The sequence below is a fragment of the Pseudomonas gregormendelii genome (assembly GCF_017114825.1).
In the GTDB taxonomy this organism is placed as follows: Bacteria; Pseudomonadota; Gammaproteobacteria; order Pseudomonadales; family Pseudomonadaceae; genus Aquipseudomonas; species Aquipseudomonas gregormendelii.
This window is the reverse complement of sequence record NZ_JADEVO010000008.1, coordinates 1-115,343: the sequence shown is the minus strand read 5'-3', so window position 1 is coordinate 115,343 and position 115,343 is coordinate 1. Positions and strand designations below refer to the sequence as shown.

General features: G+C 61.2%; 92 protein-coding genes and 4 pseudogenes (1 of these 96 running past the window's edge). 49 read left to right on the top strand and 47 right to left on the bottom strand.

What is annotated here, in order from left to right; translation table 11 throughout:
- Nucleotides 1–1,092: pseudogene (locus tag IMW75_RS08405) on the top strand (FAD-dependent oxidoreductase); its annotated part reaches 66 nt to the left of the window's first position; the annotation flags it as partial.
- A gap of 33 nt (nt 1,093–1,125) precedes the next feature.
- Here the strand turns inward: IMW75_RS08405 and IMW75_RS08400 are convergent.
- From IMW75_RS08400 to IMW75_RS08390, 3 genes are all read right to left on the bottom strand, one after another.
- Entirely contained in the window at nt 1,126–1,902 is a 777-nt protein-coding gene (locus IMW75_RS08400) for a pyrroline-5-carboxylate reductase family protein (protein WP_205892349.1), read from the bottom strand.
- Nucleotides 1,892–2,599, bottom strand: coding sequence for a TetR/AcrR family transcriptional regulator (locus tag IMW75_RS08395; RefSeq protein WP_205892348.1), 708 nt, complete (start codon nt 2,597–2,599; stop codon nt 1,892–1,894). Before IMW75_RS08395 ends, IMW75_RS08400 begins: the two co-directional genes overlap by 11 nt.
- A 240-nt stretch (nt 2,600–2,839) precedes the next feature.
- Entirely contained in the window at nt 2,840–3,205 is a 366-nt protein-coding gene (locus IMW75_RS08390; RefSeq protein ID WP_045058578.1) for a histone-like nucleoid-structuring protein, MvaT/MvaU family, read from the bottom strand.
- Nucleotides 3,206–3,485: 280 nt separating this feature from the next.
- On the opposite strand from IMW75_RS08390, the gene IMW75_RS08385 reads away from it, so the two are divergent.
- The gene (locus IMW75_RS08385) at nt 3,486–3,800 is read left to right on the top strand and encodes a hypothetical protein (protein WP_205892347.1); all 315 of its coding nucleotides are present in this window, start codon (nt 3,486–3,488) and stop codon (nt 3,798–3,800) included.
- A gap of 291 nt (nt 3,801–4,091) precedes the next feature.
- Here IMW75_RS08385 and IMW75_RS08380 read toward each other — a convergent pair whose 3' ends face one another.
- Nucleotides 4,092–5,021, bottom strand: coding sequence for a ZIP family metal transporter (locus IMW75_RS08380; protein WP_045058583.1), 930 nt, complete (start codon nt 5,019–5,021; stop codon nt 4,092–4,094).
- A gap of 335 nt (nt 5,022–5,356) precedes the next feature.
- Here IMW75_RS08380 and IMW75_RS08375 point away from each other — a divergent pair, with 335 nt between their 5' ends.
- Nucleotides 5,357–5,818 (top strand): hypothetical protein, encoded by a 462-nt coding sequence (locus tag IMW75_RS08375; RefSeq protein WP_045058584.1) that lies wholly within the window; start codon nt 5,357–5,359, stop codon nt 5,816–5,818.
- Between the two features lie 5 nt (nt 5,819–5,823).
- Here the strand turns inward: IMW75_RS08375 and IMW75_RS08370 are convergent, their stop codons facing one another.
- The 4 genes from IMW75_RS08370 to IMW75_RS08355 form a co-directional block, all read right to left on the bottom strand.
- Nucleotides 5,824–6,537 carry a glycosyltransferase family 2 protein gene (locus tag IMW75_RS08370; RefSeq protein WP_205892346.1) on the bottom strand — a complete coding sequence of 238 codons (714 nt, stop codon included), beginning with the start codon at nt 6,535–6,537 and terminating at the stop codon, nt 5,824–5,826.
- Between the two features lie 83 nt (nt 6,538–6,620).
- Nucleotides 6,621–7,721 (bottom strand): AI-2E family transporter, encoded by a 1,101-nt coding sequence (locus IMW75_RS08365; RefSeq protein WP_205892345.1) that lies wholly within the window; start codon nt 7,719–7,721, stop codon nt 6,621–6,623.
- 68 nt (nt 7,722–7,789) lie between these two features.
- Nucleotides 7,790–8,425: a response regulator transcription factor gene (locus IMW75_RS08360; protein ID WP_045058587.1), complete on the bottom strand. Its 636-nt coding sequence runs from the start codon at nt 8,423–8,425 to the stop codon at nt 7,790–7,792.
- Nucleotides 8,426–8,429: 4 nt separating this feature from the next.
- Nucleotides 8,430–10,706, bottom strand: coding sequence for a PAS domain-containing sensor histidine kinase (locus IMW75_RS08355; protein WP_205892344.1), 2,277 nt, complete (start codon nt 10,704–10,706; stop codon nt 8,430–8,432).
- A gap of 230 nt (nt 10,707–10,936) precedes the next feature.
- Between IMW75_RS08355 and IMW75_RS08350 the strand changes: the two genes are divergently transcribed.
- The 6 genes from IMW75_RS08350 (at nt 10,937) to phaR (ending at nt 18,545) form a co-directional block, all read left to right on the top strand.
- On the top strand, nt 10,937–12,559 hold the full coding sequence (locus tag IMW75_RS08350; RefSeq protein ID WP_205892343.1) for an acyl-CoA synthetase: 1,623 nt from the start codon (nt 10,937–10,939) through the stop codon (nt 12,557–12,559).
- Nucleotides 12,560–12,671: 112 nt separating this feature from the next.
- A complete protein-coding gene (locus tag IMW75_RS08345) occupies nt 12,672–12,998 on the top strand; it encodes a DUF485 domain-containing protein (protein WP_045058590.1) in 327 nt (108 codons plus the stop codon).
- A complete protein-coding gene (locus IMW75_RS08340) occupies nt 12,998–14,668 on the top strand; it encodes a cation acetate symporter (RefSeq protein WP_205892342.1) in 1,671 nt (556 codons plus the stop codon). The genes IMW75_RS08345 and IMW75_RS08340 overlap by 1 nt, the downstream gene beginning before the upstream one ends.
- 63 nt (nt 14,669–14,731) lie before the next feature.
- Nucleotides 14,732–16,504, top strand: a complete 1,773-nt coding sequence (locus IMW75_RS08335; RefSeq protein ID WP_045058592.1) for an acyl-CoA dehydrogenase C-terminal domain-containing protein — start codon at nt 14,732–14,734, stop codon at nt 16,502–16,504.
- Nucleotides 16,505–16,631: 127 nt separating this feature from the next.
- Nucleotides 16,632–17,900, top strand: coding sequence for an OprD family porin (locus IMW75_RS08330; RefSeq protein WP_205892341.1), 1,269 nt, complete (start codon nt 16,632–16,634; stop codon nt 17,898–17,900).
- 96 nt (nt 17,901–17,996) lie between these two features.
- A complete protein-coding gene (phaR, locus tag IMW75_RS08325; RefSeq protein ID WP_122839770.1) occupies nt 17,997–18,545 on the top strand; it encodes a polyhydroxyalkanoate synthesis repressor PhaR in 549 nt (182 codons plus the stop codon).
- Between the two features lie 35 nt (nt 18,546–18,580).
- On the opposite strand, the gene IMW75_RS08320 is transcribed toward phaR, so the two are convergent.
- On the bottom strand, nt 18,581–19,150 hold the full coding sequence (locus IMW75_RS08320) for a phasin family protein (protein ID WP_205892340.1): 570 nt from the start codon (nt 19,148–19,150) through the stop codon (nt 18,581–18,583).
- A gap of 254 nt (nt 19,151–19,404) precedes the next feature.
- On the opposite strand from IMW75_RS08320, the gene IMW75_RS08315 reads away from it, so the two are divergent.
- Nucleotides 19,405–21,228, top strand: a complete 1,824-nt coding sequence (locus IMW75_RS08315; protein WP_205892339.1) for a DUF3141 domain-containing protein — start codon at nt 19,405–19,407, stop codon at nt 21,226–21,228.
- A gap of 15 nt (nt 21,229–21,243) precedes the next feature.
- Here IMW75_RS08315 and IMW75_RS08310 read toward each other — a convergent pair whose 3' ends face one another.
- Nucleotides 21,244–22,281, bottom strand: a complete 1,038-nt coding sequence (locus IMW75_RS08310) for an AraC family transcriptional regulator (RefSeq protein WP_205892338.1) — start codon at nt 22,279–22,281, stop codon at nt 21,244–21,246.
- A gap of 316 nt (nt 22,282–22,597) precedes the next feature.
- Here IMW75_RS08310 and phaC point away from each other — a divergent pair, with 316 nt between their 5' ends.
- The 3 genes from phaC (at nt 22,598) to IMW75_RS08295 (ending at nt 26,512) form a co-directional block, all read left to right on the top strand.
- Nucleotides 22,598–24,301: a class I poly(R)-hydroxyalkanoic acid synthase gene (phaC, locus tag IMW75_RS08305; protein WP_205892337.1), complete on the top strand. Its 1,704-nt coding sequence runs from the start codon at nt 22,598–22,600 to the stop codon at nt 24,299–24,301.
- A gap of 90 nt (nt 24,302–24,391) precedes the next feature.
- Nucleotides 24,392–25,537 (top strand): MalY/PatB family protein, encoded by a 1,146-nt coding sequence (locus tag IMW75_RS08300; protein ID WP_205892336.1) that lies wholly within the window; start codon nt 24,392–24,394, stop codon nt 25,535–25,537.
- A gap of 195 nt (nt 25,538–25,732) precedes the next feature.
- Nucleotides 25,733–26,512: a TSUP family transporter gene (locus IMW75_RS08295; RefSeq protein WP_045058598.1), complete on the top strand. Its 780-nt coding sequence runs from the start codon at nt 25,733–25,735 to the stop codon at nt 26,510–26,512.
- Here IMW75_RS08295 and nudC read toward each other — a convergent pair.
- Together nudC and IMW75_RS08285 are read right to left on the bottom strand one after the other, a co-directional pair.
- The gene (nudC, locus tag IMW75_RS08290; RefSeq protein WP_205892335.1) at nt 26,480–27,310 is read right to left on the bottom strand and encodes an NAD(+) diphosphatase; all 831 of its coding nucleotides are present in this window, start codon (nt 27,308–27,310) and stop codon (nt 26,480–26,482) included. The genes IMW75_RS08295 and nudC overlap by 33 nt on opposite strands.
- 7 nt (nt 27,311–27,317) lie before the next feature.
- Nucleotides 27,318–28,130, bottom strand: coding sequence for a crotonase/enoyl-CoA hydratase family protein (locus IMW75_RS08285; protein WP_205892334.1), 813 nt, complete (start codon nt 28,128–28,130; stop codon nt 27,318–27,320).
- Between the two features lie 560 nt (nt 28,131–28,690).
- Between IMW75_RS08285 and glgA the strand changes: the two genes are divergently transcribed.
- The 13 genes from glgA (at nt 28,691) to IMW75_RS08220 (ending at nt 48,006) form a co-directional block, all read left to right on the top strand.
- Nucleotides 28,691–30,280, top strand: a complete 1,590-nt coding sequence (gene glgA / locus IMW75_RS08280; RefSeq protein WP_045058601.1) for a glycogen synthase GlgA — start codon at nt 28,691–28,693, stop codon at nt 30,278–30,280.
- 14 nt (nt 30,281–30,294) lie between these two features.
- Nucleotides 30,295–32,091, top strand: a complete 1,797-nt coding sequence (treZ, locus tag IMW75_RS08275; protein WP_205892333.1) for a malto-oligosyltrehalose trehalohydrolase — start codon at nt 30,295–30,297, stop codon at nt 32,089–32,091.
- A complete protein-coding gene (gene malQ / locus IMW75_RS08270; RefSeq protein ID WP_205892332.1) occupies nt 32,088–34,166 on the top strand; it encodes a 4-alpha-glucanotransferase in 2,079 nt (692 codons plus the stop codon). The genes treZ and malQ overlap by 4 nt, the downstream gene beginning before the upstream one ends.
- Entirely contained in the window at nt 34,163–36,940 is a 2,778-nt protein-coding gene (locus IMW75_RS08265; protein WP_205892331.1) for a malto-oligosyltrehalose synthase, read from the top strand. The genes malQ and IMW75_RS08265 overlap by 4 nt, the downstream gene beginning before the upstream one ends.
- 21 nt (nt 36,941–36,961) lie before the next feature.
- On the top strand, nt 36,962–37,291 hold the full coding sequence (locus tag IMW75_RS08260) for a DUF2934 domain-containing protein (RefSeq protein ID WP_045058605.1): 330 nt from the start codon (nt 36,962–36,964) through the stop codon (nt 37,289–37,291).
- Between the two features lie 115 nt (nt 37,292–37,406).
- A complete protein-coding gene (gene glgX / locus IMW75_RS08255) occupies nt 37,407–39,566 on the top strand; it encodes a glycogen debranching protein GlgX (RefSeq protein WP_045058606.1) in 2,160 nt (719 codons plus the stop codon).
- A gap of 1 nt (nt 39,567) precedes the next feature.
- Entirely contained in the window at nt 39,568–40,560 is a 993-nt protein-coding gene (locus IMW75_RS08250; protein WP_045058607.1) for an acyl-CoA dehydrogenase family protein, read from the top strand.
- Nucleotides 40,557–41,315 carry a PIG-L deacetylase family protein gene (locus IMW75_RS08245; protein ID WP_205892330.1) on the top strand — a complete coding sequence of 253 codons (759 nt, stop codon included), beginning with the start codon at nt 40,557–40,559 and terminating at the stop codon, nt 41,313–41,315. Before IMW75_RS08250 ends, IMW75_RS08245 begins: the two co-directional genes overlap by 4 nt.
- On the top strand, nt 41,312–41,920 hold the full coding sequence (locus tag IMW75_RS08240; RefSeq protein ID WP_205892329.1) for an SAM-dependent methyltransferase: 609 nt from the start codon (nt 41,312–41,314) through the stop codon (nt 41,918–41,920). Before IMW75_RS08245 ends, IMW75_RS08240 begins: the two co-directional genes overlap by 4 nt.
- 239 nt (nt 41,921–42,159) lie before the next feature.
- Nucleotides 42,160–42,918 carry a PIG-L deacetylase family protein gene (locus IMW75_RS08235; RefSeq protein WP_045058610.1) on the top strand — a complete coding sequence of 253 codons (759 nt, stop codon included), beginning with the start codon at nt 42,160–42,162 and terminating at the stop codon, nt 42,916–42,918.
- A gap of 169 nt (nt 42,919–43,087) precedes the next feature.
- Nucleotides 43,088–43,888: an endonuclease/exonuclease/phosphatase family protein gene (locus IMW75_RS08230; RefSeq protein ID WP_205892328.1), complete on the top strand. Its 801-nt coding sequence runs from the start codon at nt 43,088–43,090 to the stop codon at nt 43,886–43,888.
- Between the two features lie 109 nt (nt 43,889–43,997).
- Nucleotides 43,998–46,622, top strand: a complete 2,625-nt coding sequence (locus IMW75_RS08225) for an autotransporter family protein (RefSeq protein WP_205892327.1) — start codon at nt 43,998–44,000, stop codon at nt 46,620–46,622.
- Between the two features lie 310 nt (nt 46,623–46,932).
- Nucleotides 46,933–48,006, top strand: a complete 1,074-nt coding sequence (locus IMW75_RS08220) for an autotransporter domain-containing protein (RefSeq protein ID WP_205892326.1) — start codon at nt 46,933–46,935, stop codon at nt 48,004–48,006.
- Nucleotides 48,007–48,134: 128 nt separating this feature from the next.
- On the opposite strand, the gene glgB is transcribed toward IMW75_RS08220, so the two are convergent.
- The 3 genes from glgB to IMW75_RS08205 form a co-directional block, all read right to left on the bottom strand.
- Nucleotides 48,135–50,366 carry a 1,4-alpha-glucan branching protein GlgB gene (gene glgB, locus IMW75_RS08215; protein WP_205892325.1) on the bottom strand — a complete coding sequence of 744 codons (2,232 nt, stop codon included), beginning with the start codon at nt 50,364–50,366 and terminating at the stop codon, nt 48,135–48,137.
- Between the two features lie 2 nt (nt 50,367–50,368).
- Nucleotides 50,369–53,710, bottom strand: coding sequence for a maltose alpha-D-glucosyltransferase (gene treS / locus IMW75_RS08210; RefSeq protein ID WP_205892324.1), 3,342 nt, complete (start codon nt 53,708–53,710; stop codon nt 50,369–50,371).
- Between the two features lie 78 nt (nt 53,711–53,788).
- Nucleotides 53,789–55,786 carry an alpha-1,4-glucan--maltose-1-phosphate maltosyltransferase gene (locus IMW75_RS08205; protein ID WP_205892323.1) on the bottom strand — a complete coding sequence of 666 codons (1,998 nt, stop codon included), beginning with the start codon at nt 55,784–55,786 and terminating at the stop codon, nt 53,789–53,791.
- A 227-nt stretch (nt 55,787–56,013) separates the two neighbouring features.
- Here IMW75_RS08205 and IMW75_RS08200 point away from each other — a divergent pair, with 227 nt between their 5' ends.
- Nucleotides 56,014–56,172: a hypothetical protein gene (locus IMW75_RS08200; RefSeq protein ID WP_205892322.1), complete on the top strand. Its 159-nt coding sequence runs from the start codon at nt 56,014–56,016 to the stop codon at nt 56,170–56,172.
- Between the two features lie 48 nt (nt 56,173–56,220).
- A pseudogene (locus tag IMW75_RS26880) lies at nt 56,221–56,301 on the top strand (outer membrane lipoprotein carrier protein LolA); the annotation flags it as partial.
- Nucleotides 56,302–56,419: 118 nt separating this feature from the next.
- On the opposite strand, the gene IMW75_RS08195 reads toward IMW75_RS26880, so the two are convergent.
- A complete protein-coding gene (locus tag IMW75_RS08195) occupies nt 56,420–56,926 on the bottom strand; it encodes an MgtC/SapB family protein (RefSeq protein ID WP_205892321.1) in 507 nt (168 codons plus the stop codon).
- A gap of 120 nt (nt 56,927–57,046) precedes the next feature.
- On the opposite strand from IMW75_RS08195, the gene IMW75_RS08190 reads away from it, so the two are divergent.
- The 3 genes from IMW75_RS08190 to mapR all read left to right on the top strand — a co-directional run bounded on the left by IMW75_RS08190 (nt 57,047) and on the right by mapR (nt 60,423).
- Nucleotides 57,047–57,280: a DUF3203 family protein gene (locus IMW75_RS08190; RefSeq protein ID WP_045058618.1), complete on the top strand. Its 234-nt coding sequence runs from the start codon at nt 57,047–57,049 to the stop codon at nt 57,278–57,280.
- Between the two features lie 195 nt (nt 57,281–57,475).
- Complete coding sequence (gene ccoG, locus IMW75_RS08185) at nt 57,476–58,906, top strand: cytochrome c oxidase accessory protein CcoG (RefSeq protein WP_205892320.1); 1,431 nt, start codon at nt 57,476–57,478, stop codon at nt 58,904–58,906.
- 107 nt (nt 58,907–59,013) lie between these two features.
- Entirely contained in the window at nt 59,014–60,423 is a 1,410-nt protein-coding gene (gene mapR / locus IMW75_RS08180; protein WP_045058620.1) for a GntR family transcriptional regulator MpaR, read from the top strand.
- Between the two features lie 24 nt (nt 60,424–60,447).
- On the opposite strand, the gene IMW75_RS08175 is transcribed toward mapR, so the two are convergent.
- The 8 genes and pseudogenes from IMW75_RS08175 to IMW75_RS08140 form a co-directional block, all read right to left on the bottom strand.
- On the bottom strand, nt 60,448–61,194 hold the full coding sequence (locus tag IMW75_RS08175; RefSeq protein ID WP_205892319.1) for an SDR family oxidoreductase: 747 nt from the start codon (nt 61,192–61,194) through the stop codon (nt 60,448–60,450).
- Nucleotides 61,195–61,298: 104 nt separating this feature from the next.
- A complete protein-coding gene (locus IMW75_RS08170; RefSeq protein ID WP_205892318.1) occupies nt 61,299–63,380 on the bottom strand; it encodes a putative bifunctional diguanylate cyclase/phosphodiesterase in 2,082 nt (693 codons plus the stop codon).
- A gap of 270 nt (nt 63,381–63,650) precedes the next feature.
- Nucleotides 63,651–65,129 carry an efflux transporter outer membrane subunit gene (locus IMW75_RS08165; RefSeq protein WP_205892317.1) on the bottom strand — a complete coding sequence of 493 codons (1,479 nt, stop codon included), beginning with the start codon at nt 65,127–65,129 and terminating at the stop codon, nt 63,651–63,653.
- On the bottom strand, nt 65,126–68,233 hold the full coding sequence (locus tag IMW75_RS08160; RefSeq protein ID WP_205892316.1) for an efflux RND transporter permease subunit: 3,108 nt from the start codon (nt 68,231–68,233) through the stop codon (nt 65,126–65,128). The genes IMW75_RS08165 and IMW75_RS08160 overlap by 4 nt, the downstream gene beginning before the upstream one ends.
- A complete protein-coding gene (locus IMW75_RS08155) occupies nt 68,230–71,334 on the bottom strand; it encodes an MdtB/MuxB family multidrug efflux RND transporter permease subunit (RefSeq protein WP_205892315.1) in 3,105 nt (1,034 codons plus the stop codon). Before IMW75_RS08155 ends, IMW75_RS08160 begins: the two co-directional genes overlap by 4 nt.
- Nucleotides 71,331–72,641: an MdtA/MuxA family multidrug efflux RND transporter periplasmic adaptor subunit gene (locus IMW75_RS08150; protein WP_045058626.1), complete on the bottom strand. Its 1,311-nt coding sequence runs from the start codon at nt 72,639–72,641 to the stop codon at nt 71,331–71,333. Before IMW75_RS08150 ends, IMW75_RS08155 begins: the two co-directional genes overlap by 4 nt.
- A 184-nt stretch (nt 72,642–72,825) precedes the next feature.
- Nucleotides 72,826–73,326 carry a thiol peroxidase gene (tpx, locus tag IMW75_RS08145; RefSeq protein WP_045058627.1) on the bottom strand — a complete coding sequence of 167 codons (501 nt, stop codon included), beginning with the start codon at nt 73,324–73,326 and terminating at the stop codon, nt 72,826–72,828.
- Nucleotides 73,327–73,574: 248 nt separating this feature from the next.
- Nucleotides 73,575–73,736, bottom strand: a pseudogene (locus tag IMW75_RS08140) (DUF3313 family protein); the annotation flags it as partial.
- Between the two features lie 87 nt (nt 73,737–73,823).
- Here IMW75_RS08140 and IMW75_RS08135 point away from each other — a divergent pair.
- The gene (locus tag IMW75_RS08135; protein WP_205892314.1) at nt 73,824–76,172 is read left to right on the top strand and encodes a tetratricopeptide repeat protein; all 2,349 of its coding nucleotides are present in this window, start codon (nt 73,824–73,826) and stop codon (nt 76,170–76,172) included.
- A 143-nt stretch (nt 76,173–76,315) separates the two neighbouring features.
- Here IMW75_RS08135 and IMW75_RS08130 read toward each other — a convergent pair whose 3' ends face one another.
- From IMW75_RS08130 to IMW75_RS08120, 3 genes are all read right to left on the bottom strand, one after another.
- Nucleotides 76,316–76,810, bottom strand: coding sequence for a hypothetical protein (locus tag IMW75_RS08130; protein ID WP_205892313.1), 495 nt, complete (start codon nt 76,808–76,810; stop codon nt 76,316–76,318).
- A 109-nt stretch (nt 76,811–76,919) separates the two neighbouring features.
- The gene (locus IMW75_RS08125) at nt 76,920–77,441 is read right to left on the bottom strand and encodes a GNAT family N-acetyltransferase (protein WP_205892312.1); all 522 of its coding nucleotides are present in this window, start codon (nt 77,439–77,441) and stop codon (nt 76,920–76,922) included.
- Nucleotides 77,442–77,498: 57 nt separating this feature from the next.
- A complete protein-coding gene (locus IMW75_RS08120; protein WP_205892311.1) occupies nt 77,499–77,939 on the bottom strand; it encodes a carboxymuconolactone decarboxylase family protein in 441 nt (146 codons plus the stop codon).
- A 206-nt stretch (nt 77,940–78,145) separates the two neighbouring features.
- Between IMW75_RS08120 and pdxR the strand changes: the two genes are divergently transcribed.
- The 4 genes from pdxR to IMW75_RS08100 all read left to right on the top strand — a co-directional run bounded on the left by pdxR (nt 78,146) and on the right by IMW75_RS08100 (nt 81,450).
- A complete protein-coding gene (pdxR, locus tag IMW75_RS08115; RefSeq protein WP_205892310.1) occupies nt 78,146–79,579 on the top strand; it encodes a MocR-like pyridoxine biosynthesis transcription factor PdxR in 1,434 nt (477 codons plus the stop codon).
- 124 nt (nt 79,580–79,703) lie between these two features.
- Entirely contained in the window at nt 79,704–79,997 is a 294-nt protein-coding gene (locus tag IMW75_RS08110; protein WP_205892309.1) for a putative quinol monooxygenase, read from the top strand.
- 97 nt (nt 79,998–80,094) lie between these two features.
- Nucleotides 80,095–80,511: a cupin domain-containing protein gene (locus tag IMW75_RS08105; RefSeq protein WP_205892308.1), complete on the top strand. Its 417-nt coding sequence runs from the start codon at nt 80,095–80,097 to the stop codon at nt 80,509–80,511.
- A gap of 228 nt (nt 80,512–80,739) precedes the next feature.
- A complete protein-coding gene (locus IMW75_RS08100) occupies nt 80,740–81,450 on the top strand; it encodes an ATPase (RefSeq protein WP_205892307.1) in 711 nt (236 codons plus the stop codon).
- Between the two features lie 178 nt (nt 81,451–81,628).
- Here IMW75_RS08100 and IMW75_RS08095 read toward each other — a convergent pair whose 3' ends face one another.
- Nucleotides 81,629–86,530 (bottom strand): NAD-glutamate dehydrogenase, encoded by a 4,902-nt coding sequence (locus tag IMW75_RS08095; protein WP_205892306.1) that lies wholly within the window; start codon nt 86,528–86,530, stop codon nt 81,629–81,631.
- A gap of 504 nt (nt 86,531–87,034) precedes the next feature.
- Between IMW75_RS08095 and IMW75_RS08090 the strand changes: the two genes are divergently transcribed.
- The 11 genes from IMW75_RS08090 to IMW75_RS08040 all read left to right on the top strand — a co-directional run bounded on the left by IMW75_RS08090 (nt 87,035) and on the right by IMW75_RS08040 (nt 102,077).
- Nucleotides 87,035–87,391 carry a hypothetical protein gene (locus tag IMW75_RS08090; RefSeq protein WP_205892305.1) on the top strand — a complete coding sequence of 119 codons (357 nt, stop codon included), beginning with the start codon at nt 87,035–87,037 and terminating at the stop codon, nt 87,389–87,391.
- Nucleotides 87,392–87,717: 326 nt separating this feature from the next.
- On the top strand, nt 87,718–89,418 hold the full coding sequence (locus IMW75_RS08085) for an ATP-binding cassette domain-containing protein (protein ID WP_205892304.1): 1,701 nt from the start codon (nt 87,718–87,720) through the stop codon (nt 89,416–89,418).
- Between the two features lie 154 nt (nt 89,419–89,572).
- A complete protein-coding gene (locus IMW75_RS08080; RefSeq protein ID WP_122839725.1) occupies nt 89,573–90,532 on the top strand; it encodes an AAA family ATPase in 960 nt (319 codons plus the stop codon).
- Nucleotides 90,533–90,537: 5 nt separating this feature from the next.
- Complete coding sequence (locus IMW75_RS08075; protein WP_122839724.1) at nt 90,538–91,482, top strand: DUF58 domain-containing protein; 945 nt, start codon at nt 90,538–90,540, stop codon at nt 91,480–91,482.
- Nucleotides 91,479–91,973 carry a DUF4381 domain-containing protein gene (locus tag IMW75_RS08070; RefSeq protein WP_205892303.1) on the top strand — a complete coding sequence of 165 codons (495 nt, stop codon included), beginning with the start codon at nt 91,479–91,481 and terminating at the stop codon, nt 91,971–91,973. Before IMW75_RS08075 ends, IMW75_RS08070 begins: the two co-directional genes overlap by 4 nt.
- On the top strand, nt 91,966–93,045 hold the full coding sequence (locus IMW75_RS08065; RefSeq protein ID WP_205892302.1) for a vWA domain-containing protein: 1,080 nt from the start codon (nt 91,966–91,968) through the stop codon (nt 93,043–93,045). Before IMW75_RS08070 ends, IMW75_RS08065 begins: the two co-directional genes overlap by 8 nt.
- Nucleotides 93,042–94,784, top strand: a complete 1,743-nt coding sequence (locus IMW75_RS08060) for a tetratricopeptide repeat protein (RefSeq protein WP_205892301.1) — start codon at nt 93,042–93,044, stop codon at nt 94,782–94,784. Before IMW75_RS08065 ends, IMW75_RS08060 begins: the two co-directional genes overlap by 4 nt.
- A complete protein-coding gene (locus IMW75_RS08055; protein ID WP_205892300.1) occupies nt 94,781–96,421 on the top strand; it encodes a BatD family protein in 1,641 nt (546 codons plus the stop codon). Before IMW75_RS08060 ends, IMW75_RS08055 begins: the two co-directional genes overlap by 4 nt.
- Before the next feature lie 180 nt (nt 96,422–96,601).
- Entirely contained in the window at nt 96,602–97,846 is a 1,245-nt protein-coding gene (locus IMW75_RS08050; RefSeq protein ID WP_205892299.1) for an exonuclease SbcCD subunit D C-terminal domain-containing protein, read from the top strand.
- Nucleotides 97,843–101,484: an SbcC/MukB-like Walker B domain-containing protein gene (locus tag IMW75_RS08045; RefSeq protein ID WP_205892298.1), complete on the top strand. Its 3,642-nt coding sequence runs from the start codon at nt 97,843–97,845 to the stop codon at nt 101,482–101,484. The genes IMW75_RS08050 and IMW75_RS08045 overlap by 4 nt, the downstream gene beginning before the upstream one ends.
- The gene (locus tag IMW75_RS08040) at nt 101,481–102,077 is read left to right on the top strand and encodes a glutathione S-transferase (protein WP_205892297.1); all 597 of its coding nucleotides are present in this window, start codon (nt 101,481–101,483) and stop codon (nt 102,075–102,077) included. Before IMW75_RS08045 ends, IMW75_RS08040 begins: the two co-directional genes overlap by 4 nt.
- Before the next feature lie 34 nt (nt 102,078–102,111).
- Here the strand turns inward: IMW75_RS08040 and IMW75_RS08035 are convergent, their stop codons facing one another.
- The 6 genes and pseudogenes from IMW75_RS08035 to IMW75_RS08010 form a co-directional block, all read right to left on the bottom strand.
- Nucleotides 102,112–102,369, bottom strand: coding sequence for a hypothetical protein (locus IMW75_RS08035; protein ID WP_205892296.1), 258 nt, complete (start codon nt 102,367–102,369; stop codon nt 102,112–102,114).
- Entirely contained in the window at nt 102,366–102,578 is a 213-nt protein-coding gene (locus IMW75_RS08030) for a hypothetical protein (protein ID WP_045058646.1), read from the bottom strand. The genes IMW75_RS08035 and IMW75_RS08030 overlap by 4 nt, the downstream gene beginning before the upstream one ends.
- 281 nt (nt 102,579–102,859) lie before the next feature.
- Nucleotides 102,860–103,039 (bottom strand): hypothetical protein, encoded by a 180-nt coding sequence (locus IMW75_RS08025; RefSeq protein ID WP_045058647.1) that lies wholly within the window; start codon nt 103,037–103,039, stop codon nt 102,860–102,862.
- A 156-nt stretch (nt 103,040–103,195) separates the two neighbouring features.
- A complete protein-coding gene (locus tag IMW75_RS08020; protein WP_205892295.1) occupies nt 103,196–104,371 on the bottom strand; it encodes a lactonase family protein in 1,176 nt (391 codons plus the stop codon).
- Nucleotides 104,358–104,654, bottom strand: a complete 297-nt coding sequence (locus IMW75_RS08015) for a DUF5629 family protein (protein WP_045058649.1) — start codon at nt 104,652–104,654, stop codon at nt 104,358–104,360. The genes IMW75_RS08020 and IMW75_RS08015 overlap by 14 nt, the downstream gene beginning before the upstream one ends.
- Before the next feature lie 195 nt (nt 104,655–104,849).
- A pseudogene (locus IMW75_RS08010) lies at nt 104,850–105,158 on the bottom strand (aldehyde dehydrogenase (NADP(+))); the annotation flags it as partial.
- Between the two features lie 16 nt (nt 105,159–105,174).
- Here IMW75_RS08010 and IMW75_RS08005 point away from each other — a divergent pair.
- A complete protein-coding gene (locus IMW75_RS08005) occupies nt 105,175–105,321 on the top strand; it encodes a hypothetical protein (protein WP_205892374.1) in 147 nt (48 codons plus the stop codon).
- Nucleotides 105,322–105,593: 272 nt separating this feature from the next.
- The gene (locus IMW75_RS08000; protein WP_205892294.1) at nt 105,594–106,217 is read left to right on the top strand and encodes a hypothetical protein; all 624 of its coding nucleotides are present in this window, start codon (nt 105,594–105,596) and stop codon (nt 106,215–106,217) included.
- A gap of 243 nt (nt 106,218–106,460) precedes the next feature.
- On the opposite strand, the gene IMW75_RS07995 is transcribed toward IMW75_RS08000, so the two are convergent.
- The 13 genes from IMW75_RS07995 to IMW75_RS07935 all read right to left on the bottom strand — a co-directional run.
- Entirely contained in the window at nt 106,461–106,829 is a 369-nt protein-coding gene (locus IMW75_RS07995) for a hypothetical protein (protein WP_205892293.1), read from the bottom strand.
- Between the two features lie 108 nt (nt 106,830–106,937).
- Nucleotides 106,938–107,411, bottom strand: a complete 474-nt coding sequence (locus tag IMW75_RS07990; protein WP_205892292.1) for a hypothetical protein — start codon at nt 107,409–107,411, stop codon at nt 106,938–106,940.
- On the bottom strand, nt 107,408–107,881 hold the full coding sequence (locus IMW75_RS07985; protein WP_205892291.1) for a hypothetical protein: 474 nt from the start codon (nt 107,879–107,881) through the stop codon (nt 107,408–107,410). Before IMW75_RS07985 ends, IMW75_RS07990 begins: the two co-directional genes overlap by 4 nt.
- 18 nt (nt 107,882–107,899) lie before the next feature.
- Nucleotides 107,900–108,130 (bottom strand): hypothetical protein, encoded by a 231-nt coding sequence (locus IMW75_RS07980; protein WP_205892290.1) that lies wholly within the window; start codon nt 108,128–108,130, stop codon nt 107,900–107,902.
- The gene (locus IMW75_RS07975; protein ID WP_205892289.1) at nt 108,102–108,671 is read right to left on the bottom strand and encodes a hypothetical protein; all 570 of its coding nucleotides are present in this window, start codon (nt 108,669–108,671) and stop codon (nt 108,102–108,104) included. The genes IMW75_RS07980 and IMW75_RS07975 overlap by 29 nt, the downstream gene beginning before the upstream one ends.
- A complete protein-coding gene (locus IMW75_RS07970) occupies nt 108,655–109,383 on the bottom strand; it encodes an EscJ/YscJ/HrcJ family type III secretion inner membrane ring protein (protein ID WP_205892288.1) in 729 nt (242 codons plus the stop codon). Before IMW75_RS07970 ends, IMW75_RS07975 begins: the two co-directional genes overlap by 17 nt.
- Nucleotides 109,380–109,688, bottom strand: a complete 309-nt coding sequence (gene sctI, locus IMW75_RS07965; RefSeq protein ID WP_205892287.1) for a type III secretion system inner rod subunit SctI — start codon at nt 109,686–109,688, stop codon at nt 109,380–109,382. The genes IMW75_RS07970 and sctI overlap by 4 nt, the downstream gene beginning before the upstream one ends.
- Before the next feature lie 64 nt (nt 109,689–109,752).
- Entirely contained in the window at nt 109,753–110,028 is a 276-nt protein-coding gene (locus tag IMW75_RS07960; protein ID WP_205892286.1) for an EscF/YscF/HrpA family type III secretion system needle major subunit, read from the bottom strand.
- Between the two features lie 21 nt (nt 110,029–110,049).
- On the bottom strand, nt 110,050–111,243 hold the full coding sequence (locus IMW75_RS07955; protein ID WP_237142246.1) for a PrgH/EprH family type III secretion apparatus protein: 1,194 nt from the start codon (nt 111,241–111,243) through the stop codon (nt 110,050–110,052).
- A 93-nt stretch (nt 111,244–111,336) separates the two neighbouring features.
- Nucleotides 111,337–111,801 (bottom strand): transglycosylase SLT domain-containing protein, encoded by a 465-nt coding sequence (locus tag IMW75_RS07950; RefSeq protein WP_205892285.1) that lies wholly within the window; start codon nt 111,799–111,801, stop codon nt 111,337–111,339.
- Nucleotides 111,798–113,468 (bottom strand): winged helix-turn-helix domain-containing protein, encoded by a 1,671-nt coding sequence (locus tag IMW75_RS07945; protein WP_336512415.1) that lies wholly within the window; start codon nt 113,466–113,468, stop codon nt 111,798–111,800. The genes IMW75_RS07950 and IMW75_RS07945 overlap by 4 nt, the downstream gene beginning before the upstream one ends.
- 228 nt (nt 113,469–113,696) lie before the next feature.
- Entirely contained in the window at nt 113,697–113,966 is a 270-nt protein-coding gene (locus tag IMW75_RS07940; protein ID WP_205892284.1) for a phosphopantetheine-binding protein, read from the bottom strand.
- A partial coding sequence (locus tag IMW75_RS07935; protein WP_205892283.1) for a hypothetical protein occupies nt 113,963–115,343 on the bottom strand: 1,381 nt, incomplete at its 5' end. The genes IMW75_RS07940 and IMW75_RS07935, both read right to left, overlap by 4 nt.

The window sequence follows — 115,343 nt, the reverse complement described above, 5'->3', positions numbered from 1 at the left end:
GACATGGTGGGCATGACCCGGGCGCACATGACCGACCCGCACATCGTGCGCAAGATCATCGAGAAGCGCGAAGAAGACATCCGCCCGTGCGTGGGCGCCAACTACTGCCTGGACCGCATCTACCAGGGCGGCGCCGCCTATTGCATCCACAACGCGGCGACCGGTCGCGAGACCACCATGCCCCACGACATTCCCAAGGCAGCGGTCAAGCGCCGGGTGGTCGTGGTGGGTAGCGGCCCGGCGGGGCTGGAGGCGGCGCGAGTAGCTGGGGAACGAGGCCATGACGTGACCGTGCTGGAAGCGGCGGACCAGCCTGGCGGGCAGATACGCCTGACGGCCCTGAGCGAGCGCCGGCGCGAAATGATCAGCATCATCGACTGGCGCATGGCGCAGTGCGAACGCCTGGGGGTCAAGTTTCATTTCAACACCTGGGCCGAGGCCGACACCGTGCAAGCCTTCGAGCCAGACGTGGTCATCGTCGCCACCGGGGGCCTGCCGCACACCGAAGTCCTGCGCGAGGGCAACGAACTGGTGGTCTCGACCTGGGACATCATCTCCGGTGACGTCAAGCCCGGGCGCAATGTGCTGATTTTCGACGACGCGGGGGATCACGCCGCACTGCAAGCCGCCGAAGTCATCGCCAGGAGCGGCGCGACCCTTGAAATCGTCACGCCCGACCGCTCATTTGCCCCCGAAGTCATGGCCATGAACCTGGTGCCCTACATGCGCAGCCTGCAGGATCTGGACGTCACCTTTACCGTGACCTACCGGGTTGAGAAGGTGCACAAGCGCGATGGGACGCTGGTTGCGATTTTTGGCAGTGATTACGGACAGGTCCACAAGCAGCGAGTCGTCGATCAGGTGGTAATCAACCACGGCACCCTGCCCCTGGATGACCTGTACTTCGAGCTGCGCCCGCTCTCCAGCAATGGCGGAGCAGTCGAGCAGCATGACCTGATCGCCGGTAATGCGCAGCACCTCGTCACCCACCCCGAGGGGCGCTTCCAGTTGTTCCGCATTGGCGACGCAGTCTCGGCACGCAATACCCATGCGGCCATCTATGACGCACTGCGGCTGGTGAAGGAAATCTGAAACCGGAGGCCTGCGCGCAGGCTTTTGCCGCTTCTACATGCCCCGGCGTGCGACCTGCGCGCCGGCTTCCACCGCCCGCCCCACCAGCGACTCGAACTCATCATCGACCATCGACTGCAGGGCTGCCGCTGTCACGCCCCGGTACGCCAGCAACGAATCGATCAGCTGTTGCGGATCGTGTCGAGCCAACATGTGCCCGCCACCCACGACAACGCCTTGAGCAGCTCGTTGCGCGATATCCGGTGGAATGCCTGCGGCCACTGCTTGCCGTGTCAGCGCCAGTTGCAGCATGGCCGGGAGTGCCGGGCCGGTTCCCGACAACGCACTGAGATAATCGACACAGGCTTCATCAGGCACTGCGTCTGCGCTGCCTACGCATTCGAAAAGACCTTGAATCCACAAGGCTTCCTGTTCATCCAGGCTGACGTTGCTGCACCAGGGCGTGAACGACTGCCGAATTTCCACCGCCGCATTGGGCATAGCCCGCACCACTGCTTGCGCCCCGGTCGCCAAACCGATGGCTGCCGCCGACACGCCCGCCATCAGCGAGATCACCTGCCTGCCCCGAGCGTTGATGCGCAGTTCCCGAAACTGCTCCGGGCGAATCGACAGCACGACGATATCGCTCTCATCCACCAGTTGCTGATTGTCAGCGAGCAGCCGTACGCCTGGTTCAAACGCAGTCACGCCCGAGCGATTGGAGATCAACAGATGCTGCGGCGCGATGAACTGACTGTCGAGCAGCGCCTCGGCCAGGGCTCGCCCCAGCCAGCCGGTACCGCCGATGATTCCCACGGTCTTACTCGTCATCGATCGGGGTTCCCTCGAACGTTTCAGCCAGGGGCACGAACACGCCGGGTTCTGTTTGCGCGTAGCCAAAGGTCCCGTAGAAACGGTCAAGCTCACGCCGCTTGGGCGCCTTGCCGGTAAACACGCTGACGTACTGTGGAATGCGTCTGAAGCGCACCACGATATCTTCGGTAGTCTTCATCGAGATGTAGCCGATCTGCGTGAGGTAGATCGTCCTGGCGCGTACATCGGCCCCTTCGTTGTCGTAGCCAAATCGGCGGAACATCGCCGCCAGTGCGCCGATGCGCGCCTCATCGGCCAAGGCGATTTCGCCAGACACTCCATCCGACTGCAGCGCCCAGCTGCGCACCGCGAACTCGAATTGTGAGTCGAACAGCTCCGGGTTCAGCCAGCACTTGAAAACGTTGAGAATCGCCTCGGAAATACTCTCTGCGTAACTTTCGCACTGGCTGAGCATGCCGCCGGTATTCTTGTCCCGCCAACGGGCGAGCAGCGCCGCTAGCAGTTGTTCGCGGTCCTCGTAGAACCAATAGAAGCTGGTGCGGGACAAATTCAGGCGCTTGGCCAGCGGCATCACCCGCACGGCGTCCACCCCCGACTCCTTCAGCGCGTCATAGGCGGCATCCAGCCAGACATCAACCGAGCCCCGCCAGCCCGCGTCCTGCGCCTTGGTCTTCGCTCGTCCTGCCTGGGACATTGGGGTGCACCTTTTACTGAAAATTCCTGATCACTGTACACCCGCAGATCCATGGCGTACACGCGATGTACATAAGCGTACATTTTAAAGACGCTCTGCACGCAGCTCTTGAAGTTATCAGAACGAGACAAACCGCCAAACGTGGGTCATGCGGCTAAAAACAAAAGCCCGCTTTCGCGGGCTCATGTGGGTGTGTGCTGCAACTTAAGCGGTTGCACGCAAATCAGGCGCGCACCGGAATTACTTGGCCAGCCACGACTCGACTTTTTCGGAGCCGTACTTGGCTTTCCATTCTTTCAGGGTCTTGTGGTTGCCACCTTTGGTTTCCACAACTTCACCCGATTCCGGGTTTTTGTAGACTTTGACCTGACGCGGCTTGCGCGTGCCGGTTTTGGCTTCGGCAGCAGGTGCACGGCGACCGGCTTGTGGGTCGAGCAGGTTGACGATGTCTTTCAAGCTGTAACCATACTTGGCAAGGAGCGCACGCAGTTTGGTTTCGAATTCAATTTCCTGCTTGAGGCCAGCATCACCTTTCAATGCTTCCAGCGCCTGGAGTTGTTCTGCCAGGTGTTTTTCCAGTTGGCGAAATTCTGCGAGTTTGGACATGGGAGATCTCTACGTGATGAGTTCCCTAACATTACACCAAAAAATAGAGTTTGAATTAGTTACAGATGACTTAGTTGTCATTTAACGAAAATTTGAATCCCCCGGACACTCCGCGGTCATCTATCGGGAGAGCACGGAGACGACAAAGCAGCGGAGGAATTTATGAGCCTTGCAATGACAATCTTCAGCATGATCGCCTCCTGGATGGCGATAGCAATCGCCATGTTGTGGGGAATGTTGCGGATTGCGCGCCGACATCAAGCGACAGGGAGCTGCACCCATGAACCCCACCACCCCGGACGGCCGCTACTTTGTCGTCAAAGGTCAGCTGTGGCGATGTTCAGACCCGTCGCTGGCCGCTGACAAGCGCCAACTTCTGGTCAATCAGTTGATGAACGCGCGACGCCAGGTCAAGGCTGCCAAGGCCAGCGGCGATCTCGAACAGTTGCAGTCCGCCCGGGCGGAAGTCAACTCGGCCAAAGTTGCACTTGGGGAGCGTGGCCCGGTCTGGTGGGATGATGGCAGCCCCGACTACAACCGGTTTAAAGTTGCCAACACACCCTATGCCCAGTGGTACTTGGCAGGCAGTTTCTAGATACCGCTGTTAAACTCCGGCTCATATCGTCGATGCAGGCTTTGTGTTTGAAGCCGCAAAAGCAGTACCTGAGGATCCAGGCACTTCAAGCCACACGTGCATGACCAATGCTGGGTGAGTTTGAAATAATCATCACAACCTTTACCCAGGAATAGCCGTCCATGATCTTCAGCCACCGCATGCTGCTGGCCAGCGCCGGTTTGACAATGTTAGTCGTCGCCATTCACGCCTCAGCCCAGGAGGGACCGTCTTTCAAGTGCACTTGCGTAAAGCCAGGCTCGATGGAAGAACTTACCCCAACGCGGTATCAAGAAACATCATCACCCCAAAGCCCATCATCAACCCAAGCGTAGCTGGCGTTTCATGGCCGTTGCGGTGGGTTTCGGGAATCACTTCGTGGGACACCACGAAGATCATCGCCCCGGCCGCCAGACCCAAGGCTACGGGATAGCCGAGGGCGAATGCCGATGAAACGCCCAGGCCGATGATCGCGCCCAACGGTTCCATGAGCCCGGAACCTATCGCCACCAGGGCCGACTTCAAAGCAGAGATGCCTGTGACCCGCAGCGCCAGCGCAATGGCAAGCCCTTCGGGAATATCCTGGATGGCGATGGCCGTGGTCAGGGGCAAACCCACCTTCATGTCGCCGTCCGCGAAACTGACGCCGATGGCCATGCCCTCGGGCAAGTTGTGCAGGGTGATGGCCAGGACAAACAGCCAGACCCGGTTGAGGCGTTCTACCTCGGGGCCGCGCCGACCGCTTTTCTGGTGCTCGTGGGGCACAAAACGATCAAGGCCGACCATCAAGGCCACGCCCAGCCCCATGCCCAGCACCACTACCGCGGCAGACACCAGTTTGCTGCCGGTGATGGCGTCGGCGGCGGCGATGCCTGGAAGGATCAGCGAAAAGGAGCTGGCCGCCAACATCATTCCCGCCGCAAAGCCGAGCATGATGTCCTGGGTACGGACCGCGACGTCCCGCAGTACCAGTGCCATTAATGCGCCCAGTGCCGTAGCGGCAAATCCGGCGGTGCCGCCCAGCATGGCGTAATGCAGAACGTCCGAGTCGGCTTCGGTCAATGCACTGTAGCCACTGAACAGCAGCAGGCAGGTCACGACGATTAACGTCAACCAAAACAGCAACCCCGACCAACTGCTGCCACGGGCCAATTCAAGCCAGGAGCGCGAAGCGCCGCTGCTCGATGAGACGGGATCGGACATAAAAACTCCTATCGATGGTTGGCCCGCTTATTGGGCGCCCGGGAGGCGACCGGTAGCAACTGTTTTGAGCTGCGCAGCGCTTCCTGCTCGAAAGAAAGGGCACCAGCTGTGGCGAGCTGAGTTGACTCATCCGGTGACTCACCGAATGCGCCGCCCACAGATATCTGAAGCAATTGCACGTGGGATAATTTGATAAAGATTGATGGCTGGCGACCGGCGGCAAATATCCACTCGATGGCTGTCAGTCGTCGGTAGTTGCTTAACTCAATGCAAACTTTCAATCGCCCCTCTAATCTATTTGCAGCGCCCGCTAAAGACCCCACCATGGACGAGCCATGACGGCACACCACAACTTCAAGATCGCGTTGCTGCTCAGTGGCCTGGCGCTTGCCATGGTCGGCGTCCTGACCTTTCAATTGATTCATTGGCAAGTCGCCGACAGCCGCAAGCAAGCGGCACTGTGCGAAGACGCCAAGCAGACCATGAAGAACCTTGAGATCCGCGCGCGGGCGCTCGCCTCCGGCATGACCGTCGAGGCTTATGCCAAGGCTGAAGCCGATGAAGTGGCGGCACTGATCGAGCGACTGGATGCAGCCCGTAATGATGCCGAGGTCGATGCCGTGATCGACGCGCACGCGGCAGCCCTGGAGGCCAAGGGGGCAGCCATCGACGCGCAAGTGGGGACAGGGGGTGACCAGGCGTTCCTTGAGCAGCGGCTGGTGCGCCAGCGAATCCCGGTGGACGTCAAACAGGAGTTGCGCCGCGCCGCGAAAGCCGTCAGCGACGCGTGTCACTGAGGCGTTTACGCATCCATTTCAGGGCAGCGCATAGATGCTGGCGGGTGGTTGCAGGCCGCCGCACCCAGGGCTTGGCCTAGCGATGTCAGGTACTCGCCAAAACCGCCGGTGCATTTGTAATCCTTGCGTGCGCTGGTCACCACCGGGTTGGACGCGGTCCAGACGATACGCGCACGGATGCGCTCAAGGTCGGCCACCAGGTGTATGTCTTCATGGGCAGCCAGGTGTTGAAAGCCGCCGGCGTTTTTATAAGCCGCAGCGCTCAGCCCCAGGTTCGCGCCGTGGATATGCCGGTGATTCTCGATGAACTGATAGCGCTCCAGGTAGCGGCTGCGAACGCCCTCCCCGTGCTCATCCCAATTGTCCACTTCAACCGTGCCGCACACGGCGTCAGCCATGCAGTCGAGTTGGCGGGCGATCCAGTCGGCCGGTACAACCGTATCGGCATCCGTGAACGCCAGCCATTGCACACCCGCCTCCAGCAGTACCTCGGCCCCTGTAGCCCGCGCCTTGCCGACGTTCCTGAAACAGACATCGAGTGTCGGCACGTCCATGGCGCGCACCCGCGTGCCGGTGGCATCCGAACAGTCGTCCAGCACCACCAGGATGCTGACTTCGCGCCCCTGCAACTGCGGGTGGCGTGCCGCCACAAGGATGGACGCCAGGCAAGCGCTGATGTGTTGTTCTTCGTTGTGGGCGGGTATGACAACACCGATCATTGGCGTCCCCTCGGATGGGCGAAGTGTGGGCTCTGCAGTTATCGACACTTCGCGTCATCAGAAGGTTTAAAGAATGTACGGCCTCAGGGCAGCGGCCCCTGTTGCGGCTCTGGTTCCGGTCGGTCCTGCACCCACTGCCAGAACAGTTGATACCCCACTGCCAGCACTACCGGCCCAACGAACAACCCGATGATCCCGTTGGACACCATGCCGCCCAGGGCGCCGATCAGGATCACCGGCATCGGTACATCGACGCCGCGCCCCAGCAGCAAAGGCTTGAGCACGTTGTCTACCAATCCGGCGACGAACACGTAGATGGAAAAGATGATCGTCCCGGTGCTCGCGCCCTCGGTGGTGAGCACAAAGGCAATCACCGGCAGCGTGATCAGGGTCACCGGCAGCTGCATGATGCCCAGCAGCAATACCGCCAGCGCCAGCAGGCCGGCACCGGGCACGCCCTTGAAGACAAAACCCAACCCCACCAGCAGCATCTGGATAAAAGCGATGCCCACCACGCCGAGGGCCACTGCACGAATCGTCGCCGTGCACAGCTCGGCGATTTTCGGGCCCTTGGCAGGGCCGCTAACCCGCGCGGCGATCTGCACCGCGCTGCGGCTGCCGCCTTCGCCGTAGGCCATGAAAACTCCGGCGATGATCAGGGCGAAAATGAACATCAGGAAACCCATGCCGACCCCGGCCAGCTTGCTTAATAAACCGAGGCTGAAATGCTTGATCTGCGGCAGGTATTTGGCGGTCAGGTCAGGCAGGTTGGTGGAGGCCTGCAGCCAGAGTTCCGTCAGCGGCTTGCCGACCAGCGGCCAGTCGGCCACCGCGGCATTCGGCGGCGGCACATGGAAGGCGCCGCCCTTGACCAGCACCATCGCTCGCTCGACTGAGTCGGCAATGGAGGTGCCCAACAGGTAGATCGGCACCATTAGGATCACGATCGCGGCCAGCACGAGCAGGGTCGCGACGTGCCCCGGCTTGTGTCCGCCTCGCCTCATCAACCGCGTCTGCAGCGGGTAGAGAGTGATCGCCAGGATCAGCGACCACAGCATCAGGTCGCGGAACGGCCTGAAGATCTCGAAGCAGAACAGCACCAGGACGGTAATCAGCCCTGCTCGAATCAGCACGTCGAGCAGGGTGCGGGTCAGCGCCTTCTCGTTTATCGGGGTGGGCACCATTGACGGGCTCCATGCAGGTGGCGAAAGTGGTTCGCTCAGCATAGACCCACAGTGGGCGGTGTGAGAGGTCAGCGTAGTTTCAGCGGATCGACCAACCCGGCCGCGATGGCCATGCCGACCAGGTCGGGCAAGGTAGTGGCTTGCATGCGTTTCATCACGCGGGATCGGTAGAGGTCGACGGTCTTGGCGCTGACCCCCAGCTGCTCGGCTATTTCCCGGGTGGTATAGCCTTGCACCAGCGGCACCAGCACGTCGCGCTCGCGTGGGGTGAGCGTGAGCAGTCGCGCCTTGAGGGCTTCATGGCCCTGGACGCCAGAACGATTAACGGCGCTGTTGCTGAGCGCTTGTTGCACGCTGTCCAGCAATAACTGCTCGTTGTAGGGTTTCTCGATGAAATCGTGCGCACCAGCCTTGAAGGCGCGCACCACGATCGGCACATCGGCGTGGCCGCTGACAAAGATTACGGGCAGGTTCAGGCCACGGGTGCGCATTTCTTCCTGTACGTTCAGGCCGCCCATCCCCGGCATGCGCACGTCAAGCAGCACGCAGGCGTCGAGGCTGGCATCGCAGGCGTCAAGAAAGGCAACCCCGCTGGTAAATGCCAGGGCCTTGAGGCCAACGGATTCGAGTAGCCACACCGTGGAATCAAGCATCCCCTGGTCATCGTCGACCACGTACACCACGTGCTCCATCACAGCTGCCATTGCGTTATTCCTGTTGTTGTTTGGTCGGGCCGGCAAGCGGCAAGCGGCACATCATCAGCAGCCCGCGGGGTTGGCGCCTGGCCTGCAGCGCCCCACCGAAGCCTTCGATGATGCTGCGGCTCATGGACAGGCCCAGACCCAGGCCATCGGCCTTGCTGGTATAGAACGGCGTGAATATCTGCTCAAGTTGTGCCTCGCTCACCCCCGGGCCCTGGTCCTGCACACTGAATTCCACGGTCGCACTGCCGCACAGTCCCGCGGCCATGACGATCAGCGAAGGCTGGCCGGGATGTTGTTCGCGATTGGCATCGATGGCATTGCGCAGAATGTTGAGCAGGACCTGTTCGAGCAATACGCGGTCGGCATAAATTGGCGGCAGATTATCCGGCAGCCGATCCTCGATTGTCACTTGGCAATTGCTCGCTTCCCAAGCGCACAAGCGCATCGCCTCGCGGGCGACATCGGCGATGTCCAGGGCTTGCATGCGGCGCTGGCCCTTGCGCAGGAAGGCCCGCAGGCGACGGATCACCTCGGAGGCATGGGTGGCGTGGTGGGTGATGCGCTCCAGCCCCTGGGCGACGCGTTCGGCAGCCTGGGGATTGGAGCCCAGGGACTGCAGGTAACGTTGGCTGGCGTTGGCATAGTTGACCACCGCGGCCAGTGGCTGGTTGATTTCATGGGCGATGCCTGAGGCCAGTTCTCCCAGGGTGACCAGCCGCGCCGTGTGCGCCAGTTCGTCCTGGTGGCGGCGCTGCTGGGTCTCGCGCAGTTCGCGTTCGGTCATGTCCCGCGCCACCAGCGAGTAATAACGCTCCCCCCCCGCCGCGCGGTGGGCCAGCAACACCAGGGATACCGGAACACCTGCGCCCCCAGCCGGCGGCAGCAGCCGGGCATCGGTGCTCCACACCCCATCACGCTCGGCAGCGGCCCAGCCCTGGCGTTGCACGCGCAGCAGGTCGGCGCTGGCAAACAGGTCCTCCATGGACGGCATCGGTTGTGGCGGGTTGATGCCCAGGATTCGACGCGCAGCGGGATTGAGGTAGGTGACGTGCCCGTCGGGGTCGATGAACAGCACCGGGTCAGTATTGGCTTCGACCACTTCGGCCAGGCGGCGATTGTTTTCTTCGGCCTGGACCCGGGCGGTGATGTCACGGGAGACGCTGACCACTTCGACGACGGTGCCGGTGTAGGTCTCGCGGATGGCCCGGCTCGCGGTTTCGAACCACAGGTAGTGGCCGTCTCGATGACGAATGCGAAAGGTCATGGTGTGATAACCGTCCTGCTCCAGCGCGTCACGCGCCCTTTGCACCAGGCTCGCCAGGTCCTGGCCGTGGAACAGGCCCTGGGCCATTTGCCCGCGCAGTTCTTCGGGCCAGTAGCCAAGCAGAGTCCAGGACGCGGGCGAGGCATCCAGAAAGCGTCCGTCCGGGGAGTGCCGGGAAATCAGGTCGGTGGTGTTCTCGATGATCAGCCGGTACAGGCGGCGCGCCGTGGCGGCCTCTCGCTCAGCCAGCACCTGCACGGTGGCGTCGCGACAACGGGCGAGCACGCGGTTGTCCTGAGGGTCTGGAATGAAGGTCCAGATCAGCACCTGGTCCTCGAACTGGGCTTCGACGCCTTCGATGGCGCGCTGCTGGTCGAGACAGGCGCGCACCAGCACCCGATGGTTGACCGGCAGAAAACCCAGCACGTCGGTCAGGGGTTTTTCCGCCAGCAGGGCCAGCAGCGCCGCATTAAATTCCTGCGGACGTCCCTGGGCATCAAGCAGCAGGCCCGGTTGTGGGTCGTGCCCCAATAGCGGCGAGCCACGCAACATGCCGTTGACGCTACTGAGCAGGGTCGTCAGCAAGTCGCGAACCCAACCCAGCCAGTCAAAACTCACCCCTTCGCAGACTTCCACCAGCAGCAACCCGGCCTGCCCCGGCTGTAACCCCAGGTCGAACACCTGGCCGTGGCTGATGGCAGCGCGGCGCAGGCGACCGGCCAACCAGCAATCGAGCCGGCGCACTTGCGCCAGGTCCAGGCGCCCGGCAGCCGTCAAGGCCTCGAACAGCAGCCGGTCACTGGCCAGCACCGGATCGCCCTGCCCCGGCGGGAAATGCTGGGCGCCGCCCTCATGGCTGTAAATGCCGGCCAGCGGTTGCCAGCTCAGGTACACCGCACGCCGCACTTCGGGACAGTCTTGCAAGGCCCGACACAAGGCGTCGGCGCGGGCGGCCATCGGCACGCCCTCGCGTTGCAGGCGCAACCAGCTGTGCAGTCGAACAGGAGTCGGGGTCATCGCGGGTCCGCATCGGGGTGGCGTCCAAGGATATACCGGCACTGGCGGCTCGGCGGCATTCATTTAGAGCAGGATGAATATAATATAGTACATATACTATACGCTATAGGTTGTACTTCCATATCGATGGCTGAATGTTATATAAAGCAAACCAGACATAAAAGATGCACGCGGCGGCGACGCCGACGAGCCATCTGTAGAGCTAACAATCAGCCACCGAGTATCCGAACATGTCGATCTATGAACAAGGGCTAGGCCCTTCGGCGGTCAATCACATCGCTTTGTCTCCGCTCAGCTTCCTCGAGCGTACTGCCAACGTCTATCCCCACTACCCTGCCGTGATCCACGGGTCGATCCGCCGCACCTGGGCGCAGACCTACACCCGCTGCCGGCGCCTGGCGTCGGCATTGGCCGGGCGCGGCATCGGCAAGGACGACACGGTGGCGGTGATGCTGCCAAACATCCCCGAGATGCTTGAAGTGCACTTCGGGGTGCCGATGATCGGTGCGGTGCTCAACCCCCTCAACGTGCGCCTGGACGCCGAAGCCATCGCGTTCATGCTCCAGCATGGTGAAGCGAAAGTGCTGATCACCGACCGGGAATTCCATGACGTGATCCACGCCGCCATCGGCATGCTCGACCATCCGCCGCTGGTCATCGACGTCAACGACCCGGAATACGGCGAGGGCCAGGCCGTCAGCGAGCTGGACTACGAGGCGCTGCTGGCCGAAGGCGATCCGGCGTTCGACTGGAAATGGCCCGTCAGTGAGTGGCAAGCGATCTCGCTGAACTACACCTCCGGCACCACCGGCAACCCCAAGGGGGTGGTCTACCACCATCGCGGTGCCTATCTCAACGCCTTGGGCAACCAGATGACCTGGGCGATGGGCAATCACCCGGTGTACCTCTGGACCCTGCCGATGTTCCATTGCAACGGCTGGTGTTACCCCTGGACCATCACCGCCCTGGCCGGGGTGCACGTGTTCCTGCGTCGGGTCGACCCGCAACGAATCCTTACGCTGATCCGCGAACATCAGGTCACTCACCTGTGCGGTGCGCCGATCGTGCTCAACGCACTGGTGAACATGCCAGAGTCGGCCAAGGCCGCGATCGATCATCCGGTCAACGCGATGGTCGCCGGCGCGGCACCGCCGGCCAAGGTCATCGGTGCCGTTGAACAGATGGGCATCAAGGTCACTCACGTCTACGGCCTGACCGAAACCTACGGCCCGGTAACACTCTGCGCCTGGCACGCCGAATGGGATGAGCTGCCTCTGGAAGAACGGGCGCAGATCAAATCCCGCCAAGGCGTGCGCTATCCGACGCTGGAAGGGGTCATGGTCGGCGACTCGAAAACGCTCGAACCGACGCCGCGCGACGGCCAGACCATCGGCGAGGTGTTCATGCGCGGCAACACCGTGATGAAGGGTTACCTGAAAAACCCGACGGCCACCGCCGAGGCATTTGAAGGTGGATGGTTTCACACCGGCGACCTGGCGGTGTGTCATCCCGACGGCTACGTCGAGATCAAGGACAGGCTCAAGGACATCATTATTTCCGGTGGCGAGAACATTTCCACCATCGAACTGGAAGGCGTGCTGTATCGCCATCCGGGTGTGATGGAAGCCGCAGTCGTTGCACGTCCTGATGAGAAATGGGGCGAGACCCCCTGCGCCTTCATCACGCTCAAGGCCGATTACCAGGATGTCCGCGAGGCCGACATCATCAGTTTCTGCCGCGAACACCTCGCCGGTTTCAAAGTCCCGCGCACGGTGATCTTCACCCTGCTGCCCAAGACCTCGACCGGGAAGGTCCAGAAGTACGTCCTGCGCGACAGGGCCAAGGCACTCTAACCCGAACCAGCACTACCCCTCAGGCGGCAGGTCGATTTCCTGCCGCTTCGGGCTCGTGCAAGCCGAATTTGGCCTTTCACTCCGATAACAACAAGACAAGGTGGAGCTTCCCATGATCGACATCCATTCAACCGATACCCAGCGCTGTGAACGCATACGCGGCAATCCGAAATTCCTGCAGCTGGTCAGCAGCCGTTCACGCCTGGCCTGGTCGCTCAGCGCAGCGGTGCTGGGCACCTACTACATGTTCATGGCGGTGGTGGCGTTCTTCCCACAGTGGTTGCACGCCCCGCTCGCCGAGCACCGGATGATGACCCTGGGCATGCCGGTGGGCGCAGCGATCATCGTGTTTTCCTGGTTGCTGACGGGATGGTACGTGTACCGCGCCAACACCCGCTTCGACGCGCTGGGCGCAGCCATTCTCGAGGAGAGCAAGTGATGAGCATCCTGCGTAAATTCCTGATTGCCGCTGCCGGCCTTTTGCCTGCGAGCCTGGCACTGGCCGCGCCCCTGACCGGCGTCGCCGAAAAGCAGCCACTGAACCTGCATGCGATCGGCATGTTCTTCGTGTTCGTCCTGGGCACGCTGGCGATCACCTGGTGGGCCGCACGCCAGACCAAATCCACCTCTGACTTCTATACCGCAGGCGGTGGCATCACCGGCTTCCAGAACGGCCTGGCGATTGCCGGCGACTACATGTCCGCGGCCACGCTGCTGGGGCTGTCGAGCCTGGTATTTGCCAAGGGCTATGATGGCTTCATCTACACCATCGGCTTTTTTGTCGGCTGGCCGATCATTACTTTCCTGATGGCCGAGCGCTTGCGCAACCTGGGGCGCTACACCTTCGCCGACATTGTTTCCTATCGGCTGGACCAGAACAAAGTACGGATTTTTGCCGCGTTCGGTTCGCTGACCGTGGTGTGCTGCTACCTGATCGTGCAGATGGTCGGTGCCGGTCAGTTGATCAAGCTGCTGTTCGGTCTCGACTACCCGGTTGCAGTGGTGATCGTCGGTGCATTGATGCTGGTGTACGTGATCTTCGGCGGCATGATCGCCACCACTTGGGTACAGATCATCAAGGCCGTGTTGCTGCTCGCAGGCGGAACGACCCTGGCGGTGATGGCCATGTCGCAGTTCGGGTTCAGCTATGAAGCCCTGGCAACCCGGGCGGTCGAGGCACATGCCAGCGGCTGGAACATCATGGGCCCAGGCTCGATGCTCGCCGACCCGATCAACACCGCCTCCATGTCCCTTGGCCTGGTGTTTGGCATTGCTGGCCTGCCGCACATTCTGATGCGCTTCTTCACCGTGCCCAATGCCAAGGAAGCGCGCAAGTCGGTGTTCTACGCAACCGGCTTCATTGGCTTCTTCTTCCTGGTGGTCTGCACCCTGGGTTTCGCCGCGATGGTGATCATCGGTACCGACCCGCAGTACTACGTCAACGGCGAAGTCGGCGGCACCCTGATAGGTGGTGGCAACATGGTTGCCATGCACCTGGCCAAGGCAGTGGGCGGTAACCTGTTCTTCGGTTTCCTCTCGGCGGTGGCCTTCGCCACCATCCTGGCGGTGGTGTCCGGCCTGGCACTGGCCGGCGCTTCGGCGATCTCCCACGACCTTTACGCCACGGTCTTCAAGAAAGGCAAGGCGACCGAGAAACAGGAAATGCGCGTTACCCGCATGGCCACCGTCGGTCTTGGCATCATCGCAATCCTGCTGGGCATCCTGTTCGAGAAGATGAACGTCGCGTTCCTGGTGGGCCTGACGTTCGGCATCGCCGCGTCGACCAACTTCCCGGTGCTGATCATGGCCATGTACTGGAAAGACCTGACCACCAAAGGCGCGATCATCGGCGGGTTTGCCGGTCTGATTTGCGCCTTGGTACTGGTGATCCTGTCGCCTGCCGTTTGGGTGACCGTGCTGGGCCATGCCCACGCCATCTTCCCCTACGACCACCCTGCCCTGTTCTCCATGCCGCTGGCGTTCCTGGTGATCGTCGTGGTGTCCAAACTCGACCGCAGCGTGCGGGCCGGCAAAGAGCGTGATGCCTACGCCGACCAGTTTGTCCGGGCCCAGACCGGCCTGGGTGCCGCCAGCGCGTCCAGCCACTGATTGAACGGGCGCGACCGTCCATGACGGACCGCGCCCATCGCCTAACCCTGTGAGGTTCACGTAATGCCCGAATTCAAAGCCCCGCTGCGCGATATGCGCTTTGTGCTGCATGAAGTGTTCGAAGCCCCGGCCTTGTGGGCGCGCCTGCCAGCCCTGGCCGATAACGTCGACGCCGCCACCGCCGATGCCATTCTCGAGGAAGCGGCCAAGGTCACCTCGCACCTGATTGCACCGCTTAATCGCAGCGGCGACGAAGAAGGCGCCCAGTGGCAGGATGGCCAGGTCAGCACGCCGACCGGTTTCAAACAGGCGTACGCCACCTATATCGAAGGAGGCTGGGTGGGCCTGTCGGGAAACGCCGAGTTCGGCGGCATGGGCATGCCGAAGATGCTCGCCGTGCAGTTCGAGGAAATGCTCTACGGTGCCAACTCCAGCTTCGCCCTGTACTCGGCACTGAGTTCCGGTGCCTGCCTGGCGCTGGATGCACACGCCAGCGACACCTTGAAAAACCTTTACCTGCCGCCCATGTACGAAGGTCGCTGGGCCGGCTCCATGTGCCTGACCGAAGCTCACGCCGGCACCGACCTGGGCCTGATCCGCACCCGCGCCGAACCCCAGGCCGACGGCAGTTTCCAGATCACCGGCAGCAAGATCTTCATTACCGGCGGCGACCAGGACCTGACCGAAAACATCATCCACCTGGTGCTGGCCAAGCTGCCTGACGCACCCGCCGGGCCAAAAGGCATCTCGCTGTTTGTGGTGCCTAAAATTCGCGTCAACGCCGACGGCTCCCTCGGCGCCGCCAACGCCGTCAGTTGCGGCTCGATCGAACACAAGATGGGCATCAAGGCTTCGGCCACCTGCGTGATCAACTTCGACGGCGCCAGCGGCTGGCTGGTGGGCGAGGCCAACAAAGGCCTGGCAGCCATGTTCACGATGATGAACTACGAACGGCTGTCCATCGGCATCCAGGGCATCGGTTGCGCTGAAGCGTCCTACCAGAGCGCGGTGACCTACGCCCGCGAGCGCGTGCAAAGCCGCGCCCCCACCGGCGCCATGGCCCCCACCCAGGTGGCCGACCCGATCATCGTCCACCCGGATGTGCGTCGCATGCTGTTGAGCATGAAAGCCATGACCGAAGGTGGCCGGGCGTTCGCCAGTTACGTGGGACAGCAACTGGACCTGGCAAAGTTCTCCGACGATGCCAGCGAGCGCGACAGTGCGCAAAACCTGGTGGCCTTGCTGACGCCAGTGGCCAAGGCGTTTTTCACCGACAGCGGCCTGGAAAGCTGCATTCACGGACAACAGGTTTTCGGTGGCCACGGCTACGTCCGCGAGTGGGGTCAGGAGCAATTGGTTCGCGACGTGCGCATCGCGCAGATCTATGAGGGCACCAACGGCATCCAGGCGCTTGACCTGCTCGGGCGCAAAGTGGTGGCCAATCATGGCGTGGTACTGCGCCAGTTCACTGACGAGATCCGCCGCTTCACGGACCAGCCCGACGCGCCCTACGCGACACAACTGCTGGATGCGGTACGGCGCCTGGAAAACCTCAGTGATTGGGTACAGGACCGGGCCGAGACCAACCGCAATGAAGTCGGCGCCGCGTCGGTGGAGTACCTGCACCTGTTCGGTTACGTCGCCTATGCCTGGCTGTGGGCACGCATGGCGCACGTGGCCGGCAAGCAGCGCAGCACCGATGAGGCGTTCTATGGCGCGAAGATCGCCACCGCCGACTTCTACATTCACCGCCTGCTGCCGCGCATCCTGAGCCTTGAGCAGTCCATACGCGCCGGCAGCGCCTCGCTGTACGGCCTGACGGCTGAGCAGTTCTAACGATTGAACCGCGCGCGGCGCCTTGCTCCTCTCATTCAGGCGTCGCGTTTTTTATTCAGCAGCCCTCGCCAGCTCGGCGAGGGTCGCCAGATCCGATTTCTCATAATAAAAACAAAGGGGCTTCACCATGGATCGTCACACCTGCAATCTCGCGACCCGACTGCTGCTGGCCGGTGGCGTCATCAGCCTCTCGGCCCCCGCAGCCGCTGATTTCATCAAGGACAGCAAAGCCAGCGTGGAATTGCGCAATTTTTACTTCAACCGCGACTTTCGCCAGGACAACGCCGCACAATCGAAACAGGAAGAATGGGCCCAGGGTTTCCTGATGCGCTTCGAATCGGGCTTCACTGCCGGGACCATTGGTGTCGGGTTCGACGCCATCGGCCTGCTCGGGGTCAAGCTCGACTCCAGCCCTGATCGTGCCGGCTCCGGTTTGCTCAAGCGCCATGCCGATACCCGCCAGGGCGCCCATGACGAGTACGCTGAAGTGGGCCTGACGGCCAAGGTTCGCGCGGCAAAAAGTGTACTGAAACTGGGGACACTGTTGCCCAAGCTGCCAACCGTGCTGGCGAACGACTCACGCCTGTTGCCGCAGACTTTCCAGGGCGGCCAGTTGAGTTCGCTGGACATCCAGGGCCTGACCGCAGACGCCGGGCGCCTGACCCAGGTCAATCAACGTGATTCCTCGAACTACGAGGACATGGGCATCACTCGTACGGGCGCCAAGGGCATCATTAGTCGCCACCTGGCCAGCGACAGCTTCGACTTCGCCAGCCTCAACTACAAATGGACGCCTGATCTGGCCACCGGATACAGCTACGGTCATCTGGATAATTTCTACAGCCAGCATGTGGTCAACCTGACGTACGTCCTGCCGATCACCGTGGGCCAGTCGTTAAAAACCGACCTGCGCTTCGCCCGCTCCACCGACGACGGCGGCAGTAATGTCGACAACAATGCCCTGGGCGCGATGTTCACCTACACCCTGGGCGGTCATGCCTTTGGCCTCGGCTACCAGGGCATGAGCGGCGACACCGGTTATGCCTACATAAACGGCACCGACGCGTTCCTGGTGAACTTCGTGCAAATCGGCGACTTCGCCAGCAAGGACGAAAAATCCTGGCAGGCGCGCTACGACTACAACTTTGCGGCCATGGGTATTCCCGGCCTGACCTTCATGACCCGCTACCTCACCGGCTCGGACATCGACCTGGGCAACAACCGGCCTGAAGGCAAGGAATGGGAGCGCGATACCGATATCGGCTACGTGGTGCAGAGTGGGCCGCTGAAGAATGTCGGGCTGAAATGGCGCAACGCGACAGTGCGCTCGACCAACTTTGGCAGTGACCTGGATGAAAACCGCCTGATTGTCAGTTATACCCTGCCGATCTGGTAAGCAATGCCTCGTCCCCATCCTTAGGGGACGATTTACCGGGGGCGCACCGGCTGGCAAAGGCGCTCTCGAGGGCACGGGCGATGAGAGTAGGATAAGATGCCTGCAAACCAGGCTCGCCGCGAGACGCCCCGCATGACCGATATCACCCCCCGCCTGATCAAGAAGTACCCCAACCGCCGACTCTATGACACCCACACCAGCAGTCACCTGACGCTGGCGGACATTCGTCAACTGGTCGTCGACAAGGTGCCGTTCCAGGTCGTCGACGCCAAAAGCGGCGAAGACCTGACGCGCAGCATCCTGCTGCAGGTGATCCTGGAAGCTGAAAGCGGTGGCGAGCCGATCTTCACCAGCGAGATGCTGATGGGCATTATCCAGTTCTACGGGCCCTATCAGGGTGTGCTCGGCAGTTACCTGGACAAGAGCATCCAGACCGTTATCGACATCCAGTCCCAGACGGGCGCGCAGTCTTCCGAAGCCTGGAGTACCTTCATGCACCAGCAGGCTCCCGTGATGCAGGACTTGATGCGCCAGTATGTCGATCAGTCCAAGGCGCTGTACCTCAATACCCAGAATCTGTTTGGCATGTTTGGCGCAACGCCGGATGCCAAAGGCGGCCCGAAAAAAAATGGCGACGGGGAATAAACCCGTCGCCATCGGTGCAGCTGGCCTGAACTGACTTACTTGTTACCGCTGGTAGCCTTGCCGCCGGCTCCTGGCGCGGCTTTTCCCGGCGCTGCGCTCGCGGCCTCGAAACCACTCTGAGCCACATCGGCCGCCTGCTTCGCGGCTTTTTGTGCGCTTTCAAAGACCGTACCGGCGTTGGCCAGGCCCGACTTGAAAGCGGCAACTACCGGTTCCGAACCCGCTGGCGCGTTCTTGCTCAAGGTTTCCACGAACTCTTCAACCTGCCGGGTGCCGGATTCGACCTGGCTGGAGGTCAGTTTGGCGATGTCCGACTGGGTGTCGACGATCAGCGCCTGGACCTGACGGTTGAACTCGGCCAGGCGTTCGCCCTGTGCACTTGGTTGGGTCAACGAAGCCTGCAGCTCGGCAAAACCCTGAGGATCACGCACAGACAGCAACTTGCGAACGCCTTCGAAGTGTTCCTCGGTGGAGTCGCGCAGGGCCTTGAACTGCAACTGGCTCAGCTGCTCGACGCTGGCGAAGACTTTGCCGCTGATCTGCTGCAAAAGGTCGAGGTTGGCTTTCTGGGCGGTTTGCAGTTTTTCCGGGTTGAAAAAAGACATGCTGGAATCTCCTGGTACTGAATGCCCTGAGAGGGCCAAGGGCGCGACGGCGATCCTGCCAGTCATCGCGATAGCGGCGATATTGCAGTGCACAAATCTGTTTGGCAATGAGTATTTTGTGCAGCGCACAATAAATCGTGGTGACCTTGAGTGTTTTGACGATAGACTCCAGCCACTGAGCGCTTCCGACAAGCCCCCATTAATCGCAGCAATGTTTTCGGAGCGCTTTCCATGCAGGTCGGCAGGAGCACACCATGAACCAGGCAGGAAATATTGCAGCGCACGATATAGACCTTGCAGCAGCGCCCGGTCTGTTCGATCACCTGAGTCATCTGCAGCAGCTCAACCTGCACAATGTGCTGGGCGCCGTGAACGCGCGCCAGGCCAGCACCCTGGCGTCCTCACGGTTGGAACAACTCAGGCAGCCCTCGGCTGCCGACTGGCAGGACTACCTGACCGACCTTGGCCAACGCAGCCTGTTGTTCTGGGATACCTTGCGCCAGCGCGGCGACAACACCCTGGCTCACGAACGCGCCGGGCATCCACTGCTGCTCAAGTTCGAGTACGAAGTGCTACAGGCCGGCGAGCAACTGCCCCGCCCGGTCAACTATTCGCTGCTCAAAATCGTCGATGCATCGGCATCAGCAAGCGACCCCGACCAGCAGCCAGTGGTGATCATCGATCCGCGGGGCGGCCATGGCTCGGGCATTGGCGGCTTCAAACAGGATTCGCTGATCGGCGAGAGCCTGCGCGCCGGTCACCCCACCTACTTCATCTCGTTCAGTCATGCGCCAAGCCCCGGGCAAACCCTGGCAGACATCGTTCAGGCCGAAGCGCAATTCATCGAGCTGGTCAGCGCCAGACACCCCGACAGTGCCAAGCCGGTGGTCATCGGCAACTGCCAGGCAGGCTGGGCCTTAATGAGCCTGGCGGCCTCCAGGCCGGAGCTGCCGGGCTTGATCATTATCAATGGCGCGCCGCTGTCCTATTGGGCTGGCACCCATGGGCGCAATCCGCTGCGTTACTGCGGCGGGCTGCTGGGCGGTGGCTGGATGGCGCGCCTGGGCAGCGACCTGGGCAACTCGCGTTTCGACGGCGCCTGGCTGGTGAGCAATTTCGAAAGCCTGGACCCGGCCAATGCCTGGTGGGGCAAGTATTATCACCTGTTCAGCGAAGTCGATGGCGAGGCCGAGCGCTTCCTCGACTTTGAACGCTGGTGGGGCAGCCCGACCCTGCTCAACGGCGAAGAAATCGAGATGATCGTTGACCAACTGTTCATCGGCAATCAGCTGTCCGGCGGAGTCGGGCGCAAAAGCAATGGCCTGGACCTCAAGCGCATCGAAGTGCCGGTGGTGGTGTTCTGCTCCTGTGGCGACAACATCACTTCGCCGCAACAGGCACTGGACTGGATCACCGACCTCTATCCCAGCGATCTCGCCCTGGACGACGCCGGTCGCACTATCGTTTATCTGCGCCATGCCAGCATCGGGCACCTGGGCATCTTTGTCTCCGGCGAAGTGGCCCGGCGCGAGCACCGCGAGCTGCTGGGAGCGGTCGATACCATCAATGCCCTGCCCCCTGGCCTGTATGAAATGTTGATCGAGGACCTGCCAGAAGATGCGCCGAATCCCTATCGCGTCAGCTTCGAACCGCGCAGGATCGCCGACATTCATGGCGATGTTGAAACACCGCAGGCTGACGATCGCGAATTCGCCCTGGTCGAACGCACCTCGACCTTCAACAACAACCTCTACGATGCCTGCGTTCGTCCGTGGCTGCGCCAGTTGATCAACGAACCCGGCGCCGAACTCATCCGCCGGGCCCATCCTTTTCATCAGCAGCAATTGCTCTGGAGCAGCCTCAACCCTGCCCTGTGGTGGGTGGCGGCAGGCGCGGCCAAGGCCCGCCGGGATCGCCAGTGCGTCCGCGCGAACAACCCGTTGCTGGCGTGGCAGGACTTGTATTCGGATCAACTGCAGGATGCCCTGAACGGCTACCGCGACCAGCGTGATGCTGCCCAGGAAATGAGCTTCTATGGGGTGTATGGCGCCCTCAATGGCCTGCTCGGCGATCGTTGACGCACCAGGGCCGCGTCAGACCGGCGCGGCTTGCTCGATCTCGAACGATTGATCGGCGCGGTACTGCCCCGGCGTCATGCCAAACCAGCGGCTGCAGGCCTTGTTGAAGCTGCTGTGGTCATGAAAACCCAGCAGATACGCCACACGCTTCATGTTGAAGTGGGAGTGACGCAGGTAGAAATCCGCCAATTGTCGGCGCACTGCATTCTGCACATCCTTGAATTGCGTCCCATCCTTTTCCAGGGCCCGTTGCAGGGTGCGCTTGCTGAAATTCAGCGCTGCAGCAATGGATTCCATGTCGCAAAGCCCCTGCCCCTGACTCAAGCGCTCGGTGATCAGCGCGCGAATCCTGCCGACGATGGTGAAGCCGAACAGCAGGTCCAGTTGCGCCTCGGCAAAACTGTCGTGCAGGACCGCCAACGCTTCGTTGGCCATGCTCAACGGCCGCAGCAGCTCCTGGCCGTCGAACAGGATGCTGTCGTAAGCCGAGCCAAACTGCAGGTCGCAGCCAAACAGGCGTTTATGTTCCGAGGTGTCCTCGGGTTCGGGATAGCTGAATTCCACACTCAGCGGTTGCGGTAATTTGCCATCACCCAGCCAGCGGCAGATGCCGAGCAATGATGCCAGACCGGCATCGGCGTACTGCCGGGGCTTGATCGAGCCCGATTGTTGATGATCGAGGGAAGCCAGGCGATAGTGTCCCTGCTCCGGGACGAAAAACAGGCTGAAGCCGGTGCCGATCAATGGGCTGAATCGCACCAGGCGCTCAAGGGCGCGTTTCAGGTTGAGGCTGGACATCATGGTGTAGCCGACAATCTGGAAGCTGCCTGGATGAAAATGCCCGTACGCCTTGAGGCCGATGTCCGGGTCCGCAGCAGCCTGGGCCGCCAGTTGCCACAGGCGATAAATCACCCTGCGCTCGCACAGCGCTCCAGGGACACTGGCGAGGCTCATGTCCAGCCCGGCGACCTGGCACAGGCTGGCAACGTCGAGTCCCTCGGCCGAGAGCGTATTGACCAGCACATTGGCATAGCCCGAGCTCATTCTGTACATGGCGTTCTCGATGACGTAAGTACTGGGCGCTTTCAAGGAATGATAAGCGGCGGCCTGGTTGGGGGTATTGATCTGCGTCGGTTTCTGCGACCCATTGATCCTTGACCGCAAACTCGCGGGCCAGGCCGCTGGCACCGGCAACACCACTTGGCTGCTTGGCGCCGTTGGACACCACACAGTCACCTGGCAACACTTCCGCACGGCCCGCCCATCACCAACAATCCTCCATCTTGCAGCGCAAAACAATAAAAGCAACGGACGTCAGGAAGTCGCTTGGTCGTATTGCGTTGTTCACGACTGTTATGGGTGGAAATTAATGGACAGCAAAGCGCAAACCTTCAACAGTTACTGGTCCGGCCAGGTGCCCTTTATCGCCAATTTTGCACTGCAACAGTTACGCCTGTGGGTCAGCACCAATCCCTGGTTCACCGGGCAGGATTACCACGCCTGGTTCGACCTGCCTCGGGCAACGCTGGACACCCTCCAATCCGACTACCAGCAGCAATGGGCAGAACTCGGCCAGCGGGTGCTGAGCGGGCAGCCCTTCAGTTTCCAGGACCGGCGTTTCGCCAGCGACAATTGGAGCCAGCCGCTGTACGGCTCCCTCGCCGCGTTTTACCTGCTCAACGCCGGCTTCCTGCTCAAGCTGCTTGAACACTTGCCGATCGAAACCAGGAAGCCGCGCCAGCGCCTGCTCTATCTGGTGGAGCAAGCCATCGCAGCGGGCGCACCGAGCAATTGCCTGGCAAGCAACCCCGACGCGCTGCAACGGGTGGTCGAGACCGGGGGCAGCAGCTTGCTGACAGGTTTGCTGCACCTTGCAAGCGATCTGCAGGAAGGCAAGATGCGCCAGTGCGACCGCGATGCATTTCAGGTAGGCGTCGACCTGGCCAACACGCCGGGTGAGGTGGTGTTCGAGAACGAGTTGTTCCAGCTGATCCAGTACTACCCGCAAGCACAAACCGGCTACCGGCGCCCCGTCTTCATCGTCCCGCCGTCGATCAACAAGTTCTACATCCTCGACCTGCGCCCGGACAACTCCATGGTCGGTCACCTGCTGCAGCAAGGCCATCCGGTGTTCCTGATGTCCTGGCGCAACTTCGATCAGGCGCATGCCGGCACTACCTGGGACGATCTGATCGACACCGGCATCGTCAAGGCGCTGCAGGTCACCCGTGAAATCAGCGGCGAGCAGCGCCCCCATTGCGTAGGTTTTTGCATCGGCGGCACCCTGCTCAGCACGGCACTGGCGGTGCTGGCGGCGCGCGGCGATCGTGAGATCGCCAGCGTGAGCCTGCTCACCACCTTCCTCGACTACCTGGATACCGGCCCCATCGACATATTCGTCGACGAACAACTGGTGGCTTACCGCGAGCGCACCATTGGCGGCAGCAACGGCCCGATCGGCCTGTTCAAGGGCGAGGACATGGGCAACACCTTCTCGCTGCTGCGCCCCAACGACCTGTGGTGGAACTACAACGTCGACAAATACCTCAAGGGCCAGAAACCCAATGCCCTGGACCTGCTGTTCTGGAACAACGACAGCACCAATCTGCCTGGCCCCATGTACTGCTGGTACCTGCGGCATACCTATCTGCAAAATGACCTCAAGTCCGGCGAACTGGAGTGCTGCGGAGTCAAGCTGGACCTGCGCGCGATTGACGCGCCCGCCTACATCCTCGCGACCCACGACGATCACATCGTGCCGTGGCGCAGCGCCTACGCCAGCACCCAATTGCTCAGCGGCCCCACCCGATTCGTGTTGGGGGCATCCGGCCATATTGCGGGCGTAATCAATCCACCTGCCCGTGAAAAACGCCACTACTGGACCCAGGAGCAGATCACCAGCGACCCTGACGTCTGGTTCGACAATGCCCGGCAGCAACCCGGAAGCTGGTGGAACGACTGGTTTGCGTGGCTGGCCGATCAATCCGCCGAGCGCGAGCCGGCGATGCAGCAGATGGGAAATGCCCAATACCCGCCACTGGAGCCGGCCCCTGGACGCTATGTGATGCAGTGATTGCAGACAAAGGCGCCCAAGGCTCGCCCCCACGAGGGTTGGGCGTTTATCATGGGCGCCATACCACCCCTGCCTTCTATGAGCACCTGCATGACTTTCGATTTCGATCAGGTCCACGACCGCCACGCTACCGGCAGTACCAAATGGAGCCGCTACCCCGACGATGTCTTGCCTATGTGGGTCGCCGACATGGACTTCGCCGCGCCGCCGGTGATCATCCAGGCGCTGCAAAAACGCCTGGAACATCCTCTGCTGGGGTATAGCGTGTGCCAGGATAATCTGCGCGAGGCCATCGTTGCCGATCTGTGGCACAAATATGCCTGGCGCGTCGATCCTCAGGCCCTGGTGTTCCTGCCGGGCGTGGAGTCGGGTTTCAACATGGCATTGAAAGCGCTGGTCAAGGCGCAGCAGAATGTCGTGGTGCAGGTGCCCAATTACCCGCCGCTGCGCCATGCACCGGGCCACTGGGGGCTGAACAAGGTTGAACTGGGGTTCGACTTGCAGGCCGATGGCACCTTCACCACGCCGCTGGACAGCTTGCGCCAGTCATTGCAAGGCGGCGGCGCCCTGCTGTTGAGCAACCCGCATAACCCGCTGGGCAAAGCTTTTCCGCGCGAAGAACTGCAAGCGATTGCCGACATCTGCCTGGAGCAGGACGCCTGGATCATCTCCGACGAGATCCACGCCGAACTGTGCTTTGACGGTCGGGTGCACGTGCCCACGGCGTCCCTGAGCGAGGCCATCTCCCGGCGCACCATCACCTTGATGTCGGCGAGCAAGGCCTACAACATCGCCGGCCTCAAGACCTCGTTCATGATCATTGATGACGCGGCTGTGCGTGCCCAGGTCAATCACGCGCGCTGTGGCATGGTCGACAGCGTCAACCCGCTGGGGCTGGAAGCCACGCGCGTCGCCTACAGCGAAGCCGCACCCTGGCTGGCCGAGCTCAAGACTTACCTGCAGGCCAACCGCGACTGGCTGGTGGACGCGGTTCGCACGCGCCTGCCGGGTATCAGCATGAACGTGCCGCAAAGCACCTACCTGGCCTGGCTCGATTGCTCGGCGCTGGGCCTGGCCAATCCGCAGCAGTTTTTCCTGCAGCAGGCCAAGGTCGGGTTGAGTGCAGGGCTGGACTTCGGCGACGACCACCAACAGTTCGTGCGCCTCAACTTCGGCTGCCCGCGTTCGTTGCTCGAAGAAGGTATCGCCCGGATGGAACGCAGCCTCAACACTTGATCAGTTGATCAACTGTGGGAGCAAAGCTTGCTCCCACAGAACCTCACCAGCTGCTGGACCTCCACCTACAGAACCTCGCCAGCTGCTGGACCTCCATCACAGAATCCCGGCAGGTGCCCAACCGGCCAGATAATTGGGTAACATGTCGCCCCTCCCCCGCAGCCCTGCTCTGCACCTGCCGAATAAGCCGACTCCATGCCTTTCGAACTCAGCGTTGACCTTACCACCCTGGCCATTCTCGCCGTCGTAGCCTTTATTGCCGGTTTCATCGACGCCATTGCTGGCGGTGGCGGGCTGTTGACCACTCCGGCCCTGCTCACGGCCGGGTTGCCGCCGCACCTGGTACTGGGCACCAACAAGCTCAGCTCGACCTTCGGCTCGGCCACGGCCAGTTTCACTTTCTACCGGCGCAAGCTGTTCCACCCGCGCCAATGGGTGCACGCGATTGTCGGCACACTGATCGGCGCGCTGACCGGCGCCGTGGTTGCGCACTACCTGCCGGCCGAATGGCTGAACAAGATGCTCCCGGTGATCGTGTTTGCCTGCGGCCTGTACCTGTTGTTCGGGGGCACGCCCAAGGCGCCGCTGGACAGCAACGCGCCGATCAGGAAAAAGTGGCAGTCGACCCAAGGCTTCACCCTCGGTTTCTACGACGGCGTGGCCGGGCCAGGCACGGGCGCGTTCTGGACCGTGAGCAGTCTGCTCATGTATCCCATCGACTTGGTGAAGGCCAGTGGCGTGGCGCGCAGCATGAACTTCGTCAGCAACATTGCGGCGCTGTCGGTGTTCGTGTTTTCCGGGCAGGTGGACTGGATCATCGGCCTGAGCATGGGCCTGTCGGTGATGGTCGGGGCGTTTTTCGGTGCTCGCACCGCCATCAGCGGCGGCGCGAAGTTCATTCGCCCGGTGTTCATCACCGTGGTGCTGGGCTTGACCGTGCGGTTAGCCTGGCAGCACTGGTTCAGCGTGGCCTAAAAGCCGCGCCACATAAACGTCGATCAGGTAACGGGCAATCGAGCGTGACGCTGGCAACGGCGGCAGCTCGTGCACGTTGAACCACTGAGCGTCTTCGATCTCGTCCTCCTGGCAGACGATTTCGCCCCCGGCGTATTCCGCGTGGAAGCCCAGCATCATCGAATGCGGGAACGGCCAGCACTGGCTGCCCAGGTACTGGATGTTCTTCACTTCGATCTGCACTTCCTCGCGAACCTCGCGCACCAGGCACTCTTCGGCCGACTCCCCGGGCTCGGCAAACCCCGCCAGCGTGCTATAGACCCCGGCAACAAAACGCGGTGAGCGCGCCAGCAGGATTTCATCGCCGCGGGTGATCAGTACGATCATGCTCGGGGAGATGCGCGGGTAGCTGCGCAAATCGCAGGGCTGGCAATACATCGCGCGTTCCCGAGGCACCTGCACCATCGCCTGCCCGCAATTGCCACAGAAACGGTGCTCGCGTGCCCAGGTGCCAATTTGCGCGGCGTAGCCCAGCACCTTGTAGAGCGTGTGATCGCCTTCGAGCATGAAGGCGCGCAAGCCCTTCCAGCCACAGCCGGGCACTTCACTGGTGCTCCGCAGCTCCAGCAGATAGACCGGCTCGCCGTCGAGATGGCCGATCCCATGCTCGGCGAGGATCGGCAGGTCCTGGCTCTTGAGCCATTCCCGAGGGAAGAGCGCGCCATTATCGTCATACAGAAAGCCTTCGGGGCTGCGAGCCACGGCCCAGCCCCCGGGTTTGTCGATGTCCAGTACTGCAGTGGTCCAGCGTGAAGTCATGGTTAACTCAATCCAGAAATTCGGGTTTCTGTTTGCTCATGTGGGCCGCCATGGCCACGCGCAAGTCAGTGGATTGGAGCATTGCAGCGTTCCAGGTGGCAACGTATTCCAGGCCATCATCGATACGGTGGTCGCGCATGTAGCTGATCATCTCCTTGGTGCCGGTGATGGCGATCGGCGACTTGCTGGCGATTTCGCGGGCAATGCCCAGCACGCCGTCGAGCAGGCTGTCCTTGTCGCTGTAGATGCGATTGACCAGGCCGATGTCGCGCGCTTCCTCGGCGCCAAATGAGCGGCCAGTGTAAGCCAGTTCACGCAGCATGCCGTCACCGATGATGCGCGGCAAGCGTTGCAGGGTGCCAACGTCGGCCGCCATGCCGATGTCGATTTCCTTGATCGAAAACTGTGCGTCCTGCGCGGCATAGCGCATGTCACAGGCGGCAATCAGGTCGATCGCGCCGCCCAGGCAATAACCCTGGATGGCCGCGAGCACCGGTTTGCGGCAGTTATCGACAGCCGTGAATGAGGCTTGCAGGGCCAGGATCTTGCGTCGCAACAGGCGCGCATTGCGTCCGACGTCCTTGCCCAGCTCGTTGGCGACGCCGGCCAGCATCATCAGGTCGATGCCCGAGGAAAAGTGCTTGCCTGCACCACTGATCACCACTGCGCGCACATCGTCGGTGTCGTCGATCCACTGGAAGATCTCGATGATCTCGCTCCAGAACGCCGCGTTCATCGAGTTGATCTTTTCCGGACGATTGATCTGCACATGGGCGACTTTATCCGCCAGTTCGACGGTGAACGCGGTGTACTGGGACATGGCAGTGATCCTTTACCTGGCAAAAAAGAGGCCCGAACTATAACAAGGCACCCGGTGCTGCAGTAAGGCAGCGCTTCAGCCAAATGCGGGACTGGCCAGCCCGCACCACAACAGTGCAACAAAACTGTCACACCTGGTCCATTATTGTGACTCGCCGGTCACATTGTGAGGCGTCACGCAAAATAAAACTGCCCTTCGTCGGTGCGATCACCCTTCGTCAGGCTCAGCCGTTACCCTTTGAAAAGGATTGTCGAACAATTTTCCCAAATGGACTGGCCCGCTCTAGGTTCTGGCCTAGACTCCTTTTTGCCGGTTAAAACCGGTCAGTCACAACCGGGAAAATTAGAAGAAACTTTTGCCGCTGGCGCAAGGTCAGCTTAAAGGTGGGTGTGTTGCGACTGGTTCGATCTTTGCAACAGCCCTCTCCAGCCACTGTGCTTTAACGCGTTGGCAGCGTTTGCTCACCGATGCGTAGCGCGTTTGCGCCCGGCCATAGGGACAGGCCATCGAACATCGTTGGTGCCAGACCGAGAATTAGATCAACAACACGGGAGATTCATATGATCAGTGCGGCTTTAGATATTCAGGGAGAACGTGCTCATCAGCAGGTCGGCGAGTCGAGCACCGTAGTCAATGCGCAATCCGCTGCACCGGTTAACGTGACCAGTCCACGCAAACTGCCACCGGTAACCAGTCAGAATCCGAACAAGAAACGCGTCTTGTTCGTGACCTCCGAGATCGCCGATCTGGTCAAGACTGGCGGCCTGGGCGACGTTTCCGCCGCGCTGCCGCGGGCGATGGCGCATCTGCACGACGTGCGCGTGCTGATCCCCGGGTACCCGCAGGTGCTCCACAGCGAAAACCCGATTCACATCATCGGTGAGCTGGGCGGTCATGCTGCCCTGCCGCCTTGCAAGATCGGGCGCATGGACATGCCTGATGGCCTGGTCATCTACGTACTGATCTGCCCCGAGCTTTACGAGCGCGAAGGTTCGCCCTACGGCGCCAACAACGGTCGCGACTGGCCGGACAACCATATTCGCTTTGCCCGCCTGGGCCTGGCCGCTGCAGATATCGCAGCCAACCTGGCGCAGATTCACTGGTGCCCGGACCTGGTGCATGCCCACGACTGGCCAGCCGGCCTGGCGCCGGCCTACATGCATTGGCGTGGACAGCGCACCCCGACGCTATTCACCATCCACAACCTGGCCTATCAAGGTGTCACCAGCCTGGGTTCGTGCCCTGAACTGGGGATTCCCACCCATGCCCTGCAACAGGAAGGCATGGAGTTCTACGGCAAGATGTCGTTCCTCAAGGCTGGCATGGCTTACGCCAGCCACATCACTACGGTCAGTGCGACCTACGCCCAGGAAATCACCACGCCGGACTTCGGCTGTGGCCTCGACGGCTTCCTCGCCGCCAAGACCCAGCAAGGCCTGCTGAGCGGCATTCCGAACGGCATCGACGAGAGCTGGGACGCGGCGACCGATCCGCATCTGTTCTGCCCGTTCACCATTGGCGACTGGGACGGCAAGGCGGTGAATGCCGACCATGTACGCGAGCTGTTTGGCCTGGACGATTCCGAAGGCCCGCTGTTTGCGGTGGTTTCGCGGCTGGTCTACCAGAAAGGCCTGGACCTGACCGAAGCCGTCTCCGAATACATCGTCAAATCCGGCGGCCAGATCGCCATCATCGGTCGTGGCGAACCGGAAGAAGAGCAAGCCATGCGCGAGCTGGCCCTGCGCTTCCCCGGCCAGATCGGCGTGCGCATCGGCTTCAATGAAACCGACGCCCGGCGCATGTTTGCCGGCAGCGATTTCCTGCTGATGCCTTCGCGCTACGAACCCTGCGGCCTGAGCCAGATGTACGCCCAACGCTTCGGCTCCTTGCCGGTGGCACGCAATACCGGTGGATTGGCCGACACCATTGAAAACGGCGTCACCGGTTTCCTCTTCGACGAATCCACCGCAGAAAGCTATCAGGAGGCCCTGAGCCGCGCGTTCAAGGTATTTGCCTACCCGGACCTGCTCAACGCCATGCGCTGCCGTGCCATGGCTGCACCCTTCAACTGGTGCAAGGCCGTTGAACCCTACGCCGAACTCTACGAACAACTGGTCGCCAAGGCGCTGGGAAAATCGCACCGACAATAAGAGGTTTTTACCAGATGCCGTTACGGACCCTTGAAACCTGGCCCCACGGCGCAATTATGCTGGACGCACAACACACGCGTTTTGCCTTGTGGGCGCCAGATGCGTTTGACGTCAGCGTCGAACTGGAAGATGGACAATCCTTACCGCTGCTGCCCCAGGCCCATGGCTGGTTCGTGATCGAGACGCGCTGCCCCGCCGGCACGCGTTACCGCTACAACATCGACGGCGAGTTGCAAGTGCCTGACCCGGCATCCCGGGCGCAGGCCGGCGACCTGCACCTGCACAGCGTGGTGGTCGACCCCGCTGCCTATCAGTGGCAACACACCCGCTGGCAAGGTCGGCCGTGGCACGAGGCGGTGATCTACGAGCTGCACGTCGGTGCACTCGGTGGCTTCAGTGGCGTCGAGCAGCACCTGGCGCGGCTGGTCGACATGGGTATCACTGCAATTGAGCTGATGCCCCTGGCGCAATTCCCCGGGGAGCGTAACTGGGGCTACGACGGGGTCTTGCCCTACGCGCCCCAAGCCTCCTACGGCACTCCGGAACAACTCAAGCACCTGATCGATACCGCCCACGGCCTTGGCCTGGCGGTGATTCTCGACGTGGTCTACAACCACTTCGGCCCGGATGGCAATTACCTGCATCGTTACGCCAAGGGCTTCTTCAACGAAGACAAACATACGCCCTGGGGGGCCGCCATCGACTTCCGTCGCCGCCAAGTGCGCGACTTCTTCATCGACAACGCCCTGATGTGGCTGATGGAGTACCGCTTCGACGGCTTGCGGCTCGACGCCGTGCACGCCATCGAAAGCCCGGATTTCCTGCAGGAACTGGCACAACGCATCCGCCAGCAGACGGCTCCCGGAAGGCACGTGTGGCTGATGCTGGAGAACGAACACAATCAGGCGAGCCTCCTCGAGGAAGGATTCGATGCCCAGTGGAACGACGATGGCCATAACGCCCTGCACGTGTTGATCACTGGTGAAACCGATGCGTATTACGCCGACTACGCCGAACAGCCGACCCGGCAATTGGCGCGCTGCCTGAGCGAAGGCTTTGTGTTCCAGGGCCATGTCAACCGCCACGGCCAAACCCGCGGTGAACCCAGCGGCCACCTGGAGCCCACTGCGTTCGTGCTGTTCCTGCAGAACCACGACCAGATCGGCAATCGTGCCTTCGGCGAACGCCTGCACCAGCTCGCACACCCGGATGCCCTGCACGCTGCTACCGCGTTGCTGCTGTTGTCGCCGATGATTCCGCTGATGTTCATGGGCGACGAGTTCGGTGCCGAAGAGCCATTTCTGTTCTTCACCGATCACCACGGCGAACTGGCAGAGCTGGTACGCGAAGGCCGGCGTAACGAGTTCGCAGCCTTCAGTGCATTCGCTGACCCGGAAAAACGCGAGCGCATCCCCGACCCTAATGCACCGCAGACATTCGAAGCATCGATTCCAGACCTGACACCCGCTGAAACCCCGGCCATCCATGCGTTGTATCGGCGCCTGCTAAGCCTGCGCCATGCGCAGATCGTTCCGCGCCTGCCAGGCACGCGCTCCCTGGGCGCCCAAGTGTTGGCCCACGCCGCGGTGAGCGCACGCTGGCGCATGGGCGATGGCAGTGAGCTACGCATTGACCTGAACCTCGGCAACACGCCCGTGGTCCACACTTCTCAGGCCGGTGCCCAGGTGTTGTTCGAACACCCGGCACACGCGACCAGCCTGTTGGATCAGGGGCAACTCGCCCCGTATAGCGCGCTAGTCAGCCTCAAGGCCGCAGCCCCTTTGCTACCCCCGGATGGAGAGCGCCAATGAGTGATGCGCAACTGGAAATACTTGCCAGCCGCGCCGGTCTGGCAGTCGACTGGATCGACGCCAACGGCCGCCCGCAAAAAGTTGCCCCTGCAGTACTACGCAATGTCCTGACCGGTCTCGGCCACCCCGCCGGCACCGCCCTGGAAATTGACGCCAGCCTGCTGCAGTTGCAGGAAGTCCAGCAAACCCGCCACCTGCCGCCGATGCTCACGGCGGATGTGGGTGTCGGGGTCGATCTGGCGCGCTACTTCGAGCCCGAGACCCCGTGTGAAATCCACCTCGAGGACGGCTCGCGGCTCAACCTGAAGCTGGATGCCAATTCAGTGTTGCCGGGCCTGGTACCGGTCGGTTATCAACACGTCAGCATCAATGGCCAGCATTTTACTTTGGCCGTCGCACCAGCCCGCTGTTACAGCGTCGGCGATGCGGTAGACAACCCGATTCCCCGCGCCTGGGGCTTGAGCGTGCAGTTGTACTCCCTGCGCCGCCCGGGCGATGGCGGTTTCGGTGATACCCAGGCCCTCGAAGACCTGGCCCGAGTGGCCGGGGAACGGGGTAGCGACGCCTTGGCGATTAGTCCGCTGCACGCCATGTTCAGCAGCGACACCCAACGCTACAGCCCGTATTCGCCGTCCAGCCGCCTGTTCCTGAACAGCCTGTACGCCGCGCCCGGCGCCATTCTGGGTGAGCGGGCGGTGCGCGCCGCCATCGACGCCACCGGCCTGGCCGCCGAGTTCAAGCACCTCGAAGAACTGGCGCTGATCGACTGGCCTGTTGCCGCCGAGGCCAAGCATCGACTGTTGCAGGCATTGTACGAAGGGTTTGTGCAGGGTGAGCATCCATTGCATCCCGACTTCAGCAGCTTTCGCCACGCCGGCGGCGAGGCTCTGGAAAATCATTGCCGTTTCGAAGCCATCCAGGAGTCTCGCGCAGCCAAGGGTGAAGCGCTCGACTGGCGCGAGTGGCCCGAGCAATGGCAAGACCCGCGCAGCGCTGCGCTGGCCGAATTTGCCGAAGAAAATGCCGGACGCATCGGCTTTTTCGCTTTCTGCCAATGGCTGATTACCCGTTGCCTGGAACGCGCGCAAACAGCGGCCCGCGGCAGCGGCATGAGCATCGGCCTGATCGCCGACCTTGCTGTAGGCGCCGATGGCGGTGGCAGCCAGGCCTGGAGTCGCCAGGATGAGTTGCTCGCGTCCCTGACAGTGGGCGCGCCACCGGACATTTTGAATCGCACCGGCCAGGGCTGGGGCATTTCCGCGTTCTCGCCGGAAGGTCTCGTGCGCAACGGCTTTCGCGCATTCATTGAAATGCTGCGGGCCAACTTCGCCCACGCCGGCGGCCTGCGCATCGATCACGTAATGGGCCTGCAACGGTTATGGGTGATCCCCAATGGCGCGTCGCCTGCCGATGGTGCCTACCTCTACTATCCGGTGGATGACCTGCTGCGCCTGCTGACCCTGGAATCCCATCGGCACCAGGCCATCGTCCTCGGTGAAGACCTCGGCACAGTGCCTGAGGGTCTGCAGGAAAAACTCATCGCCCGCTCGATACTCGGCATGCGGGTATTGCTGTTTGAACAGGATAACGCGCAGTTCAAGTCGATCCTCGATTGGCCGGACAATGCCCTGGCCACCACCAGCACCCATGACCTGCCGACGCTCAACGGCTGGTGGCACGGCCGCGACATCGACTGGAATGCCCGCCTCGGCATGACCGACGCCAACAGTGAAATCGAATGGCGTCGCCACCGCGAACGTGAGCGTGAAGGCTTGCGCCGAGTGCTGGGCGAAGACCCGCAGAACTTTCGCGAAGAGTCCCATGAAACCGACCAGGTGCTCGACGCCAGTGTGCGCTTCCTGGGCCATACGCGCGCGCCATTGGTGCTGTTGCCGCTGGAAGACGCCTTGGGCATCGAGCAGCAGGCCAACCTGCCCGGCACCATTAACACCCATCCAAACTGGAGCCGGCGTTTGCCGGGCTACAGCGAGGCATTACTCGATGACCCCGATGCCGCCCGGCGTCTGGAACTGCTCGCCTGTGCGCGACTTCAAGCCGGTGAGCGTGACCAATGAACCAACCATTAATCCAACCGTTGCGCGCGACTTTGCGCTTGCAGTTCCATAAAGACTTCACCCTGGATCAGGCGGTGCCCCTGGTGCCGTATTTCGCCAGTCTGGGCATCAGCCACGTGTACGCCTCGCCCCTGCTCGCAGCCCGCGCCGGGTCCATGCATGGCTACGATGTGGTGGACCCGACCCAGGTCAACCCGGAACTGGGCGGCGAACCTGCGTTGCGCCGCCTGGTAGCGGCCTTGCGTGAACAGAACATGGGGCTGATCCTCGACATCGTTTCCAATCACATGGCCGTCGGCGGCAGTGACAATCCCTGGTGGCTGGACTTGCTTGAATGGGGACGCCTGAGCCCCCACGGCGAGTTCTTCGATATCCAGTGGCATTCCCCCGACCCCTTGATGGAAGGCCAGTTGCTGCTGCCGTTTCTGGGCAGCGACTACGGCGTGGCATTGCAGGAAGGCACCTTGCCCCTGCGGTTCGATCCCCTGCGCGGCTCGTTCCATGTCGAGCACTACGATCATCACTTCCCGATCTGCCCGAACAGCTACGGCGAGTTGCTCAGGAGCGATGACGAGCCGCTCAAATTCCTCGCCGATCGCTTCTCTGCCCTGAGCTACCAGACCGACGCCCACAGCCTGGCAGTACCGCTCAAGGAAGAGCTGCGCGAACTGGCCAGGGACCCGGCCATCCGGCAGCGCATCGAGCAGAATCTGCAAGGTTATGACTCGCGGACACCTGAGGGTTTTGAGCGCCTGCACTTGCTGCTCGAGCGCCAGAGCTACCGCCTCGCCAGTTGGCGAACAGCGGGCGATGACATCAACTGGCGGCGCTTTTTCGACGTCAACGAACTCGGTGGCCTTCGCGTCGAGCGTCCGGCCGTCTTCGAGGCGACCCACGCGAAGATTTTCGAGCTGGTGGCCGAAGGCCTGATCGACGGGCTGCGCATCGACCATATTGACGGCCTGGCCGACCCGCGTGGCTATTGCCGCAAACTGCGGCGTCGGGTCGACTCGCTGTCGCCCGAGCGCCACTTGCCAATCTACGTCGAGAAGATCCTCGGTGAAGGCGAAGCGCTGCATCGCGACTGGTCGGTGGACGGCACCACCGGCTACGAGTTCATGAACCAGTTGTCGCTGTTGCAACACGATCCCGAGGGCGCCCAACCTTTAGGTGAACTGTGGAGCAAGTACAGCGAACGGCCTGCGGACTTTCGCCAGGAAGCCCAACTGGCGCGCCAGCAGATCCTCAACGGTTCATTGGCCGGCGATTTCGAAAGCGTGGCCCAGGCACTGCTGCAAGTGGCCCGGGATGACTTGATGACCCGCGACCTGACTCTGGGCGCGATCCGCCGCGCGCTGCAGGAATTGATCGTGCATTTTCCGGTGTACCGCACCTACATCAGCCCGCTTGGACGTTCCGACGAAGACGATGTGTTCTTCCAGCAGGCCCTGGCAGGAGCGCGGCAGACCCTCGGCGAGGCCGACTGGCCGGTGCTCGACTGCCTGGCCGGGTGGCTGGGTGGCAAGCAATGGCGTGAGCGCCCCATCGGGCGCTCGCGCAAGATTCTCAAGCATGCCTGCGTACGCTTCCAGCAACTGACGTCACCGGCGGCCGCCAAGGCGGTCGAGGACACGGCGTTCTATCGTTCGGCAGTATTGCTGTCGCGCAACGACGTGGGCTTCAGCACCGAACAGTTCAGCGCGCCCGTCGCTGATTTTCACCAGGCTTGCCTGCAGCGCTTCGAAGCCTTCCCGGACAATCTGCTGGCTACGGCCACCCATGACCACAAACGCGGTGAAGACACCCGCGCGCGACTGGCCATATTGAGCGAGCGCAGCGCCTGGTATGCCGAACAGGTGCCGCTGTGGCAAACCCTCGCCCGGCCGTTGCGTGACGACGAGCAGATGCCGTCTGCCGGCGACGAGTTGATCCTCTACCAAGCCGTCCTCGGCAGCTGGCCGCTGGACCTGCGCAGTGACGATCAGGCGGGCCTCGAGGACTACGCCAAGCGCCTTTGGCAGTGGCAACAGAAAGCCTTGCGCGAAGCCAAATTGCAAAGCAGCTGGAGTGCGCCCAATGACGCCTACGAGCGAGCGGTCCAGGTCTTCATCGAGCGCTTGCTCCTGAGTGCCGAGGGTGAACTGTTGCGCTCGGCCCTGGCCAAGGCCGCCCAGGCACTCGCGGCACCGGGTGCCCTGAACAGTCTGGCGCAAACCTTGCTGCGCATGACGGTGCCTGGGGTGCCGGACTTGTATCAGGGTAACGATTACTGGGACTTTTCGCTGGTGGATCCGGACAACCGCAGGCCCGTGGATTACCACATCCGGCAGCAAGCCATGGCACAACCCCGGGAGCTGACCGAGCTGTTGGCGGCCTGGCGCGATGGGCGCATCAAGCAGACGCTGATTCGCCGCACCCTCAACCTGCGCGCCGAGCATGCCCAACTGTTCGCCAGTGGCAGCTATCAGCCACTGGAAGTGGTCGGCAGCCAGGCCCACAGAGTGCTCGCCTTCATGCGTGAACATGCAGGCATCAGGGCGGTAGTGATCGTACCGATTCGTTGCGCCGAACTGCTGAAAAACAGTGCCCAGCCCTTGGTCGATGCGCTGCAGTGGGGCGACACCCGGGTCAAATTACCGTTCGAGGCATCCGCAAAAAATCTGAAGGGACTTTTTCCTGGTGCCACAGTCACAAATCACAAGGAGCTGAACATCAGCACCGCGCTGGGCGAATTCCCGGTCAATCTTTTTATCCAATTTTCTACCCAATCTTGAGTTCAGTTCAGGAGCATAGCGATGAGTACCGACGATAAACGCGTTCGCGAATTTGCCTATCAGATCTGGGAGTCGGAAGGACAACCCGAGGGCCAGGAAGCCCGTCATTGGGAGATGGCTCGCAAACTGGCCGAAGCTGAAGCGCTGGCCCCCAGCAAGTCGCCCAAGGCGGCTGGCAGCAAAGGTGTTGCTGGCAAGGCTGCCAAGCCCAACGGCAAGCTTGAAGACAAACCTGCTGCCAAGCCCAAGGCCGCCGCCAAGGCCAAGCCTGCAGCCGCTTCTTCAGTGATACCGCCAGGCGAAAAGGCTCCCGAGAAAAAGCCGCGATCGACTAAAAAACCTTCGGTCTGACGACAGACTTTCTGATTTTGACTGGATTCATGGCGAGCTTGCTCGCCATGTCGGGGTCGTTCGCCCTGAAAACACTATCGCCACACCGTACTCGACCCCATTTGCAGGAGCATTTATGAGCAGTCCAAAAAAACCCGCGACAGAACCTCACGCCGAGGCCTCGCGAATTCGTGAGGGCCTGCCCTTCCCGCTCGGTGCTACCTGGGACGGCCTGGGTGTCAACTTCGCGTTGTTTTCCGCCAACGCGACCAAGGTTGAACTGTGTATTTTCGATGATTCGGGCGAGGTCGAACTCGAACGCATCGAATTGCCCGAGTATACCGACGAGATCTACCACGGCTACTTGCCCGACGCCCATCCCGGGCTGATCTACGGCTACCGTGTGTATGGCGCCTACGACCCGGCCAATGGTCACCGCTTCAACCACAACAAATTGCTGATCGACCCCTACGCCAAGCAACTGGTCGGCGAGCTGAAATGGTCCGAAGCATTGTTCGGCTACACCATCGGCCATCCCGACGCCGACCTCAGCTTCGACGAACGCGACAGCGCGCCCTTCGTACCCAAGTGCAAGGTCATCGATCCGGCGCACACCTGGGGCCACGACCACCGCGTCAGCGTGCCGTGGGACAAGACGATCATCTATGAGACCCACGTCCGCGGCATCAGCATGCGTCACCCTTCGGTTCCGGAAAACGTGCGGGGCACCTTTGCCGGCCTGATGGTGGACGACGTGCTGGAGCACATCCGCAAACTGGGTGTGTCGTCGGTCGAACTGCTGCCGATCCACGCCTTCGTCAACGATCAGCATCTGCTGCACAAGGGCATGACCAACTACTGGGGCTACAACAGTATTGCGTTTTTCGCCCCGGACCCGCGCTACCTGGCCAGTGGCAAGATCGCCGAGTTCAAGGAGATGGTTGCGCACCTGCACGAAGCCAATCTGGAAGTCATACTCGATGTGGTCTACAACCACACCGCCGAGGGCAACGAGCAAGGCCCGACCCTGTCCATGCGCGGCATCGACAACGCGTCGTACTACCGCCTGATGCCCGACGACAAGCGCTACTACATCAACGACTCCGGCACCGGTAACACCCTGGACCTGAGCCACCCCTGCGTCCTGCAGATGGTCACTGACTCTTTGCGTTACTGGGCCACGGAAATGCACGTGGACGGTTTCCGCTTCGACCTGGCGACCATCCTCGGGCGCTACCACGACGGTTTCGACGAGCGCCACAGCTTCCTGGTCGCCTGCCGCCAGGACCCGGTACTGCGCCAGGTGAAAATGATCGCCGAGCCATGGGATTGCGGCCCCGGCGGTTATCAGGTCGGTGGCTTCCCGCCAGGCTGGGTCGAGTGGAACGACAAATTCCGTGACACGGTGCGCTCCTTCTGGAAAGGCGATGACGGCCAGCTGGCGGATTTCGCCAGTCGCATGACGGCATCCGGCGAGATGTTCAACCAGCGCGGCAGACGCCCATATTCGTCGGTGAACTTCATCACCGCCCACGACGGCTTCACCCTCAACGACCTGGTGTCGTACAACGACAAGCACAACGAGGCCAACGACGAGAACAACCAGGACGGCAGCAACAACAACCTGTCCTGGAACCACGGCGTCGAAGGACCGACCGACGATCCGGAAATCAACGCGCTGCGCCAGCGGCAGATGCGCAACTTCTTCGCCACGCTGCTGCTGTCCCAAGGCACGCCGATGCTGGTTGCCGGTGACGAGTTCGCGCGCACCCAGGACGGCAACAACAACGCCTATTGCCAGGACAGCGAAATCGGCTGGGTCAACTGGGACCTGAGCGAAGACGGCAAGGCCCTCCTGAAATTCGTCAAGCGCTTGATCAAGTTGCGCCTGGCCTACCCGATCCTGCGTCGCGGACGCTTCCTGGTGGGCAACTACAACGAGGACATCGGCGTCAAGGACGTCACCTGGCTGGCCCCGGATGGCAACGAGATGTCCATCGAGCAATGGGAAGACGCCCATGGACGCTGCCTCGGCATGCTGCTGGACGGCCGCGCCCAGGAAACCGGGATTCGCCGCAAGGGAGCAGATGCCACCCTGCTGCTGGTGGTGAATGCGCATCACGACATCGTCAACTTCACCTTGCCGGAAGTCCCTGAGGGCGTGTTCTGGACGTGCATGGTCGACACCAATCAACCCTCGATCCGTGGTCAGGAACGCTTCGAGTTTGGCCATGAATATTCCGTGACTGGCCGCTCGCTGCTGTTGTTCGAACTGCAGCGTGAGGAAGACGAGTGAAATGGAGCTCAAGACCTGTCTTGATCGCCAGTCGACGGACTACGACGGCACCCGGGCACTAGGACAGTGCCTGGAGCAACTGGTGGAGGCAGGTCTGGATCGACTGCCGCTACCGGGGCAAGGCCACACGCTGGAGCGATTCCAGCGGTTGGCCGAGGTGGGCGGGCATGATCTGCGGTTGTGCAAATTGTATGAAGGGCACACTGACGCGCTGGCGATTTTCCAGCAACTCGGTGCGTTTGCGCCGCCGCCTGGCAGTACCTGGGGCATGTGGGCGGCCGAACCGCCGAATGCCCGGGTTCGGCTGACTCATTCAGCGCAGGCCGTCGCGCTCAATGGTCGCAAGGCCTGGTGCTCCGGCGCCGCCGTGCTCAGTCATGCGCTATTGACTGCCTGGGACGAACAGGACCGTCAACAACTGGTGGCAGTCGCCCTTGATCAGCCAGGAGTCACCGTGACCGATGTGGGCTGGCAAGCGGTCGGCATGGGTGCAACCGGCAGCGTCGAGGTCCTCTTCGACGACGCCCAGGCGACCGCCATCGGTAACCCCGGCGATTACCTGCAACGCCCCGGATTCTGGCAAGGCGGGATCGGCATTGCCGCCTGCTGGTATGGCGCGGCCTGCAGCATTGCCGAGCGGTTGCGCGAGCATTGTGCGCAGCGCGCTGAACCCCACGCCCTGGCCCATCTGGGCGCCGTCGACAGTGCCTTGCAAGGCGCTGCCGCGGTGTTGCGTGCCAGCGCCCTGGCGATAGATGCCGCCCCTCTCAAAGACGCCGAATTGCTCGCCCGACGCGCCCGTGCAGTGGTTGAAAACGCTGCCGAGCAAGTCATTCATCATGTCGGCCGCGCGCTGGGCGCCGGCCCTTATTGCAAAGACCGACAGTTCGCGCAACTGAGCGCCGACCTGCCGGTTTTTCTGCGCCAGAGTCACGCCGAGCGCGATCTCGCGGGTCTGGGCCACTTAATGCGTGAAGGGACATGGACGTTATGAAAACCAATCCAATTGTCGGCCAGGGCACGCCGCTGTATCAGTGGCAAGCCTCCAGTCAACTGGCGCAGCTACCGGTGATCGATGTTCTGCAATTGGTCCCCGAGGGCTCTCGCGCGGTGATCATTGCACCACACCCGGACGACGAGATCCTCGGCTGCGGCGGTTTCCTGCAGCTGCTGGCCGAGGCGGGCCGTGACCTGCAGTTGATTTCGGTGACCGATGGCAGCGCCAGTCATCCGGGTTCAAAACGCTGGCCGGTGGAACGCCTGAGCACCGTCCGCCCCCAGGAGTCGGTGGAAGCGCTACGGCGGCTCGGGTTGCCATTGCACAGCCTGAGGTGGTTGCGCGGTGGTTTTGCCGACAGCCAGGTGGCGGCCAGAGAGGACGAATTGAGCACATTTATCGAGCGTCATCTGCGCGCCAGTGATGTGGTGTTCACCACCTGGCGCGAAGACGGGCACTGCGATCACGAAGCGGTGGGGCGTGCCAGTGCCGAAGCGGCGCAGCGTGTCGGGGCGACTTTGCATGAACTGCCGGTGTGGACCTGGCACTGGGCAACGCCTGAAGACCGCAGTGTTCCCTGGCATCGAGCGCACAAGATCCTGTTGTCGCCGCCGTTGATTGCCCGCAAACGCCACGCGATCCATGCCTTCGCCAGTCAGCTCGAGGGCGACCCACAGATCGGTTTGCCACCGGTGCTCGCGCCCTACGTGCTGGAGCGGCTGCTACAACCCTTTGAGGTGGTGTTCGTATGAGCGTCGATGATCGATATTTTGACGGCTTGTTTGCCAACAGTGACGATCCCTGGGCATTCCGCCAGCGCTGGTACGAACAACGCAAACGGGCCATTACCCTGGCTGCGCTGCCCCGTCCGCGCTACCGCGCCATTTTCGAACCGGGGTGCGCCAACGGCGAATTGAGCGCCGACCTCGCCACCCGCTGCGACCGCCTGCTGTGTTGCGATACCGCCAGTGCCGCCGTCGCCCTCGCGCGTACGCGTTTGAGTCCGTTCAACCATGCGCAGGTGCATCAGGCACGTTTGCCCGAGCAATGGCCGAGTGAGAAATTCGACCTGATCGTAATCAGCGAGCTTGGCTACTACCTGGACGCCGAAGACCTCAAGCGCCTGATCGAACAAGCCTCGCATTCCCTCACGGCCGACGGTCAACTGTTGGCATGCCACTGGCGCCCGTCTATCGAAGGTTGTCCCCTGAATGCCCGCCAGGTGCATGACCTGCTGCACGAGCACCTGCACCTGCCGCGCCTGGTGCTGCATCAGGAAGCCGACTTCCTGCTGGAACTATGGAGTCGCGAACTGCGTTCGGTGGCCACCCTGGAAGGCCTGCGAAGCAGCACCTGACGACGCCCCACTGCAGGAGCGAGCTCGCTCGCGATGGTCTTGAACGGTAACGCGGCGCTCTCAGGTCATTCACAAACACGCTCGCTCCTGCATGGGAGATCAACATCGGCAAAAAATACGTACCAGATAGAACATGCACGCGACGAATCGCAATACATGAGCAATACTCCTTGCGCGGCAATCCATGGTTTGGAGCGTGCGCACCCACGCTCATACACCCGGAACAAGGACGTAGCCCGATGAAGACCGTTTCCTTCAGCGAAAGCAGCCTGCCTGCGCAGATCTGGAACAGCGCGGCGCAACTGGACAATATCCCCGTCATCAACACCCAGACCCTCGTTCCACCGGGCGCTCGCGCGGTGGTGATCTCGCCCCATCCTGGCGACGAAGTGATGATGTGCGGCGGCCTGCTGCAACTGCTCAGCGCCCTGGGCCATCCCCTGCAATTACTTTCCATGACCGACGGCAGTGCCAGTTATCCGGGCTCGCAACAGTGGTCGGAAAAACGCCTGAGCGTGTTTCGCTCCCAGGAAAGCGTCGAGGCCTTGCGCCGCCTGGGCATGCCGATGCACAGCCTGAAATGGATTCGTGGCGGTTTTACCGATAACGCCCTGGCAGAACACGAAGCCCAGCTGGCCGATTTCATCGCCCGCTACCTGCGCCCCGGCGACGTGGTATTCAGCACCTGGAGCGAGGACCGCCATCTGGATCACGATGCCGTGGGCCGTGCGGCGGCCAAGGCCGCGAAAAGAGTCGGCGCGGCCTTCAACGAAGTACCCATTCGCGCCTGGCACCGACCGATCCGAGACCGCGAGCAAATCCCTTGGCACCGTGCGCGCAAGGTGCGCCTCGACACCTGGACCGTGGCGCGCAAGAGCCACGCCACCCATGCCTATGCCAGCCAGCTCGATGGCGAGCCCGCCTTGGGCCTCGCCCCCCTGCTACCCCGGGTGCTGCTGGAACGAATGCGCCTGCCTTACGAAATCGTCTTCGTCTGACACCAATCCCTGTGGGAGCAAGGCTTGCCCGCGATGACGGTGGCAAATGCTCCACCACAAACCAGTTCCCAGGGCCAAGGGCCTGGACAACAATCGATCGCCGATTTTCGCTGAACTGCGCGCGCCCCCATCAGTCGCATAGATATGGAACCGCCTACCAGGAGTCAACGTGACCAGTGATCCAACGCAGCAGGCACTTGAAGACATGCCGCTGAATACGCCACCGGCCATCCACCGCCTCAGAGTGCTGACGGTCAACACCCACAAGGGCTTCACCGCACTCAACCGGCGCTTCATCCTTCCGGAATTGCGCGAAGCGGTACGCAGTACCTCGGCCGACCTGGTATTTCTCCAGGAAGTGGTGGGCGAACACGAGCGTCATTCTTCACGCTTCAACGACTGGCCACAGACTTCCCAGTACGAATTCCTCGCCGACAGCATGTGGAGTGACTTCGCCTACGGTCGCAATGCCGTCTACCCCGACGGTCATCATGGCAACGCATTGCTGTCCAAGTACCCCATTCGCGAATACCGCAACCTCGACGTGTCGATCACCGGCCCCGAACGACGGGGCCTGTTGCACTGCGTACTCGATGTTCCGGGGCATGCCGAAGTCCATGCGATCTGCGTCCACCTGAGCCTGCTGGAAAGTCATCGCCAGCTGCAGCTCCAGCTGCTGTGCCAACTGCTTGAGTCCCTCCCCGATGATGCACCGGTGATCATCGCCGGGGACTTCAACGACTGGCAGCTGCAAGGCAACGCCGCCCTCGCCCGGCGCGACTATCTGCATGAAGCCTTTGAACGCCATCACGGTCGTCCCGCCAAGACCTACCCGGCGCGGTTCCCCCTGTTGCGCCTGGACCGCATTTACCTGCGCAATGCCAGCAGCCATGACCCGCGAATACTGGGAAACAAGCCCTGGACGCACCTTTCTGATCACTTGCCGTTGGCGGTGGAAGTGCATCTGTAAGCTATAAATAAATCCGACCCGCTGTCATTTGTGTCAGTGGTTATCGGCGAGTTCTGTTGGTGCGGTATCAATTGAAGCGTTGGACGCCTTTACACACCTGGAGATATGCATGGACATTGCGACAGGTTTGCCTAAGTACCGTATCAGTGACTACCGTTTCAGTGCCCTCGCCGTTTCCATTTGTCTAAGCCTTGGATCGCCACAATTCGCTCAAGCCAGCTGTACATTCACGCCCACCGCCGGCAACGATAACCATGTCTGCGACAGCGGCATCGGCGGCGCACTGACCGATCTCACCGGCAACAACACCCTGAGCTTTCCCACCAGCGGCACGGGCCAAATCATCGGCAACGTGAATTTTGGTGCGGGCAATGATGGCCTGGTCATGAATTCCGGGACATTGACTGGCACCCTGAACCAGGGTGATGGTTCAGACACGGTGTTGATCACCAACGGCGTGATCACCGGCGCGGTGAATCAGGGCAATCAGATCGATGACTTCGTCATGAGTGGCGGGCGGATCCAGTCCCTGGCCCAAGGCGACGGCCGCGACACCTTCCTGATGACCAATGGCACCATAGTCGGGGCCTTCGAGGACGGGGACGTGGCGAGGATGTCCGGCGGCACTATCGGTCGAGTCGACATGAAGCTCGACAACAACATCTTCGACATGTCTGGCGGCGAGATCATCGGCAATCTGGTGACCGGCTTCGGCCTCGACACCATCATCATCTCCGGCGGCAAAATCGGCGGCAACGTCAGCGTCAGCGGTGGCAATGACAGCATCACTGTCACCGGCGGCGAAATCGTCGGGGAGATTCGCGCCAGCGTCGGTAATGACATCCTCAACTGGAACGGCGGCGGGATCATCCGTTCGGCGATCCTGATGGGCGAAGGCAATGACCTCGCCACCCTTTCCAACCTCACTGAAACCAGCCTGGCACCGACGCCGAGCATCGACGGTGGTCCCGGTACCGACACCTTGAATTTCAGTCAGACCACCACAGCCGGCGCCTCCCGCTACATCAACTGGGAGTCGCTGAACCTGAGCAATAACTCGCGCCTTGACCTGGCCAGCGATTCGCTGATCCTGGGTGACAGTACCAGTGGCACCGGCGTGATCAACGTCGACGCCAGCAGCACCCTCACCTCGGTGCAAGGCAGCATCGCGCCGTTCACTGCGGGCCAGCTCGCGACCTTGAACAATGCCGGGACCATCGACCTTACCAGCGCCAATTCGCGCGGCAATGACACACTGACGGTACAGGGCAATTACGCCGGTAACGGTGGCAAGCTGCTGCTGCAAAGCGTGCTGGGCGATGACAGCTCCCCCAGCGATAAACTGGTGGTCAATAACGGTACCTTGACCGGCAACACCGTCATTACCGTGCAGAACCTGGGCGGAGTCGGCGGGGTCACTCAACAGAACGGCATCCAGCTGGTTGAGGCACAAGGCTCGGCCGTGGCCAGCAACGGAGCCTTCGCCCTTAACGGCGGCCTGATTTCCGCAGGCGCTTTCGATTACCGTCTGTTCAAGGGCGGGGTCACCGCCGGTACGGAAAACAGCTGGTACCTGCGCTCGGCGGTGGTCGCCCCTGCGGTGACGACCATCCCCAATCCGGATCCGGCGTTGCCGCCTATTACGGTACCCGTCGTTGCGATACCGGTCGCCGCGCCCGCCCCTCCGGCTCCCACTCCTGAACCGGGAAGCCCGCCGCTACCAGCACCGGCACCGCTGCCGCCGTTGCCCGAAGCCGTTGCGGGTGCCGCGCCGATTCCCCTTTACCGTCCCGAAGTCGCCACCTGGTCAGTGCTGCCCCCTGCTGCGGCCCAGTTGACCCTGACAGCGCTCGGCACTTTCCACGATCGCCAGGGCGATCAACGCCTGCTCACCGAAACCGGGGCGTTTGGTGCGGGCTGGGGCCGGGCTTACGGAAAGAATCTCGACCAGACCTGGTCAGGCACCGTAGCGCCGCGCTTCGATGGTTCGCTCAAGGGCTTTCAAGTGGGCAATGACCTCTACGGTTCCCAAACCTCGGGCGGGCACACGCAGCGAATCGGGTTCTTCGTGGGGCACACCGGCATGAAGGGCAATGTCGACGGCTTCAACGAGGGCTTTGAAGACAAACGCGCCGGCAAGATCGACCTGCGTGGCGACCATGTCGGCTTGTACTGGACATTGGTGGGCAACAGCGGCTGGTACTTCGATAACGTGATCATGTCGACCCGCTTTGATGGCGACAACCGCTCAGAGCGTGGCCTGAAACTGGATACCCGTGGCCACGGACTCACAGTGTCCAGTGAAGCCGGTTATCCCATTGCCCTCAATGACACCTGGGTGCTCGAGCCCCAGGCGCAAATCATTCATCAGAAGATCTCGCTGGACAGCCAGGACGACGGGATTTCCCGGGCTTCCTTCGACTCCAACGGCGCATGGACCGGGCGCCTGGGGGCAAGGCTCAAAGGCAACTATCAGGTCAGCGGTCGCCCGCTCGAACCTTACCTGCGGGCGAACCTGTGGCATACGTTGTCAGGGACAGACACGGTGACCTTTGACGACGTCGACAGGGTCACCACTGAACAAAAAGCCTCCTCTGCCGACATCGGTGTGGGCGTGAATGTGAGCCTGGCTTCATCCGTCAGCGTCTACGCCGGTGCCGACTACAGCACCAACATCGACAGTCAGGACTTGCGCGGACTGTTTGGAAATGTCGGCCTGAGAATTAGCTGGTAGCCGTCATATAAAGGCTCTGGCGCGCGGTTTTTTGACGATGCCTCGTACAAACAACCACTTGCAAGCGCGCCGGAAATCAGTCACTTATGGGGCTTAAATTAGCCCTACCATTTATCGGCCATTTTCTTGACGCAATGTCAAGGGTCTTCTTAGCTACAGGTTACTACCCCCGGAACACTACCAGGAACAAGCCTCACACCGCTCATGCAGGGGACGGTGCAGGTTTGGCCTACTCCATTCGGTCGCCCCTCATTCGGGGTAGGAGAGACGCCAAAGCGAGACAGCGCATGCGATTGCAAGGTAGACCACCATGAGAACATCACTCCCCCCGCTTGAGATCAAAGCCACTTTCTACACCCTTTCGAGTTCGCTGCTGTTGTGCTCATCGGTGGGAGCACAGGCCGGGCCAGCGGAAGATGAGACCTTGCCCTGGTATCGCCAGGACGTCCCAACGATGTCACTACCTGCAATCAATATCACGGCCCCCTACCCCGGGCATGTCAGCGCAGCATCCGACGCCCGCAGTTCACGCCTGACCATCGAAGACGCCGCACCCTCGACCTGGGACCAGCTCTACGGCAAGCCTTCGCGCCAGGCCCAGGACGACGTGCTGGCGCAAGGCTTTTCCGGGCCCGGTGCCAGCGAGTCCTGGGGCCCGGCGCTACTGACGTTGCAAAGTGCCGGCGGGCATACCCAGCGCGTTGGGCTGATCGGCGGCGTCAGCCAGTTCCAGAGTAACGGTAATGGCCTGCTGACCAGTCGCGCCCAGGCCGACCCCGCCACGGACACCCTCAACCTGCAAGGCCAGAGCCTTGGCGCCTACTGGAGCCTGACCGGAGCGCAAGGCTGGCACGTCGACCTGACGGCCAGTGGTGGCCGGGTCAACGGCTTCAGCCGCAACGAACAGGGCGTGAGGCAAGTGACTGAAGGCAGCGCGTTGACACTCTCGGTGGAAGGCGGATTCCCCATTGGGTTAAGCGATAACTGGGTGGTTGAACCCCAGGCGCAACTGATCAATCAACGTATCACCCTCGACACGCCCTACTCGGGTTCAGGCAATGCTTCGGCCAGCGACCTAAACTCATGGAGCGGCCGGGTCGGAGCGCGGTTGAAAGGGAGTTACGACATCAATGGCCTGGGCGTCGAGCCGTATGTGCGGACCAACTTGTGGCACACGGTTTATACCGGCAACACGGTATCGCTGGATCAGGTCGACAAAATCAGCAGCAGCCGCAAGTCGTCAACCGTGGATTTGGGGCTGGGATTAGTGGCGAAGGTGACACCGGCGGTGAGCCTGTATGTCAGTGCCGATTACAGCAGTGATGTGGATGACAACGATTTGAACGGGTTGATCGGCAGTCTGGGCGTGCGGATGCGTTGGTGAGGTTTTTTTAACAGCAAAAGATCGTCCGAACGCGGCCCGAGCCTGCGGCAGCTCCTACAGGGCATTGCGTGTAGGAGCTGCCGCAGGCTCGGGCCGCGTTCGGACGATCTTTTGCTCCACCTTTTTTCTTACGCCTCAGGCCGCAGAATCAACACCGCCAACGGCGGCAAATTCAGCGACAGTGACAGCGGCTGTCCGTGGCTGGGTTCTTCCTCGGTAAACGCCCCGCCCCCGTTGCCATAATTGGACCCGGCGTACATCGCCGCGTCGCTGTTGATGACCTCGGTCCAGCGACCGGCAAACGGCACGCCCACTCGATAACCCTGGCGCGGCACAGGCGTGAAGTTGGCAACCACCAGAACCGGGCTGCCATCCTTGCTCCAGCGCAGGAAGGCATAGACGCTGTTGATCGCATCGTCGCCAATCAACCACTGGAAGCCCTGTGGCGCGTCGTCCTGGTCGTGCATCGCCGGTTCTTCGCGGTAGAAACGGTTGAGGTCGCCCACCAGCTTTTGCACACCCTTGTGTTCCGAGTACTGCAGCAGGTACCAATCCAGTTGCTGGTCGTGATTCCACTCACGCCACTGGCCAAACTCGCAGCCCATGAACAGCAGTTTCTTGCCCGGGTGCGACCACATGAAGCTCAGGTAAGCCCGCAAGTTGGCAAATTTCTGCCAGCGGTCGCCGGGCATCTTGTCGATCAGCGAATGTTTGCCATGCACCACTTCGTCATGGGAAATCGGCAGGATGAAGCGCTCGGACCAGGCATACACCAGGCCAAAGCTCAGCTCGTTGTGATGATGCCCACGGTACACCGGGTCCTGCTGGATGTAGTGCAACGAATCGTGCATCCAGCCCATGTTCCATTTGTAGTCGAAACCCAGGCCGCCCTGTTGTGTGCTCTGGCTGACGCCGGGCCACGCGGTGGATTCCTCGGCGATCACCAGGGCACCTGGGGCCTCAAGGTTGACCACGTCATTGAGATGGCGCAGGAAGTCGATCGCTTCCAGGTTCTCCCGCCCGCCGTGGCGGTTGGGCACCCATTCGCCGGCCTTGCGCGAGTAGTCGCGATAGAGCATCGAGGCCACCGCATCGACGCGCAGGCCGTCGACGTGGAAATGCTTGAGCCAATGCAACCCCGAGGCCAGCATGTAGCCATGCACCTCGGTGCGGCCGAGGTTGTAGATCAGCGTGTCCCAATCCTGGTGAAAACCTTCCTGCGGGTTGCCATATTCGTACAACGCGGTGCCGTCGAATTGCGCCAGGCCGTGGGTGTCGGTCGGGAAATGCGCCGGTACCCAGTCAAGGATCACACCAATATCCGCCAGGTGGCAGGCGTTGACGAAGGCGGCAAAATCATCCGGCGAACCGTAGCGGGCACTTGGAGCGAACTGCGACAGCAGCTGATAACCCCATGATCCACCGAACGGATGTTCCATGATCGGCATCAGCTCGATGTGGGTGAAACCCAGTTCCTTCACGTAAGGAATCAACCGCTCACCCAGTTCGTGCCAGGTGTACTGGCGAGCGACTTCGCCCAGGTCATCCAGCTCACACTGCCAGGAGCCGGCGTGCAGCTCGTAGATCGATAGCGGCGCACTGGGGTGCTGGCGCTCGATGCGCGACTGCATCCACGCCTGGTCTTGCCATTCGATGCTCAGGGGCGAGGCGACCTTGGACGCCGTGTCTGGCGGCAAGGTAGTCGCCAGGGCCATCGGGTCGGCCTTCAGCGGCAAGATACCGTTGGCGCCGAGGATTTCGTATTTGTAGGTTTCGCCCGCCTGCATGCGCGGGATGAACAGCTCCCAGACACCCGTCGGATGCCGCAGGCGCATCGGATGACGGCGGCCGTCCCAGTTGTTGAAATCACCCACCACCGAAACCCGCTTGGCATTCGGCGCCCAGACGGCAAACCGCACGCCATCGACCCCGTCTACCGTTTTCAACTGTGCACCGAGGCAACTGCTCAAATCCCGATGGTTGCCCTCGGCAAACAGGTACAGGTCCATCTCGCCCAACAAGGGACCGAAGCTGTAGGGATCCTCGGAAACCTGCTCGCCGCCGGCCCAGCGGGTGCGCAACAGGTAAGGCTGGGCGCGATCGAAATGCCCGACGAACAAACCTGGGGTCTGGGTGGCCTCAAGATTGCCCAGTTCTTCGCCGGTATCCTTCGCGAGTACTTGCACGCTCAGGGCATCCGGCAGATAAGCCCGAATGAATTGCCCGCCGGCGTTATCGGCATGGGGGCCGAGAATCGCAAAAGGGTCGGGATGTGCGGCGCGCACCAGCGCGTCGAGGTCCTGCGATCCGGGCAGCAGCGCTTCTTTAGCGTGACCCAGTTCCTTGTTCTGGAAACTCATGACTACTCTCCACCAAGATCGGAAAAGGGTTTAAGCCCACTCAATAATCCATACAAACCATGTAACGGCACGGGCAGCCAGGTTGGGCGATTCTCAGCCTCGTAGGCCACCTCGTACGCGGCCTTTTCCAGACCGAACAACGCCAGCGCAGCGTCCTCGCCTGCCGGATCTTGCCACGCATGTCCAAGACTAGCTGCCGCCAGCCGATAAGCGTCGACAAATGCCTGGCGAGCCTCATTTAAATAGCGCTCGGCGACCCTGACTCGCGCCGCCTGTGCCGCTTCGGTGTTATCGACATTGTGCACATTGATGGTCATGGCTGCCGCGTAATCAAACGAGCGCAATACCCCGCTCACATCCTTGTAAGGACTGTGCTTGCCCCGTCGCTCATGCAGTGGCCGGGCCGGTTCACCTTCAAAGTCGATCAGATAGGCATCGCCCTTGATCACCAGCACCTGGCCCAGGTGCAAGTCGCCGTGGACACGCATCCGCAGGCCACCTGCCGCCTTTTTGCCCAGCTCCTGAACATGGCTCAGGATCGCCTTTTTGTTGTCCACCAAGCGACTGACCAGCGCCTGGTCGGCCGGGTTCAGTTCGGTTTGATGCTGCTTGAGCAACTTCAACGCATGTTCCACTTGCGCGGCGACGTCCTTGGCTGAGGCCAGGGCTTCTTTTTGCGTGGTGACCTGCGGCGCGAAGTCCGGGTCATCGGTGGGCGCGGCGAGCACCTGATGCATTTCACCCAGGCGCTGGCCGAGCATGCCGGCAAAATCCTTCAGCTCGCCCAAGGCGTTGTAGTGCTGTTCCTGTTCCGAAATGGCTTGCGCCAGTTCGTCACGTAATGCGCGTTCGAGGTTGTTCTGCGTCCATTCCCAGGCATCACCCTGATTGCTCAGGAAGCCTTGGGCGATCATCAGCAGCGTGTCCTCGCCTTCGGCGTCACGACGAATCACCGAGCCCAGCAATGGGGAGATATTGGCGAACCCGGCGTTGGTCAGGTACGCACTCATTTCCAGTTCAGGGTGGACCCCGGAGGCGATCTTGCGGATCAGTTTCAGCACCAGGCTTTTGCCGACCACGACCGAACTGTTGGACTGCTCGGCCGACAGATAGCGCACCTCCGACTCCGCGTTGAGGCCCAATTGAGCCAGCGCGGGGGTCGGTTCAAAGCGGATATCACCTTCGCCAGACGCCAGTACGGTGTTGTTGTGCATACCCTCCAACACCGCACGAATGAAGTTTTCCAGGGCAAATGCATCGGTAATGATGCCGACCTGACGACCGCGGCGAACTCGGGACAGTGCCAGTTGCTGCGGCAGCGCCGGACCGACCTGATCCTCGGCGATGAAGCCGAAAGGCAGCTGATACCGACTGGTCTGGCCATTGCTGGTGACGTCGATTTCGCTCAGCAACACCGGATGCTCTGCGTCGCCAAAGCGCACGCCATAGGCCAGTTTTACCTGTTCGATGGTGGCGTCCTTGCCGCCAAACCAGCGGCGATTTTGCAGCCAGTTGGGCAAAATGCCCTGCTCCATCGTGGCGCGAGACGGCGCTTCGAGGAGTTCTTCCATGCGGTGCTTGAGCACCAGGGTGGTGAAGTCCGGCAGGCTTTGCGCCGGCTCCACATGCCAGCTGGGCATCTGGTTCTCCGCCGCCAGGCCAAACCAGTAGAAGCCATACGGCGCCAAGGTCAGGAGGAAGTTAAGCTGGCCGATCGGTGGGAACGCGTTCCCACCGAGCATTTCCACCGGCACCATGCCGGTGTAGGCCGACAGGTCGAGCTCGGCCGCCTGGGCACTGCGCGATACGTTGGCCACGCACAGAATGATCTCGTGTTTACCGTCTTCGCCGGTGAATTCACGGGTATACGCCAGGATTCGGCGATTGCTTGGCGAGAGCATTTTCAGGGTGCCGCGCCCGAATGCCTTGGATTGCTTGCGCACGGCAAGCATGCGCCGGGTCCAGTTGAGCAGCGAGTGCGGGTCGCCGGCCTGGGTCTCGACGTTCACCGACAGGTAACCGTATTGCGGGTCCATGATCGGCGGCAACACCAGGCTGGCCGGGTCCGCGCGCGAGAAGCCGCCATTGCGGTCAATCGACCACTGCATGGGCGTACGCACGCCATCCCGGTCACCCAGGTAGATGTTGTCGCCCATGCCTATTTCGTCACCGTAGTACAGGGTCGGCGTGCCGGGCATCGACAACAGCAGGCTGTTGAGCAGTTCCACGCGGCGGCGGTCACGCTCCATCAAGGGTGCCAGGCGCCGGCGGATGCCCAGGTTGATGCGTGCGCGGCGATCAGCGGCGTAGTAGTTCCACAGGTAGTCGCGCTCCTTGTCTGTGACCATCTCCAGCGTCAGCTCATCATGGTTACGCAGGAAAATCGCCCACTGGCAGTTGGCGGGAATCTCCGGGGTCTGCCGCAGGATGTCGGTGATCGGGAAGCGGTCTTCCTGGGCCAGCGCCATGTACATGCGCGGCATCAGCGGGAAATGGAACGCCATGTGGCATTCATCGCCGTTTTGGCCCTGGGCATCGGTGTCGCCAAAATACAGTTGAGTGTCTTCAGGCCATTGATTGGCTTCGGCGAGCAGCATGCGGTCTGGGTAGTTGGCATCGATCTCGGCACGGATCTGCTTGAGGACGTCGTGGGTCTCCGGCAGATTCTCGTTGTTGGTGCCGTCACGTTCGATCAGGTACGGAATAGCGTCCAGGCGAAGGCCGTCGATGCCCATGTCCAGCCAGTAGCGCATCACCGACAGCACGGCTTTCATGACTTGCGGGTTGTCGAAGTTCAGGTCCGGCTGGTGCGAATAGAAGCGGTGCCAGAAGTACTGCCCGGCCACCGGATCCCAGGTCCAGTTGGATTTCTCGGTATCGAGAAAGATGATGCGCGTGCCGTCGTATTTCTGGTCGTCATCGGACCACACGTAGAAGTCCCGGGCGGCCGAGCCTTTCTTGGCCTTGCGCGCCCGCTGGAACCAGGCGTGCTGGTCGGAGGTGTGGTTGATAACGAGCTCGGTGATCACCCGCAGGCCACGATCATGGGCCTCGGAGATGAACCGCCTGGCATCGGCCATCGTCCCGTAGTCAGGGTGTACACCTCGGTATTCGGCAATGTCGTAACCGTCGTCGCGACGCGGCGACGGATAGAACGGCAGCAGCCAGATGGTGTTGACGCCGAGGTCGGCAATGTAATCGAGTTTCGAGATCAGGCCGGGAAAGTCGCCGATCCCGTCGTTGTTGGAGTCGAAAAATGACTTGACGTGAACCTGATAGATCACCGCGTCCTTGTACCAGAGCGGGTCTTTGATAAAGGTGGCAGCCTTGGGTTTCTTCGCCATTTGAAACTCCTGTTGAATTCGATAAAGCGATGCATCTCGCAAATCACCCCTGTAGGGGCCGGCGTCAGGCTCGGATGGTCAGGACACTGAAATCCGCCAGATGCCGAACGATTGCTGAGCCGGGTCCAGGCGCATGAACTGGTACTTGCCGTGCCAGGTCCAGCGGTGCCCGTTCATCAAGTCCTCGCCCTGGGTGTGCGCGTCGTCCGGCAAACCCATTTCCCACAGCGGCAGCTCGAAATTCGCTTCCTGGGGGTTGTGCGGATCAAGGTTGACCGCTACCAGAATGAAGTTGCTGCCATCGACGCTACGCTTACCGAAATACAGGATGTTGTCGTTCCAGGCGTTGTAGATCTTCAAACCAAGGTGCGAGTGCAAGGCCGGGTTTTGCCGGCGAATGCGGTTGAGCTGGGCGATCTCGGCGATGATGTTGCCCGGCGCGTTGTAATCCCTCGGGCGGATCTCGTACTTCTCCGAGTTGAGGTATTCCTCCTTGCCCGGCACCGGCGCCGCTTCGCACAACTCAAAGCCCGAATACATGCCCCACAGGCCTGAGCCCATGGTTGCCAGGGCCGCGCGGATCAGGAACCCGGCACGCCCGGACTCGTGCAGGAACGCCGGGTTGATGTCCGGTGTATTGACGAAGAAATTCGGGCGATAACATTCCCGCCATGGCGATTCGTTGAGTTCGGCCAGATAAGTCGACAGCTCGTACTTGGTGTTGCGCCAGGTGAAGTAGGTGTAGCTCTGGGAGTAACCGACCTTGCCCAGGCGCGCCATCATCGCGGGCGTGGTGAAGGCTTCCGCGAGAAAGATCACTTCCGGATACAGCGCACGCACGTCGGCGATCAGCCACTGCCAGAAAGGCAGGGGCTTGGTGTGCGGGTTATCCACGCGGAAGATCTTCACGCCCTCCTCGACCCAGCCCACCACGATGTCGCGCAGTTCGACCCAGAGACTCGGAATCGCATCAACGGCATAGAAGTCGACGTTAACGATGTCCTGGTATTTCTTCGGCGGGTTTTCGGCGTATTTGATCGTGCCGTCCGGACGCCAGTTGAACCAGCCCGGATGCTGTTGCAGCCATGGATGGTCCTGGGAACACTGGATCGCGAAATCCAGGGCGATCTCCAGGCCATGGTCGGCCGCTGCCGCCACCAGGCGACGGAAGTCCTCGCGGGTGCCCAGCTGCGAGTGAATGGCCTCATGCCCCCCCTCGGCACTGCCAATGGCATAGGGGCTGCCCGGGTCATCGGGACCGGCGCTCAGGGAATTGTTCGGGCCTTTGCGATGGCTGCGACCGATGGGATGAATAGGCGGGAAATACAGGACGTCGAAGCCCATGTCCTGGATCATCGGCAAGCGCGAGTGTACGTCGTTGAACGTGCCATGCCGGGCTGGATCGTCGGTGACGGAACGGGGAAAGAGTTCGTACCAGCTGGCAAACTGCGACAGTTCACGCTCAACGTCCACCGGGTACTCGGGGCTGAAACTGACAAAGGCCCGATGGTCGGCCTGAGCCATCAGGTCGGCGCTACGTTGGTGCAGAAACAGTGCAACCTGCTCGGTTTCGAGCAGCCCGGACAGCTCATGGTGCAAAGCCGCCAGTGCTTCGCTCAGAGGCCCTTCGGCACGCTCGGCGGCGTGCTGGACCTGAGTACGACCTTCCTGCAGTTCCAGGCTGACCGGCACCCGTGCGCTGTGCTTTTTCTCCAGTTCATAACAGAAGCTGGCGAACTGATCGATCCAGGCCTCCACAAAGAACACGTATCGGCCCTGGCGCTCGACGCGAAACTGGCTCTGAAAGCCGTTATTGCCCAGTTCGCCCATCACCGCGCTGTGCCAGCTGTCATCGCCCTCGGAGCGCCAACGCACCCGCACCGCCAGCTTGTCATGGCCGTCGGCAAACACCTTGCTGGTGACCACGACGTCCTGACCCACCACGGCTTTGACAGCGAACTGCCCGCCATCGAGGATCGGCATGGTGTCTTCAATCGCGATTCGCGGCAGCAAAAGTGCCTGCGACAACGGTATATGAGGGTTGTAGCTCAACTCTGTAGGCTTTTCAGACGTCATCGAGCATCTCTCCTTTACGCCCCATGGACGCTCTTGTACTGGGCCGACAATCGCAAAGCGCTCGGCCCCGGAATGAACTCACTTAGGTTCCGAGCGACCGGCGCAGGTAAAGTTCACGCTGATTGTTCAGTTCGATCACGTTGTTTCGATCACGGGAATCATTTCATGAGAGCCAGGGTCAACAGACTTAAGCACGACTCAAGCCATGTGCCACAGGAGATGCAGCGATGACGATTCCCAACCCTGTTGAAACGCCGGATCCGAATATCGACAATCCCGTTATTCCGCCAACCGATCCGCAGCCGGTGCCAGAGCAGGAGCCGCCTGGAACGGTCCCACCGCCACGGGAAGACCCGCCAGATACCATGCCGCCGGTGATCGTGTAGCCCTACCCCGCAAACCCTGAAAACCCTGTAGGAGCGAGCTTGCTCGCGATGGGCGCTAACGATGACGAGGGTAGCCTGACACCCAACGGCGCTCTCAGGTTCTTCGCGAGCAAGCTCGCTCCTACAGTTGGCAGCGATCGTAGACGCGCGATCGTAGACGATGGCAAAGCAGTAGGCCGTAATCGTCGTCGATGGCCGAGCAGTGAGCCGTTACAACAAGCGGCCGAGCCTGCTGCTTCGGCAATGGTTACGGTGCATCACCCCGATCCTTATCCAGCAACTTCACAATCCTCGGCATCACGCTGAAAATCGCCAGCGCCAGCAACGTGCTCAGCACTGCAGTCGACTCACGCCCCATGCCTGCCGACACTCCGATCGCTGCGGTCATCCACAACCCGGCTGCAGTGGTCAATCCCTTCACGTGGCCCTCTTCGCCTCCGGTATTTTTCAGAATGGTCCCGGCGCCAAGAAAACCGATGCCGGCAATCACCCCCTGCACCACCCGGCTCATGGCATCTGCCTGCGACCCGGACATTTGCGGCACCAGCACAAACAATGCGGCACCCAATGCCACCAGCATGTGGGTACGCACCCCGGCGGCCTTGCCTTTGTGCTCCCGTTCGAACCCCAAAATGCCGCCCAGGATCGCGGCGATCAACAGTCTCACAGTGATTCGTGTCAATTGTGCTGCATCGCCGATATCGGCAAATTCCGCTTGCAGGGTTTCCCATACTTCATGCCACCAGGCTTTCATGCTGCTGTCCTTGTGATCGTTCTGGAAGATGGACCACGCCAACCATTAATCGGTTGCACCGAACGATGCTGGCCGGCCATAGCCTAATGCTGCAGACCCCGCAGAAATAAGGACTCCGCCATGACCGTTCGCATCGAAAACCAGACTTGCTTCTTCACTACCGAGAACGGCGAAGAAATCCGCCTGTGTCCCGACGTCACCGTGATCACCGACTCGGACAAAGCCATGTCGGCGGTCGAACTCGATGGTCAGCGCGTCTACATCACTGAAGCAGAAGCTGATGCATTGACCGTAGCAGGCGCCGTAGATGGGCGTAAGCATTTGAAAGCCACCGACAGTGATTCGGTGATTTGACCGACGCAGATCAACCCGGCCGGCGAGTGCTTGCGACAGGCGCGCAGGGACCGGGCTGACAGCTGCTTCAAAGTGTCGCAGACAGCGGATCAGAGCCCATCTGATCCGCTTTTTATTGCGATACCTGAGTCTGTTATGCAAACAGATCGACGCTCATAGTGCTCCGGCCTGATGGAGGCTGATGAGCGAAAGACCATGAGCGAAAGAATTCCCGTCCGAACCCTTGAGAGTGCCCCGTCCGTCCAGACTTTTGAGCCTTCGCGTGCAAAGACGAAGACCGGGTCCAGCGACAATCTGATTCACACCCGCAGTTTTACCGGCCTGTTTCGTACATTGCGCATGAGCGGTGCAGGGTTTCTGTTCCTGCTGTTCTTCGGCACGGTGTGGCTCAATTGGGGTGGGCGCCAGGCCGTGCTCTGGGACCTGTCCGAAAGCAAATTCCACATCTTTGGTGCAACCTTCTGGCCACAGGATTTCATCCTGCTCTCGGCGCTGCTGATCATCGCCGCATTTGGGCTGTTTGCGATCACCGTATTCGCCGGGAGGGTCTGGTGTGGCTACACCTGCCCCCAGAGCTCCTGGACCTGGATTTTCATGTGGTGCGAGAAAATCACTGAAGGCGAACGCAATCAGCGGATCAGACTGCAGGCGGCCCCCTGGACCTTCAACAAGATCCTGCGGCGTTCGGCCAAGCACACGCTATGGCTGGCGATCAGTCTGCTCACCGGTCTTACCTTCGTCGGCTATTTCACCCCGATCCGGCCCCTCGCCGAAGAATTGCTGACCCTGCAAATGGCCGGTGTCAGCCTGTTCTGGGTCCTGTTCTTTACCGGTGCCACCTACATCAATGCCGGCTGGTTGCGTGAAGCGGTGTGCATGCACATGTGCCCCTATGCGCGGTTCCAGAGCGTGATGTTCGACAAGGACACCCTGACCATTTCCTACGACTTCGCTCGCGGGGAACACCGTGGCCCGCGCAAGCGTGACGTAGCACCGGCTGCTGTCGGCCTGGGCGACTGCATCGACTGCCAGCTGTGCGTACAAGTGTGCCCGACCGGTATCGACATCCGCGACGGCTTGCAGATGGAGTGCATTGGTTGCGCAGCGTGCATTGATGCCTGTGATTCGATCATGGACAAGATGGGCTACGCCCGTGGATTGATCAGCTATACCTCCGAACACGAACTGCAGGGTGGCAAGACCCGTCTGTTAAGACCGCGACTGATCGGTTACACCGCCGTGCTGCTGGCGATGATCGGCGCCCTCGCCCTCGCGCTGGTGGAACGGCCAATGGTCTCGCTGGATGTCAGCAAGGACCGCGGGCTGTTCCGCGAGAACAGCCAGGGGCAGATCGAAAACATCTACAGCTTGAAGGTCATCAACAAGACCCAGGAGCACCAGGACTATCGCCTGATGCTGGTGGAGGGTGACGACTTCCAGTTGCAAGGCAAGACCGAACTAAGCCTGGCGCCAGGGGAAATTGTCGACGTGCCGGTGTCCGTGGCGATGACCACGCAGCGCCCGAGCTCCAGCTCGCAAAGCATTGTGTTCAAGATCATCGATACGGATGAGCCCGGGATCTACAGCGAAGCCAAGAGCCGGTTTGTTGCGCCGATGAACCGTTGATCCCTTAGACTGCTGTGCTGCCACAAGCGCACTGCAAAACCGGTGGGAGCGGGCTTGCCCGCGAAGAAGTCCCCCCGATTTCACAGAACAACCCAACCGGGCTTTAGATGAAACGCTACGAAAAATTCGCCGACGACATCGCTGAACTGATCCGCTCCGGCGTCCTCGGCCCCGGTCAGCGGGTACCGTCGGTGCGCTACGCCAGCCAGACCTACGGGGTCAGCCCATCCACCGTGTTCCAGGCTTATTACCTGCTGGAGCGGCGCGGTTTGATCCGCGCCAGGCCGCGCTCCGGCTACTTCGTCAACACCCACGCCCCGAGCCCTTTTTCCGAGCCGGAGATCAGCAGCCAGGTGAACGAATCAACCGAGGTCGACGTGAGCGAACTGGTGTTCTCGGTGCTCGATTCGATCAAGGACCCGAACACCGTGCCCTTTGGCTCGGCCTTCCCCAGCCCGGCGCTGTTTCCCCTGCAGCGCCTGTCACGCTCCCTGGCCAGCGCCACCCGGGACATGGATCCGCGCATGGTGGTCACCGACATGTCGCCGGGCAATCCACAGCTGCGCCGGCAGATTGCCCTGCGTTATATGGTGGGCGGGCTGATGTTGCCGATGGAGGAGCTGTTGATCACCAACGGCGCCCTGGAGGCACTGAACCTGTGCCTGCAGGCCGTGACCGAACCCGGCGACCTGGTCGCCATCGAGGCGCCGGCCTTCTACGCCTGCTTGCAGATTCTCGAGCGGCTCAAGCTCAAGGCGGTGGAAATTCCCGTGCACCCACGCGAGGGCATTGACCTGGCCGTGCTCGCGCAAACCCTGGAGCGCCATCCGATCAAGGCCTGCTGGTGCATGACCAGCTTCCAGAACCCCATGGGCGCGACCATGCCCGAGGCGAAGAAACAGGAACTGGTCGAGTTGTTGCGTCGGCATCAGGTGCCGCTGATCGAGGACGATGTCTACGCCGAACTGTATTACGGCCAACAGGCCCCCAAACCGGCCAAGGCCTTCGATACCGAGGGCCTGGTGATGCACTGCGGTTCGTTCGCCAAGAGCCTGGCCCCCGGATACCGCATTGGCTGGGTAGCTGCCGGGCGGTTCGCACAGAAGATCGAACGCCTGAAGCTGATGACTTCACTCTGCGCATCGATGCCAGCCCAGGCAGCAATTGCCGACTACCTGCAGCACGGCGGCTACGATCGACACTTGCGCAAATTGCGCTATGCGCTGGAGGAGCAGCAAAGCGCAATGCTCGCGGCCATTGCCCGGTACTTCCCGGCACAGACGCGGGTCAGCCAGCCTGCTGGCGGGTACTTCCTGTGGCTGGAGTTGCCGGAGCAGATGGACTCGTTGAAGCTGTTCCAGATGGCGCTCGCCCAAGGCATCAGCATCGCGCCGGGGCCGATTTTTTCACCGACCCGACGGTTCAGGAATTGTATCCGGCTGAATTATGGCAGTCCCTGGGATGAGACGGCGGAAAAGGCGATGGAGACGTTGGGACGGATTGTCCGGTCTTTTTAAAGTCAAAAGCTTGAGCTTGAGCTCTTAGCGTCCGCCGCCCAGATCAATAAAGGTCCCCGTCGCATACGACGCCTTGTCCGACAGCAACCAGACAATCGCCTCAGCCACCTCATCCGGCCGCCCACCCCGGGCCATCGGGATCGCTGACTCCAGCTTGCTCACCCGATCCGGGTCGCCACTGAGGGCATGGAAATCGGTGTAGATGAATCCTGGCCGCACCGCATTGACCCGAATCCCCTCGCCCGCTACTTCCTTGGACAAGCCGATGGTGAAGCTGTCCAGCGCCCCTTTGGAAGCCGCGTAGTCGACGTATTCGTTAGGCGATCCCAGGCGCGACGCCACCGACGACACGTTGACGATGCTGCCACCCTGGCCGCCGTGCTTGGGGGACATGCGCAGGATCGCGTGCTTGGCGCATAGAATGGGCGCCAGGACGTTGGTCTTGAGGATTTTGAGAATACGGAACTCGGACATTTCGTCCACGCGGGATTTGTGCCCGACGGTTCCGGCGTTGTTCACCAGGGCGGTCACACGGCCCAGTTCGGCGTCCACGCGGTTGAACAGCCCGACCACTTCATCCTCGATGCTCACATCGGCGCGTACCGCGATCGCCTGGGCCCCCATTGCGCGCACTTGTTCGAGTACCGCGTGTGCAGCTTCTTCGTCAGCCTGATAATTGATGCAGATCCGATAGCCCCGTTCAGCGGCCAGGAGCGCTGTCGCGGCGCCGATACCTCGGCCCCCACCGGTGATGACGATGACTTTGTCCATGCTGACTTTCCCCATTTTTTGCGTAAGCAGTCGGGGTCAAGAATAACCGCCATCGGCGGTTTTTGCATGGTCAGGGGTGTCATTACTGACGCCATCGCGGTCCATCAGACCGCCGCCATCTGCTCCCCACGAACAATATCCATCATGAAGCGCTCGGCCGGCAGCGGATGGCCGAGCAGATACCCTTGCAACGAGTCACAGCCCAACTGCGTCAGGAAGTCCTGCTGCACGTCGGTCTCCACCCCCTCCGCCACTATCCGCAGGCCCAGCGCCCGCCCCAGGGCGACGATGGCCGAAACGATGGCGGCGTCATCACTGTCGCGCTCCAGATCACGAACGAAACCACGGTCGATCTTCAACTCGTTGGCCGGCAGGCGCTTGAGGTACATCAGGCTGGAATAGCCGGTACCGAAGTCATCGATAGACAGGTCCACGCCCATGTCCGACAGCGCCTGCAGCACCGTCATGCTCGCATCGGCGTCGCTCATGGCCGTGGTTTCGGTGATTTCCAGAGTCAGGCTGTTGGCCGGCAGATGGTGAGTCGCCAGGGCCTTGGCGACGCTCTGGACCAGACCGGCATGGCAAAACTGCAACGCCGAAAGATTCACCGCGATGCGCCAGTCGGTGTACCCCAGCACATACCACTCGCGCATCTGCCGACAGGCTTCATTGAGCACCCATTCGCCGATCGGAATGATCAACCCGGTCTTTTCCGCCAGCTCGATGAACTTGTCCGGCAGCAGCATGCCCTGGGTCGGATGCACCCAGCGCAACAACGCCTCGGCACCGATCGGACGGCCATTGGCGGCATCGAACTTGGGTTGGTAATAAAGACTGAATTGCTGTTGCTCCAGTGCCGCGCGCAGGTCCTGCAACAGCTGCAGTTGCTTGCGCGCGTTGCTGTTCATTGAAGCGTCAAAGAAGCTGTAGCCGTTCTTGCCGGTGCCCTTGGCGTGATACATCGCGGCATCGGCGTTCATCAGCAATTCCTGGGCGGTTTCGCCGTTGCCCGGATAGACCGCAATGCCGACGCTGGCGGATATCTGCAGGTCATGTTCGGCGACGCGAAACGAACGCGCAATCAAGCCGACCTGGCGCGCGGCCAGATTCAGCGCTTCATCCTGCTCGGCCAGTTGCACCAGCAAGACGAACTCGTCACCGCCAATTCGCGCCAGGGTGTCCTGACTGCGCAGTTCCACCCGCAGGCGCTGGGCCACTTCGCACAACAACTGATCGCCCATATGGTGACCGAATGCATCATTGACTGGTTTAAAACCGTCCAGATCGATGAACATCAGCGCAAAACAGCCGCCCTGTTCACGCACCACCAGCATCGCCTGGTCGATGCGATCGGCGAGCAGCACCCTGTTCGGCAACCCGGTCAATGGATCATGCAGGGCCAGTTGGGTCAGTTCGCGGTTGGCCTCGGTCAGTGACTGGGCCAGATGCGCCGTTCGCGCTTCCATCCGCGCGTCGAGAATCGAAGTCAGCAAGGCGATGGTCAGCACCGCCAGGGTGGTAATCAGCACCAGGTTGTCCAGCCCGCTCCCGCTCAGGCCGCTGGACGCAGCGCCGCAAAAGCTGCCGTCGGGAAAGCGCGCCGCAGCCATCCCGGTATAGTGCATGCCGACAATCGCGATGCCCATGATCACTGCCGCACCGGCGCGCATCAGCGCAACATGGGGCGTGTGCTGACGCAGCCGGAAGGCGATCCATAAAGCCGCGCCCGAGGCACCCACCGCGATCAACAGCGAGGCACTGAACAACGCGGGATCGTAATCGATGCCCGGTTGCATGCGCATGGCCGCCATGCCGGTGTAGTGCATGGCGCTGATCCCGCTGCCCATGGTCAGCGCGCCGAACAGCAGCTGCCAGGCAGGTAGTCGGGGCTGGCTGACCAGCCACAGGGCGAAGCCACAGGACAGCATCGCAATCAGCAACGACAGCAGGGTCAGCGTGACGTCGTAGCCCAGGTCTATGGGCAGGGTGAACGCAAGCATGCCGATAAAATGCATCGACCATACGCCTACACCCATGGCAAAGGCGCCGCCAGCCGTCCACAACGCAACCGCAGGGCCCTTGGCCGTGGCAATACGTTCGGTGAGGTTGAGCGCAGTGTAGGAAGCGAGAATCGCGACGAACAGGGAAATGATAACCAGCGTGGGGGAATAGCTACCAATAAGCATCGGAGTTCTCGAAATGACCCGTACTGCTTCCCTGCCCGGCGGTGTTGAAGTTGGCGATTGTACTAACTCTCAGGAGGAACGCACTGAGAAAATCAGCAAAAGGCCATCAAGCCGATGAAACGCTTGTTTGAACAGTTAAACGGTGGGGCAATACCCTTATCTGTAGGTGCGAGCTTGCTCGCGATGGACGCTAACGATGACGCGTTTTGCCTGGAATAACGCGGTGTTCTGACGTCCATCGCGAGCAAGCTCGCTCCTACAGGAGGGACGCTACTGTGCGCTCTGCTCCAGCTGCCCATCCCAACCACCGCCCAGCGCTGCAATCAACTGCACGCTGGCGATCAACCGGCTCTGCAACAGGCTGAGCATGCTGCGTTCATTACTCAGAGCCGTCGCCTGTACAACCACCACGTCAATATAGGCAATCAACCCCGCCTTGTACTGGTTCTGGGTCAGGCGCAGGGAATCTCGGGCCGCATCCAGCGCCTGCTGGCGCACTTCGGATTCGTCTTCCAGCACCTTCAACTGCACCAGATAGTTCTCCACTTCACGGAAGCCGTCGAGTACGGTCTGGCGATACTTGGCCACGGTTTCATCGTAGGCGGCTTCGCTGCGGTCCACTTCAGCCGAGCGCTGGCCGCCGTCGAACAGGGTCATGGCCAGTTGGGGGCCGACGGACCAGAAGCGATTCGGCACGCTTATCCAGTTGGAAGAGGTGCTGCTGCTGTAGCCGCCGTTGAGGCTCAGTGTCAGGTCCGGGTAATACGCCGCCTTGGCCACGCCAATGTTGGCATTGGCCGCCATCACCGAGCGCTCGGCCGAGGCAATGTCCGGCCGCCGTTCCAGCAGTTGTGAAGGCAGGTTCAGCGGCACCTCGGGCAAGGTCGGGATATCACGGGATTCGGCCAGGTTGAACTGTGCTGGCGGCAAGCCGATCAGCACCGCAATGGCATTTTCGAACTGCGCGCGCTGCCAGATCAGGTCGACCATGTCGGCCTGGGTGCTCTTGAGCTGGGTCTGCGCCTGGGCCACTGCATCCTTGCCGGAGACTCCGGCGCGGTACTGGTTTTGGGTCATTTTCAGCGAGCGCTCGTAGGCTTCCACCGTCGCTTGCAGCAGGCGTTTTTGTTCGTCGATAACCCGCAACTGCAGGTAGTTCTGCACCAGTTCCGATTGCTGGCTCAGGCGCATGGCCGCCAGGTCGGCATAACTCGCCTGGGCATTGGCGGTGTCCGCTTCCAGGCCGCGGCGTAGCTTGCCCCAGACGTCAGCCTCCCAACTCACGCCGGCCTGCGCCGTGTAAGTGTCACGGATGCCACTGGAAGAACTGCTCAGGCTGGAACTGCTGCTACCGGTGCCCTGGCTGGAGCGGTTCTTGCCCACGGTCAGGTCCACGGTCGGAAAAAATGCGCCACGGGCGCTGCGCACCAGCGCCTGGGCCTGGCGGTACTGGGCTTCGGACTGGGCGACGGTCTGGTTGGCGCTGTTGAGTTTGTCGATCAGGCCGTTGAGCTGCTGATCGCCATACAACTCCCACCAGGCTCCGCGCGCCAGCGAATCGCTGGGGTTGGCCTGACGCCAGCCGGCCGCTTCCTTGTACTGCACCGGGGCCGCCGCTTGCGGGCGCTGGTAATCCGGCCCGATGGCGCAAGCACTGAGCAACGACACGCACAGTGCCAGGCTCAGCAGGCGCGAGCCGCGAGCCGGGACCAGGGGTGCGGCCAGGGTGAAAAGCGAACGGTCAGTCATAGCGGAGTTTCCAGAGCAGCATCGGTACGCACCCCACGCCAGTGGTTGAAGCGATGGCGCAGTTTGTCGAGATAGAGGTAGACCACCGGGGTGGTGTAAAGGGTCAGCACCTGGCTGAAGATCAGCCCGCCAATAATCGTCAGGCCCAACGGCTGGCGCATTTCGGCCCCTTCGGCGCGACTGAGCAGCAAGGGCAAGGCCCCGAGAATCGCGGCCAGGGTGGTCATCAGGATGGGCCGCAGACGCTGCAGGCAGGCGCTGCGAATCGATTCCAGCGGCGCCAGGCCCTGATGCCGCTCGAGCTGCAAGGCCAGGTCGATCATCAGGATCGCGTTTTTCTTCACCACGCCAATCAGCAGAAACAGCCCCAACAGCGAGATCAGGCTGAATTCCCCGCCCAGCGCATAGATCGACAGCAATGCGCCGACGCCGGCAGACGGCAAGGTCGAGAGGATGGTCAGTGGATGTATGTAGCTTTCATAGAGCACGCCCAGCACCAGGTACACCGCGACCAGCGCGCCAAGGATCATCCATGGCTGGCTCTTCTGCGTGGCAGCGAACGCGTCAGCAGTCCCGGCGACTTTGACAATCACGTCTTCCGGCATGCCCAGCCGCGCAATCGCCCGCTCGATGGCGGCGGTCCCCTGCTCCACCGTCACGCCTTCGGCCATGTCGAAGGAGATGCTTTCGGAGGCGAACTGGCCCTCGTGGCTGACCCGGTCGTCTTCCAGGCTGTTTTCGTAATGGGCAATGGTCGACAGCGGAACCCGTGCACCGTCGGCGGTAATCACCTGCACCTGCTTGAGGGTAATCGGGTCCTGGGCGTATTTCTGGTTGACCTCCATCACCACCTGATACTGGTTCAGGCTGTCGTAGATGGTCGAGATCTGCCGCTGGCTGTAGGCGTTGTTGAGCACCGAAGTGACCATGTTCATGTCGATGCCCAGGCGCTTGGCCTGATCGCGGTCGACAATCAGCGTGACTTGCTGAGCGCCGCGGCCTTCACGGGCGTCGATGGCCGTCAGTTCGGGCAAAGCCTTCAGCGCGGTCACGACCTTCGGGTACCACTCACGCAATGAGCCCAGGTCCGCGCTTTGCAGGATGTAGGAGTATTGCGAGGTGGTCTGCTCGCGGCCACCGCCGAATTGCAAATCCTGGTCCGCCATCAGCATCAGTTGCGCACCGGGAACCTTGGGCATCTCCTTGCGCAGGCGCTCGATGACCTTCTGGGCGGAGATGTTGCGCTCCTTAATCGGTTTGAGGCGCACCAGCATGAAGGCGTTGTTGGTGCCGTTGCTGCCGCCAATGAAACCGGCGACGCTCTCAACGGCCGGGTCTTTCAATACTGCACGACGGAAAACCTCCATCTTGGGTTGCATCACGGTGAATGACAGCCCGTCATCCCCGCGCACGAAACCGATCAGCTGACCGGTATCCTGCTGCGGCATAAATGTTTTAGGAACAACAACATACAGCGCAATGTTAACGCCAATTGTCACGAACAGACTGAGCAGTGTCAGGCGCCGATGGCGCAGCACCCAGTCGAGGCTGGTGGCGTATTTGGCGACCATCCAGTCGTTGGTCCGGCGGCTGACGCGCTGCAGGCGGTTCTCCTGGCCCGGCGTATGGGGCTTGAGCCAGCGGGCGCAGAGCATTGGCGTGAGGGTCAGCGAAACCACCAGCGAGACCACGATGGACGCCGCCAGGGTGATGGAGAATTCGCGGAACAGGCTTTCAATGATGCCGCCCATGAACAGGATCGACAGGAACACCGCCACCAGCGAGACGTTCATCGACAACAGGGTGAAACCGACCTCTTCGGCCCCCAGATAAGCGGCCTTCATCGGCGGCACACCCTCGTCGATGTGCCGGGAAATGTTCTCCAGCACCACGATGGCGTCGTCCACCACCAGCCCGGTCGCCAGGATCAGCGCCATCAGCGACAGGTTGTTCAGGGAGAACCCGTAGAGGTACATCACCGCAAACGTACCGACCAGCGACACCGGCACTGCCAGGGTCGGAATCAGCGAAGCACGGAAGTTGCCGAGGAACAGGAACACCACCAGGATCACCAGCGCCACGGCGATCAGCAAGGTCATTTCCGCTTCATGCAGGGTGGCCTTGATCACCGGCGAACGGTCCATGGCCAGGTTCAGCTTGACGCTGGCCGGCAGCACGGCCTGCAGCGCGGGCAACTGGGCCTTGATTTCGTTGACGGTCTCGATGATGTTGGCGCCGGCCTGGCGGTTGATGACCAGCAGCACTGCGGCGTCGTCGTTGAAGAAACCGCTGTTGTAGCGGTCTTCGACGCCATCGCTGACCTTGGCCACATCCTTGAGGCGCAATGCCGCGCCGTCGGCGTAGTGAATGATCAGCGACTCGTAGTCCTTGGCCTTTTCCAGCTGGTCGTTGGCCTGGATCTGCCACAGCCGCTCGCCGTCCTCGACCGCGCCCTTGGGCCGGCGCACGTTGGCATTGGCGATGGCCGTGCGCACATCATCGAGGGCCACGCCGTACTGGTTGAGCGCCTGGGGTTCGAGCTCGATGCGCACCGCAGGCAGGGAACTGCCGCCGATCTGCACTTCGCCCACGCCCTGCACCTGCGACAGGCTCTGGGACAGAATGGTCGAGGCCAGGTCGTACAGCTGGCCCTTCTCCAGCACATCCGAGGTCAGGGACAGCACCATGATCGGCGCCTGGGACGGGTTGACCTTCTTGTAGGTCGGCATACTGCGCATGCCACTGGGCAGCAGATTGCGCGACGCGTTGATCGCCGCCTGTACTTCCCGCGCCGCGCCGTTGATATCGCGGTCGAGGTCAAATTGCAGGATCACCCGTGTCGAGCCCTGGCTGGATCGGCTGCTCATGGTGTTGACCCCGGCAATCGCCCCGAACGAACGTTCCAGCGGCGTGGCCACGGTCGACGCCATGACCTCGGGGCTGGCACCCGGCAGGCTGGCCTGGACCACGATCACCGGGAAATCCATTTGCGGCAGCGGCGATACCGGCAACAGGCCGAAGCTCACGCCGCCCAGCAACATGATCGCCAGGCTCAACAGCATGGTAGCGACCGGCCGCTTGATGAAAGGTCCGGACAGGTTCATGTCTGCTCTACCGCTTCCACGGGTTCGGACTTATGACCCCAACGACGACCCAGACGATCGAAATAGAGGTAGATGACCGGGGTGGTAAACAAGGTCAGGACCTGGCTCACCAGCAACCCGCCCACCATCACCAGCCCCAGGGGCTGGCGCAGTTCCGCGCCGGAGCCGGTGGCCAGCATCAGCGGTACCGCACCGAACAAGGCTGCCAGGGTGGTCATCAGGATCGGCCGAAAGCGCAGCAATGCCGCCTGGTAGATCGCCGTCTCCGGGTCCAGCCCCTGATTACGTTCGGCGTCGAGGGCGAAGTCGATCATCATGATCGCGTTCTTCTTGACGATACCGATCAGCAGGATGATGCCGATGATCGCGATCATGCCCAGGTCATTGCCACTCAACAGTAACGCCAGCAAGGCGCCCACTGCGGCCGAGGGCAAGGTCGAGAGGATGGTGATCGGGTGGATGTAGCTCTCGTAAAGCACGCCCAGCACGATGTACATGGTCACCACCGCCGCCAGGATCAGCAGCAACGTGCTCGACAACGACGCCTGGAAGGCTTCGGCTGCACCCTGGAACTGGGTCTGCACGCCCAGCGGCATGCCAATGTCCTGCTGCACCTGTTCAATGATGTCCACCGCATGCCCCAGCGCCACGCCGGGAGCGAGGTTGAACGACATCATCACCGCCGGGAACTGGCCAATGTGGGTGATTGCCAGCTGAGCCTGACGTTGCTCGATATGGGCCAGGCTGGACAGGCGCACCTGGCCGCCATCGGTGGTCTTGACGTGGATCTGGTTCAAGGCATCCGGGCCGATTTTCTCGCCGGACTGCGCCTGCAGCACCACGCGATACTGGCTGGCCTGGGTATAGATGGTAGAGATCTGTCGCTGGCCGAACGCGTCATACAGGGCGTCGGTGATATTCGCTACCGAAACCCCTACCCGGGACGCCGCGTCGCGGTCGATCACCAGGTAGACCTGCAGGCCCTTGTCCTGCAAGTCGCTGGCCACGTCCGTCAGCTCGGGTCGCTGCGCCAGGGCCTCGACCAGACGGCCGCTCCACAGGCTGAGCAAATCCGAGTCCGGGGACGACATGCTGAACTGGTACTGCGTGCGGCTGACCCGATCCTCGATGGTCAGGTCCTGCACCGGCTGCATGAACAGGCGAATACCGACCAGTTTGTCTACTTCGGGTTGCAGGCGGGCGATGATTTCGCTGGCGCTCAGGTCCCGGGCGCTGTGAGGCTTGAGGTTGATCAGCAAGCGCCCGCTGTTGAGCGTCGAGTTGTCACCATCGACGCCAATGTAGGACGACAGGCTTTCCACCGCCGGATCAGCCAGGATGATTTTCGCCAGGTCCTGCTGACGCTGGCTCATGGCGGCAAAGGAAATCGACTGCGGGGCTTCAGATATGCCCTGGATCACCCCGGTGTCCTGCACCGGAAAAAAACCCTTGGGCACGATCATGTACAGGAACACCGTCAGCGCCAGTGTGCCGACCGCCACCAGCAGCGTCAGCGGCTGATGTTTGAGCACCCACTGCAACTTGCGCCCATAAGCGGCGATCATCCAGTCGATGACGGCGCCACTGGCACGATAGAAACGCCCCTGCTCCTTTTCTTCGGGCTCGCGCTTAAGCAGCCGCGCGCACATCATCGGCGTCAGGGTCAGGGATACGACCAGGGAAATCAGGATGGCCACCGCCAGGGTGATGGCGAACTCGCGGAACAGGCGCCCTACCACGTCGGCCATGAACAGCAACGGAATCAGTACGGCGATCAGCGACAGCGTCAGGGAAATCAGGGTGAAACCGATCTGTTTGGCGCCCTTGAGCGCGGCGTTCAACGGGGTTTCGCCTTCTTCGATATAGCGGGAAATGTTTTCCAGCATCACGATCGCATCGTCCACCACAAACCCGGTGGCGATGGTCAGGGCCATCAGGGTCAGGTTGTTGACCGAGAACCCGGCGAGGTACATCACGCCAAAGGTGCCGATCAGCGACAGCGGCACGGCAACCGAGGGGATGATGGTGGCGCTGGCACGACGCAGGAACAGGAACGTGACCATGACTACCAGGGCAATGGCGATCAGCAGTTCGTGCTGCACGTCCGTCACCGAAGCGCGGATGGTCTGGGTCCGGTCGGTGAGCACGGTGACCTCGAGGCCGGCCGGCAGGTTGTCAGTGATGCTCGGCAGCAGCGCCTTGATCCGGTCCACCACTTCGATGACGTTGGCCCCGGGCTGGCGCTGGATATTGAGCAGCACCGCCTGGTTTTCATTGGCCCACGCGGCCAGCCGTTCGTTCTCGGCCCCGTCGACGATCTCTGCCACGTCCTTGAGCCGCAACGGCGCGCCGTTGGCGTACGCGAGGATCAGGTTGGCGTAGTCCACGGGCGAAGTCAGTTGATCGTTGGCATCGAGCATCGACACCCGGGTCGGGCCGTCGAAGTTGCCTTTGGGCTGGTTGACGTTGGACGCACCGATCAGGGTGCGTACGTCAGCCAGGTTCAGGCCGTTGGCCGCCAGGGCCTCCGGGTTGACCTTGATCCGCACCGCCTGGCGCTGGCCGCCGGCGATGCTGACCATGCCGACCCCGCTGATCTGGGCGATTTTCTGCGCCATGCGCGTATCGACCAGGTCATTGAGCTTGGGCAGCAGCATGGTCTTGGAGGTGATCGCCAGGGTCAGGACCGGGGTGTCCGCCGGGTTGACCTTGTTGTACACCGGTGGTGCCGGCAGATCGCTGGGCAGCAGGTTGGTAGCGGCGTTAATCGCGGCCTGGACCTGTTGCTCGGCGACGTCCATGTTGATGTCGAGGCTGAAGCGCAGGGTCAGCACGGAGGCGCCGCCGGAGCTGGTCGAAGCCATCTGCGTGAGGCCGGGCATCTGCCCGAACTGCCGTTCAAGCGGCGCGGTCACGGCGCTGGTCATGACATCCGGGCTGGCGCCGGGATACAGCGTCATCACGCGAATGGTCGGGTAATCGACCTGAGGCAGCGCCGACACCGGCAGCAAGCGGTAGGCGATAATGCCGGCCAGGATAATGGCCAGCATGCTAAGCGTAGTGGCTACCGGGCGAAGGATAAACAGCCGCGAGATGTTCATGCGCCGCCCTTTTTCGCCTTGTCGGTCGCAGTGCTATCAGGCGACGAGGCCGCCGACTTGCCCTGAAGGTGTTCGGTGGGCGCGGTCGGCACGTCCTTGCTGTCATTGACCACTTCCACTTCACTGCCTTCCTTGAGGCGGTCGGTGCCCTCGAGCACTACGCGGTCGCCGGCGGCCAGGCCTTCGGTGATCACGGTGTTGTCACCGTCACTGGCACCGACTTTCAACTGGCGAATGGTGACCTTCTTGTCGCCATCGAGGGCGTAGACGAAGGTGCCATTGGTGCCGAACTGGATGGCGGCCGAAGGTGCCAGCACGACATTTTTCAGGGTGTCGGCCAACAGGTGGACGTTGACGAACTGGTTGGGAAACAGCGACTGGTCGCGATTGTCGTAGCGGGCCTTGAATTTGAGGGTGCCTGTGGTCACGTCGATCTGGTTGTCGAGGCTCTGCAGCACGCCGGTCGCCTGCAATTTGGTGTCCCCCCGGTCCCAGGCTTCAGCAGGTAGCTTGGCCCCCGAACGATAACGCTCCAGCACCACGCTCAGGTTGTTTTCCGGCAAGGTGAAGGCGACGCTGATCGGTTGGGTCTGGGTGATGATGGCCAAGGCCGTGGTGTCATTGGCGGCCACCAGGTTGCCGACGTCCAGCTGACGCAAACCTACACGGCCGGCAATCGGTGCGCGAATTTTGGTGAATTCGAGATTGAGCTTGGCGTCATTGACCGCTGCCTGATTGGTCTTGACCGTGCCCTGATACTGGCCGACCAGCGCCTCGGCGGTATCCAGGGTCTGCTTGGCGATGCTGTCTTCGCGATACAGGCCACGGTAGCGTTCGACATCCACCTGGGCGTTTTTCAACTGCGCCTGGTTCTGCAGCAGGGTTCCTTCGGCCTGAAGCAAGGCATTCTGGTATGGACGCGGGTCGATCTCCGCCAGCAGGTCGCCGGCCTTGACCATCTGGCCTTCCTCAAAGGCAATCTTCACCAGTTCGCCGCCGACCCGGCTACGCACATTGATGGTGTTGAGCGCGGTTACAGTACCCAGCGCCTTGTAGTAAAGGGGAAAATCACCCTTCACAGCCGGCGCCACACGCACCGGAATCGGCCCGGTCGCGCCGCCGAACCCCGGCCGCATCCCCCCGGATTTGCCGGTATGCCCGGCCGCAGCTTTCTGCCCTGCAGACTCTTTCTGGTCGCCTGCGGGCCAGAATTTCCAGCAGACGCCAGCGACGACCAACAGAACTAGCAGGCCGAACAGCCAGCGACGGGGACTACGGGAGGAGGATTGCATTGAATGATCAACCATTGGGCGCGTGGGCTTCTTCTACGGGAGGCTGAACGATAAGCACTGGCGGGTATTAAGCAAAGCGGCTTTACCGGCAATTTACCTTCGGCTTACGTAACAGGATGTTTGTCCAAGACACTGATACAGATACACAAATGAAAACGGCCTGGACAGGGCCAGGCCGTTAACAATTGTAAGCCCGAACTTATTTCAATACAGCAAGCGCTGCTTCGTAATTCGGTTCTTCAGCGATTTCCTTGACCAGCTCGCTGTGCAGGACATTGTCGTTTTCGTCCAGGACCACTACCGCACGAGCGGTCAGGCCTTTGAGCGGACCGTCGGCAATCGCCACGCCGTAGTTCTCGATGAACTCGGCACCGCGCAGGGTCGACAGGTTCTGCACGTTTTCCAGGCCTTCGGAACCGCAGAAACGCGCCTGGGCGAACGGCAGGTCAGCGGAGATGCACAACACCACGGTGTTGGCCACGTCGTTGGCCTGGGCGTTGAACTTGCGCACGGAGGTGGCGCAGGTCGGAGTGTCGACGCTTGGGAAGATGTTCAGCACTTTGCGCTTGCCGGCGAAGCTTGCCAGGGTCACGTCGGACAGATTGCCGGCAACCAGGGAAAAGGCTGGCGCCTTGGAACCGGCTTGTGGCAGTTGGCCGTTGACTTGAACCGGAGAGCCTTTAAGAGTGACTTGAGCCATGAACTGAGTCCTTCTGAACGTTGATTTTGAGAATTTTGAAGAGGCCGAAGTTAACCACGAAATGGGCTGGCGACCTATGCCCGGATACAAATTGTGGTGTATCAGCCAGCGACTGTAATCGTTGACGTCGATTGCCTGCACAAGCTGCGCAGGCGCTGTCGGGACGGATGGTGCTTGTCACCAAAACCCCGTAGGAGCTGCCGAAGGCTGCGATCTTTTGATCTTGATTATAAAAAACAAGATCAAAAGATCGCAGCAGCTACCAGAGCAATCGGGATCACTTCGTAAGGCTTCAGGCCTTCAGTCTTGCTGCTGGCGGCGGTAATGGCGGCGCGCACCACGATCACACCCGGGCCAGGCCCTGCGGCCAGCGGCAAGGACTTGCCAATTTCGCGCTTGAGCGCCTGGTCGATTGACACGGGCCTGGCATCCGGCAAAGCTGCACCGATGCTGCACGCGCGCCTGAAGGTAATCGCACCTGGACTACGGAAGTCGCAATGCCTGAACATAAGAATAAAGCTGCAGATCCGAAGCCTGATTCGCCTTCCAATCTGACGGGGCGCTTGCTGTTTCCGGTCATCATCGCGACGCTGCTCCTGGCAGTGGCGGGGATCGGCTGGTTTCTGCTGAGCAGCACACCAACCCCGGTTGCCCTCGCACCTGCTCCGACTGCCCAACCAGCCAAGGCGCGCCCCGTCGCAATGCCCCCCGCGACCATGGTCGACGAAGTGCAATGCCAAGGCTGCCACAGTCCCCAGGTCAAGGATTGGCAAGGTTCCCATCACCAGCTGGCCATGCAGGACGCCAATGCCGACACGGTGCTGGGTGACTTCAATAACGTCAGCTTCAAGGCGGAAAACGAAACCACACGCTTCTCGCGCAAGGACGATGCTTTCTGGGTCAACACCCCTGGCATCGATGGCAAGAATGCGGACTTCAAGGTGGCCTACACCTTTGGCATCGCGCCGTTGCAGCAGTACCTGATAGAAGTCGGCGAAGGTCGGCTGCAGGCGTTGGGTGTGGCGTGGGATACCGAAAAGCATCGCTGGTTTCACCTGTACCCGGGCCAGGGCGTCAACTTCAAGAATCCGTTGCACTGGAGCAAGCCGAGCCAGAACGCCAATTTCATGTGCGTCGAGTGCCACACCACCGGCTTCAAGCGCAATTTCGATGCCGCAAAAAACACCTTCGACAGTCAGTGGAATAGCCTCGGTGTCGGCTGCCAGGCATGCCATGGCCCGGCCTCGAACCATCTGCAGTGGACGGCGAAAAAAGGTGACCTGGTCCACAAGGGTTTTGCCGTGGATCTCAAGGACCAGAACGCAACCGTCGAACTGGAAACCTGCGCCCGCTGCCATTCCCGGCGAGCGCCCCTGGGAGACGGTTTTACCGTCGGCAAGCGGCTGATGGACGACTACCTGCTCAGCGCCCTGACGCGCGAACTGTATGCGCTGGACGGCAAGATCAAGGATGAGGTGTTCGAGCATGGTTCCTTCGCCCAGAGCAAAATGGCCGACAAGGGCGTGCGCTGCAGCAATTGCCACAACCCCCACAGTAACGAACTGAAGGCGCCCGGTAATGGCGTCTGCCTGCAATGCCACAACACGGCGGGCAAGACCGCCGTCGCCGGGGTGGACGGCAAGGGCTTGCAAGCGAAGAACTACGACTCCATCGAACACACCCGGCACACCATGGGGCAACCCGGCTCGCAATGCGTAGATTGCCATATGCCCGGCAAGTTCTACATGGGCAACGACTTCCGTCACGACCACAGCTTCAGCATTCCCAACCCGGAACGAGCAAAAAAACTCGGCACGCCGGACGCCTGCCTGACCTGTCACCAGGGCAAGGCTGGTGACAAGGTCACTGAACAGTTCAAGCTCTGGAACGCCGCCTCTGCCCCGCAGGCCCCGCGCTACGACGAAAGCCTGTGGCTGATCCGCAATGGCCAGCCCGGTGCCGCCCAAGCCCTGAAAGAGCAGTTGCAACGCAGCAATTTGCCGGCCATCCAGCGCGCGACGCTGCTGGCCGAGTTGGCGCTGTACCCCAGCGAACAGGCCTTGAAACTGGCAAGCAAAGACTTGAACAACCCGGCGCCCCAGGTACGTGAAAGCGCCATCCGGGCGATCAGCGCCATCCTGCCGCCGGCCGAACGCGCCCCCCTGCTGACGCCATTGCTGGTTGACCCGGTGAAGGCCGTACGGATTGCCGCCGCACGCGACCTGCTCGGCGCGGCCCGCGATGGTTTGGGTAACGCCCGGGGCAATTGGGACGTGGCAATCGGCGAGTATGAAGCGGTGCAGAATAGCCTGGCCGAACGTGCCGAAGCCAACCTCAACCTCGCCATGCTGTATCAGGCCAACGGGCGCAGCGCTGAAGTCGAAGGTTTGTTGCGCACTGCGCTCAAGCGCGACCCCGACTTCTACCCGGCACTGGTCACCCTGGTGCAATGGCTGGAAGCGGCCGGACGCAAACAGGAAGCGCAGGCACTCCTCGACCAGGGCCTCAAGGACCACCCGCAAGCAGCGCTGCTCCAGCATTCCCTTGGTCTGGCCCTGATTCGCGCCGGCAAAACCGCCCAAGCCATGCCTGCCCTGCTCAAGGCGGCCCGACTGGAGCCGCAGAACGCGCAATACGGCTATGTACTGGCCGTAGCGCTGCACGACAGCGGCAAGGTTGACGAGGCTTGCCTGGAGCTGGAACGGCTGCTCAAGGAACAGCCGGCCAATCGCAACGCACGACTTTCGCTGATCCAGTATTACCTGGAGAACGGCCAGGAACCCAAGGCCCAGGTATTGCTGCAAGGCTGGAAGAAAATGAACATGGGCGACCCGGCGTTGAAATAACGGCCCGTCCGGCACCGCACTCCAGTTTCCCCTGCCTGATGGCGCTCTCGGGCACCTGGCATCAGTTACGCACCGATTCGACCCTGCGCAGGCTGACGCCCGCAGAGTCAAATCCCGCAAGATCAGAGTGTGTTATCTATCTTTCAGCCGCGCTCGCGGGGGATCAGGCTTTGCAGTTGCTGCGCGAGGAAATTCGCATCGAAGGCAAAGGTATCCGCGTCCTTCAGGCCGTTGGTCTTGCGCCACTGCCAGCTGTTGGAGGGCGGCAGGCAGACCAGCGAAACGCTGCCATAGCGGGCAGCCGTGAGGCCCATGACCGCCAGGGAAATCTGCCCGCCCGTGCCCATCACATCGGGAACGAATTCCACCGGCTTGCCAGCGATCACGATGCTCAGCTTCTCGGTGTTGAACTTCGACGTTTCCACCGCAACACTTGGCCCGAATGCGACATAAGCCGCGCGACTGACTTCCAGCAGGTTGGGCGTCTTGACCGGTTCCAGCCACAGCTGGATCTGGTCGAAAAACTCGCCTATACGCGTCGCCCACACGGCCGATTGCGCCTCAAACAGTTGCTTCTTGTGCGCTTCGCTATCTGCGTATTGGCGAAGCATCTGACCCAGTTGCTGTACGTCGTCCATTGCGGTGTTCCTTTGGTTGAAGCAGTGCTGCGGACGTTGAGCATGGCAGAAGCGAGCCGCCGGCGTACGACTAAACGCGCCAGCGGTGTTTTTTGCGCTGCCGGCCCAATCAGCGGGAGGTGAGCGTGCGACGCAGGCGCGCCATGCTCAAGGTATCCACCAACACCCCGTCACGCACGGCGTAGTCACGAAACAGGCCTTCGGTCTCGAAGCCGAATTTGCGATACAGGCTAATAGCCGCTTCATTGTCGGCATACACCGAAAGCTCGACCCGCTGCAGGTTCATCCAGTTGTCGGCGATGTCCAGGGCGGCGCTGAGCAATCTGGAGCCAACGCCCTTGCCCTGCCACGCTGACGCGACGCCCATGCCAAAGCTGCCCGCATGGCTGCGGCGCACTCGCGAATACTGTTCAAGCCCCAGGTGGCCGATGACCGCGCCCTGATGCAGTGCCACCAGTTTCAGTGCGCGTTCGTTGCCTGCTTCAATGCGCGAGCGCCAGGCCTCTACGGACTGATACGGCATCTGCAGCACCTGGCGCGTGATCGCTGTTTCGTTATAGAGCGCGGCGACGCCTTCGAGATGGGATTCGTTGAAACGTTCGAGGCTGATGACGGGATCGGTGCCAGACATGGGTGATTCATCCTTGATACAGACATGGCAGCCCACTCTATTACAATCCTGCGCCCATCAACAACTCGGGGTTTGGCGGAAACTTACGGCCAGGCGATTCCAGCTGTTAATGGTCGTGACGGCAACGGTCAGGTCGACCATTTCAGCCTCACTGAATTGCTCCCGGGCCTGGGCGTAGACGTCATCCGGAACATGGCTTTGAGCGAGCAGCGTGACCGCCTCGGCCCAGGCCAGTGCGGCGCGCTCACGGGGGTTGAAGAAGTCACTGTCGCGCCACACCACGATCGAATACAGCCGCCGATCGGTCTCGCCCAGGCGTCGCGCATCCACCGAGTGCATGTCAGTGCAGAACGCGCAGCCATTGAGCTGTGAAGCGCGGATCTTGATCAGGTGCAACAACTGCGGTTCGATGCTGAGATGGCTGGTGAGGGCCTCCATGGCGATCATGGCTTTCATCGCCTTGGGCGATGCGCTGTAGTAATCCAGGCGGGAATTCATGGCGAGCCTCGGGGGCCGATAGAGTCAGCCTACGGTAGGCGCGCAACGTGGATCGTTACAGGTCCAATTCGGCGAATTAACCGTTGACCACTGCGGCGCCAGGCCAATCTGCGGTTTTTTACCCGCACAACTACTGCATGTTCGCTCATGCGGGTAATCTTGCGCGATCGCACACGCCCCTGAATCGCCCCCGGAGCCCCGCCGGTATGGAACTTCATGTCGTCATCAACGGCCGCAAGGACCTGGCGGGCCAGTTGTACAAGCAACTGCGCAGCGCCATCGAATCCGGCCGCCTGGCGGCTGGCACCCAGTTGCCGCCCAGCCGCTTGCTGGCAGAGCAACTGGGCATCTCGCGCAAGACCATTTCCGATACCTATGCCCAGCTGACCTACGAGAACTTCCTTACCGGCGTCATCGGCAAAGGTACGTACGTCAACGCCCGCCCGGCCAAAATCACTCGCAAACAGAGCCATTCGGACCTGGCCAGTGCGGAAATCATCGAATCCTGGCGCAGCTTGCCGGTGTTCTTGCGCCACCCGACGCTGGACGGTTCACTGCGCTACGACTTTATTGGTGGCGCCACCAGCAAGGGGCAATTTCCCCAGGACGACTGGCGCAGGTGCACGGCACACGCCCTGCGCCAGATGTCCGGCTCCAAGGGCTTCTACAGCCAGCCTGAAGGCCTGCCGGCGCTGCGCAATGCAATAGCCCGGCATATTGCTTTTTCCCGTGGGGTCAATTGCCAGGATGACGATGTGGTGGTGTGCAACGGCGCACAACAGGCGCTGGACCTGATCTCCCGGGTGCTGACCCGTCCCGGCGGCCTGGTGGCCATGGAAGATCCCGGCTATCCACCGGCGCGCCTGCTGTTTGGCAGCCACGGTGCGACGGTGATCGGTGTGCCGGTGGATAGCGAAGGCATTCAGGTCGACAAGATCCCCTTGGGCACGCGGCTGATCTACGTCACGCCCTCCCATCAATTCCCGCTCGGCATCCCCATGAGTACGCAACGTCGGCTGGCGCTGCTGGAGCGCGCTTATGAGCTGGGGGCGATCATCATCGAGGACGATTACGACAGCGAATTCCGCTATGAGGGCCGGCCGACAGACTCGCTGCAAAGCATGGACGAGCGCGGCATCGTGGCTTACGTCGGTACCTTTTCCAAAACCCTGTTGCCGGAGTTGCGCCTGGGTTATGCGATCTTGCCCCCGGCGATCCTCGAAGCGGTGATTCGCGCCAAGCAGCTCACCGACCTGCACACCTCGACCCTGCCCCAGTGGGCGCTGGCCAAGTTCATCGCCGAGGGGTGCCTGCTCAAGCACATCAGGCGTTGCCACACGATCTATGCCGGTCGACGCGAGCGTATTCTCGAACGCGCAGCCACGGACCTTGCACCCTGGCTCGAAGCGGTCCCTTCCACGGCAGGCTTTCACATGGTGCTGATGTTCAAGGTGCCTATCGATATGCCAGTGCTGGTGGAATTGGCGAAAAAAGTCGAAGTCGGGCTGTATCCGATCGAGGGTTTCTACTACCAGGAGGCGCCAAGAGACGGGCTGCTCATGGGTTTTGGTGCTATCGAAACCCTGGACATCGACCTGGCCCTGAACCGTTTGCGCGACATTCTGCAGCAGGTCGCCTGATCGATTGGCGTAGGGGTTTATCAGGCGATTGGCTATTGGTGGTCCCGGGGCGCAAGCCTATCCTGCTAAGGCGTTTATCCCTCAGTGAGCAGGATTCGTCCGGCCTGATTCAGGAGTGTGAGCAATGTCCACCGAAGTCATCAATACCGTACAGGTGCAGGCCGCTGCCGGCCGCTCCGACGAGCTTGGCAAGCAACTGCAGAGAATTGTTGAAACCCTGCGCCAGCAGCCAGGCTGCGAGTCGTACATGGTCGACCGCTGCCCCGAGGACAGTAACCGCTGGAACGTCAGCGCCCGCTGGCAATCGGAAGCGGCCATGCAGATGCATTTCAACTGCCCTGAAGTACAAGGCTTTATCGGCCTGATCGACAACCAACTGGCCAATGCGGTGGATTTCAACAGTTTCCCCATCCGCTGAGATTGGTCACCTGACCTTCCAGGGAATTGGCTGTTTGCCTGGCCTCACCTGCGCACTAATGTGGGTTCGGACAACCCCATTCTTCCAGGTGATAAACATGAAAATCCTGCGCTTACTCGCTGCTCCCCTTGCGGCACTGACCCTGACCGTTTCCGCTGCTGCACTGGCCCACGAAGCTGCGCCATCGGAAAAGGTCACGGTGCTGCAAGACCAGATGCTGAAAAACGTGCCCGGCAAAAAAGCCTTGATGATCGAGGTCGATTACCAGCCCGGACAGGCCTCTATCGCTCACAAGCATGAAGGCACCGCCATGGCCTACGTGCTGTCCGGCGAGATCATCTCGCAGGTCAAAGGCGAACAAGCAGTGTCGTACAAGGCTGGTGAATACTGGTACGAGCCCGCCGGCTCGGAACACCTGGTCTCGAAAAACGCCAGCGCAACCCAACCCGCGAAACTGTTGGTATTCATGGTGCTGTCGCCGGACGAGAAAGTGTTGATCCCGTTGAAAAACTGATAGCTGAGCAAAGGTCCATAAATAATCAGGCCCATTTCAATTATTTGGGCCTTTTTATTTCTCCGAGCGATGAGTCGCCAATCTTTACGCCGAACAAAACTAATGACCACCTCCGTGGCGTCACCGGCGCTATTTCATAAAATGCTGACAGGACTAATCTTTGAATGACGGCCGGATCGATGTCGGCGATAAACTTCATGAATTAAGCTGTTTCACTGGAGTAACACCATGAAACGCATGCTGATCAGTACACTGACAATGACGGTTATCATAACGGGCTGCTCCGTTCCAACTGCACCGGAATCGGTTGGTCCTCTGCATGGGATATTCTCCCAACCGGTAGGCCGCAGCGCTTCCACCAAGGTGCCCAGCGGGCCCGACAAATCCGTAGGCATTGTCTACAGTCGCAATACCCAGACCAACCGCGCTTACCTCAATGATTACCGCGCCAACGCGGGGACGGGCTTCGGCCAGAGTCTGCTGGTGCAATCCATTCATGACGCCTACGTGGCCACCTCCACACCGGACAGGGCAGTGGACTGGGTCAAGGCTTCGTTGCAGCGCCAGTTTGGCTCGGTGACGGAATACCCGGACATGCAGAGCCTGCGCGCGGCGAGGCCTGATGTGGCAGCAGTCGTCGATGCCCGCAGCCAGTTGATTACCTCGCGCAGTTCTGACGTGGAAGCGGATGTCAGTGCGCACTTCTATGATCGCAACCTTGACTATATCGGCACCGCTCGCGGGTACGACACCAAGTCATTGAGCCCTTTATGGGCTGATTACAAGCGCAGCGAGGAGATAGTTGCAGACATCAACGAACAGCAGGAAGTGCAAGTTCGGGCATTGCAGAAGTTTGACCAGTCGCTCAGTAATTTATTGACCGGACCGACAAGTAATGTATCGATGATTGATGATAACAAAAGCGATAAGTTGTATTGAGTCTAAGGGCCCCTTCGCGGGCAAGCCCGCTCCCACAGGGTTCGGTGTAGTGTGGAGATTATGTGTCCAACACAAAACTCTGTGGGAGCGGGCTTGCCCGCGAAGGGGCCCTTGCAGCTACACCCCAACAAAAAAAACCCGCATCTCTCAATGCGGGTTTTTTTCATTCAGCGACTGTTCAAGCCGCCGGTTCCAGCTCTGCGCTGACCGTTGCAGGAGCAGGCACTACGGCTTGCCCGCTCAAGGCCAGGTCCAGCAACTCCCGGTTGGCCACGGCGTACATGGCGTAGTCCGTGCCACTGGCGGCGCGGATTTCCACCAGCATTGCGCGCCAGCGTTCGATCATGCTCGCGTGCTCTGCCATCCACAGTGCCAGGCGTGTTTCCACGTCCTGGGAACCGTCGCCCTGTTGCAGGACCGAGATGGTGATCGCACGCTGTTGCCAGTCGACGTCGTCGCGGAACGCTTCACGGGCCAGGGCCTGCCAGTTGTTTTCAACCGGCAAGGCACTGATCTGCTGCAGGTACCAGGTAATGTCCAGTGCGCTGCCCACGGCGAAGTAGGCCTTGGCCACGTCCGCAGGGTTCTGGCCGGTCACGTCGGAGGCCTCGATGATCGGCAGCAACGTGTACAGGTGCGAAGTACCAGCCACCATGCGTGCGAGCAGTTCCGGCACACCGGCTTCAACGTACGCCTCGTAGCGCGCCTGCCAGTTCTCGTGGATCTCGCCACTGAGCAGTTCGTCGAGCTTGAGACCCAGCTCCTTCAGGTGCGGACCGAAGTGGGCGACGTCACGGGCAGCATTCTGCTCGTTGCGACGGGCACGCAGGAACCAGCGCGTAGCGCGGCGACCCAGGCGCATCAGCTCGTCCATCAGCTCCAGCTGCACGTCTGCCGACACCTGATAGTCCAGCGCTTCAATCTGGCGGAACCAGTGCGGGAGGTGGAAAATGTCGCGCACGATCACATAGGCACCGGCCACGTTCGCCGGGCTCATGCCGGTCGACTCTTTGAGTCGTTGAACGAAGGTGATGCCCATGTGGTTGACCAGGTCGTTGGCGATCTGGGTGCTGACGATTTCGCGCTTCAGACGGTGACGGCGCATGGCTGCGGAGAACTTGCTCACCAGGCTTGGCGGGAAAGCGGTTTCCATGTCGCGGGTCAGGTAGTCGTCGTCCGGCACCAGGGAGCCCAGCAACTGCTCCTTGAGGTCGATCTTGCTGTAGGAGATCAGCACCGACAGCTCGGCACGCGTCAGGCCATGGCCTTCGGCGATGCGTTCGTTGATCGCTTCCTCCGACGGCAGGAACTCGATAGCGCGGTCCAGCTTGCCGCGGCTTTCCAGGTCGTTCATCAAGCGCTTGTATTCGGCAATCCGCGGCAAGGCACGGCGAGCTGCCAGGGACAGCGCCTGCGTTTGCTTGTAGTTGTTGCCGAGCACCAGGTTGCCCACTTCGTCGGTCATGCTCGCCAGCAACAGGTTGCGTTGCTTGTCGGTCATGTCGCCGGCCTGAACCACTTCGTTCAGCAGGATCTTGATGTTCACTTCGTGGTCGGAGCAGTCCACGCCACCGGCGTTGTCGATGAAGTCGGTGTTGGAACCGCCACCATTGAGGCCGAATTCCACGCGACCGAGCTGGGTCATGCCCAGGTTACCGCCCTCGCCCACGACCTTGCAGCGCAGCTCGTTGCCGTTCACGCGCAGTGCATCGTTGGCCTTGTCGCCAACGTCGGCGTGGCTTTCGCTGCTGGCCTTGACATAGGTGCCGATGCCGCCGTTCCACAACAGGTCCACCGGCGCCTTGAGCAAGGCGTTCAGCAGTTCGGTCGGGGTCAGCTTGTCTGCCTTGATGTCGAAGCGCTCTTTCATCTGCGGGGAAATCGCGATGCTTTTGGCGCTACGGGAGAAGATCCCGCCACCCTCGGACATGATGCTGGTGTCGTAGTCCGACCAAGCCGAACGCGGCAGGTCGAACAGGCGCTGACGCTCAGCGAAGCTGTTGGCCGGCTGCGGGTTCGGGTCGATGAAGATGTGCAGGTGGTTGAACGCTGCGACCAGTTGCAGCTTGTCGGACATCAGCAAGCCGTTACCGAACACGTCGCCGGCCATGTCGCCGACGCCCACCACGGTGATGCTGTCTTCCTGGACGTTGATGCCGCGCTCGCGGAAGTGGCGTTGTACGCCCACCCACGCGCCCTTGGCGGTGATGCCCATTTTCTTGTGGTCGTAACCGGCGGAACCACCGGACGCGAACGCGTCACCGAGCCAGAAACCGTAGTCGATGGCGATGCCGTTGGCGATGTCGGAGAAGGTCGCAGTGCCCTTGTCCGCAGCCACCACCAGGTACGGGTCATCGTCATCATGGCGCACGACGTTGACCGGCGGTACCAGCGCACCGTCTTTGAGGTTGTCGGTAATGTCCAGCAGGCCGGAAATGAAGATGCGATAGCAGGCGATGCCCTCTGCCGCGATCTCGTCACGGCTGCCGCCCAATGGCAGGCGCCGCGGCAGGAAGCCGCCCTTCGCACCCACGGGCACGATGACCGAGTTCTTCACTTGCTGGGCTTTCACCAGGCCCAGGACTTCGGTACGGAAGTCTTCTTCACGATCAGACCAGCGCAGGCCGCCACGAGCGACATTGCCGAAGCGCAGGTGCACGCCTTCAACACGAGGCGAGTAGACGAAGATTTCGAACTTCGGTACTGGCTTTGGCAGCTCGGGAATCTGATGCGGGTTGAACTTGAAGCTGAAGTACGACTTGTTATGGCCGTTGGCATCAGTCTGGTAGAAGTTGGTGCGCAGCGTGGCCTTGATCAGGTCCAGGTAGCGACGCAGGATGCGGTCTTCGTTCAACACCTGGACATCGTCCAGTGCGGTGACGATGGCTTGTTCCAGACGTTGCTGCTTGTCTTCCAGATCGTCGCCGGTGAGCTTGCGCGCCAGATAGAAACGGGTCTTGAACAACCGGGTCAGCTCGCGAGCGATGTCGGTGTGGTTGTTCAGGGTGCTGGCGATGTAGCCCAGGTCGAAGCCCAGGCGGATCTGCTTCATGTAGCGCGCGTAAGCACGCAGCAGCGCCACGTCACGCCATGGCAGGCCGGCGGTCAGTACCAGGCGGTTGAACGCATCGTTCTCGGCATCGCCACGCACGATGTGGACGAACGCGTCCTGCAAGGTGTCGTTGAGTTGCTGGATATCGAGGTCCAGGCCTTCGGCGGCGGTGAAGGCGAAATCGTGAATCCAGAACTCGCGGCCATTGTTGTGGCGCAGGCGGTACGGGAATTCACCGAGCACACGCAGCCCGAGGTTTTCCAGGATCGGCAACACGTCGGACAGGGCCAGCGGGGTATCGGCGTGATACAGCTTGCAGTGCAGCTCGCGCTTGCCGGAGACCTGGCCCAGCGGCTGATAGAAGCTCATCACCAGCGGATTTTTTTCGTTCAGGCTCAACAGGTGCTGCATGTCGACCACAGCCGAATGCGCCGCGAAACGCTCGCGATAGCCGGCCGGGAAGCCTTTGGGGAAGTCTGCCAGCACGTTGGTGCCACTGGCTTCGCCGAAGCTTTCAACGGTGAGGCTGGCGTAGTCGTCCTGCCAGCTGCGGCAGGCCTGCACCACTTCTTTTTCCAGCAGGACCGGGTCGATGTCCAGGCGGTTCTTTGGATCAACCCGCAGAATCAGTTGCACACGGGCCAGCACGGACTCGGAGAAGAAGGTCCAGAACTCGCAGTCCGAGGCCTTCAGTCGATCCATCAGCACTTGCTGGATCTTCTGGCGCACTTCGGTGGAGTAGATGTCGCGCGGCACGTAGGCCAGGCAATAGCAGAAACGACCGTACGGGTCTTTGCGCAGGAACACGCGAATCTTGTTGCGTTCCTGGATCTGCACGATCGACATCACGGTGGCGAATAGCTCGTCAACCGGGGTCTGGAACAGGTCGTCGCGTGGCAGTACTTCAACCACCTGCGCCAGTTCCTTGCCCAGGTGAGCCTTGGCCTGGAAGCCGGAGCGGCGTTCGATTTCCTCGACCTTGCGGCGGATGTACGGAATGACCCGCACGCTCTCGCCATACACCGAAGAGGTGTACAGGCCCATGAAACGGCATTCCTTGATGACCTTGCCGTCGGCATCGATCTCACGGATCGACACGTAGTCAGGGTAAGCCGGACGGTGCACACGGCTTGGGTGAGCGGCCTTGGCGAACGACAGCAGGGTCGGTTCGCGCAGGTACTTCACGGCATAGTCTTCGATGCGCAGGTCGTCGTAGGTCAGGCCGGTGCGCAGCAACTTGGTCAGGCCAAGGAACGAATCCTGGTCGTAGACGATGTGGCCGCCATCGGCTTCATCGCTTACCACGAATTCTTCGTAGCCGAGGAAGGTGAAGTGGTTGCCCACCAGCCATTCCAGGAAGCTTTTGATTTCGTTCTTTTCTTCAGCGTCGACAGCAAACTGGCTGTTATCGAGGCCGGTCAGGATTTCCTGGACCTTGGCTTTCATCGGCTCGAAATCGGCGACCGCCACGCGGACCTCACCGAGCACCTGCTCCAGCTCTTTGCTCAACACGTTCAGTTCGGCCGCGTTGGCGCAGCGGTCGATTTCCAGGTACATCAGGGATTCCTGGAGAATCCCTTCGCCCTGGGTGCCTTTTGGCAGGATTTCCAGCAACTCGCCCTTGCTGCCGCGACGCACGCTCAGCACAGTGGTTTGCAGGGTATGAATGCTGTAGCCGCGACGGTTCAGCTCGGTACGCACCGAGTCCACCAGGAACGGCAGGTCGTGGTGCAGCACTTCGACCGCAGTGTGGGTCGACTGCCAGCCGTGGCGTTCGTAATCAGGGTTGTAGACGCGCACTTGCGGCTGCGCGTGATCGAAGCGCTCAAGCAGGCGCCACGCAGAAAGGGTGCACCCGGCGAGGTCGGACAACCGACGTTGAGTCAGCTCGTCGAGGGAAATGATGCCGAAAAATTGTTCAGCAAACAGCGCCACTTGTGGCAGTGCCTGTTCACTGATGTGCTGCGCCAGTGCCGCTTGCAGTTGGTGCTGGAAGTCGGCTTTGCTGGCTGCGGTGAAGAACGCCATCTGTGGTACTCCGCTTGGGCTTGTTATTGATGGAAGCGTCGCGTGCAAAACCCCTCGCGGGGCTATCCGTCACCCTGTTCCTGATTCTCGGGCAGAGGAAACAGGGTCACAGGTGGGTGAAGCTGGACGAGACACTCGGGTCACATTCACCTTCCATGAATGGGCATCTGCAAAAACCACTGCGCGATGGATTGCGCACTGTCTTTACGGGTATCCATTCGATGCGCAGCTTAACGAGTGCGACAATGTGCCTGCTTGCGGTGCTGCGACATATTCGGTCATCCGCACGCAGGTTGTAGGCTGCGCATCGAACAACACTAGCAGTCGCGCGACAAAAAGGCCGGCTTAAGCCCTGTTTTGCGGCACATTCGTGCTGGAAGTGACCAGTAACGCCTCGAATGTTCACGACACATGCTCTGACACTCAGACGAGCAGAAATTCCCGGCGGCTGGCAGAATTGCCCTTTCTTCACCTCAACAACGCTCCTCGAGCCAGGATTTACCCATGCAAATGACCACCGCCCTGTTGATCGTCAACCCATGCGATGACGAAGAAGACAACATGGCCATGCTCGCCTGCCACAGCGAGCAGGGCGAGATGTTCCTGATGACCCGCTACCCGGACGAAGACGCGCTGGACATCACCCTGGACGGTGAGCCTTCGACCCTGGAAGGTGTAAAAGTGACCCTGAGCCCTACCCGCCTGCTGATCGAAATCGCCCCAGGGGATGTCGATGCGCTGAATGGGGATGATTGCCTGGAGATCATTCACAGCACTGCGGCGGGTGATCTGCCTGAGGTGGAGGAGACTTTGCAGAACATTCTCAAGGGGACCGGGACTTATATCAGCCAGATTGGCTGACAGACCGTATTCGCGGGCAATAATGATGAATAAGTATGCTTTGCTCGCGAAAAGCCCGAGAACGCCTCGAGGGGTCGGGCTTACGCATTAAATAATAGAACATTTCAACCAATCAACTGCCCACCGAAGATTCATCCTACAAAACAACAAGAAAAAACCTACAACTAAAAATCATGCTTCACCACCCCATATCATTGAACAACAGAAAAACCTCTGATATTAATAATCACTTGAGAAAAACTTCGCAAGTGAGTCGCACACTGACGAGCACCTTCAACTGTATTCTACAAGCGCCTAAATACGCAGCCCTTAAAAACAGGCACCTCATGCAAACACTTATTAGAACAACTTGCAAGAAGCATGCAGGGCTGCTGACCTCAACCATCACCACAATCATCGCGCTAAAGCTTATAGCTCTAGCGCCACCTTTGTTGGTAGGCAAGATTGTCGACGCGCTACACACTGACAATCACGCAGACCTCAATATGCTTCTGCTGCTAACCATCGGTTATACACTGGCGGGATGCCTCCAAGCGATTATAAACCCTCTACAAATATTCTTTTTATCCAAACTTGTGCAGCACGTGACAATGAACGCCTCCATCGACTGGATTGCAAAATTAATGCGCAAAGAGTTCCTCCAGTTCAGCTCGTGGCGCATCGGACAATTCATAAAATCAGTAGAGCGGGGGATTACAGCGCACGAGCAATTATTAACGTTTTTCGTCACCACAGGACTTCCGCTGTGCCTGGAATTCCTTATCGTAGGCGGTGCATTTTATTATATGGGTGGCGCTAAAGTATTCCTGGCGATGACAGGCCTTGGCATCGTTTACCTGTTGGTCACCCATCGAATCATCCGCTGGCGCAGAAAGCACATTGATGCCGTCAACGAGCAAGAGGATGAAGTCAGCGCACTGCTGTACAACACCTTGAGCTCCGGCAAATCCATCAAACTGGAAGGTGCTGAATTCTGCGCAACTGAACGACTGAACCGCGCCTTCAATAACTACGCCAAAGCGGCGGTCACCGTAGCAAGCTCAGGTGGCTTCCTCACTGGGGCAAAAGTACTGTTTGTCAGTCTTTCAACGGGAGGCCTACTCGGATGGGGCGTCTTCGATCAGTTGTCGGGAGAGCCAGGTATCAGCGTTGGGCAACTGGTCGCCATATTCTCAATTGCAGGTAGCTTTTTACTTAATATCACCGCGCTGAGCGAAGGCTATCGGGTGCTGGATCAGTTTCTCGCGGACCAGCGTCGCCTCCAGCAGTTACTGGCACTGCCAGACTTTGACGACGACAGTCGCCGCGCCGAAAAAACCTCCGGTGAGGAATCTACATTGGTGCTCGCACCCTGTGTGATCACCGACGGCGGCAGCGTCCGGCTGAGCATCGAGAAAGCTTTTACTTTCACACAAGGTCAGTCCGTCGCCATCACGGGCCCCAGTGGCGCAGGTAAATCGACCTTGCTGGAAGCCCTGGTCGGTGTGAATGTGTCGGCAAGAAATTCGCTGAGCCTGGACGACACGTGCGTTTCCAGGTTGAACGCCCAGGCACACTTGCAACTCCTGAGCTATTGCCCTCAATCACCGCAGTTCCTGGAGGGTTCCTTTGACAGATCAGTGCTATTTGGAATCGACCCCTCTCCAGCGTTGAACCAGGCAATACAGCGACTCGACCTTGAAGATATCGTTTCCCAGCGCCACCTCACTGAAAACGCCTCCAATGTTTCTGGCGGCGAAGCTAAACGCCTGTCTCTGCTCCGGCTGATCAACCGGCCAGGGCGTTTTAATCTGTTCGACGAGCCCAGTGCGTCGATCGAGCCGAAACTGGCCGGCCCGGTGTGGGATTTGCTTTTCGACACCTTCGCCGGGCGGGGATTGATTTGTGTGACACACGATGTCGGCCACTTGCACCGTTTTGATCGCGTGATCGTCATGCACAACGGGGCAGTCGTTGAAGATGGGCCATGGTGTGAGTTAGTCAACCGGGCGACAGTGACATCCTTGTTGAGCGACCTTCAGCCATAGAAAAAACACGCTGCGCATGAGCGCCCGCCATTCAATTCCCCCATTTCACGCAAAAAGCCGTTAGTCGCCACCCCCCGCCATGCATTAAAGTAACGCCCCCAGCCCTCGGCGTTATCGCAACGTCTGCGGTCACCCTTTCCAGGAACAGTCATCGATGGAACATCGTGAAGCGCTGCTCGCGCTGCGAACCTTTCTTTCAACGCAGATTCTCGGCCAGGAAAAACTCATCGAGCGCTTGCTCATCGCCTTGCTCGCCGACGGCCATATGCTGGTCGAGGGCGCTCCCGGGCTGGCTAAAACCAAGGCCATCAAGGAGCTCGCCGAGGGCATCGAGGCGCAGTTCCATCGAATCCAGTTCACCCCCGACCTGTTGCCCGCCGACATCACCGGCACGGAAATCTATCGGCCGGAAACCGGCAGTTTCGTGTTCCAGCAAGGGCCGATCTTCCATAACCTGGTGCTGGCTGACGAGATCAACCGGGCCCCGGCCAAGGTGCAGTCGGCGTTGCTGGAGGCCATGGCCGAGCGCCAGGTCAGCGTTGGGCGCAGTACTTATGACCTGTCGCCGCTGTTCCTGGTGATGGCGACGCAAAACCCCATCGAACAGGAAGGCACCTATCCCCTGCCCGAGGCCCAGCTTGACCGTTTCCTGATGCACGTGAAGATCGGCTTTCCGGATGCTGCAGTCGAGCGCCGGATCCTGCAGCAGGCCCGCGGCGAAGCGCTTAACGGCGAAACCAAACCCGAGCGTCGGGTCAGCCAGCAGGCGATCTTCGCCGCGCGCAAGGAAATCCTCGGCCTTTACATGGCTGACGCAGTAGAGGAGTACCTGGTGCAACTGGTCATGGCCACCCGCACCCCGGGCAAGTTCGATCCGGAGATGGCCGAGTGGATCGCTTATGGCGCAAGCCCGCGGGGCTCGATCGCCCTGGACCGCTGCGCCAGGGCTCATGCCTGGCTCGCGGGTCGCGACTTCGTCAGCCCGGAAGACATCCAGGCGGTGTTGTTCGACGTATTGCGTCACCGCATCATTCTGTCCTTCGAAGCCGAAGCCGCAGGCATTGACCAGGACCGGGTGGTCCAGCGGATTCTCGACGTCGTAGCCGTCGCTTGACCCCGATGAACAGCCTCCCGCTGCCCGAGCCGGGTATTCGTGTCAGCCTCGCCGAATTGATCGAAATGCGCCATCGCGTGCGCGAGGTGCAGCTGTTTTCCACGCCGAGCCAGCGCAGCCCGTTGATTGGCCTGCATCACTCCAAGCTGCGCGGCCGGGGCGTGGATTTCGATCAGGTACGGGTCTACCAGGCAGGGGACGATGTGCGCACCATCGATTGGCGCGTGACCGCGCGCACCCAGGAACCCCACACCAAGTTGTTCCATGAAGAGCGCGAGCGGCCGATTTTTATCATGGTCGAACAGAGCCGCCGGCTGTTTTTCGGCTCCGGGCTGATGTTCAAGTCGGTGCTGGCTGCCCAGGCAGCGAGCCTGATCGGCTGGGCTGCGTTGGGCCATAATGACCGCGTGGGCGGCCTGGTGTTCGGCGACAATGAGCATTACGAGATCAAGCCGCGCCGTAGCAAGCAAAGCCTGCTGCAACTGCTCAACCGCCTGGTGCGGGTCAACCAGTCCCTGCACACCGAGGGCGAGACCCATCGCGACGCCCTCAACCTGGCCCTGCGCCGCGCCCGGGAAGTGCTACGTCCGGGCAGCCTGGTGATCGTGATCTGCGATGAGCGCGCCCTGACGGAAGGCTCCGAGCAACAGCTGAGCCTGTTATCCCGTCATTGCGACCTGCTGCTGCTGCCGGTGTCCGACCCACTCGATCATGCCCTGCCCGCTGCGGGGCTGTTGCGCTTCGCCGAACGCGGCGCGCAACTGGAGCTCGACACCCTCAATTTCGAGCTGCGCCAGGCCTATCGCGCCCAGGCTGAAGCGCGCGTCGCCCGCTGGGAACTGCTGGCGCAGAAGTTGCGGGTGCTGCTGATGCCCCTGAGCACCCAAAGTGAAATGGTCGAGCAACTGCGCGAGTACCTCAACCCGCAAAAACCGGGGAAAGGTCGATGAGCAGCCTCGAGCAATTGCAACCGCTGATCACCCCCTCCCCGATCGGTTTCTGGCCACCCGCGCCCGGCTGGTGGCTGCTGCTGTTGCTACTGCCACTGCTCGGCTTCGGCCTGTGGCAGCTGCGTCGGTTGATTCCCGACAAGCGCCCGATCGTGCGCGCCGAGCAACCGCTGGACCCGGTGCGTGTCGCCGCCCTGGCGGAACTGGCCATGATGCCCAAGCCCTACGATGGCGCGCCGGCGGGCGCCTGGTTGCAGCAACTCAACGGGCTGCTCAAACGCCTGTGCCGCAACCACTACCCCTACAGCCAGAGCCACACGCTCAACGGGCGCAAATGGTTGGCGTTCCTCGATAACCGCTGCCCGGCTGCCGGACTGACGCGCTGGATGGTGCTGGTCGAAGGCGCCTACAAGCCCGAGTGCAAACTCGATGACAAGGCCATCGCCGGCCTGACCCAGGCCATCGACACCTGGATTCGCAAACATGTTTGAGTTCGCCTGGCCGTGGATCTTCGCCCTGCTGCCGCTGCCCTGGTTGATGCGGGTGCTGCTGCCGGTGGCCGACAGTGGCGAGCCCGCACTGAAAGTCAGCTTTCTCAATGACCTTGAAGGCCTGGCTCGACGTCGTGCCCGCGCCAATCTCCCGGCCTGGCGCCAGCAGGCACCGTACATTTTGCTGTGGCTGTTGTTACTGATAGCTGCTGCACGCCCGCAATGGCTCGGCGAGCCGCTGCCAATCGCCGCCAGTGGTCGCGACCTGCTGGTGGCCGTGGACGTCTCCGGCTCCATGGATTTCCCCGACATGCGCTGGCAGGACGAAAACGTCAGCCGGTTGGATCTGGTCCAGCACTTGCTGGGGGATTTTCTCGAGGGTCGCGAGGGCGATCGGGTCGGCCTGATCCTGTTCGGCAGTCAGGCCTACCTGCAAGCCCCGCTGACCTTTGACCGGCGCACCGTGCGGGTATGGCTCGACGAGGCTCGGATCGGCATCGCCGGCAAGAACACCGCTATTGGCGATGCCATTGGCCTGGCCCTGAAACGCCTGCGATTGCGCCCGGCCAACAGCCGCGTGCTGATCCTGGTCACGGACGGCGCCAACAATGGTGGCGAGATCGATCCGCTGACGGCCGCGCGCCTGGCCGCCAATGAGGGCGTAAAGATCTACCCGATCGGTATCGGCGCCGATCCCGAGGAAAGCGGCACTGCAGGTTTTCTCGGCGTCAACCCGAGCCTGGACCTGGACGAACCATCGCTCAAGGCGATCGCCGAGGTCACCGGCGGCCGCTACTTCCGCGCACGCGACGGCAAGGAGCTGGAGTTGATCAAAGACACCCTCGACCAGCTGGAGCCGGTGACTCAGCAGCCGACCCAGGCGCGCCCGGCCCAATCGCTTTACCACTGGCCGCTGGCACTCGCGCTGGTGTTGAGCATGTTGCTGGTGGCCCGCGAACGCTGGCCAAACAACCTGCTGCAACGCCTGTTCACCAAGGAACTGTTCTTGCAATCGCAACTGCCCGGCTGGCGCAAACGACTTGAGCGCCTGCGCCTGCGGAGACGCCGATGAGCGCGCTCTGGCCCTTCTGGTTCCGTCCCGCCTGGCTTCTGGTATTGCCGCTGCTGGCCTGGTTGCTGTGGCAGCTGTGGCACCGGCAAAAACGGGCGGGTCGCTGGCAGATGATCTTGCCGCCGGCCTTCCATGCGGCGCTGCTCAGTGGCGGCAGTGGACGCGATAGCAAGCTGCCTTGGGTGGCCCTCGGCCTGGCCTGGACGCTGGGGCTTGTGGCCCTGCTTGGGCCGGGTTGGGAGCGCGTCGAGCAAACCAGCCAGAAACCTGCCGACCCACTGGTGGTGGTGCTGGAGCTGACCCCGGAAATGCTCGCCACGGATGTGCCGCCAAACCGCCTGGAGCAAGCGCGGCGCAAGCTGTTCGATCTGCTGCAGCATCGCAGCGATGCGCAAACGGCGATCGTTGTCTATGCCGGCAGCGCCCATACACTGGTGCCCCTGACCGACGACCTGGCCACCAGCCGCAATCTTCTGGACGCCCTCAAGCCATCGCTGATGCCGCAACCGGGCCATCGCGCTGACCTGGCGGTGGTCAAGGCACTTGCGCTGCTCAAGCAGGCGGCGCTTGGCGACGGACGCATCCTACTGATTGGCGCCACCCTCACCGAACAGGAGCGTCAGGGCATTCGCCAGGCACTGGGGGGCCAGTCCACGCAATTGCTGATGCTCGGTATCGGCACCGCCGAGGGCGCGCCGATCACCCTGGAGGATGGCAGCTTCCTCAAGGACGACCAGGGCGCGATCCTGGTGCCTCGCCTCGACGAGCCCAGCCTCAAAGCGTTCGCCAACGCCATGGACGGCCGTTACCGCCACGCTCGCCTGGAGGACACCGACCTGCGTGCCCTGGGACTGTTTGACGGTCCGCGGGCAATGCGCAACGACGGCCAGACCCTGCGCCTCGACACCTGGGCGGATCAGGGTTACTGGCTGTTGTTGCCGCTGCTGTTGCTGGCGGCGTGCGCCGGTCGACGGGGCTGGCTGTTCTGCCTGCCGCTGCTGTTGCTGATGCCGCAGAAAAGTTATGCCTTCGAGTTCGAAGACCTGTGGTTGCGCCCGGACCAGCAAGGGCTGCACCTGCTCAAGCAGAAACGCCCGGCCGAGGCAGCGCAGCACTTCCAGGATCCACAGTGGCAAGGTGTCGCGCTCTATGAGGCTGGCGACTACAGTGGCGCCGCCCAGCGGTTTGCCCAGGGCGACGACGCGCATGCCCACTACAATCGTGGCAATGCCCTGGCTCGCAGCGGTGAACTCGAAGCGGCACTGGACGCGTACGACCAGGCACTGGAACGCCAGCCGGATTTGCGTCCGGCGCTGACCAACAAGGCGTTGGTGGAAGACCTGCTCAAGCAGAAGAGCACCTCGCCGTCGGTCGAGGCGCAGCAGGAACCCGACGACCCGTCACCGGCTTCCGAGCCCGAGCCGGCCCCTGGCGCCGCGACCCAGCCGGCCAGCGAAGGTGAGTCCGCCAGCGATGCACCGCAGGCCAGCCCGGAGCCCGGCGAAGATGAGCCGACTACCCCGCCAAAACCCGGGGCCAATGAAGTGCCCGGCAGTGAGCTGGGCGATGAACAGCACACCACGCCGCCGTTGCGCCCGGCCGCCGAGGCGATTGACGGCGAGCAGCGCCAGGCCCTGGAGCAATGGCTGCGCAAGATCCCGGATGACCCGGGAGAGTTGCTCAGACGCAAATTCTGGTACGAACAGCAACAACATCAGGATCAGGGAACCACTCGATGAACCGCTTCACCGCCTCCTTACTCGCACTGCTGTGCTGCACCGTTCAAGCCCAGGCGGCGGGCCTGGTCGCCAGCGTCGATCGCGGCCGCCTGAGCTCCGGCGAGACCGTGGAGCTGACCCTGGAGTCGGACGATGTGACCCAATTCGGCAAACCGGACCTGGCGCCACTGGAGCCCTTCTTCGAAGTACGCGGTACCCGCCAGGTCAACCAGCTCAATACCCTCAACGGTGACAACCAGGCCACCACCCGCTGGATCGTCACCCTGCTGCCCCGGCAGAACGGCAGCGTGGTCATTCCCTCGTTGCAGTTGGGCGATGCGCACAGCGAGCCACTTACCGTGCAAGTGGTCGAGGGCGAAACCCAGGACGGCGCGAAAAAGCTGCAGCCGGTTTTCCTCGAAGTCAGCCTGGATCAGACCAGCGTGTACGTGCAGGCCCAGGCGATCCTGACCTTGCGCATTTATCACTCGGTGTCGCTGTACGACGACAGCAGCCTGACGCCCTTGCAGATCCCCGATGCGCGCATCGAGCAATTGGGCGAGTCGCGGACCTACGAGAAAGTCATCAACGACCTGCGCCACGGCGTGATCGAGATGCGCTATGCCATCTACCCCCAGCACAGCGGCGAATTAACCATTCCGGCGCAGGTATTCAGCGCCACCCTGGTCGATACACAACCGGCCCAGGACGGCGACGCCCAGGCACCGAAATCCGGAAAACTGATGCGCGTTGGCTCCCCGGCCATTCTGCTCGACGTCAAGGCCAAGCCCGCCACCTGGCCCGCCGACGTACCCTGGCTGCCGGCGCGCAGCATCAGCCTGAGCGAGAGCTGGAACCCACCTGCGGACCAGGCTCAAGTGGGCGATTCACTGACCCGCAGCCTGACCCTGAAGGCCGAGGGCCTGGCCAGTTCGCAGCTGCCACCGCTACCGGCCACCGAGATCAATGGGCTGCGCCGCTATCCCGATCAACCGGTACTGGCCAACCACAACGGTGAGCGCGGCCTGGTGGGCAGCCGCGAGGAACGCGAGGCCCTGGTACCGACCCGCAGCGGTGCGATCGAATTGCCGGCCGTTGAAGTGGTCTGGTGGAACACCTTCGAAGATCACCTGGAGCACACCAGCCTGGCCGCACAAACCCTGCAGGTGGCCAACAACCCCAGCCTGGTGGTCGACACCCCCGCGAGCACCCCGCAAGCCATGAGCAGCGCCGACAGCGAAAGCCTGTGGTGGTGGAAACTCAGCACGTTGCTTCTGGCCTGCACCACATTACTGGGGTTCGGCCTGTGGTGGCGTGCCCGCTGGCAACCGGCGATCCTGCGTGCTGCGCAGACAGGCCCGAGCCCACGCACCGTGCTCGACGAGCTCAAGCGCGCCTGCCAGGCCAACGATTCCCACGCCACCCGCCAGGCCCTGGATGCCTGGGCTCGACAACAACCGGAAACCCTGGCCGACATGGCCGCACGCTTCGTCCCGCTGTCCGATGCCCTGGACGGCCTCAACGGCGCCCTGTACAGCGAGACCGGCCAGTATTGGCAAGGTGATGACCTGTGGCGGGCGATCAAGGCGATCCCGATTGCCGAGCGGGTCCAGGACCCGGTGGGCGACAGTGGCCTGCCGCCGTTGTATCCCAAATAAGATCAAAAGATCGCAGCCTGCGGCAGCTCCTGCAAAGGGACGGCGTACACCCGTAGGAGCTGCCGCAGGCTGCGATCTTTTCTGCCTTACGGCATTCCTGACTTTTTGCCAGTAAACTCTCCCCCTTTCGCCGCTTTCATTGTTCACGCGGCCATCACCTTATCTCCAACGGAGTTTGCCTTGCGTCTGTTTCACACCTCCGACTGGCACCTTGGGCAAAACCTGCACGGGCAGGAACGCGATTTCGAACATGGCTGCTTTCTGGACTGGCTGCTGCGCCAACTGAAACTCGACCAGCCTGATGTGCTGCTGATCGCCGGCGACGTGTTCGACACCGTCAACCCGCCGGTCAAAGCCCAGGAACGCCTCTACGACTTCATCGTCAGCGCCCATGAGCAGCAACCCAAGCTGACCATTGTGATGATCGCCGGCAACCACGATTCCGGTTCACGTATCGAACTGCCCGCCCCCTTGATGCGCCGCTTGCGCACGCATGCCCTGGGTCGGGTGCTGTGGCTCGACGACGGGCAGCTCGACGCCGAACGCCTGCTGCTGCCGCTGCCCAATGCCAAAGGCAAGGTCGTAGGCTGGTGCCTGGCGCTGCCGTTCCTGCGCCCGGCGGAAGTCACCGGCGCGCAGTTGGGCGACAACTACCTGCGCGGGATCGGCCAGGTGCACGAATGGCTGATCGCCGCCGCCAACGCCAAGCGCAAGCCCGGGCAGGCGCTGATCGCCATCAGCCACGCCCACATGGCGGGCGGCTCGGTGTCCGAAGACTCCGAGCGCAGCCTGATCATCGGCAATGCCGAAGCGCTGCCGGCCAGCCTGTTCGGCCCAAGCATCAGCTACGTGGCACTGGGTCATCTGCACAAGCCGCAGAAGGTCAACGGCGAAGAACGGATCCGCTACAGCGGCTCGCCGATCCCCTTGTCGTTTTCCGAAATCGGTTATCGGCACCAGATCCTCGACATCACGCTGGATGGCGAGACCCTGGTCAGCGTCGAACCCAAGCTCATCCCCCGGGCGGTCAACCTGCAGCGCATCGGCCCCGCGCCCCTGGCGGACATTCTTCTGCAACTGGCCGACTTGCCGAACATCGACCTGCTGGCCGACGTCCAGCGCCAGCCCTGGCTGGAGGTGCGCGTGCGCCTCGACGAGCCGCAGCCGGACTTGCGCCACCAGCTCGAGACCGCCCTGCAAGGCAAGGCCGTGCGCCTGGTACGCATCGCCGCCGAGTACGCAGGCAATGGCGGGCGCGACGGTGCCGATGACGCCATGGCACTGATCGAGCTGGACCAGCTCACGCCGCAGGAACTGTTCAGCCGCGCCTGGCAGGACAACTACGGGAGTGAGGTCGATGAGCAGACGCTCAAAGACTTCGCCGAGTTATTGCAGGACGTTCAGACCGAGAGCGAACAGCCATGAAGATCCTCGCGATCCGCCTGAAAAACCTCGCCTCCCTGGCCGGGCCATTTGAAATCGACTTCACCGCCGAGCCGTTGGCCAGCGCGGGTCTGTTCGCCATCACCGGGCCCACCGGTGCCGGCAAAAGTACGTTGCTCGATGCCCTGTGCCTGGCGTTGTTCGGCGCCGTGCCACGGCTGAGCAATGCCCAGGTGTCCGCCAAGGCCCCCGACGCCGACGGCGAAATCAGTACCGGCGACCCACGCACCCTGCTGCGTCGCGGTACGGGCGAAGGCTATGCCGAAGTCGACTTCGTCGGCATCGACGGCCGCCGCTACCGCGCGCGCTGGGAAGCCAATCGCGCTCGGGAGAAAGCCGGTGGCAAGCTGCAGGCCAGTCGCCAGAGCCTGCGCGACCTCGACCAGGATCAATTGCTGGCCAGTCAGAAGGTCGAATTCAAGGTGCAGCTTGAAGCCGTTCTGGGCCTGAATTTCGAGCAGTTCACCCGCGCCGTCCTGCTCGCCCAGAGCGAGTTCAGCGCCTTCCTCAAGGCCAACGACAACGAACGCAGCGAACTGCTGGAGAAACTCACCGACACCGCCTTGTACACCCGCCTCGGTCGTCGCGCGTTCGACAAGACCAGGGACGCCCGTGAGGCCCACAAGCTGTTGCAGGACCAGGCCACCGGCGTAACGCCGTTGCCGCCCGAAGCTCGCGCCGAACTCGATGAACGTTTCAACCAGGCGCAGCAGCAACTCAAGCACCAGCAGGCGCAACTCAAGCAGCTTGAGTTGCAGCACACCTGGCTCAAGGAACTGCGCCAATTGCAGGACGAACAACGGGGCGCCACCGAACAATTGACCAGCGCCCAACAGGATTGGCAGCACCTGGCCGGCGATCGTCTGAAGTTGACTCGCCTGGAGCAATTGGCGCCACAAAGGCACCAGTTCGCCCGCCAGAGCGAACTCAAGGCCCGGCTTGCGCCCTTGGCTGCGCAGATTCAGCAGCAGACCCGGCAACAACAGGATCTGCAGGCGCGCCAGGCACAACTCGAACAGAGCCTGGGCAATGCACAAGCAGCGCTGAGCGAGGCACAGGCTCAGCACACATCGGGCGCGCCACTGCTGCGCCAGGCCTTCGAAGCGCAAAGCAGCCTCGCCCGCCTGATCAAGGACACCGGCCTCAGCGCCGAACGCAAGCAGCAGGCCGAACAGGCCTGCAGCGAAGGTCAAAACACCATTCAAGGGCTGCTCGATCAGCAGCAACGAGTGGTCGAACGCCTGCAGCGCATTGGCGCCGAGCTTGAGCAAAGCACTCACCTGGCCCCGCTGAGCGATGCCTGGAATGCCTACCGCGACCGCTTGCAGCAATTGATGCTGATCGGTAATCGCCTGAACAAGGGCCAGGCGGAGCTGGCGTCCCTGGAGCAACAAGCCAGCCAGGCCGCTGCGGAATGGGCCGGGCAAAAACACAATCTGGAAGTGCTCTACAAAGAGGCTGGTGCCGAGCCGGAGGCGGTGGCCGAACAGATCCAGTTGCTCGGCAATCTGTTGCAGGACAACCGCAAGCAACTGCGCGCATTCGAAGAACTGACGCGACTGTGGGCCAGCCAGCAGGCGCTCGACCAACGTGTCGCCGAACTGCAGCAGCGCCAGGGCGCAGCCCAGCAGGAACGCGAGCGGCTGACCCAGGACGGGGTCAAGACCAGGAACGAACTGGCTGTCGCCGAACAGACCCTGACCGTCACCCGTGAACTGCTCGAGCGCCAGCGCCTGGCCCGCAGCGCCAGTGTCGAAGAGCTGCGCGAGCAATTGCAGGCCGATCAGCCCTGCCCGGTCTGCGGCAGCCCCGACCATCCTTATCATCAGCCCGAGGCGTTGTTGCAAAGCCTGGGCCGCCACGATGAGAGTGAACAGGCCAACGCCCAGCAAGTGGTGGATGCGCTCAAGGAAAAACTCACGGACCTGCGCACCGAGGTCGGCGGCGTCATCGCCCAGCAAAAGGAGTTGCTGCAACAGCAGGAGCAACTGGTCGCGCAACAAGGCAGCCTGGCGCCGAGCCTCCAAGCGCACCCACTGTCGGCCCAACTGTTCAACCAGGACGGCGCTCGGCGCGATGCCTGGCTGGCCCAGCAAAACAGCCAGTTAAACCAGAGCATCAGCCAGGACGAACTGCGCCAAACCGCCCTGCTCACCCTGCAACAGGACGCCGCGCGCCTGCAACAGCAGCTGCGCAACGCCGAGACCGCGAGCCAGCAGGCGACCCAGCACCTGGCCAATCAGCAACGCGAGCTGGGCAATGATCGCCAGCGCCTGGATGAGGAACTGAGCGCCTTCAGCAGCCTGCTCCCCGCCGAGACGCTGGACGCCTTGCGCAATGAGCCGGCCGCGACCTTCATGCAGCTGGACCGCCAGATCACCCAGCGCCTGGAACAGCTTGATCAGCAACGCGACGAACTCAGTGAGCAGCAACAACGCCAGCAGACGCTGGAGAAGGAACAGGATCGCCAACTGACGCGCGTCCAGCAGCTGGAAGCGGCGCTGCAGCAGTTCAACGCCCTCGCCGAGCAGCAACAGGCCTGCCAACAGCAACTTGCCCAGTTGTTGGGTGCCCATGACAGCGCCGAACACTGGCAGCAGCAACTGGATCAGGCGGTTGAGCAGGCGCGCAATGCCCAAGCGGCAGTCAGCCAGGAGCTGCAATCGGTGCGCACGGGCCTGGTGCAGTTGGCCGCCGAGCTCAAGGCGCAGCAGGAGCACCTGATCGCCCTGGAAGCCGAAGAGCGCGAGCTGAGTGCGAAGATCGTCGACTGGCGCGCCTTGCACCCGGAGCTGGATGACGGGGGGCTTGAACAGCTACTTGGCGTCGACGACCAGCAGCTCGGCCAATTACGTCAACGCTTGCAGCTCAATGAAAAAGCCCTGGAGCAAGCCAAGGTGCTGCTGCATGAGCGCGACAAGCGCCTGGCCAGTCATCAGGCGCAGCACAACGGCAATCTGGACGCAGAGCAACTGGCGACCGCACTCGCCGAGCTGCAGGGCCAGCTCGCCGCCAGCGAACACCTTTGCGCCGAGTTGCGCGCCGAGCAGGCGGAGGACCAACGCCGGCAGACCGCCAATCAGGCACTGGCGCAACGAATTGCCGACGCCTATGCCGAATACCAGCGCTGGGCGCGGCTCAGCGCGCTGATCGGCTCGGCCACCGGCGACACCTTCCGCAAGATCGCCCAGGCTTACAACCTCGACTTGCTGGTGCACCACGCCAACGTGCAGTTGCGCCAGCTGGTGCGGCGCTATCGCTTGAAGCGCGGTGGCAGCATGCTCGGTCTGCTGGTGATGGACACCGAGATGGGCGATGAGCTGCGGTCCGTGCATTCGCTGTCCGGCGGCGAGACCTTCCTGGTGTCATTGGCCCTGGCCCTGGGCCTGGCATCGATGGCCTCGAGCACCCTGAAGATCGAATCGCTGTTCATCGACGAAGGCTTCGGCAGCCTCGATCCGGAATCCCTGCAACTGGCCATGGACGCCCTCGACGGCCTGCAGGCCCAGGGTCGCAAGGTCGCGGTGATTTCCCACGTACAGGAAATGCATGAGCGGATTCCGGTGCAGATCCAGGTCCACCGCCAGGGCAATGGCCTGAGTACCCTGGAGGTCAAATGACTACGCTCTACTCCTTCCGCCGCTGCCCATACGCCATGCGTGCACGCATGGCCCTGCGCTACTCGGCGGTTGCCGTGGAGATCGTCGAGGTCAGCCTGAAGGCCAAGCCACCACAGATGCTCGCACTGTCACCCAAGGGCACGGTGCCGGTGCTGAGCATCGACGGCGCGGTGATCGATGAGAGTCTGGCGATCATGCGCTGGGCACTGGAACAGAACGATCCAGCGGACTGGTCGCTCAAGGATGATCCTGCCGGTCAGGCACAGACCCGTGCGTTGATCGAGGAGAACGACCAGGTGTTCAAGGTGCACCTCAATCACTACAAGTACGCCGAGCGTTATCCCGAACAGCCGATGGCGTTCTACCGGGCCGAGGGTGAGAAATTCTTGAGCAAACTGGATGAGCTGCTGCAGCGTAATGACTACTTGCTGGCCGATCATCCGTGTCTGGCGGATGTGGCATTGATGCCGTTCGTGCGGCAGTTTGCGCACGTGGACAGGGCGTGGTTTGCGCAGACGCCGTATGTTCGGTTGCAGGCCTGGTTGCAGCGCTTCATCGAATCAGAGTTGTTCACCTCGATCATGCAAAAATGAACCCCCGTGTACCCGTGTACGCGGGTTCGGTGGGTTAGGCCAACACTTCGCACATCCGCAGCACCGAGCAATCCACCTGGAACGGCCCGAAAAAATCACCAGCGCGCTTGGCAGGAGGGTTTCCAGCCATGAGCCCCAAGGACTTGGCGGTCTGAATATTGTGAGCCATGTTGTGATTGGCTTCGATTGACCGTGCTACAGCGCCAGCCGAGCCTTGCCCGACGCCTGCCAGTGACGTGCCATTGGTCATGAACGCCAAAAAAGCCACCACCCCGAGTTTGCTGCCTTTCATGAGCCTGCCACTCCCGCCACGTCTGGGTGATCAACCACGGCGTTCTGCACGCGGTGTTCAAACTGGATGGCGGGATAAGCGACCTGAATCGGTGCTTCAAAATCATGCTGCATGTGCGCCGAGATACTGACGAACGACACCAGGACCACGTAGAGACCGATGGCCAGGTAGGCGCCGTGTTTGGCGGAGGTGAGGATTGCGCTGGCCATGGTGTTCTCCCGTGGGCATGTTTCAGAGCCCACAGGATCAATCAAAAAACCCGGGCCAACCACTCAGGGTTTTCCATAGTGATCATCAGCTTGCTTGATCATTAAACCCGTCTATCGCGACGTTTAAACAAACCAATGATCACACGCGCGTACACACACACGCGCGCGCGTAGGAGCTGCCGAAGGCTGCGATCTTTTGACTTTGATCTTTAAAAAGCAAGATCAAAAGATCGCAGCCTTCGGCAGCTCCTACGGGGGGAGTGCGAAGAAATTCGTGGATTTCAGGCTTGGGTTTTGTGATCCAGGGCAGCATAGAAGTTGGCACTCTGCTGCAGGTATTTCTGGGTGTAGCTCTGGGTGTGGGATTTTTTGTTGCTGATTTCCACGCTGGCGCTGGTGGGCAACACAACGGTAGCGGAAATGGCGGATGCGGCGATTACGGAGAAGAGATTGAAGTTCATGGCGGTAATCCTCGGAGTCAGTTGGCTTGCTTGCCCGGTGGGGCCGTGAAGCAAACTTAACCTCCGAGGGTTACTGCCCTGAAATGCTTTGTAGCACTTCCAGATATCAGCCTCATTGATAGAACAGCGCAAGCCCCATCAACCGGGGGCTGCGGCCTATTGACGCACCAGAAACTTGAGGTCGCTGGGGGCATCCATTGGCAGCTTCTGCACGGTTTTACCCAGCAGACCGCTCTGGGCATCGCGTTCGACCACGACAATCTGGTTGCTCTTCTGATTGGCAATCAGCAGGAACTTGCCGCTTGGGTCGAGGGCAAACTCGCGCGGGTGGTCGCCTTCCACCGAGCGACGCTGCAGCTCCTTGAGCTGGCCAGTGGCAGGATCAATGGCGAACACCAGCAGCTCGTTAGCGGTACCCCGGTTGCTGACATACAGGAACTTGCCATCCGCCGATGCATGCAGCGCAGCGGCGGCTTTGTCCGATGCCGGCTGGCCGGCGGCCAGCTCGACCATTTGCGTCTGCGCAAGCTTGCCGTCCTGATAGTCAAAGACGGCCACTTGCGCACTCATTTCCATGGTCAGCCAGGCATGCTTGCCATTGCCGCTGAACAGCAAATGCCGCGGCCCACTACCGGGTGGTAACTGGACGGACGCAGGGGTGGCTGCCACCAGCGGCAAATCCGGATTGGCCTTGGGGTCGAAGCGATAGACAAACACCTTATCGGCGCCCAGGTCGTTGGAAAAGACGTAGTTGCCGTCTGGCGAGGACACGGTCGAATGCACGTGCGCCGACATCTGCCGCTCGGGGTTGACCCGGCTTGAGGCATGGCTGCTCAACTGCACCACGGTTTTCAGCTTGCCATCCGCGCCCACCGGCAACACCGCCAGAGTGCCGCCCGGGTCTTCGACCACGGAATAATTGCTGACGAACAAGTGGCTGGCGTCTGCACTGAGGCTTGAATGAGTCGGCTCGTTGCCCAGGCTCTGCACCTGATTGATCAGGCTCAGGGCTTGGGTTTTCGCATCGATCGAGTAGCTGCTGACGCGCCCGACCGGGTCTTTCTGACCGGGGCCGTTTTCGTTGACCACGAACAGGTGACGCTGGTCCCGGGACAAGGTCAGCCAGGAAGGATTTTCACTCTCGACCACCTGCAGCGGCTTCGCGTCGATCTGGCCGGTGGCGCTGTCGAAGTTCAGGCGGTAGATGCCCTGACTCGCGCCGGCGGTGTAAGTGCCAACCAGCAGCTGGTAATCCGCCGTGGGTGCCGCCTGCACACCCATGGCGCCCACACTGCCAGCCATCAGCAACGGCCAGAAATTACGCATCCGCATGCTCGTCGTCCTCCTCGTTGTCACCGCCGATGGCTTCCATCGGCACCAGGCGGTGCTCGCCGGAGTCGCCGGTGATGATCCAGCTCTTCAAGGCCGCGTCAAACGTCGCCGCCTGGATTTGCGCCATGCTGAACGCCCACCGCTTGAGCGCACGGCCGTCCATGCATTCGATATGCAGGTTATCGTCGTCATCGAGAGAGAAATCGAAGGCATGCAGCCCGTCGATTTCAAGCATGTCGCAGTGTTCGAGGGCGTTGAGCAAGGTATCGGTCATGGCAGTCAATCTTCAAAAGAAAGACGCAATGATAGCTCAATGCGGTGGTCGGGATTATCCCTGCCCACCACCCCTATATCACACACCCTCCCCGTAGGAGCTGCCGCAGGCTGCGATCTTTTGATCTGCTTTGTCGCAATTTCAAGACATTCAAAATCAAAAGATCAAAAGATCGCAGCCTGCGGCAGCTCTTACAGGGGAATGTCAGAGGGCATCGCGACTCGGCTGGCCATCCACCAGGCGTTGAATGCCCAATGGGTTGGCATTTTTCAGCGCATCCGGCAGCAGGCTGTCGGGGTAGTTCTGGAAGCACACCGGCCGCAGGAAGCGGTCGATTGCCAGCGTACCGACCGAAGTACCCCGGGCATCTGAAGTCGCCGGGTATGGCCCGCCATGCACCATCGAATCGCAGACCTCGACACCCGTCGGGTAGCCGTTGAGCAGGATCCGTCCGACCTTCTGTTCCAGCAACGCCGTCAGCTCGCCAAACTGCTCGAGGTCAGCAGGTTCGCCCGAACTCGCGGCGCGCATGGCAGACCGGCAACCGCCGCCGCAGATGATCCTCGGCGGCTATCGCCAGCTGCACATAGACCACGTACTGCAGGCGGACCAGGGCTGTGACTTCGACTTCCTGGTCGGCTGCCGCGGCGCCGAGGTATCACGCCACTCCCACTAACCCCACCCACCCCCTGTGGGAGCGAGCCTGCTCGCGATAGCGGAATATCATTCAACAACGTGTTGAACGTTAAACCGCTATCGCGAGCAACCAGGTCGCCATCGTTCGCTTAGCGCCTTAGCGAAGGGGGAAAAGTTGCACCCGACTCTCGCGACCGCCCGATGAATCAATAGGTATGAGTCCAATGCTGGCATGAGTGTTTTTTGAAAGACTTCGGTCTTTTTACGTCTATTCTTATTTGGATCACTCATACCATAAAACAAGGTAACACCATGATTGAACACACGACAGCAACCCGCCAACCAGCGATTTCGCCGCCCCCCTGCGCAATCAATCCGAGCACCTGTAACCGCATTCTGAAAAACCCGACTAAAGCCCGCATTATCAAAACCAAAAACACGCCTATGCACTTTCAAGTCATAGTCAACGAACCTTTACTAGCCAAAGCCGTGCACGAAAATCAACATTTGAAAAATATTTCGAACATAGATCGCCACACAAACCAGAACGATAGAATCACCTCTCTCGGGCTCGCGGTTATCGTATGTGAAAATTCAAGAGCAAATGCCGACGCAAAAATCCCGACGAGTATTACAGGCGAGCAATCACCAAGAGGCAGATTGATCGACATGAAACCAGACCCTGCAACTTCATTCAAACTCGGGCACGAGTTGATACGACACCTTGCAAGTAACGATCACATTTGCAACTCTACTTTGTACGCTATTGGCTTAGGTGTCGGACACGACATAAAACAAGACAATCGCGACCAGACTACAACTGACCATTTCGTAAAACTCTCGACGTTACTTATGAATAAGGAGAAGAAAAATGAAGCCCAGGAGGTGATATCAATCTCCGTCCGAGATCTGCGAAAGGTATTTGAGCAGCACTAACACTTAGACCCGCGGACCAAGCCTGTGACTTCCACTTCCTCGTCGGCTGCCGCGGCGCCGAGGTACCACGCCACTCCCACCACCCCCCCCTGTGGGAGCGAGCCTGCTCGCGATAGCGGAATATCATTCAACAACGTGTCGTGTTGAACGCTAAACCGCTATCGTAAGCAACCAGGTCGCCATTGTTCAATACATGGCAACTCGCCTTAAAGGATCAAAGCCAGGACGCTGGCATTGGCAGCTTCATTGAAACCGAGGGGATTCTCCCCAATCTTTATCGAACATAGAACCCTCAGATGCTGGCTGACTTGTAAAATTGTTTTCCAGTCTTGCCAAATGCTTTACGCCGTCAAGAACGTTCTTCAGTGTGGCAATTTTTACTTCACCGCCTCCCTTGTAAGCACCTTTATTGCCTGCAATCGATGACTTAAATTTATCGGCTTGCTTACCAAACTCTTTAATTTCTTGGATAATCGCAGAAGTGAATTTTCCTTCCGCACCATTAACTACTTTTTTTAAATTATATCGAAGCGCATTGATGTGCCTTGTCTTTACATGCGCGTCCGATGCAGCGCTAACTTTCGCATTACTTGAAGGACTAGAGCTTTTCATTGGAGATAGGCACCTTGCTTAATTTAAATCATGGTATTTTGATGCGCAGTTAAATTCTTGCACCTTACGCTCACTGAATAGGCCGCTTTGACGAATCAGCGCAGGAAGTTACCAGTCAACATTCTCCCGGCTGTCCTCGTCCTCTTCCGTCTTGAACACGTCCTGCAAAAACTCCTGGAAAAACATGTGCGCTGCCGACACCGAGGAAAATGCTTCCCTGAGTTCCTTGTAAACATCTTCGCCTTCCAGCCCCTCGGCCTTCATGCGCTCCATAAGTTTGGCCAGCACATCCTGCTGATACTTGGTGGTGTGGTAGATTTTTTCGCCAGCGCCATTGGTGTATTGCTTCAGGTAGTCAACGATGGCCTTCTTGCCCGGCCCGTCGGCTGCCCAGGCGATAAACTCGTTATAAAACGCATCGAATTCGGGGTTGGGGCGGGCCTTCGATTGCGTGCTCTGAGTGCCTGATACGCCCCGAGGCTCCTGAGCACCCAGGCGCTGCGCCAACGGCACCACGGCGTCGGCTACCAGCCCGGCGCCAGGCAACGCTGCGTTCAACAGGATGTTACTGATGTCCGTCATTCAAGCTCCGCTTCCACTTCAGGGGCCGCGCCACTTTGCGTGTCGAGGTTGCCGGCCCATTCAACGAATAATTGCACCGAGGCGTCGTCGAGTTTGCGCACGCTGTCCGGCAACTGCTTGAGCCGGGCCAGCAGGCGCGGCGCCAGGCGCTGTTGGGTTGCTTCGATATCGAGTTCGATGACCTGGTCGCCCTGGCGAAACAGGTAGCACTCCCGCTCATGAAAACTGATCCGGGCATCCTCGATACCCTGCTCGGCCAAGGTACCCTGCAAGGTGGCCAGCAACGCCTTGCAACGGCGCGGCAAGATGATTTGCAACGTGCCGGGCTGCCCCGCGCCATGCCGGGTCGACCAGCGTTGCACCAGCATCTCGAGCAATTGCTCGTCCATCAACCACTCACCCAGCAACTCACGCGCTGCCTGCAGCAGCTGCGCCTGCAGCAGCTGCGCCTGCAGGGTGGTTGCCAGCACCCGCGAACTCAACAACAGCTAGCTGAGGTCGCCGGCCACCTGCAGCACGCCTTGCGAGTAGCCTTCCTGGAAGGCCTGGGCGCGGATCAGGTCGGTCTCGGCCTCGGCTTCGGCCACACAGTCTCTGGCCCGCTCCTGCGCCTGCTGCATCAACAGCCGGCGCTCGCGGGCGGCGCGGCGGTCGGCACGGACGATCAGCGGATCATCCGCCGCCGGGGGGTCAATCAGGGTTCTGATGGAGTCGAGCATGTTGTACCGCCAAGACAAAAAGTGACGCATTCGGCTTTTGCGCGGGCATGGCCTGCTGCAATGCGACGACGCGGGGGGAAAACTGCAGGGCCAGGCGCTGCAACAGCGCCGGGGGGATGTGCGCCTGCCAGGCCAGCAGGGCGTTGAGGCCCAGGGCATCGAGCGTTTCCAGCACCCCGTCGGCATCACGGATCGGGCGGGCGCAACGCTCGCCCAGGCACAGGCGGGCAAAGCTGCGGGTGGGTTCGTCGAGTTCGCGCAGGCGTGCGCCGATGGCCAGTTGCGCCCAGCCCAACTGGGCGCCCATCAGCCGGGCGACCGCCGGCAGCCGCCGCCAATGCCGCACCCACGCCTGGGCCCAGGAATGCGCCGGCAGCGGCACCGGCTCGGCACTCAGCCCCAGACCCAGCAACAAGGCCTGATCCAGCAGCGCCCGGGCGGCGGGCGCGGTGAACCGTGCAGGCAGCCCCCCACGCTCCGGATGCAGGTAGGCAAAAGGCTGGCGCAGAATCAACTCGAGGGCTTCACTGGCCTGCGACATCGCCGGCCTCGTCAGCACGTTTGCGTTGATACAGCCACAGCGCCCATGCCGCCGCCAGCACCAGGCCCAGGCCCAGCAACAGATAGAGCGGTGTCAAGTCGCGCGAGCGCGGTTCCGGCGAAGGCGCGGCATGCTGGATCGGCGCACGGCGCGACAGCACCACGGAAATATCTTCATAGTCGATGCCGGCGAAGCTGTTCTTGAGAAAACGCTTGATGTCGCTGATCAGCAATTGCGGTTCGATATCCGGCTCGTGGGTCACCAGCGCCGATAAATGCACCGGCGCCGCCTTGCGCTTGCTCTCACCGGACTCCAGGTCGTAGCTGACGTGCAGGCGCGCCGAGACCACACCGCCGATGGTCGCCAGGGACTGTTCCAGGCGTTGTTCCAGGGCGCTGTACAGGCGGGCTTTTTCGGCGCGGGGCGAAGCCACCAGTGAATCCGCCGGAAACATCTGCGCAACTTCGACCCGCGGCTTGGAGGGCAGCGCATACAGGGTCAACAGGTCCACCGCTGCGGCAAAATCGGCCTGGGCGATCTGCACCGAATAACCAACCTTGCCATTGTCGATCTTGTCCGCGCTGATGTTGTTGCGTTGCAGCACCGACACCACTTCATTGACCTGCTGCTGGTCCAGGCCTTCAAGCAGGCTCGGTTGACGACAGCCCACCAGCGCCAGGCACAGCAACACCACACAACCGAATGATCTCATGACGAACGCAACAAGGTTTCAGCCGTGCTCACGGTTTTGCGCACCAGGACGTTGAGCAGGGAAACGTCGATGTTGTACTGCGCCATCATGATCTGCAACTGGCTGAGCACTTCCGGGTTGGTGATGTCCGGGCGATCGAGCATGCCATTGATCTTTGCGTAATCCTGTTCGGTGCCCACCGCAGAGGTAGCGAAACCTTGAATCAGACGACTTTCCAGGGACACCACGGCGTTCGGAGCCGGAGTCGACAGTTCAGCTATTTGTAACGAGCTGAGTCCCGTCGGGGCAATAGCGTAATTTGACATAAACAACTCTCATGAAAATCGCCGGCAAGTCACCGACCTGTCGACGATAAAACGGATATGACGTTTAGCGAGCGGCCGCAATGATCGCCGAATCGATTTCCTTGAAGCCCTTGATGGTATTGGTCGCCGCGTTGCGGAAAATATTGTAGGAAGAAAATGCGGCTTGATATTTGGCGAGCTTTATTGGGTCAGACGCATCATCGTGCAAATCTTTCAGCGCGGCATCCAGCATGGTCTTCAACCCTGAAGCGCCTGTTTCGAAGGCTTGTGCCTGCGCGCCAAGAAAGTCCGAATGAAAATTTACTGCATTTGCACGTGGATTGGCTGTGGGGTTACCCATACATCACCTACCTTCTAAAGATTAAAGCGGTTTTGGAAAATACCAGGATGACGGTGTCATCTTGATGTAGCCCTGTGGGCCATATTGAAAAGACTTGCCCTTGAGCCAGTCATCTTTCAATTCGATTGCAAAGTTCACATAGCGGTCGCCCCACTGTTGATTGAAGCGGGTGACATAACTGTTCAGCGCCTGCAACTCGACATCTTCCAGGCTGCCTTCAACGCGATAGGTCACGCTGTCGCCATTGGCCTGGCGGGTAAACGGCAGCGCCAGGCGTTGCAGCCCTTGTTCGGCATGACGCGCCAACACCCCGTCGTCACTGCTGACCAGCACTATTTCACGAGCGTAAGGCGCGGCCTCGCGCAGCAGGCCCTGCACCCGCAGTTGAGCCTGCGGGGTCAGCACATTGCGTTGCGCACTGACCAGCAGCCGTGGCTGCGCCGGGTCGGCAAGGTCGATGCGATGAAACGCCAGGCGCGGCTCCTGCTCCAGCAACAAGGCCTCCAGCCGGGCGCGCTCGCCGTAAGTGGTCAGCAGCTGGCTGGCCGAATAGCCGTTGCGCACCAGCACCTGGCGGCCCCAACTGGCCTGACGTTCGGTGGCGGCGAAGACGTACACCGCCCGATCCCGGCCGTAGAGCACGGTCATCTCGGCGTCGGCGCCACGGATCAGCGCTTCAACGTTCGACACCGGGCCGGGCCTGGACACCTGCCAGGCGAACACCGCGCCCCCCAGCGCCAGCAACAATGCCAGCGCAACGCCCAATTGCTGCGTACGACTGCCCGGCACCTGCACCAGGTCCGGCACGCGCGGCGCGGGCATGACCGGCAGCAGCAGCGCGTCCAGCCATGGCTCGTCCGCCGGGCGCACGGCAATCTGCAGGCCCTCGATGTTTTCCAGCGTCTGGAATGCCAGGCTACGGTCTTCAACCCCTAGCGGGCCGAGCACCCGCAGCCGGCAGCCGCTGCGGGCATTGTCATCAAGCAACACTTCAAAGTTGCAACCGCCCGTTTCCAGTGGAATATAAACAGCGTCCTCGGGCACGCTCGGCACGTGCTCAACGGCACAGAAGCGTGCCTCGGGGCCCACCAGGAAAAAGTTGCCGTGCTGCGCCAGGTTAAATTCACACCCCTGCAACGGGCCGTTGAATACGCGCAATACACATTGAATTGCAGGGGAGTCCTGCATGCTGTCCACCATCGTGCCAATCATCATGAAAAGCGCCACGCGCCTTGATTTGAACGACAGGATAAACAGCCTGTTAATGCCAATCCTGATCAGACTCTGCACATCGCCAGGGCCATCCGATCACATTCGGCGGGCGGACCCGCGATGCGCATGCCAGGCGTGATAATGCGTCCAGACCTTGCGCGCATAGCGCAGGCGCAAGGCTTCGCGCTCGGGCGAACTGCCCGCGTTGTAGGCCCCGACCGCCGTCCAGTTATACCCATGGCGGGCGACGAATTCGCCCAGGATCAAGGCCCCCGCCTCGACCGCGACACAGGGATCGGACAGCAGCAACGTCTCGGTGATACCGCGCCGGGACAGGCGCGGCAGGTGCTGGCTATTGATTTGCATCAGCCCGATATCCCGCGAACCGTTGCGGTTGAGATTGATGGCGTCGACCTTGAAGCCGGACTCCACCTGGGCAATGGCCATCAGCAATTGCGGTTCGAGGTCATGCCGTCGGGCAGCCTCCTGCCAACAGTCGGCCAGTACCCCGCCCACCCACAGCAGGCTCGCCAGCCCGGCAACCACGGCCTGGCGCCTCATGCCAGCAATCGCTGGTCAGCCGGTTGTGCCAGCCCTTGCAGGCGCGGATCGCCCAGCCGGGCCCGCCACCAGGGGCAGGATTTACCCTCCAGCTCACGCCACAGTTGCGCGACCACACGATCACCGTCGAGCCGGCGCAGCACCGGCAGTTGCGCCGGACACAAGGGCGGATGCTCCGAGGCCACGCACCAGCGCTGATAACGTTCGCGCGCGGCGCCCTTGTCGAAGGCGGCCTGCACATAACACACCACCAACTCGATCTCGCCCGCCTGCCCCCCGAGCAACCCGCCACGCTCCAGCACCGCCTGCGCCGTCAGCGGATCACCACCGACGTCGAGAATCAGCGCGTGCATGGCATTGATCACCGGATGCCGCTGGCCCAGCACGCTGATCGCCTGCCGAATCACATCAAGCGCATGCAGCGCATCGATCTCCAGCTCGATTCGCGCGCGCAATAACCATGCGGCCACCGAGGAGCAATCGTGCTCCAGGGACTGTTCAATCGCGTCCAATGCCTGGCCGAATCGCCCGCAGCACCACAGATGCCAGGCGTAGTGATACTGCGCCCCGGCCCGGTCAGCGCCCAACAGCACCGGCCGAAACAACGCTTCGGCCGCATGCGGCACCCCCTGCAGGCTGGTCAGCAACGCCAGCCGGGCCGAGGCCTGGGTATTTTCCGGCTCCAGCGTGAGCGCCCTGGTCAAGGCCTTATACGCCTGGGCTAACGCCCAATGATGGTCCTTGAGCCCCAGATTGGCCATGGCCAGGTAAGTATCCGCCAGGCCACACCACAAGGGCGCGTAACCGGAGTCCATTTGCACGCAGCGCATAAATTCGACCAACGCCTCGCCCACCCCCTCGGGCGTATAGGCTTGCAACCCGAGCAACCCATTGCCATAGGCCAGCGCCAGCGGATAGGAACTGCAGGGCGGCACCTGCGCACGCAAGCCCGGCAGGCGATCGGCGATCAGCAACACCACTTGCTGCATCGCCTGGTCCAGGTGGGTGACCTCGACCAGCACCTCACTGTGCAACACCACGTGATCGGCCCCACGCACCAATTCGACGGAACCGGTCCAGGCCAGGTCGCGCTCGACGCAACGAAAGCTCAGGTAGTAATCGGCCTGCAGGCGCTCGACCAGTGCCAGGTAGCCGCCCTCCTCGACACCGGCCGTGACACCGGCCGAAAACACGCACAGGCTTTCACCAAAAGCCGTCGCCAGTTGCCGCACGACTTCGCGGTGCACGTTAAACATGCAACCGTCGCCGTGCCCAGCCACCGGCAACACCAGCAACGATGGCACCATCGACGCCGCGCCCGCCGACGTACCGCGGCGCTCGGTCACCTCGCCGACAAAACGATAACCTTTGCCATACAGGGTCTTGATATAGCCATTATCGCGCCCAAACACCTTGCGCAATGTATAAATACAGCGCGTCAGGGATTCTTCGGCGATATCGCAATTGGGCCAGACCCGGGACAACAACAATTCCTTGGACACCAGGGAGCCCGCCGAACTCAACAATAAACGCAGTACGTGCAACTCCTTGGGCGGCAGATGCAGTTGATTGCCCTTGTGCAAGAGCAAACCGTCGCTGCACAACTCCCAGGAACCGAAGATAAACGAGTTTGTTGACGATAGAACCGCAGCACTTCCCGAGCTCACGTTGACTCCCTCCAAGGTAAATTAACCACGCCTGTTCGAGCGTTAAAACATAACGTCAGGGGGCATTGCCCTGCATGAGCGGCGAACTATATCAAGGGAGGGTCGGCATGATGCATGGACTACGGACTTTTAGTACTCTTCCTACAAGTTAAAGCGGCATACAACAAGACAAATCAGGACATCAATTAAACGACGCGCCCCGCCAAAGGGCGCGCAACTAGTTAACTATCAAACTCCGGAAACGTTAAAAGTCTGTAGGACCAATCTGAACAAGTCCTCTACCCGGCGCACTTTGGCGACGCCTTCGGGGGGCAGTTCAATGGCAAACGCTTCGTTGATATCCAGTACGATCTCCAGCAGGTTTAATGAATCGGCACCGAGGTCTTCGACCAGGTGATGGCTGGGTTGCAGCGCCGCTATATCCACCAACAGGGTGCGGCAAATGATCTCGCTGACGATTTTGTCATGCTCAAGTTGGCCCAGGTTAGCCTCCCTCATACCAGGAAAGCCCGGCCCCTCGTGGCGGAGCCAGAGGACACCGAACCGGCAAACGTGTTGTCAGTATTAACCTTGGGATATACTTTCGCCGGTACTATTTTGGACTTCCTCATTGATGGCAGTTTGAACACAGGGCTCGAGTGCACACGATTCTGCGCTTGATCCTTGTCCACAACATCGGCGCCAGTACCGATGGCCGCGGTGGTCGCGCTAGAGGAGCGATCCGCAAGGGCGGCCATATTGTCGCGCCCGACATTGGACGCGGTATCAGCCGAAGCAATTGACTGCACCAGAGCTTCCCGCGCACGGCTATAACCTGTATTGGAGGGCTTGAGCTTATCTTGAGCCTTCAGAATGTCCGTTAGCACATCATAATTTGTAGCCGCGCTGGAAGAATCCGTCTGGCCACCAGGAAGCACTAAACGCGAGGTAGTACCGCGGTCCCCCAAATTGTTGAGTTGTTGCGCAAGCGGTGTATTTACTGCAAGTACGCGCCTTCCACCGCCTGCCTGCTCCTCAAATTGCTTAATTTTTCTTGACGGAGAATTCAACCACGTCGTTGGGGTTATCGCTGGGGGCGCCTCAGGAGGATCTTCGTCGATATTAGAGTCGGTTTTTTCCGATTCTGTTACGCCGACTGTTGGCAGCTTATTCCACACCTGCCAAGACAACCGCTGTTCGAGTGTCGTTACAACACTGGCGTCCTCATGTTGAGATATGTCCTCGACATCCCTAATAACCGGACTCGCTGACCGCCCGGCAGTGACCTCATCCGATGAATGTTGCACAGTCGTGATTTGACCTGTCTCTGCATCTGCAGGTAGAGCGTGCGACGCAGGCGTCGCCGCCGATGCGCTCGCCTCCTTCCGCCTCGAATTCCAGTAGTCCTTGTTGGCTAGCTTATCGACGGGGAGATTCGTTAAATCCAATGGTGTATAGCCGTCGCCCTGATCCGGCGACGGCTCGATCAGATTACTCGTGCTGAATTCCGGGGTGGTCGTAAGAGCGGAGAGGCTCGAAGAGGCGGAGCTATTCCCGTGCCCGAAGTCTAACGAGGTATCAGCCGAATTTCTTGACCACCCCGTATCTACTTGCGCAGTACCATTACTTGTCGAAGTGCGCTTGAGCGCGGCCTTGGCTTTCGCCAGTATTGTTATAGAAGGGTCTTCTGGCTCAACGCGCGGCCCACGATCGCTGGCCGGCTTGAGCCCGAACCCTTTCTCGAACCCATCTTCAAGCTGGCCGATCACCAAAGCACGCGCGCCAGAGGGGATAACAGAAGCGGTTTCTACCGACTCTGAGTGAACGCCCCCTGACTGCCGAGCCGCTGAATTCGTTTCAGTGGGCTGGGGTGGCGGTGGTGGCGGTGGCGGTGGC

Bases quoted from the DNA above. Each gene is read 5' to 3' on its own strand.
- IMW75_RS08295 (WP_045058598.1), top strand. From the start codon at position 25,733: ATGCCTTTCGAACTCAGCGTTGACCTTACCACCCTGGCCATTCTCGCC.
- treS (WP_205892324.1), bottom strand. From the start codon at position 53,710: ATGGCGAAGAAACCCAAGGCTGCCACCTTTATCAAAGACCCGCTCTGG.
- IMW75_RS08320 (WP_205892340.1), bottom strand. From the start codon at position 19,150: ATGTCTTTTTTCAACCCGGAAAAACTGCAAACCGCCCAGAAAGCCAAC.
- IMW75_RS08165 (WP_205892317.1), bottom strand. From the start codon at position 65,129: ATGACTGACCGTTCGCTTTTCACCCTGGCCGCACCCCTGGTCCCGGCT.
- IMW75_RS08075 (WP_122839724.1), top strand. From the start codon at position 90,538: ATGAACAGCCTCCCGCTGCCCGAGCCGGGTATTCGTGTCAGCCTCGCC.
- glgX (WP_045058606.1), top strand. From the start codon at position 37,407: ATGAGCAGTCCAAAAAAACCCGCGACAGAACCTCACGCCGAGGCCTCG.
- IMW75_RS08390 (WP_045058578.1), bottom strand. From the start codon at position 3,205: ATGTCCAAACTCGCAGAATTTCGCCAACTGGAAAAACACCTGGCAGAA.
- IMW75_RS08170 (WP_205892318.1), bottom strand. From the start codon at position 63,380: ATGCTTATTGGTAGCTATTCCCCCACGCTGGTTATCATTTCCCTGTTC.
- malQ (WP_205892332.1), top strand. From the start codon at position 32,088: ATGAGTGATGCGCAACTGGAAATACTTGCCAGCCGCGCCGGTCTGGCA.
- IMW75_RS08330 (WP_205892341.1), top strand. From the start codon at position 16,632: ATGGATCGTCACACCTGCAATCTCGCGACCCGACTGCTGCTGGCCGGT.
- phaC (WP_205892337.1), top strand. From the start codon at position 22,598: ATGGACAGCAAAGCGCAAACCTTCAACAGTTACTGGTCCGGCCAGGTG.
- IMW75_RS08020 (WP_205892295.1), bottom strand. From the start codon at position 104,371: ATGCGGATGCGTAATTTCTGGCCGTTGCTGATGGCTGGCAGTGTGGGC.
- IMW75_RS08035 (WP_205892296.1), bottom strand. From the start codon at position 102,369: ATGAAAGGCAGCAAACTCGGGGTGGTGGCTTTTTTGGCGTTCATGACC.
- IMW75_RS08335 (WP_045058592.1), top strand. From the start codon at position 14,732: ATGCCCGAATTCAAAGCCCCGCTGCGCGATATGCGCTTTGTGCTGCAT.
- IMW75_RS08060 (WP_205892301.1), top strand. From the start codon at position 93,042: ATGAGCGCGCTCTGGCCCTTCTGGTTCCGTCCCGCCTGGCTTCTGGTA.
- IMW75_RS07950 (WP_205892285.1), bottom strand. From the start codon at position 111,801: ATGAGGCGCCAGGCCGTGGTTGCCGGGCTGGCGAGCCTGCTGTGGGTG.
- IMW75_RS08260 (WP_045058605.1), top strand. From the start codon at position 36,962: ATGAGTACCGACGATAAACGCGTTCGCGAATTTGCCTATCAGATCTGG.
- IMW75_RS08385 (WP_205892347.1), top strand. From the start codon at position 3,486: ATGAACCCCACCACCCCGGACGGCCGCTACTTTGTCGTCAAAGGTCAG.
- IMW75_RS08195 (WP_205892321.1), bottom strand. From the start codon at position 56,926: ATGAAAGCCTGGTGGCATGAAGTATGGGAAACCCTGCAAGCGGAATTT.
- IMW75_RS07980 (WP_205892290.1), bottom strand. From the start codon at position 108,130: ATGCTCGACTCCATCAGAACCCTGATTGACCCCCCGGCGGCGGATGAT.
- IMW75_RS08130 (WP_205892313.1), bottom strand. From the start codon at position 76,810: ATGGACGACGTACAGCAACTGGGTCAGATGCTTCGCCAATACGCAGAT.
- IMW75_RS08225 (WP_205892327.1), top strand. From the start codon at position 43,998: ATGGACATTGCGACAGGTTTGCCTAAGTACCGTATCAGTGACTACCGT.
- IMW75_RS08070 (WP_205892303.1), top strand. From the start codon at position 91,479: ATGAGCAGCCTCGAGCAATTGCAACCGCTGATCACCCCCTCCCCGATC.
- IMW75_RS07970 (WP_205892288.1), bottom strand. From the start codon at position 109,383: ATGAGATCATTCGGTTGTGTGGTGTTGCTGTGCCTGGCGCTGGTGGGC.
- IMW75_RS08155 (WP_205892315.1), bottom strand. From the start codon at position 71,334: ATGAACATCTCGCGGCTGTTTATCCTTCGCCCGGTAGCCACTACGCTT.
- IMW75_RS08220 (WP_205892326.1), top strand. From the start codon at position 46,933: ATGAGAACATCACTCCCCCCGCTTGAGATCAAAGCCACTTTCTACACC.
- IMW75_RS08085 (WP_205892304.1), top strand. From the start codon at position 87,718: ATGCAAACACTTATTAGAACAACTTGCAAGAAGCATGCAGGGCTGCTG.
- IMW75_RS08000 (WP_205892294.1), top strand. From the start codon at position 105,594: ATGATTGAACACACGACAGCAACCCGCCAACCAGCGATTTCGCCGCCC.
- IMW75_RS08265 (WP_205892331.1), top strand. From the start codon at position 34,163: ATGAACCAACCATTAATCCAACCGTTGCGCGCGACTTTGCGCTTGCAG.
- IMW75_RS08205 (WP_205892323.1), bottom strand. From the start codon at position 55,786: ATGACGTCTGAAAAGCCTACAGAGTTGAGCTACAACCCTCATATACCG.
- IMW75_RS08235 (WP_045058610.1), top strand. From the start codon at position 42,160: ATGAAGACCGTTTCCTTCAGCGAAAGCAGCCTGCCTGCGCAGATCTGG.
- IMW75_RS08160 (WP_205892316.1), bottom strand. From the start codon at position 68,233: ATGAACCTGTCCGGACCTTTCATCAAGCGGCCGGTCGCTACCATGCTG.
- sctI (WP_205892287.1), bottom strand. From the start codon at position 109,688: ATGTCAAATTACGCTATTGCCCCGACGGGACTCAGCTCGTTACAAATA.
- IMW75_RS08370 (WP_205892346.1), bottom strand. From the start codon at position 6,537: ATGATCGGTGTTGTCATACCCGCCCACAACGAAGAACAACACATCAGC.
- IMW75_RS08245 (WP_205892330.1), top strand. From the start codon at position 40,557: ATGAAAACCAATCCAATTGTCGGCCAGGGCACGCCGCTGTATCAGTGG.
- mapR (WP_045058620.1), top strand. From the start codon at position 59,014: ATGAAACGCTACGAAAAATTCGCCGACGACATCGCTGAACTGATCCGC.
- IMW75_RS08040 (WP_205892297.1), top strand. From the start codon at position 101,481: ATGACTACGCTCTACTCCTTCCGCCGCTGCCCATACGCCATGCGTGCA.
- IMW75_RS08300 (WP_205892336.1), top strand. From the start codon at position 24,392: ATGACTTTCGATTTCGATCAGGTCCACGACCGCCACGCTACCGGCAGT.
- IMW75_RS08240 (WP_205892329.1), top strand. From the start codon at position 41,312: ATGAGCGTCGATGATCGATATTTTGACGGCTTGTTTGCCAACAGTGAC.
- IMW75_RS08065 (WP_205892302.1), top strand. From the start codon at position 91,966: ATGTTTGAGTTCGCCTGGCCGTGGATCTTCGCCCTGCTGCCGCTGCCC.
- glgB (WP_205892325.1), bottom strand. From the start codon at position 50,366: ATGAGTTTCCAGAACAAGGAACTGGGTCACGCTAAAGAAGCGCTGCTG.
- IMW75_RS07960 (WP_205892286.1), bottom strand. From the start codon at position 110,028: ATGGGTAACCCCACAGCCAATCCACGTGCAAATGCAGTAAATTTTCAT.
- IMW75_RS07940 (WP_205892284.1), bottom strand. From the start codon at position 113,966: ATGAGGGAGGCTAACCTGGGCCAACTTGAGCATGACAAAATCGTCAGC.
- IMW75_RS08135 (WP_205892314.1), top strand. From the start codon at position 73,824: ATGCCTGAACATAAGAATAAAGCTGCAGATCCGAAGCCTGATTCGCCT.
- IMW75_RS08045 (WP_205892298.1), top strand. From the start codon at position 97,843: ATGAAGATCCTCGCGATCCGCCTGAAAAACCTCGCCTCCCTGGCCGGG.
- IMW75_RS08100 (WP_205892307.1), top strand. From the start codon at position 80,740: ATGAAACGCATGCTGATCAGTACACTGACAATGACGGTTATCATAACG.
- pdxR (WP_205892310.1), top strand. From the start codon at position 78,146: ATGGAACTTCATGTCGTCATCAACGGCCGCAAGGACCTGGCGGGCCAG.
- IMW75_RS08345 (WP_045058590.1), top strand. From the start codon at position 12,672: ATGATCGACATCCATTCAACCGATACCCAGCGCTGTGAACGCATACGC.
- IMW75_RS08200 (WP_205892322.1), top strand. From the start codon at position 56,014: ATGACGATTCCCAACCCTGTTGAAACGCCGGATCCGAATATCGACAAT.
- IMW75_RS08150 (WP_045058626.1), bottom strand. From the start codon at position 72,641: ATGGTTGATCATTCAATGCAATCCTCCTCCCGTAGTCCCCGTCGCTGG.
- nudC (WP_205892335.1), bottom strand. From the start codon at position 27,310: ATGACTTCACGCTGGACCACTGCAGTACTGGACATCGACAAACCCGGG.
- IMW75_RS08190 (WP_045058618.1), top strand. From the start codon at position 57,047: ATGACCGTTCGCATCGAAAACCAGACTTGCTTCTTCACTACCGAGAAC.
- IMW75_RS07990 (WP_205892292.1), bottom strand. From the start codon at position 107,411: ATGACGGACATCAGTAACATCCTGTTGAACGCAGCGTTGCCTGGCGCC.
- IMW75_RS07975 (WP_205892289.1), bottom strand. From the start codon at position 108,671: ATGTCGCAGGCCAGTGAAGCCCTCGAGTTGATTCTGCGCCAGCCTTTT.
- tpx (WP_045058627.1), bottom strand. From the start codon at position 73,326: ATGGCTCAAGTCACTCTTAAAGGCTCTCCGGTTCAAGTCAACGGCCAA.
- IMW75_RS08310 (WP_205892338.1), bottom strand. From the start codon at position 22,281: ATGTACAGAATGAGCTCGGGCTATGCCAATGTGCTGGTCAATACGCTC.
- IMW75_RS08090 (WP_205892305.1), top strand. From the start codon at position 87,035: ATGCAAATGACCACCGCCCTGTTGATCGTCAACCCATGCGATGACGAA.
- IMW75_RS08030 (WP_045058646.1), bottom strand. From the start codon at position 102,578: ATGGCCAGCGCAATCCTCACCTCCGCCAAACACGGCGCCTACCTGGCC.
- IMW75_RS08350 (WP_205892343.1), top strand. From the start codon at position 10,937: ATGTCGATCTATGAACAAGGGCTAGGCCCTTCGGCGGTCAATCACATC.
- IMW75_RS08120 (WP_205892311.1), bottom strand. From the start codon at position 77,939: ATGAATTCCCGCCTGGATTACTACAGCGCATCGCCCAAGGCGATGAAA.
- IMW75_RS08175 (WP_205892319.1), bottom strand. From the start codon at position 61,194: ATGGACAAAGTCATCGTCATCACCGGTGGGGGCCGAGGTATCGGCGCC.
- IMW75_RS08025 (WP_045058647.1), bottom strand. From the start codon at position 103,039: ATGAACTTCAATCTCTTCTCCGTAATCGCCGCATCCGCCATTTCCGCT.
- IMW75_RS08340 (WP_205892342.1), top strand. From the start codon at position 12,998: ATGAGCATCCTGCGTAAATTCCTGATTGCCGCTGCCGGCCTTTTGCCT.
- IMW75_RS08380 (WP_045058583.1), bottom strand. From the start codon at position 5,021: ATGTCCGATCCCGTCTCATCGAGCAGCGGCGCTTCGCGCTCCTGGCTT.
- IMW75_RS08315 (WP_205892339.1), top strand. From the start codon at position 19,405: ATGAACCAGGCAGGAAATATTGCAGCGCACGATATAGACCTTGCAGCA.
- IMW75_RS08365 (WP_205892345.1), bottom strand. From the start codon at position 7,721: ATGGTGCCCACCCCGATAAACGAGAAGGCGCTGACCCGCACCCTGCTC.
- IMW75_RS08375 (WP_045058584.1), top strand. From the start codon at position 5,357: ATGACGGCACACCACAACTTCAAGATCGCGTTGCTGCTCAGTGGCCTG.
- IMW75_RS08105 (WP_205892308.1), top strand. From the start codon at position 80,095: ATGAAAATCCTGCGCTTACTCGCTGCTCCCCTTGCGGCACTGACCCTG.
- treZ (WP_205892333.1), top strand. From the start codon at position 30,295: ATGCCGTTACGGACCCTTGAAACCTGGCCCCACGGCGCAATTATGCTG.
- IMW75_RS08110 (WP_205892309.1), top strand. From the start codon at position 79,704: ATGTCCACCGAAGTCATCAATACCGTACAGGTGCAGGCCGCTGCCGGC.
- IMW75_RS08005 (WP_205892374.1), top strand. From the start codon at position 105,175: ATGGCAGACCGGCAACCGCCGCCGCAGATGATCCTCGGCGGCTATCGC.
- glgA (WP_045058601.1), top strand. From the start codon at position 28,691: ATGATCAGTGCGGCTTTAGATATTCAGGGAGAACGTGCTCATCAGCAG.
- IMW75_RS08360 (WP_045058587.1), bottom strand. From the start codon at position 8,425: ATGGCAGCTGTGATGGAGCACGTGGTGTACGTGGTCGACGATGACCAG.
- ccoG (WP_205892320.1), top strand. From the start codon at position 57,476: ATGAGCGAAAGAATTCCCGTCCGAACCCTTGAGAGTGCCCCGTCCGTC.
- phaR (WP_122839770.1), top strand. From the start codon at position 17,997: ATGCCTGCAAACCAGGCTCGCCGCGAGACGCCCCGCATGACCGATATC.
- IMW75_RS07955 (WP_237142246.1), bottom strand. From the start codon at position 111,243: ATGATGATTGGCACGATGGTGGACAGCATGCAGGACTCCCCTGCAATT.
- IMW75_RS08125 (WP_205892312.1), bottom strand. From the start codon at position 77,441: ATGTCTGGCACCGATCCCGTCATCAGCCTCGAACGTTTCAACGAATCC.
- IMW75_RS08080 (WP_122839725.1), top strand. From the start codon at position 89,573: ATGGAACATCGTGAAGCGCTGCTCGCGCTGCGAACCTTTCTTTCAACG.
- IMW75_RS08395 (WP_205892348.1), bottom strand. From the start codon at position 2,599: ATGTCCCAGGCAGGACGAGCGAAGACCAAGGCGCAGGACGCGGGCTGG.
- IMW75_RS08250 (WP_045058607.1), top strand. From the start codon at position 39,568: ATGGAGCTCAAGACCTGTCTTGATCGCCAGTCGACGGACTACGACGGC.
- IMW75_RS08095 (WP_205892306.1), bottom strand. From the start codon at position 86,530: ATGGCGTTCTTCACCGCAGCCAGCAAAGCCGACTTCCAGCACCAACTG.
- IMW75_RS07995 (WP_205892293.1), bottom strand. From the start codon at position 106,829: ATGAAAAGCTCTAGTCCTTCAAGTAATGCGAAAGTTAGCGCTGCATCG.
- IMW75_RS08355 (WP_205892344.1), bottom strand. From the start codon at position 10,706: ATGACCCCGACTCCTGTTCGACTGCACAGCTGGTTGCGCCTGCAACGC.
- IMW75_RS08055 (WP_205892300.1), top strand. From the start codon at position 94,781: ATGAACCGCTTCACCGCCTCCTTACTCGCACTGCTGTGCTGCACCGTT.
- IMW75_RS08285 (WP_205892334.1), bottom strand. From the start codon at position 28,130: ATGTCCCAGTACACCGCGTTCACCGTCGAACTGGCGGATAAAGTCGCC.
- IMW75_RS08400 (WP_205892349.1), bottom strand. From the start codon at position 1,902: ATGACGAGTAAGACCGTGGGAATCATCGGCGGTACCGGCTGGCTGGGG.